Origin of the sequence: Sphingomonas molluscorum (assembly GCF_039522995.1) — a bacterium.
GTDB classification, from domain to species: Bacteria; Pseudomonadota; Alphaproteobacteria; order Sphingomonadales; family Sphingomonadaceae; genus Sphingomonas; species Sphingomonas molluscorum.
In genome coordinates, this window is sequence record NZ_BAAAEL010000012.1 from 100,431 (window position 1) to 211,287 (window position 110,857).

A 110,857-nucleotide genomic window follows, 5' to 3' on the forward strand; every position below is an offset into this window, starting at 1 on the left:
GATGGCGCGACGCCTGCCCGCACCTCATGGAATCCGAACCAATCCACGCTTCCCAGCCGCGGCGTTCGCCCATATGTGCCGGGAACCGTGATACGCCTCGGCTCCGCCAGATCGGCGGCTACCCGGCAGTAAGGAAGAGCACGCAATGCGCATTGTCATGATCGGATCGGGATATGTCGGCCTGGTGTCCGGGGCCTGCTTCGCCGACTTCGGTCACGACGTGGTCTGCGTCGACAAGGACGAGGGGAAGATCGCCAAGCTGCGCGCGGGCGGCATCCCGATCTATGAGCCGGGCCTCGACCAGCTCGTCGCGCGCAATGTCGCGGCCGGTCGCCTCTCGTTCACCACCGAACTGGCCACGCCGGTCGCAGAGGCGGACGTGGTGTTCATCGGCGTCGGCACCCCTTCCCGTCGTGGCGATGGCCACGCCGACCTCTCCTATGTCTACGCCGCCGCGCGGGAGATCGGCGCGGCGCTCAAGGGCTTCACCGTCGTCGTCACCAAGTCGACGGTGCCCGTCGGCACGGGAGACGAGGTCGAGCGCATCATCGCCGAGGTGAACCCGGACGCCGAGTTCGCGGTCGCCTCCAACCCCGAGTTCCTGCGCGAGGGCGCGGCGATCGAGGACTTCAAGCGGCCGGACCGCATCGTCGTAGGCATCGAGGACGAGCGTGCGCGCGCGCCGATGGAAGAGGTCTACCGCCCCCTGTTCCTCAACCGTTCGCCGGTACTGTTCACCGGCCGCCGCACCAGCGAGCTGATCAAGTACGCCGCCAACGCCTTCCTCGCGATGAAGATCACCTTCATCAACGAGATCGCCGACCTGTGCGAAAAGGTCGGTGCGGACGTGAAGGACGTGTCGCGCGGCATCGGCCTCGACAACCGGATCGGATCCAAATTCCTGCACGCAGGCCCGGGCTATGGCGGATCCTGCTTCCCCAAGGACACGCTGGCGCTGGTGAAGACGGCGCAGGATTACGAAGCACCGGTGCGGCTCATCGAGACCACGGTCGCCGTGAACGACACGCGCAAGCGCGCGATGGCGCGCAAGGTCATCGCCGCGCTGGGCGGGGACGTTCGCGGCAAGTCGATCGCGCTGCTCGGCCTCACCTTCAAGCCCAACACCGACGACATGCGCGATTCGCCCGCGCTTGCGATCGTCCAGGTGCTCGAGGATGCCGGCGCCACCGTGCGTGCCTATGATCCAGAGGGCATGGAGGCCGCCCGCACGCTGATGCCGGAGATCGTCTACACCGATTCGGCCTATGCCGCCGCCGAGGGTGCCTGCGCGGTCGTGATCGTCACCGAGTGGGACGCTTTCCGCGCGCTCGACCTCAAGCGGCTGGGCCGCATCATGGCGCAGCCGGTGCTCGTCGACCTGCGCAACATCTACCGCCCCGAAGCGGTCGAGGCGGCCGGCTTCACCTATTGCGGCGTGGGCCGCCCGGGACACGCGAAGCCTGCGGCCACCAGCGAGGCGACCCCCGCGGAAGCGACCGTCGACTGATGCGGTACCTGATCACCGGCACCGCCGGGTTCATCGGGTTCCATCTGGCGCGCCGTCTGCTGGCGGACGGGCACGACGTCACCGGCTTCGACGGGATGACGCGTTATTATGACGTGCGCCTGAAGCAGGCCCGCAACGCCGTGCTCGCCCGGTCGGACCGGTTCCGCATGGTGGAAGGGATGCTGGAGGACCGCTCCGCGCTCTATCAGGCCGCCGAGATCGCGGAGCCGGAGGTGATCATCCACCTCGCGGCGCAAGCCGGCGTGCGCTATTCGATCGAGGCGCCCGGCACCTATGTCGAGAGCAATCTGACCGGCTCCTGGAATGTGCTGGAACTCGCGCGCGCGCTCCAGCCACAGCATCTGCTGATGGCGTCGACATCGTCGATCTATGGCGCGAACCCGACGGTGCCGTTCAGCGAATCCCACCGCGCGGACGAACCGCTGAGCCTCTACGCCGCGACCAAGAAGGGCATGGAGGCGATGGCGCACAGCTATGCCCATTTGTTCGGGGTTCCGAGCACCATGTTCCGCTTCTTCACGGTCTACGGCCCGTGGGGCCGGCCCGACATGGCGCTGTTCAAGTTCACGGACGCGATCCTGAACGACCGACCGATCGACGTATACGGCCACGGCCAGATGGCGCGGGACTTCACCTATGTCGACGATCTGATCGAGGCGGTGGTGCGGCTCACGCACGTACCTCCCGCAGAAGAGAACCGCGTCATCGGCGAGGCAGCGATCGACTCGCTATCGCACCAGGCACCGTTCCGGGTGGTCAACATCGGCGGCGGCCAGCCTACCCCGCTGATGGACTTCATCCGGACCGTCGAGCATGCGACCGGCCGCAGTGCCAAGCTCAACATGATGGACATGCAGGCCGGCGACGTGCCGCGCACCTATGCGGATCCGACGCTGTTGCACGCGCTCACCGGCTACACGCCCGACACGCCGATCGAAACCGGCGTGGCGAGGTTCGTCGAGTGGTACCGGGAGTGGCGGGCACAGGCGGCGGCCTAATCCCAGTCTCAGCTGAACACCCCCTCGCCCTGCCGCGGGAGCGTCACTACCCCGTCGACCGCCCGCGCCCGGAAGTAGCGAAAGCGGCGGGGATCCTTCGGGACCCGCTCGAACGGCAGCCAACCCAGATCCAGTTGCGCCGGGCCATCGAAGGCGCTGTCGAGCGGGGTATCGACGGAAGCGAGCTTCAGGGTCGCCGGAAGCTCGAGCAGACCCAGATAGCCGCTTTCGGGATCCAGACGACGCGCTTTGCGAAGAAACATCGACTCATGCGCATCGATGCTGTCCCGCGGTCCGGCGCGCAGGGTCAGGTCGAAGCCGAAGTCCAGCGCCCAACACGGCGCCTCCAGCGCCCGCATGACGCCCCTAGGGCCCACCAGGTCGACCGTCCGAACGGGCGCGAGCAGATGGATCGTCCGGATACGCCAGCGGATTGCCGGCTTCCAGTGAATCCTCTCGATGAGCCCGAGCGCTGCAATCGGCGTGATCATGTCATAGCTGACAAGAGCATCGCTGAATTCCGGCCGCGGGAAGCAGGCGAGCGCACCGGACACCAGCAACCTGAACTGCACTCTGCGCCCCAACAGCTATCGTGATTCAATCGTTCGCGCTTTGTGCACCGGCGCGCCACGATCAACGATTTGGTCTACCTCCACATCGGCGGGACTTTTCACATGCTGCTGGGATCTTGAGCGTGCTCGTTCCAGTATGGACACTCTTTGAGTGTGCAACGCGCGCCTCCACCCTGCACTATCTCCGTACCGGATGAGCCGTGCAAATCACTCCTCCGAGATGGATGCGTAACCTTGAAGATTTGGGGGGGAAGCAATGTCCTGGAAAGCGAAGCTCGAGATTTCCTTGTCGCTCATTCCGAGCCTGAAGCTTCAGCTTGAATGCACAAGCCGCGGACGCCCGGTCGCCCGGTCACCTCAGCGCTTGGGACTCGCGCCCCCGCGACCCCGCCGACCCCGCTCGCCAGTTCCTGGAGCAGCACACTAAACGCAGCCTCACAAGAGGCGGACCATCGAGCCGCTCACCCGCCGCGGTTGTGCCCCGTCCCTCCGCCACCTACAGCCGCGGCATGCCGGGCGATACCATCCTCAAGGGCGTGGGCCTGCGGCTGCTCGCGATCTTCTTCCTCTCGACCATGTCGGCGCTGGTGAAGCTCGCCGAGGCGCAGGGCGCGACGCTGTTCGAAACCATGTTCTGGCGCCAGTTCTGCGCACTGCCCGTGGTCGTCGCCTTCGTGGCGATGGGACCGGGCCTGGCCACGCTGCGCACCCGGCGCTTCGGGGCCCATCTGGGCCGCTCGGCAGTTGGGCTCCTCGGCATGGTGTTCACCTTCGGCTCGGTGCTGCTGCTGCCGCTGGCGGAGGCGACCACCTTCCAGTTCACTGTGCCGATCTTTGCGACGATCCTCGGCGCGCTGGTACTGCGCGAGCCCACCGGCTGGCAGAGGTGGAGTGCCGTACTGGTGGGCTTTGCGGGCGTGCTGATCGTTGCGCAGCCCGGCGCAGGGCATCCTGTCACGCCGTTCGGCACGGTCATCGGGCTCCTCGCCGCGCTGTTCGTGGCGATCGTTGCCATCCTGCTGCGCCAACTCGGGCGGACGGAGAACAGCGGGACCACGGTGTTCTGGTTCTCGCTGCTGTCGCTTCCGCCGCTTGCGCTGCTCTACGCGTTCAACCTGAAGTCCCATGACGCCGCGACCTGGGGCATCCTGGTGTCGATCGGGCTGGTGGGCGGCATGGGTCAGATCGCGCTCACCGCAGCGCTGCGGCATGCGCCGGTCGCCGTCGTGGTACCGATGGATTATTCGGGCCTTGTCTGGGCGACGCTCTACGGCTGGCTCTTGTTCGGCCTGCTCCCCGGGTCGGCAACCTGGATCGGCGCGCCCGTCATCGTCGCGAGCGGCCTGTTCATCGTCTGGCGAGAGCACCGGCTGGGGCGGCAGAAGGTCGCCGCCGCCAGCGCGGTCGAGGACGCCTAGTCTCCGTCGTACGCCACCAAGCTGCGGACGGTGATCCCATCCCTCCGCAGCGCGTCGGCGCCGCCAAGGTCCGGCAAGTCGATCACGAACGCTGCCTGGGTGACGGTGGCGCCCGCCTTGCGCAGCAGCCGTACCGCCGCGCGTGCGGTGCCACCCGTGGCGATCAGGTCGTCCACCAGCAGCACCCGGGCACCGGGCGCGCAGGCATCGGCATGGATGGTGATGCGGTCGGTGCCATATTCGAGGGCATAATCCTCGGCGATGGTCGCGCCGGGCAGCTTGCCGTCCTTGCGCACCAGCAGCACGCCCGCGCCCAGCGCGAGTGCGACGGCGGGCGCGAAGACGAAGCCGCGCGCCTCGATGCCCGCCACCAGGTCGATCGGCCCTTCGACCGAGGCGACCATCTGCTCGACGGCAAGGCGCAGTCCCTCGGCGTCGAGCAGCAGGGTCGTGATGTCGCGGAACTGGATGCCGGGCTTCGGGAAGTCCGGGATCGTCCGGATGCGCCGCCGGATCGCTTCGGCGGCGCTCTCAGTCGTCATCAATGCTTCACGCCCCGCCAGATGTTGCGATAGGCCCCGAAGGTCAGCAGCGTGAAGATCAGCAGGAAGAGGATCGTCGCCAACCCCGCCTGGTGTCGCGTCTCCAGGTTCGGCTCCGCAGTCCAGACGAGGAAGGCCGAGACGTCCTTGGCCATCTGATCGATCGTCGCGCGCGTGCCGTCCTGGTAGGTCACCTGGTCGTTGCTGGTGATCGGCGGCGGCATCGCGATGTTGAGGTTCGGGAAGTAGGGGTTGTAGTGCAACCCTTCCGGCGTCTTCGCACCCGGGAATTCGTGCACCAGTTCCGCAGGCTGGTTCTGATAGCCGGTCAGCAGCGAATAGATGTACGCCGCCCCGCCCTCGCGCGCCTTGGTGATCAGCGAAAGATCGGGCGGGATCGCGTTGTTGTTCGCAGCCCGCGCGGCGACGTCGTTCGCAAAGGCCAACGGGAAGCGGTCCGAGGGAATGTTGGCCCGCGTCGCCGTCTCACCCGTTTCCGGGTTGATGCTCGGCTGCTGGATCGCCCACTGGGTGGCGATCGCCTTCACCTCGGCCTCGTTGTAGCCGAGGTCCTCCAGGTTGCGGAACGCGACCAGGCGAAGCGAGTGACAGGCGGCGCAGACCTCCTTGTACACCTGGAAGCCCCGCTGGAGCTGCTGGCGGTCGAAGCGGCCGAACGGTCCGTCCGACGCCAGCTTGAGCGGCTTGTGCTCCCGGTGGAACTCATGCTCCGCGGTCGGTGCGGCAGGCTCGGTGACTAGGCCGTAGACGGTCGTGATCAGCGCGAGCATCAGCACGCCCGCGAATGCCAGGCCGATCAGGATGTTCAGGTTGCGCAACGCCAACCGGAAAAGGGAAGAGATCATGAAAGTCGATGCCCCTTATTCGGCCGCGGCCGGCGCGTCGGTCACTGCAGTTTCGCGCATGCGAGAGCCGCTCTTTCCTTCCAGCACCGCCTCGGTGATCGAGTTCGGCAGCGGGCGCGGACGCTCCAGGGCGGAGACGATCGGCACCAGCACCAGGAAGTGGAGGAAGTAATAGGCCGCCGCGATCTGGCTGGCGATGATGTAGGCCGGTTCCGCCGGCGCACCGCCGCAGAAGCCCAGCACCAGCACGTCGAGCACCAGCACCCAGAACAGCGTGCGATACACCGGGCGGAAGTTCGCCGAACGGACCGGCGAGCGATCGAGCCACGGCAGGAAGAACAGCAGCAGGATCGAGCCGAACATCGCCAGCACGCCCCACAGCTTCGCCGGGATGATGAAGTCCACGGTGAACGCGCGCAGGATCGCGTAGAAGGGCCAGAAATACCATTCCGGCACGATGTGCGCAGGTGTCGAGAGCGGGTTCGCTGGAATATAGTTGTCCGCATGCCCCAGGTAGTTGGGCGCGAAGAACAGCAGCGCGGCAAAGATGATCAGGAACACGCCCAGGCCGAAGCCGTCCTTGGCCGTGTAATAGGGGTGGAACGGCACCGTATCCTGCTCAGACTTCACCTCCACGCCGGTCGGGTTGCCCGAGCCCGGGATGTGCAGCGCCCAGATGTGGAGGATGATGACCCCCAGGATCACGAACGGCAGCAGATAATGGAGCGAGAAGAAGCGGTTGAGCGCGGCGTTGTCCGGCGCATAGCCGCCCAGCAGCCAGATGCGGATCGTCTCGCCAATCCCGGGGATCGCCGAGAAGAAGCCGGTGATGACCTGTGCGCCCCAGAAGCTCATCTGCCCCCAGGGGAGCACATAGCCCATGAAGGCGGTCGCCATCAGCAGCAGGAAGATGACGACGCCCAGCAGCCACACCATCTCGCGCGGCGCCTTGTACGAGCCGTAGTAGAGCCCGCGGAAGATGTGGATATAGACCACCGCCAGGAACATCGACGCGCCGTTCGCGTGCGCATAGCGCAGGAACCAGCCGGCGTTCACGTCGCGCATGATCGATTCGACCGAGTCGAACGCGACCGCGCCATTGGCGGCATAGTGCATGGCGAGCACGATGCCGGTCACGATCTGGATCATCAGGGCGGCACCCGCCATGATGCCGAAATTCCAGAAATAATTGAGGTTGCGCGGGACGGGATAACCGCCGCCGATCGCGTTGTAGACGAAGCGTGGCAGCGGCAGGCGGCTGTCCACCCACTGCATCAGCGGGTGCTTCGGCGCATAATGCTGGGCCCAGGGAAAGCTCATCGCGTGTCTCTCCTCAGCCGACCAGGATCGTGGTGTCGGACGTGAACGAATAGTCGGGGACCGCCAGGTTCAGCGGTGCAGGCCCCTGCCGGATGCGCCCGGCGGTGTCATAGGCAGAGCCATGGCACGGGCAGAAATAGCCCCCAAACGGGCCCTTGTTCTCGCCCTCGCCGGCGCCCAGCGGCACGCAGCCCAGGTGGGTGCACACGCCGAGCGTCACGAGCCAGTTGGCCTTGCCCTCCTTCGTACGTTCGGCGAGCGACTGCGGATCGCGCAGGTCCGACAGCGGCACCTTGTTGGCGGCCTCGATCTCCTGCGGGGTGAGGTTGCGCACGAACAGCGGCTGCTTGCGGAACGAGGCCTTGATCGCCTGGCCCGGCTCGATCGCCGACAGGTCCAGCTCGGTGGTCGAAAGCGCCAGCACGTCTGCCGAAGGGCTCATCTGGTTGATGAGCGGCAGGGCGATCACCCCCACGCCCACCCCTGCAAATGCCACCGCGCCAATGGATAGATAATCGCGTCGGCGGGGATTCTCGATCACATCTTCGTGCGAGCCGGTCACTCCGCCGGGGGGAACCTCGTCTATTGTCGCCATGCGCTATTTGCCCCTGCACCCAAACCATTCGGCGCGAACGCGCCTCAGAGAATTACAGGCAGCCTTGCCATCTATTCGGCTGCGTCAAGTAGCCTTGATCTCCGGCGCCTCCGCAACGTGATAGACGTGGGGGCGTCACTTTGCCAACCGCCCCCGCGCTACTGCCTGCGCGCCGCCTCTACACGGCATCGTTGCGCAAGAGTTTGAGGCAGGGCAAAGCCGTGCGGTGCGGATCGCAATGTTTCAGCCCGACATCGCCGGAAATGTCGGCACCATTCTCCGGCTGGGTGCCTGCCTCGGCGTGGGCATCGACCTGATCGAGCCGATGGGCTTCCCGTGGAGCGACCGTGCGCTGGCGCGTGCCGGCATGGACTATGCGGCGCAGGCGTCGGTGGTGCGCCACGTCGACTGGGACGCCTTCCGCGAACAACTTCCCGGCCGCCTCGTGCTGCTCACCACCCGCGGTGCGGTGCCGCTGCCGAGTGCGCGATTCGACGCAGGCGACACGCTGCTGCTGGGTTCCGAAGGCTCCGGCGTGCCGGAGGCGGTGCATGCCGCCGCCGACCTCGCGGTCGCCATTCCGATGCGACCCGAGATGCGCTCGCTGAACGTCGCCGTCGCGGGCGCGATGGTGGTGGGCGAGGCGCTGCGCCAAACCGGCGGATGGCCGCCATTCGGCTGAAGCTCTCGACTTCGCGCGGGGGGCGAAGCTAAGCCGTCGCGATGGAACCTCTCGATTCTCAACAGCTTGCCGCGCGTACCTGGTTCGAGCACCTGCGCGACCGGATCTGCGCCGAATTCGAAGCGATCGAGCGCGAAGCCGGGTCCGACGCATGCTTCGACTACAGCCCCTGGGATCGGGTCGATTCGGCGGGGGGCCATGGCGGCGGTGGCGTGCGCGGGCTGATGAAGGGGCGCGTGTTCGAGAAGGTCGGCGTCAACGTGTCCACGGTCGCCGGCACGCTGGAGGGCGGCTTTGCCCAGTCGATTCACGGCGCGGGGGAGAACCCTGCCTTTTTCGCGACCGGCATCAGCCTCGTCGCGCACATGGTGAACCCGCATGTGCCTGCGGTGCACATGAACACGCGCTTCCTGGTGACCACGAAACGCTGGTTCGGCGGGGGAGCCGACCTCAACCCGCCGCTTCCCTATGACGACGACACCGCCGACTTCCACCAGGCGCTGGCCGCGGCGTGCGACCGGCACGATCCCGACCACTATCCGCGGTTCAAAAAGTGGGCGGACGACTATTTCTTCATCCCCCACCGCAACGTGCATCGCGGCGTCGGCGGCATCTTCTACGACCATCTGGAAGGTGACTTCGATGCGAACTTCGCCTTCACCCGTGACGTGGGCGAGGCGTTCCTCACGATCTACCCGGCACTGGTGCGCCGCCGGATGAACCAGGATTTCACCGGCGCGGATCGCGTCCGGCAGCTCGAATGGCGGGGCCGCTACGCCGAATTCAACCTGGTCTATGACCGCGGCACGCTGTTCGGCCTGAAGACCGGCGGCAACATCGACGCGATCCTGATGAGCCTGCCGCCGATGGCGAGCTGGAGCTGATCCCGTGGGGCTGATCCCCGTCCGTCCCGACGAGGTCGCCACCATCGTCACCTCGCTCGAGATGCGGGCGCGCCCCGCGCTGCGCCCGCTTCCCGACGCGCCCCTTCGGCTCGTCCACTGGCGCGAACCGGACCTTGCCAAATACCGGGCGCTGTTCCGCCGGGTCGGGGAGCCGTGGCTGTGGTTTTCACGGCTGGTGATGGACGACGACCGCTTGCGCGCGATTGTCCACGATCCCGGCATCTCGGTGTACGCCGCTGTCGATCCGCGCGGGATCGAGGTCGGGATGCTGGAACTCGACCACCGTCGCGCAGGCGAATGCGAGCTCTCCTACTTCGCGCTGGTCCCGGAACTGGTCGGTCGCGGCCTTGGCCAGTGGCTGATGGCCCAGGCGCTGACCCTCGCCTGGCGCAAGGACGTCGAGCGGCTGTGGGTCCATACCTGCACGCTCGATCATCCGCGCGCGCTTGGCTTCTATCGCAAGAGCGGGTTCGTGCCGTTCAAGCGAACCGTCGAGACCTTCGCCGATCCGCGCGCATCGGGCATCCTGTCGCCCGACGCGGCGCCGCATTATCCGCGGCTGCCGCTCGCCTGAGCATAGGCGGAGACGCGGAGCAGGGCATAGGCGAGCGTCATCCCGCCGTTCGCAATGCCGGCGACGAGCGCACCCAGGGCCACCGCGACATCGTTCCCCTGCCCCGCGGACGTAAACGCGCCGCCAAGCGCCACCACCATCTGTGCGGCGAAGTAGAAGACCGTCTGGAGGCCGAGCAGGGCAAAGCCGTTGCCCGCGGTAAGCTGGATGCCGCGCGCCATGGCATCGAGCGCATTGCGCCGCGGCTCGGCGACGATCGCGGCGGGGATCAGGAAGATCCGGCCGACGGCGTAGAGCCCTGGCAGCAGAAACGCCATCAGGCCGAGCACCACGGCGAACTGGCATGCGATCTGGGCCAGCAGAAGCGCCGGGAACCGCCGCAGCGCCACGCCCATCGCACCTGCAACTGTGGGCTGGCTCGAATCGAGAAACAGCGCCAGGATCGTGCCGGTGCCGAACAGGCCCAGGACGGTCTGCAGCAGCAGCCAGTGCAAGTTGGCGTAGAGATAGGCCTGCATGGACTGGAGCAACGTGGCGGCGTCCGCCGGCGCTGCCGGGTCCGGAACCTCCGGCACGACCATCCAGATGGTCGCCGCCATCGTCGGCACCACCAGAAACACACCCGCCAGCGGCAACAGCAGCGCACGTTCCCGCCGCCAAAGGGTCCACGCGCCGCCGACCACGGCGGCCATATTCAGCTTCATCGATGTGCCGCCGTTCCGTCCTGTCGTTCGCGTGCCGCAAGGTAGAGCTTGCCGGTGAACACCCACAGCATCACGGCGAGCGCCGTTTCTACCAGGGTGGTGAGCAGCAGCGTCAGCACGGATGCCACGCCAAGGCCATCGTCGCTGCCGAAGATCAGCGCAAGAATGGTGCCGCCCGCGTACTGGGTCGCAGCCGTGAGTACCGTCGAGACGATCCCATAGAGCAGGAACATGCCTATGATCTTGGCGGCAAGGCCACGCGTAAGGGTGAAGGTGCGCGCGATCGCGCGCAGCCCGCGCCGCTCCTCCAGGATAACCGGAGGCAAGAGGCTCAGCCGTGCGGCGACCCACAGCAGCAGCGGGATCAGCACCAGCGCGTAGAGTGCGATCCATGCCGCGGCCGCGACACTCGGGGTCACGCTTTCGCCCGCCGCCGCGGCCACGAAGTCAAAGCCAAAGGCCACAAGGATCGCCGCCGCCGGCATCGCCAGCAGCAGGAGCAGCGCGGTCACCAGCAACGCGAAGCCGATCACCACCGGCAGGCGCAACCCGGCCTGTCGAAACGCCGCGCGCGGGCTGTCGAGCCCGGCGGCCAGGGCAAGGATCGCGAGTTCGGCCCATAGCATCAGCAGCCCGGCCACGAGCCGCACCGGCATCCAGATCCCGGCCGATGCGCCGACGTCCTGCGCAGCAGCGGTTTCGGCCAGACCGCCGATCACGGCGGGCACGAACAGTGCCGGCAGCGCCAACGCGACGAGCGTGGCGCGACGTGCGCGGAGGAATGCAGCGGTGCGATCCCACACCTGCTCCATCTCGACCATGGCCCGCATCGGCGCCCCATTCCCCACTGGTTGCATGACGCGTGGCTGTACCTGTGCTACCGGGGCTTGCCAATGCTTACCCCCGATACTCCCCCCTCGCCCCAACCCATACTGCCGGAATGGCGCATCGAGCCGGGTCTCACCGACTATCCGCGGGCGCTGGCCACCATGGAGGCGCGGGCAGCCGCGATCGCCGATGGCACGGCCGGCGAACTGGTGTGGCTGGTCGAGCATCCGCCGCTCTACACCGCAGGAACCAGCGCCGATCCGGCCGAGCTGCTCGACCCGCGCTTCCCGGTCTATCCGGCAGGCCGTGGCGGCCGCTACACCTATCACGGCCCCGGCCAGCGGGTGGGTTACCTGATGCTGAACCTCGCCCAGCGCGGCCGTGACGTCCGCTGCTTCGTCCATGCGGTGGAGCAATGGGTCATCCGCGCCCTCGCGCGGCTGGAAGTCAAAGCGTTCTCGGTGCCCGAGCGGATCGGCATCTGGACCCGCGATGGCGGGCACGAGGCAAAGATCGGCGCGATCGGTGTTCGGGTGCGGCGCTGGGTCACCTTCCACGGCTTCTCCGTCAACCTGTCTCCGGACCTCACCCACTTCGGCGGGATCGTGCCGTGCGGCCTTCCCGAATTCCCAGTAACCAGTCTCGAACAGCTCGGGCGGGATGCCCGCCAGGAAAGCTTCGACGCGGCACTTTTGCTGGAATTTCCGACGTTGCTGGCGTCACTCACCGCATCGCGCGAAAACCCGCTTGAGGGCTGCCCGCGAACCGACTAATGTCCATCCCCGGTTGGGTATTAAACGGCAGATAAGCCGCCAAACCACTTGTTTAGGGAGCTCTACATGCGCGCAATCATTTCCAAGATCGTTACCAGCTCGATGGTCGCCGGTGCGGCGCTGATGGTCGCAGCTTGCGGCGACTCGGCCGAGACCACCACGGACAACACCATCGTGACCGATCTGAACTCGACCGACACCTCGCTCGACGGCACGATGACCGACAACATGACCGCCGTTGACGGCGCCATGGGCAACGACGCGATGCTCGCGAACGACACGACCCTCGCGAACGACACCGCGCTGGGCAACGACACCGCGACCACCAACGCGATGTAATCAGACGCTTCGGCGTCTGTTCAGCAAAGGCCGTCCGGGCGACCGGGCGGCCTTTGTTTTTGGTGGCTCGGGACCGCTTGTCGGCTCGCCCGCCGGGCTGCCGCATTGCAGCAAGGGACCGGATAAAGAATCCGTTGAATCCCAAGCAGCTGGCTGCGGATTGCATATCGCCACTGGCGAGCAAAAAGGGTCTTGGCGACGCACGTCAAAACCCCGTAACCCCTCCTCGTGGCGCCGCATTGGCGCTTGAGAGGATCCCATGAAGTCAGTGCGAACCCTGATCGCCGGCGCGGCCCTTGCGGCAGCGACCTATGCTGCGCCCGCCTCGGCGCAGTTCTTCTTCAAGTCGCCCGAGCTGTCGGGTGCGCGCGTGACCGGTACCGAGCCGGGCATCACCGTCCAGGCGCTTCCGGGTGCGACCGGTGACGAACTGCGCGCAGCGCTGGCCTGGAACCTGCGCGCGGGCCTCAACGTCGCCGCGCTTCAGTGCCAGTTCGAGCCCACACTGCTGACGCTCAACAACTACAACGACCTGCTCGACACGCACGCGGACGAGCTGAAGCGCAGCTATGAGGTTCTGGCGAAATATTTCGAGCGCAACGCCAAGACCAAGAAGGAAGGGCAGACCGCGCTCGACCAGTTCGGCACCCGCGTCTACTCGAGCTTCTCGACGGTATCGGCACAGCTCAACTTCTGCCAGGCGGCGGGCGAGATCGGCCAGGAGGCGGTGTTCACGCCCAAGGGCCAGTTCGGCGCACTTGCGGAACAGCACATGCGCAAGCTCCGCAACAGCCTCGTCCCTTCGAGCGAGCAGCAGTTCCCCGGCGGCTTCTATCAGCGCTCGCTGACCAACATGGAGCCGCTCACCCGGCCGAAGTGCTGGAAGAAGGGTGTCTGGCAGGACAAGCGCTGCGGCGCCTATCCGCTGCTCGGCTGATCCAGACGGGGCTGCGGATTACCGCAGCCCCAGCAGCTTGTGCGTTTGCAGAGACAAGCGCCACTTCGGCCGGGCGAGCACCATATCCACTGCGGCCTGGCGGTTCGCATCGGCCTGGGGATCGTCGAGCGGCTGCGCCAGGAAATTGGCGAAGTCCCAGCCCTCGATCTCCTCTAGGTCCAGGCCCGCCTGCGGCCACACCAGCTTGAGCTCGTCGCCCCGGCGTTGCACCACGGTGCTGCCCGCCTTGGGGCTGATACATACCCAGTCGATCCCCGGGTGCGCGGCGATCGTGCCGTTGCTCTCGATAGCAATGGTGAAGCCGGCCGCGTGCAGCGCCTCCACCAGCGCATCGTCGATCTGGAGCATGGGCTCCCCGCCCGTCAGCACGACGAAGCGGCGCTCGGCGCCGGGTCCCCAGAATCCCTCGACCGCCGCGACCAGTGCCGCCGCATCCGCGAACTTCCCGCCGCCCTCGCCATCCGTCCCGACGAAGTCGGTGTCGCAGAAGCGGCAGATGGCGCTGGCGCGGTCGATCTCACGCCCGCTCCACAGGTTGCACCCCGCAAAGCGCACGAACACCGCCCGGCGACCGGCATGCACGCCCTCGCCCTGCAGCGTCAGGAACATCTCCTTGACGGCGTAGCTCACGGTATCAGCGCCCGCTCAGGCCGCAGCAGTGGCGTAGCGGGTCGGGTCCGGCACGCCTGCCTCCTCGAAGCCCTTGGAGCGCAGCCGGCAGCTGTCGCACAGGCCGCAGTGAAGGTCGCCCTGCGGATCGTAGCAGGACCAGCTGATGCCCAGGTCCAGCCCCAGCCGGGTGCCTTCGCGCACGATGTCCGCCTTGGTCATGTGCTGGAGCGGCGCGTGGATCTTGAACCCCTCGCCCTCCACGCCGGCTTTCGTCGCGAGCGCCGCGAGATGCTCGAAGCCGGCGATGAACTCGGGGCGGCAGTCTGGATAGCCCGAATAGTCGAGCGCATTGACGCCGATGAACAGGTCGCGTGCGCCCGCCGCCTCGGCCCAGCCGAGCGACAGGCTCAGGAAGATGGTGTTGCGGGCCGGCACATAGGTGATGGGAATACCAGGCGCGACACCGTCCTTCGGGACGGCGATGTCGGCGGTAAGCGCCGATCCGCCGAACGCGGAAAGGTCCAGCGACAGGGTCACGTGCCGGTCGGCACCGAGCGCCGCGGCGACGCGGCCGGCGGCGGCAAGCTCGATCTGGTGGCGCTGGTTATAGTCCACCGACAGGGCAAGGAGACGATATCCCGCCTCGCGTGCGAGCGCGGCGGAAACCATGGAGTCGAGGCCGCCCGAGACGAGGGCGACGGCAAAAGGCTGATCGGTCATGATGCCGCATCCGCTAGGCCCAGATGCGTCGCGCCGCAACCGTGCGACGCGGCAACCCATTGTTCCGCCGGGTAGACCAGTCGAAAAAAGAGGGCCCGCCGGTCCGGCGAGCCCTCCTCCATGTCACCTTCTCGCGCGGCTTACATGCCGCCCGGTGCGCTCTGCAGGTGCGCCAGGTGCTTCTCGATGATCGGCACGGCCGAGTCCGCCACCTGCTTCAGCGCCGGGTCCTGCCCGTCGGTCGAATAGCCCTTGTGCAGCGACCAGGCCGCGCGGTGCGCCTCGGCCTGCTGCTGCATGTAGAGCGCGTCGAAGCTGTCGGCATCCGCAGCCTTCAGAGCTGCGATCTTGGCCGCATTCGGCTCCGAAAGCGCGCTCGGCGGGCGCTTGACCTTGGGCTCCGTCTTCGGGAGCGCCGCCATCAGCGCCTTGGTGGTGGTGGTATGATCCGCGATCATCTCGCGCGCGAACGCCTTGGTCGCGTCGCTCTTGGACTTCGTCAGCGCGATCCGGCTGGACTGGATCTCATACTTGTCGCTGTCCGCCGCCCAGGCAGCATAATTCTCGGACGGAGTCCCGCTCATCGGCGCGGCCCCGACCTGTTCCGGGGTCATCGTCTGCGCGATGCCGGCTGCGGGCATCGCCCCCAGCGCAAGTGCACTCATCGTGATCAGCAGCTTCCGCATGTTCGTCTCCCAATTGGTGAGCGCGAAACGGATGGTGCGGTACAGTGTTCCAGCGGATCGACACCGATCCGCACGCAACTGCTTCTATCTGGGAAAATGGTAGCGGAGGAGGGACTTGAACCCCCGACACGCGGATTATGATTCCGCTGCTCTAACCAACTGAGCTACTCCGCCCCATGGGCACTCGCCGTGGCGAGGGCGCGCCTATACGAAGGCGTTTCGCGTCGGTCAAGCGAACTTGTGACGGGAAATCGGCTCCCAGGGGCCGCCGCGGTACCACCAGCTCGCCAGCCCGGCGATCGCGAGCGGACGTGGCCGGAAATCGGCCTGCAAGGCGTGCAGAAGCGCGCGCGCTTTTGCCGGCTCGACCTTGTTCTGGATGGTGACGTGGGGCGCCCAGCCGGCCCGGTCCTGCGGCGTCAGCAGCATCGCGAACGCGTCCGCGAGGCGGGCGCGGATCTCCTCAAGCTCCGGCGATTCGATCCGCAGCGCCACCCCGCGCCCCAGGTTGCGCAGCCCCGCGACCCTGGCGCGGGGCGCGCCGACGCCGCGGGTTTCGGCGGCAAGGCGCTGCCGCAGCTCGGGCGCCACATGCGGCGGCAGATGGTGGAACAGCGTCAGATGCGCGGCCAGCTGGTTGCGCTCCGGCGGAAAGTGGCGGCGGCGGAGTGCGTCCAGCGCGGCATGATCCGCCGCGCCGAACAAGGCCGAGACGATGATCGGCGCGCCCGGAGCGGAGGCTGGGGGCGCGGGCTCGATCAAATCTCGACCTGGCTGCCGAGCTCCACCACCCGATTGGTGGGCAGGCGGAAGAATTCCATCGCGCTTTCCGCGTTGCGCAGCATCCAGGCGAACAGCTTTTCGCGCCAGATCATCATGCCGGGCCGCGACGAGGGCAACAGCGTCTGGCGGGCGAGGAAGAAGCTGGTCTCCATCATCCGGAAATCGCCGCCCGCGACCTTCACCTGCCGAAGCGCGGCGGGCACGTCCGCATCCTGCATGAAGCCGTAGCGCAGGATCAGGCGGTGGAAGCCCTGCCCCAGGTCGTCGGCCTTAACCCGGTTCTCCTCGGCGACGAAGGGCTCGTCGGTGATCTTCACCGTCAGCAGCACGACGCGCTCGTGCAGGACCTTGTTGTGCTTGAGGTTGTGGAGCAGCGCATGGGGCACGCCATCGGGCGTGGAGGTCATGAACACCGCCGTCCCCGGCACCCGGCTCGCGGAGCTCGCGGCCGACTGGATGAACACCTTGATCGGCATTGCGGCCTCGCGCAGGCGCTCGATCATCAGCTTGCGCCCCTTCGCCCAGGTGGTGAGCAGCACGAAGACGATGATGCCGATCATCAGCGGGAACCAGCCGCCGTCGGGCACCTTGGTGAGGTTGGCCGCGAAATAGGCGCCGTCGACCAGGAAGAAGACGGCCAGCAGCGGCAGCGCGTAGTAGACCGGCCAGCGCCACAGCGCGAACAGCAGCACCGCCAGCAGGCAGGTGTCGATCAACATCGCCCCGGTGACGGCGATGCCATAGGCCGCGGTCAGGTTGGACGAGGTCTGGAAGGTGAGCACCAGCAGGATCACCATCACCATCAGCGCCCAGTTGATGAGCGGGATGTAGATCTGCCCCGCGGTAGCGGCGCTGGTGTGGTCGATGCGCAGCCGCGGGATGAAGCCGAGCTGGATCGCCTGCTGCGTGACCGAGAAGGCTCCGGAGATCACCGCCTGGCTCGCGATGATCGCGGCCGCTGTCGCCAGGAACACCATCGGCAGCTGGAAGTCGTCGGGCGCCAGCATGTAGAACGGGCTCTGCAGGGCGGCGGCGCCCTCGCGCATCAGCAACGCACCCTGTCCCATGTAGTTGGCCATGAGCGCGGGCAGCACGATCCACAGCCACGAGAAGGCGATCGGCTTGCGTCCGAAATGCCCCATGTCGGCGTACAGCGCCTCTGCGCCCGTGACCGCCAGCACCACCGACCCCAGTGCCAGAAACGCGGCCAGCGGATCATGCACAAAGAAGGCGATCGCGTAGGTCGGCAGGAAGGCGTGCAGGATGGTCGGCGTCTGCACGATGCTGACGACGCCCAGCGCCGCGATCACGGTAAAGTAGCAGACCATGATCGGGCCGAAGAAGGCGCCGACACGCGACGTGCCGCCCCGCTGGATCGAGAACAACCCGACGAGGATCAGCACCGCGATCGGCAGCACCAGGCCGCCGAAAGCCGGCGCGGCGATGGCGACGCCCTCCACCGCCGACAGCACCGAAACCGCGGGGGTGATCATGCTGTCGCCATAGAAAAGCGCGGTGGCGAACACGCCCAGCAGCACGATGCCGCTGGTCCAGCGCTTCCCCTGCGTGCGGCCGGAGACGAGCGCGAGGAGTGCAAGGCTGCCGCCCTCCCCCTTGTTGTCGGCGCGCATGATGATCGACACATATTTCAGCGTCACCACGATCATCATCGACCAGAACATCAGGCTGATGACGCCCATGATGTGCAACGGGTCGAGCGCCAGCTTGTGGTGCCCGTCGAAGGTTTCGCGGAACGCGTAGAGCGGGCTGGTGCCGATGTCGCCGAACACGATGCCGACGGCGCCCAGCATGAGCTTCCACGTCGCCTGCTCACGCGAATGGGCGTGCCCATCCTCGACGCGATCTGATGGCAGCAGGGCAGCCCCCGTCGGGGCAGAGTCCGGGGAATTCACAGGCGCGGCAATTGCTGGATCGCGTGAAACATGACCATCGCCTGAACGCTACTCGTTTCGCCGTGAAAGCGCCGGCCGTTAGCACGCGCAGCATGCGCTAGCAACGGGACAAGCCCGACGACCCGTTCTATAGCGGATCATCTACCGTATCGGAGAGGTTTATGCGCGTCGGTGTTCCCAAGGAAATCAAGAACCACGAGTATCGCGTCGGTCTGACGCCGTCCTCGGTGGCGGAACTGGTCGCGGCCGGGCACGAAGTCGTCGTCGAGACTTCCGCCGGGGCCGGAATCGACTTCACCGACTCGGACTATGTCGAGGCGGGTGCCCGGATCGTGGCGGATGCCGCCACCGTCTTCGCCGAGAGCGACATGATCGTGAAGGTGAAGGAGCCGCAGCCGTCCGAGATCGCGCTGTTGGAGCCGCGGCACACGCTGTTCACCTACCTGCACCTCGCCGCAGACAAGCCCCAGGCAGAAGGGCTGATGCGGTCCGGTGCGACCTGCATTGCCTATGAGACGGTGACGTCGAACAGCGGTTCGCTGCCCTTGCTGAAGCCCATGTCGGAGGTCGCGGGCCGCATGTCCGTGCAGGTCGGCGCCCACTATCTGGAAAAGGAACAGGGCGGCCGCGGCGTTCTTCTGGGCGGCGTCCCCGGCGTCGCGCCGGCGCGAGTCGCGATCCTGGGCGGCGGCGTCGCCGGCATCAACGCCGCGCAGATGGCGGTGGGGCTGCGCGCGGACGTCACCATCTACGACATCAGCAACGAACGGTTGGCCGAGCTCGACCTTCACTTCGGCAGCCAGATCAAGACCGCCTATGCCTCTCGCGCCGCGATCGCGGCGGCGGTGGCGCAGGCCCATCTGGTGATCGGCGCCGTGCTGGTGCCGGGTGCCGCAGCCCCGAAGCTCGTCACTCGGGAGATGCTGCGCACGATGAAGCGCGGCAGCGTGCTGGTCGACATCGCGATCGACCAGGGCGGGTGTTTCGAAACCTCCCGCGCGACCACCCACGACGACCCGGTTTTCGTCGAGGAGGACGTGATCCATTATTGCGTCGCCAACATGCCGGGCGCGGTCGCCCGCACCTCCGCGTTCGCGCTCAACAACGCGACCCTGCCGTTCGTGATGCGGCTCGCCAAGTTCGGCGCGGAAGGCGCCATGCGTGCCGACCGGCACCTGGCAGCAGGCCTGAACGTGTCCCGCGCCAAGATCCGGCATGCCGCTGTGGCGGAGGCCCTCACGTTCACCATGGAAGCCTGGTCCGGAACGGAGTGAGAACAAAGACGTTTGTCCCGGGGAAGGAGATACCCCGTGGCAAATGATCAGAACCCCAAGAGCGAGCCTTTTTCCAACGCCGAAAAGGACCCGGACGACTGGACCACCGGCGACGAGCCGATGACCGGCGCCCAGGCATCCTACCTCAAGACGCTGAGCGAAGAGGCCGGCGAGGAATTCGACCAAGGCCTCTCCAAGGCGGAGGCTTCCAAGCGCATCGATGCGCTGCAGGAAAAGACCGGCCGCGGAGCGAACTAGGCACGGCGCCGCCACCTTCGGGTGGCGGCGTTTTCCCCGGCCGGGTTGAGACCGGTTGTTTGCGCCGTTGGCGTCGGCGTAGATTGCGGCGTCCACCCGGGAGCCCGCACCGATGCACGACCTGCTTGCCGCCCTTCTTGCGTCGCTAGCGCTGGCGGGGACCGCGACAACATCCGCGGAAGTTGACGGCCGGTTTGACGTTGGGGGGCGCGCGATCCGGCTACAATGCCAGGGTGCCGGCGAGCCCACGGCGGTGGTGGATGCGGGCATGGGTACCGCACCTGTCGAAGACGCAGGGTGGCAACGGATCGCGGCGCGGATCGCACCCGTCACACGTATCTGCCTCTATGATCGCGCCGGCTTGGGCAGCAGCGACCGAGCGCCGGAGCCGGTCCGGACAAGCCTGGATGCGGCGAACGATCTGCACGCCGTGCTACAAGAAGCGGGGGTTCGGGGTCCGTTTCTGCTGGTCGGCCACTCGATCGGCGGTCTCCACGCGCAGGTGTTCGCGAGCCGCTTTCCGGACGATACGGCCGGGCTGGTACTCGTCTCTTCGACCCATCCGGACCAGATGACGACCTGGCTTGCGATGCTGCCCAGTGCCAAGCCCGGGGAGGAGAAGCCGCTGACCGACGTGCGCACCTTTCTCTCCGCCATGATCGAGGATCCGAACCGCAACGAGGAACGGCTCGACTGGCGCGCGAGTGCGGCAACCGCGCGTCAGTTGAAGACGCTCGGCGACAAGCCGGTGATCGTGGCGACGCACAGCCAGCGCTTTCGCATGGTGCCCGGGCTTTCGGAGCCGCTCGCTATCCGACTGGAGGAGTCGAGCCAGCGCATGCAGAAGCAGTTCCTCACGCTTTCCTCCAACGCGCACCAGAATATCGCGGCGACCGCCGGCCACGGCCTGCCGCACGAGGCGCCGGAGTTCGTGGTGGACAACATCCTGCAGGGGGTCGCGGCGGTGCGCGCGCAGGGCTCGACCGGGCGGACTCAGCCGACCCGGTAGAGCCCGGCACCGTGCGAGGGGATGCGGCGGATGAGCCGGTCCTTCGCGGGCGCCAGCGCCTTGCCTTCCCACAGGTCACGCACCTGCTGGCTGCCGCTCAACCCAAATTCGCGGAGCGGGAGGGTGATCTCCCGCGCCTCCTTGCCGGTGTTGAACAGCGCGACATAGCGGCCGCGGCCGTCCGCCGGCCGCGCGGACCACACCCGCACGCCGTCGGCCAGGAAGTGCGGTTGATTGTCCGTGCTCGCCTGGTTCACCGCCAGCACTTCGCGGTTGGTCAACAATGCCAGCGTCGGATCGTCCAGGTGCCTGAGGTCCCCGCCCATGATGAGCGGCGAGCGCGCGATCGACCAGAGCGTCATCAGCGTGCGCTGCTCGTCGGGCGTGAACTTGGTATCCCGCTCGCCCAGCGCCAGCCGGCCGAGAGGCAGCATGTCGGCGTCCGGCCAGCCGCCGGGTCGCCGCCACGGGTTCCAGTTCTCCAGCCGCGTGAACTGCGCCTCCAGCAGCGGCCATTCGTCCCAGAAGTCGTCGCTGATCCGCCACATCTGCGCAAAGCGACGCACGTGCTCGCCGCGGGTGACCGGCGTTTCACCGGGCGACAGGCTCAGGATCATCGGCCGGCCGCTCGCGGCGATCGCCTTGTGCGCCGCCTCGATCTCCAGCGCATGGGCATCATAGGGGCGGCTCATGTCGTCCATCTTGACGAAGTCGACGCCCCAGGACGCGAACAGGCGGAAGACGCTGTCGTAATAGGCCTGTGCCCCCGGTCTCGTCATGTCGACGCCGTACATGTCCGGGTTCCAGGAGCAGGTGCTGCTGGTGTCGGCGATGTCGGCGGCACGGACCTTGGTGCCCAGCACCGGAAGGTTGCGCTCGACGGCCAGGCGCGGGATGCCGCGCATCAGGTGGACGCCGAACTTGAGGCCCAGCGCATGGACCTCCGCCGCAAGGGGCGCGAACCCGCGCCCGTTTGCGCTAGAAGGGAAGCGGTTCGGCGCCGGCAGCAACCGGCCGTTGCCGTCCATCGCCGGCACCGGCTTGGCATTATAGGTGTAGCTGGCGGCGTTGGGTTCGTACCACTGGATGTCGACCGTGAAGACGTCATAGCCGAACGGCAGCAGCTTGTCGGCCATGATGCGGGCCGTCTCTCGCGCCTGCGCCTCGGTGATGGTAGTGGCGAAGCTGTTCCAGCTGTTCCAGCCCATCGGCGGCGTTGGCGCGAGCACCGGTTCGCGCGCGCCGTTCCCCGCCTGGGCAAACGCCGGCAGGGCGGATGCCGCCGTTCCCGCCATGCCCGCCGCCAATAGTTCGCGCCGGCCGATCCGCATCGTCTTCCCTCCCCTTTTCTCTGGCCGCTCTCGCTAGCAGCGACCCGGCGCGGGCACCATGGCGGCGTCCGGGATCATGATCTCCGTCCCGAACTTCACCCGGTCCAGTGCGATCAGGCTGCGAAAGCTGGCGATCGCGTCGTTCTCGGAGAACAGCCGCCGGCTGATCGCATCATAGGCGACCATGTCGGCCGCGACGATCACCAGAACGAAGCTGATGCCGCCCGTCACATAATAGCATTGCTGCACCTCCGGCGCATCGCGGAACAGCGCCTTGGCGGCGTCGACGGTACGGGAGCGCTCGTCCGCAAGCTGGACTTCGACGATCGCGGTGATCCCCATCTGCACCGCGCGCGTATCGACGATCGCGACGTTGCGCTCGATGACCCCGGCCTTTTCCATCGCTGCCACCCGCCGCTGCACCGCCGCAGCCGAGAGGTTCACCGCCTCCCCGATGGTACGCTGTGGAGTGCGGTTGTCCCGCTGGAGGATGCGGAGGATCGCGCGGTCGAACGCGTCGAGGACGCGTCGGCGAAGGGCATTCGCTTGGGCCATGCGCGAGTTTTTGTTGCATCCAAGGCCGCGAGCAAGCGCAAAAACCTCATGCGGGCGGTGCTATTCCGCGCGGTGTTCGCGATGAGGAGGACGATGATCAGCACCGCGGCCGGTACGCCCGGCACCAACAGGACCGTTCTAGGGGTCGCCTGTGGCATGGGAGCCGGGGCGCTCTGGGGCCTGGTGTTTCTTGCTCCCGATCTCGTGCGGGCGTTCACCCCCCTGCAGCTCGCGATCGGGCGGTATCTCGCCTTCGGCCTGATCTCGGCCGCGCTGATCGGTTCCCGCTGGCGTAGCCTGGTCGCGGCGGTGCCGGCGCGTGGCTGGCTGTCGCTTGCTTGGCTCTCGCTGGCGGGCAACACGCTCTATTACGTGCTGCTGTCGACCGCGGTGCAGACGGGCGGCATCGCCATGACGTCCCTCGTGCTCGGCTTCCTCCCGGTCCCGGTGACGATCATCGGCAGCCGCGATTCCGGCGCGGTGCCGCTGCGAAGGCTCGTGCCGTCCCTCCTGCTGTGCGTGGCAGGCGCCGTCTGCATCGGCTGGCAGGCGATCGCGGCACCGGCTGCAGGCGCGGTCACGGGGCTCCTGTTCGCCGTCGGAGCGCTGGCGTCCTGGACCGCCTATGCCATCGGCAACACCCGTTCGCTCAGCCGCTTCGGGCACGTCTCCCCCCAGGACTGGAACCTGCTGACCGGCGTAGTCACGGGGCTTCAGGCAATTGCCCTGATCCCGGTCACGCTGCTGTTCGAGCCGCTGAACCACACGCCCCGGGCCTGGCTCGAATATGCTGGCGTCTCGGTCGCGGTCGCGCTTCTTGCGTCGATTGGTGGCAATCTGCTCTGGAACCGGATGAGCCGGCTGCTGCCGCTCACGCTCGTCGGCCAGATGATCCTGTTCGAGACCTTGTTCGGCCTGCTCTACGCCTTTGTCTGGGAACGGCGTCTGCCGACGCCGCTCGAAGCGGCTGCGTGCGTGCTGGTGGTCGCCAGCGTGCTTACCTGCATCGCCGCCCATCGACGACGCGCGGGCCTTGCGATCACGGCCGCAGCCACCTGAGACGTGCCGCTCGCCCTTTTCCCAGGGCGAGCGGCAGCGGGACGGATCTAGATAGCGTCGCTGGCGGTCGGCCGCACGACGATCTCGCTGACGTCGACATCATCCGGCTGGCTGACGGCAAACAGGATCGCACGGGCGATCGCGTCCGCCTTCAGGATCGATGCACGGAAGGCTTCCATCGCCTTGGCCGTCTCCGGGTGGGTGATGGCGTCCGCGAGTTCGGACTCGACCGCGCCTGGCGAGATGATCGTGGCGCGGATGTTGTCGTGCTCGCGGCGGATGCCGTCGGTGATCGCCCACACCGCGAACTTGGTCGCGCAGTAGACGGCGCCGGTCGGCACCACATAATGCGCGGCGAGCGAGGCGACGTTGACGAACTGGCCCGAGCCCTGCTCGGCGAAGCCCGGCAGTGCGGCAGCGACGCCGTTCAGGACACCGCGGACGTTGACGTCGATCATCCGGTTCCACTCGTCGGTCTTGAGCGCCGCGAGCGGCGACAGCGGCATGATGCCCGCATTGTTGACCAGCACGTCGACGCGGCCATAGCGCTCGACCGCCGCGTCCACGAAGCCGGCGAAGCTGGCGGCGTCGGTCACGTCGAGCCGCTGCCACGCCACGGTGCCACCGGCTGCTTCGATCTCCGCGGCAAGCCGCTCCAGCCGATCGGTCCGGCGAGCCCCCAGCATCAGGCGAGCCCCGGCACCGGCCAGCAGGCGCGCGGTCGCCTCGCCGATGCCGCTGCTGGCGCCGGTGATCAGGATCGTCTTCTCATTCAGGTCGGACATGGTGCTTCCTCCATCCGCCAGCGATCGTCGCTGGCCCGCACCCTTTTTGCGCGCCAGGGCACGGCGGACGGTAGACGCGAACTCCGGGATGCTTGCACGATCCTGCATCCGGACGTTCGGCGGCTTGCGCAGGCAGCTTCCGCGTGGAAGCAAGGCAGCCATGCACCGCATCACCGATCTTGCCGCGCTGATCGCGCGCCACGCTCCGGAAGACGGCTTCCAGGACACCGCGCTTCCCTCGGTCACGCTTATACGATCCGCCGCGGTGACCACGCCAACGCCGACCGTCTATGCGCCGTCGCTGTGCATGGTCGCGCAAGGTGCCAAGGAAGCGCAGCTGGGGCGGAGCCGGTTCTACTATGATCCCGGCAGCTTTCTGCTCGCCGGGGTCGACCTGCCGGTGGTCGGCGCGGTGACCCAGGCGAGCGCGGACGCGCCCTATCTATGCCTCGTCCTGCACCTGGATGCTGCGCGGGTGGCCGAGATGGTGGCCGAGCACCCGATGGCGGATCCGCAAGGGGACCGCCCGATCCCGGGCCTCATCCTGGGTGAAACCACCGCCGAGATGATCGACGCCGCCTGCCGGCTGCTGGCGTTGCTCGATGCCCCCGAAGACCGGGATGCCCTCGCCCCGTTGCTGGAACGCGAACTGCTCTGGCGCCTGTTGCGCGGCCCCGCCGGTCAACTTCTGCGGCAAATGGCGGGCGGGCCGCAGAGCGACAAGCTCAACCGGGCCCTTCAGTGGCTGCGCCACCATTATGCCGAACCGGTGTCGATCGACACGCTGGCGGAGGTCGCGGGCATGAGCCCGTCTGCCCTTCACCAGCATTTCCGCACCGTCACCGGGCTCAGCCCGCTGCGCTACCGCACCCAGTTGCGCGTCCAAGAGGCGCGGCGGCTGATGATCGCGCGTGGGCTGGATGCCGCCACCGCGGGTTTCCAGGTGGGCTATGGCAGCCCGTCCCAGTTCAGCCGGGAATATGCCCGCACCATGGGCCTTCCCCCCAGCCGCGACGTCGAGCGGCTGCGGGCGTCCACCGACTATCTGGTTGCCTGAGACTTATTGCGGCTGCGGCGGCGCGGTGCCGGCGGCACGCTCGCGCGCCTGCAACTGAAGCAGTCGGTCGACCAGCACCAGCCGGACGGCGATGTCCTGCCGATACGACACGTCCTCCGGCGTCAGCGCCAGCGCGCGCATCCACAACTCGCGGGTGCGGGCGAAGTCGTTGGTCCGCGCCTGCGCCAGGCCATAGAAGAAGGCGGGCCCAGGATGCTTCGGGGCCAGCCGCATTCCCTGCTCGAACGCGAGCTTGGCGGCGGGAGACAGCGTGCCGCCATCCTTTTCCACCAGCATCATGCCGAGCCAGGTCCACAAGGCCGCACTCTGGGGCGCCTTTTGCACGGCTCCCAGCATCACCTGCGCCGCCGGTGCCACCGCGCCCGACGACAGCAGCGCGTCCGAGGCGATGAAGTAGCTTTCCTCGAAGTTGAAGCGGCCGAACATCGCCTGCCGCAATTCCTTCAGGCTCGGATCAATTGTGCGGCGTTCGCGCTGCCCTTCGGCCGAGACACCGGAAAGGCCCGGCCGGCCCTGCACCGAATAGCCTATCGCCCCCAGCATCATCGCGGCGCCGACCAGCGACCAGAGCGCGGGCGCGACCCGCAGCCGCCACAGCAGCAGCCCCGACGCGACCGCCAGCAGGCCCAACATCACCCAGCCCATCACGCCCTCCTGCGCCGGCGGATGCTGCGCCGCGCGAGCAGGATGCCCGCCGCCAGCAGCACCAGCGGTGCGATCCACAGCGGCAGCGTCGCGGCATCCAGTGGCGGATCGTAGCTCACATAGCTGCCATAGCGCTCGACCAGCCACGCGCGCACCGCTTCGGGCTTCTCACCCTTTGCGATCCGCTCGCGCACGAGCGCGCGCATGTCGCCGGCCATCTCGGCATCGCTGTCGGCGATCGACTGCCCCTGGCAGACCAGGCAGCGCAGCGTGTTCATCAGCGCCTTTGCCTCGGCCTCCTTGGCCGAGTCCGGCAGCTGGGTATAGGCAAGCGGCGCCGGCGGCAGGTCCGACTGGGCGAGCGCCGGAGCGGCGAGCAACAGCGCCAGCGCGGCAAGCGTCGCGCGGCTCATCGCGCCGCCTCCAGCGCGCGGAGCAGCTCGGGTACGTCGCTGTCGCGAATGTCGCCGATGTGCTGCGCGCGGATGATCCCCTTGCCGTCGATCACGAACGTCTCCGGCACGCCGGACGACCCGAGCGCGAGCTGCACCTGGCTCGTGGGATCGTCGCCAATCGCCGCATATGGATCGCCATTCTCCGCGAGGAAGCGCTGCACGTCGGTCGATCGGTCGCGGATCGCCACCGCGCGGATATCGGCCCCCGCTTCCTTCAGCCGCAGCAGCTTGGGCGCCTCCGCCAGGCACGGCACGCACCAGCTGGCAAACACGTTCAGCAGCTTCGGCTTGCCGTCACGGAAGGCGGCATCCGAAAGCCCGGGCTTACCCGGTACGGACGCGGCGAGGATGAATGCGGGCAAGGGCTTGCCCACCAGCCGCGAGCGCACGGTGGTGTCGGTGGGGCGCAGGTTGAGCGCGACCACGATCACCAGCACCACGAACGCGGCCAGGGGCACCCAGAGCAGCCACCGCTTCATGCCAGCACCTCCGCATGCCTTGCGCGGTGGCCGGGCCGCCGCTCGCGCCAGAGCCGCCCGACCAGCGACAGCAGGCCGCCGATCGCGATCAGCGCGCCGCCCAGCCAGATCAGCGTCACCAGCGGCTTCCACCACAGGCGCAGCTGGCGCCTGCCGCCCTCGGTCGCCTGGCCGAGCACGACGTAGAGCTGGCCGTCGAGCGCGCTGGTGATCGCCGCCTCGCTCGTCTCGGTCGGCGGCGCCGCAAAATAGCGCTGCTGCGGCGCGATCCAGAAGCGCTGGCTGCCGCGCTCGACGCGCATCCGCCCCTCGATGGCGGTCCAGTTGGGCCCGATTACCGGACGGACGCCTTCCAACGTCACACGATACGGGCCGACCTGCTGGGTCTCCCCCACACCAGCGGCCACCAGCACCTCGCGGGTGAAGGCGCTCTCGCTCGCCATGCCGGCTAGGCTGACCGCGACTCCCAGGTGCGCAATCACCATGCCCCAGGTGAACAGCGGCGTGCGGCGCAGGTTGCGACCCCACAGCGGCGCCACACTCGCCACCGCAAGAGCGGCGGACAGCGCCAGCCCCAGCAGCGAGAGCACGCCGGTCTCCGGCGCGAGCAGCAGCACCGCCACCAGCACTACCCCGGTCGCCATCGCCGGCACCAGCAGTCGCCGGCCGAGCGCCCGCGCATCGTCGCGGCGCCAGCGCAGCAGCGGTCCGGCAGCGAGCGCCACGACCAGCAGCAGCGCGATCGGCCCCACGGTCTTGTTGAAGAAGGGCGGCCCCACAGAAAGCTGCACGTCCATCGCCTGCGCGACCAGCGGATAGAGCGTGCCGATCAGGACGATGCCGAGGATCACCGACAGCAGCAGGTTGTTGAGCACCAGCCCGGCCTCGCGGCTGATCGGCTCGAAGGTCGCGCCCTGCCGCACCGTGCCGATGCGCAGGCCGAACAGCGTCAGCGCGCCACCGATGTAGAGGACCAGCAACGCCAGGATGAAGCTGCCGCGGCTGGGATCGACCGCAAAGGCATGGACGCTGGTGAGGATGCCGGAGCGAACCAGGAAGGTGCCCACCATCGACATGGAGAAGGCGACCACCGCCAGCATCACCGTCCAGGCACGCAGCCCGTCGCGGGTGGCGAGCACGGTCACCGAATGGAGCAGCGCGGTGGCGGCGAGCCACGGCATCAGCGAGGCATTCTCGACCGGGTCCCAGAACCACCAGCCACCCCAGCCGAGCTCATAATAGGCCCAGTAGCTGCCGGCGGTGATGCCGAGCGTCAGGAAGATCCAGGCACCGAGTACCCAGGGGCGCATCGCGCGCGCGAACTGCGGGCCGACATCGCGGGTGACGAGCGCGCCGATGGCAAAGGAGAAGGCGACCGACAGCCCGACATAGCCGAAGTAGAGCGTCGGCGGGTGGAAGGCCAAGCCTGGGTCCTGCAGCAGCGGGTTGAGCCCCATGCCCTCCGCCGGCGCCGGATCAAGCCGCGCGAAGGGATTGGAGGCGATCAGCAGGAACGCGAAGAATCCAAGCGCGATCGCCGCCTGGCCGCCCATCGTCGCCACCAACGTGCGCGGGTCGAGGCGCTTCTCCAGCAGCGCGATCGCGGCACCGGCAAGGCCAAGCACCGTCACCCACAAGAGCATCGAGCCCTCGTGGTTTCCCCATGCCGCCGACACCTTGTAGAGCATCGGCTTGGCCGAATGGCTGTTCTGCGCGACCAGCAGCACCGACAAGTCGCTACGCACGAACACCAGCACCAGCGCACCAAAGGCAAAGGCGGTGAGCAGCCCCTGCACGACTGCGACCGGCCGCACCGCCTCGACCAGCTGGACGCCGCCGGGCGCAGGCGTGGCGGTGCGCGTCATCCGCAGCCCCAGCGCCGCGGCGACGAGCTGCAGCAGCGCCAGCGCGGCGGCCAGCCACAGCGCCGCGAGCCCGGCTTCGGCGATCATGGCTCCAGCGTCTCGCTCTTGTGCATCTTGCCCGCGACTTCGGGCGGCATGTAGCGCTCGTCGTGCTTGGCCAGCAGGTTGTCCGCGACGAAGCTGCCGTCGGCAAGGAAGCGCCCTTCGGCCACCACGCCGGAGTTCTCCTTGAACAGGTCGGGCGCGATGCCGCTGAACCGCACCGGCACCTGCGCGGCGCCATCGGTGACGGTGAAGGCGATCGTCACCCCGTCCGGCTGGCGCTGGATGGATCCCGGCGCGACCATGCCGCCCAGCCGCACCGCTCGGTCGACGGGCGGCGCGGCCTTGGCGACGTCGGACGGCGCGTAGAAGAAGGCGGCTTCCCCCTGGAGGGCCGAGAGCGCGAGCCCGCTCGCGCCGAGGACGGCGGCGACGGCAAGCCCCACCAGGGTCAGGCGTTGATGCTTGGGCTTCACTTTTTCCTCTGGCGCTCGGCCTGGGCTTCGGCGCGTCGCATGGCGATCCAGGCAGCCGCGGCCATCGCCGCGGTGCCGCCAAGGGTCAGCGCGTAGGCGCCGATGACGAAGGGCCAGGGGTTCATGCGGCCGCCATCCGGCGCAGGCGCGCCTCCGCCTTGATGCGCGCGAGATCGGCCCGCATCCGCATCAGCACGATCGCGACGAACAGCAGCGAGAAGCCGGCGAGCGTGAAGCCCAGCGGCCACAGGATGCTGTTGTCCACGGTAGACTTTGTGAGCGTGATGCTCGGTCCCTGGTGCAGGGTGCGCCACCAGATCACCGAATAGCGGATGATCGGCAGCAGCGCGGTGCCGGCGATGCCGAACAAGGCGGGGATGCGTCCGTCTCCGTCGCGCTCGGCATCGGCGCGCGACAGCGCCAGATAGGCGAGGTAGACGAAGAACAGCAGCAGCATCGACGTCAGCCGCCCGTCCCACTGCCACCAGGTGCCCCATGTCGGGCGCCCCCAGATCGAGCCGGTCCCGAGGCAGAGCCCCGCGAACACCGCCCCCGGCAGCGCCACCGCCCGCGCGGCGATTGCCGCCAGCGGATGCCGCCAGACGAGATAGGTGATGCTGGACACGGCGATGCCGGTCCAGCCGCCCATGCCCAGCCAGGCGGCGGGGACATGGATGTAGAGGATGCGGACCGTCTCGCCCTGTAGATAGTCGGGCGGCGTCTGGGTCAGCCCCGCCCAGCTGCCGAACAGCAGCAGCGCCGCGCCGAGCGCAAGCAGCACCGGCGTCAGCGGACGGGCGATCGACAGGAAGCGCGTCGGATTGGCAAAGGCGTGGAGGGTCGGCACGATCAGCCACAAGGGTTAAGCGAAATTGCCCGGGGCGTCACCCCGAGCCTGCGCTTATTCGGCGATGGCGCTTTCCACAACATTGCGCCGGGTCAAACTGGTGCGGCGGGAACCGCAGGCCCGCCAATTGCCGTCGTGCTGAGGAAGCTCGGCATCCAGGCGGAACCTCTGCACAGACCGCGGCCCGGGTCAGCAACCTCTCCGAGTTCGCCGGAAGACCGGCGGGCCGGCTCAGCGCCCGATGCGGCGCTGCGCCAGGCGGTCCGCGACCTCGGCGTGCGAGGCGCCGGTGCGCTCCGCTTCGTCCCAGACCTCGACCAGTCGCTCCGGGATCTGGCCGATGCGCGCGTCGACCTCGGCGCGGTCGCCCTGCCCCAGATACTCCAGCGCGACGTTGATGATGCCGCCCGCGTTGATGACATAATCGGGCGCATAGAGGATGCCGCGGCCGTGCAGGCGCGCGCCGTCCGCGTGAGTCGCCAGCTGGTTGTTGGCGCCGCCGGCCACCGCCTTGCAGCGGAGCGCGTCGATCGTCGCTGCGTCCAAGATCGCACCCAGCGCGTTCGGGCTGACGATGTCGACCTCGCTTGTCAGCACTGCGTCGGGCGCCGCCACGGTGGCGCCATGGGCATCGGCGAAGCGCTGCGCACGGGCTGCATCCACATCGGCAACCGTCAGCACGGCGCCATCGGCGGCGAGCATCTCAGCCAGCCGACCACCGACGCTGCCGAGGCCCTGGACCGCGACGCGAACGCCCTTCATGTCGCTGGCACCCAGCGCACGCTCGGCTGCGGCACGAACGCCCAGATACACGCCCTTGGCCGTGTAGGGCCCCGGATCGCCACCGACGTTCTCGCCCTCAGCCGGAAGGCCGGAGACATAGCGAGTCGCCTTGGCGATTGCCGTCATGTCCGCTTCGGAAATGCCGACATCCTCGGCTGTGATGTAGCGGCCGCCCAGCGACTCGACCGCGCGGCCGAACGCCTGGAGCATTTCGGGGGTTTTGGTGCGTGCCGAATCAGCCAGCACGACGCCCTTGCCACCGCCCAGCGGCAGGCCAGCCATCGCGTTCTTGTAGCTCATGCCGCGCGAGAGGCGCAGCGCGTCCGTGATCGCAGCAGCACTGTCGGCATAGTGCCAGAAGCGCACGCCGCCGGCGGCCGGACCCAGCTTGGTGGAGTGAACCGCGACTACCGCCTGGAGGCCGGTCTCCCGATCCGAGAAGAGATGCACGCCTTCGTGATCGTCGAAATCGGGGAAGCCCCAGTCGGTCTGCACTGGCTAAATATCCGCGTGTCAGGGAAAGGAGTGGGGCGACCGACGGGACTTGAACCCGCAACTTCCGGCATCACAAGCCGGCGCTCTAACCAATTGAACTACGGTCGCCGCGAAGCCGGCCGCTTAGACGCGGTCGGTGAACTTCGTCAAGCGCGTGTCGCACATCCGGCGCAAAGAATGTCCCCACCCTCGGGCCTGGCAGCCTTCGGCTGGAAACGCGGCCCGGACTTTGGCAGGAAACACCCTCATGCAGACGCTGACATCCCCCTCGCTCGGCTCCGGCTTTCCGGCGGAACCGATCATCGCCCAAATTCTCGCGCAACCGGGCGTGCAGCGGGTGCCCAGCCCCAAGCTCGCGCTGTTCATGGTCCGGAATTTCCTGCCGCCGGAACTCTGCGCGGCGATGATCGCGCGGATCGACGCGCAGCGTCGGCCCTCCACCATCTCCGACTCCAACGGCGACGCGGCATTCCGCACCAGTGAGACCTGCGACCTGGACCGGTTCGATCCCGAGGTCGCGGAGGTTGAGGCGCGCATTCACCGCTTCTGCGGCATCGACCCGGCCCATGGCGAGCCGCTGCAGGGCCAGCGCTATGCCGTGGGTCAGGAGTTCAAGGCCCACACCGACTATTTCGAGCCGACCGGCATCGACTTCCAGCGATACTGCGGGGTGGCGGGAAACCGTACCTGGACGGTCATGCTGTACCTTAACGAACCAGAGGCAGGTGGCGCGACGCGGTTCAAGGCGATCGACAAGATCGTTCAGCCGGAAACCGGCAAGCTCCTCGCGTGGAACAACAAGCGGCCGGACGGGTCGTGCAACCCCTCGACCATCCACCACGGCATGAAGGTGCGCGCGGGCACCAAATATGTGCTCACCAAATGGTTTCGGGAGCGCCCCTGGGGCTGGTGAGCCGGTTCCGATCGGAACGCGGCATCGTCAGTTGCGGAAGATCGGAGACAGCATGCCGCGCGGTCGCAGCGAGCCCATGCCGCTGCGCCGCCGCAGTTGATCCGCGTGCTGCGCGATCGCCTGCGCCTCCGCGAGCGAAGGCGCGCCGAGCGCCTGGCGCTCCAGCTCTTCCGGGCTAGGGCCCTGCTTAGCGGCCATGACCGGCCGGAAGCTCGCGGTTGTAGACCCGGTCAAGGTAATAGCCAGCAAGCAGGTAGTGCGCCTTCACCGCCGCCGGGTCGACCGCGCTCTGCGCCCGCTCCAGCTCGGTCTCAGCGCGCTTGTAGTAATACTGAAGGTCGTCTTCCCTCTGCATCGTACTCTCCATTGGCGGTGCCGGCGAACCGCACCCACCGCGCGAGTATGTCCCTCCTCAGCTCACGCGACACTCACCTGCGTTATATACTCCAGAAGTGCCCGCGAGTCCCTCTTCCATGCACGCGGTCGGTGGAGATTCGATGACAGCGACTGGGCCGGTTCTTGCCGCTCACTTCGCAAGGTCGTTAGCGCTACTTCCGGCCCCGCCAATCAGAAGGTGATGCTCGCACCCAGCGAAAAGATGCGGCCGAGGCGATAGCTGTTGATGTCGACTCGCTGGCCGTCGGCGAAGCTCTGCGACTCGCGATAGCGGGTGCCGGTCAGGTTGCGGACCTCCGCCTTCACCTCGATGGCCTTGCCGGCAACCTCGATGCCCTGCCGGCCCACCACGTCCAGGCGGATGCCGGGACGCTCCACCAGGTCGGGAAGACGCACGCCGCCGCCGCCGCCCACGGGACCTCGGTTGGTGACGCGATCGCTCGCGTAGTTGAACAGCACCGTCAGCTGGGACAGCCGCTCGGTATCCTCGATGCCGAACTGCAGGTTCACCAGATGGTCCGACTGGCCCACCAGCGGCGCACCGTCCTGGAACAGCACGTTGGCCGGGCGGAGCACCGGCTCGGTACCCGACTGGAGCGGGCTTGCGATTAGGCTGTCGTCGGCTTTGATCTTGGAGTCGGTGTAGGTGTAGTTGGCGATCAGCACGAGCCGGCGGGTCGCGAAGAAATCCCCGCCGAGGCTGGCGAGCGGCACGTACTTCTGGAACTCGACCTCGCCGCCGAACAGCCGTGCGGACGGAGCGTTGGCAAAGCCCGTCTGGAGCGTGTCCGTGCCTGCGGGGAAGAACGCCACGGCCTCGATCGGATCGTCGATCTTCTTGTAGAAGCCGGCAAGCGAAAGCCGCTGATCGCGCGCGAAATACCATTCGAAGCGCGCTTCGCCGTTGTAGAGCTGCGAGTCCTTCAGGAACACGTTGCCGAAGAACAGGCGGTCGCTTTCGAAATCCTGGTAGAGCTGGGGCGCGAGTTCGCGGAACTGCGGCCGCGCGAGCGTCTTGGAGGCATGGAGCCGCAGCTGCATGTCCTCGGCGAAGTTCCAGGTGATCGTGGCGGCTGGCAGCCAGTAATCGTTGGCAAGCCGCGTGCCGGCGGCGCCGCCCGACGGCAGCACCTCTTCCACCGCATCCTCGTAGCGGACGCCCAGCGTACCGCGCAGGCCGTCCAGGACTTCCGCTTCGGCCTGTGCATAGCCGGCATGGACGCGCAGGCTCGCGCTATAGGCGGCTGCGCCCTGCCCCGTGGAGGTGTTGCGCAGATAGATGCCGTTGGTGAGCACCGTATAGTCGGACAGCAGATAGTCCGGCCGTAGCTGCGAGATCACCGGATCGAGCGCGCCGTTGTTGGCGGCCGAATATTGGAAGGTGTAGCGCGTCGAGTCCCGGTCGGTGTCGTTGTACGCATAGCCCGCCGACAGAATGATCTCCCGCGCCGCGGGGACCTTCCAGCTGACGTTCGCCTGGCCGGACCACAGGTCCTCGTCGAGCTCGCTGAAGGCGACGCTGGCGGACTGGAGCCCGGACAGGTTGTTGGTGTAGCGCTCCAGCCCCTCGTTGTACTGGTAGGTGAAGGCGCGCTCGTACGGCGCGTTGCGCTGCGTGTTGGCGTAGGCGCCGCGCAGGTCGAGCGAGACGTCGCCCAGCTTGAACTCGCCGACGACCTGGCTGTCGATCAGCTGCCGCTCGAACCAGTTGGTGTTCTGGGTGATGAAGGGATCGATGCCGTTGGGCAGCGTCCCGATGTTCGCGGTCGAGCCGCGCGACAGCCGCCCCTGCTTCAGCGTGTCGTGGACATAGAGGTTGGTGAAGCGGATGCGGTTCTCGCCGAACTCGGCGCCCAGCCCCAGCAACCCGTTCAGGATCGCGCGATTGTCGGTCAGCACGGTGTGGAAGTCGCGCAGCAGGATCGCGTCGGGGCTGTCGGTAACCTGCTGGACCGCGTCGCGGGTGCGCCAGGTGTTGCTGAAGCCCGCCGCCGCGATCACGCCGATGCGCGTGGCGCCGACATCCTTGGCCGTGCCGAAGCTCATCTCGGCGGAATAATTCGCCGGAAGCTGCGCATTCTCCTGAAGCAGCGTCGTGGGCGCGTTCGACATCTGGGTGAGTTGCGCCGGCGTCAGCGAGGTGCCGTCCGCACCTGCACCGTTGACGAAGCCCGGCACGTCGCGCTCGCCGCTGTCGAACCCGGTCCAGTCGTAGCGGCCGCCATCATAGACGTAGCCGAGTTCGCTGGTCGTGACCGTGTCGGCGCTGAGCGAGCCGCCGATCTGAAGGAAGGTCTCCTCGGGGACGGCGCGGGTGGTCAGGTTCACCACGCCGCCGCCGAACTCGCCGGGATAGTTCACGGAATAGCTCTTCTGCACCAGCGCAGAGGCGATGACGTTGGTGGGGAAGATGTCGAGCGGCACCACGCGGCGCAGCGGCTCGGGACTGGGCAGCGGAGACCCGTTGAGCAGCGACGAAGAATAGCGGTCACCCAGACCGCGGACATAGACGAAGCCGTTGCCCACGACCGAAAGGCCGGTCACCCGCTGCAGCGCGCCGGCGATGTCGCCTTCCCCGGTCCGCGCGATGTCGGCGGTGGAAAGGACGTTCACGACCTGCGGGGTCGCGCGGACTGCGTCGGGAATGTTGCGGCCGACCACCACGATCTCGCCGCCCATGTCCGCGCCCGGCGTCGACACGTCGACCTCCGGTTCGGCGGGCGCACCCGCGTCCGGGGAGACGGTGGTTCCGGCCGGCGGGGTCGCAGGCGTGGTGGTGGTCTGCGCCTGAACCGGCAGCGCCCAGGCTGTCGAGGCGAGCAGAGTGGTCAGGAACACGGTCTTCTTCATGGCTGCTGCCCCGGCGGTCTGGTCAGGAAATGTGGGGCGGAGGACGCGAACGTCCCCCGCCCATCGGTCTTAGTTGGGAAGCGCGGTGCAGCTGGCGCTGGTCGCGAATGCCGCCCGGTTCGAGCTGCAGGTCCAACCGCGGTACCAGGTGTCGTTCGCACCATTCACCGCGCCGACGTAGCTGGTCTTCACCAGGAAGCTGGTGCCCGTCGGGTTGAGGGTGGAGGCGTCGAACGGCGTCGCCGAAAGCGCGGCACCGGCCGGGAAGTAGGTGTTGGACAGCAGGCCCGAACCATTCTCCAGGTTGTTCGTGCCGGCCGTGAACACCGCGCGCTGTTCGGCGCTGGTGACGGTGATGTTGTTGACGGTGGTCTCCGCATAGGGGTTCGCACAGCCGAACAGCACCGAGTCGAACATCGGCGGACCCTGATCCTCGAGCGCCGGGTTGGCCGGGCGGATCGTGGTCTTGCCGCTGGCATCGGCGCCCGCGACGATGTTCAGGCAGGCGACCGGGCTGACGACGATGCCGTTGACGAAGCGTGCGTCGGCACCACCGCGGATACGGATCGCCGCGTTCACGCCGCTCGACGTATGCACGAAGGTGAAGTTGGCGAGATTGTAGCGCTGGCGCGGCAGCACGTCCTCGTTGCCGTTGGAGTCGATCTCCGTCGCGTAGGTGTCGCTCTGCGTGTTGTTCGGCTTCTGGATCGCGAGCAGGAACTGGACGAAGCCCTGCCAACCCACATCGGTATCCAGGCCGTCGTCATCGGCGCCGGTCATCACCAGGTAGCGCAGGTTGGTGCGGCCGCCGAAGATCTCGATGCCGTCGTCCGAGCTGTTGTGGACCTGGACGTGGTCGATGGCGGTGCCCGAACCGGTGCCGCCCAGCGTCAGGCCCTGCAGTTCATTATTCGGGCTGATGATCGTGCCCGAGTAGCGGATCTGGACGTAGCGGATGGTGCCGCTGTTGTCGGTGGGCGTCGCGCCGCCATACAGCGCGGTGCTGGTGCCTTCGACGACGTTCTCGCACTGCGCCGAACCCGGCGAGACGGTGGCGTTGCAGTTCGAGATCGGCGCGCGGCCGGCGAGAATGATGCCGCCCCACAGCCCCTGCGTCTCGTCGGTCACTTCGCCGGTCAGGTTCTGCTGCGCGGTGAAGATGATCGGCTGGGTCTCGGTGCCCTCGGCAACCAGCCGCGAGCCGCGGTTCACCACCAGGAAGTCGTTGTCGCCGTCGGCCTTTGCATAGACGATCGCGCCCGGCGCGATGGTCAGCGTCGCGCTGACGCCGCCCGGAGCGTTGCCTGCACCGCCGATGTCGACGCCCACGTCGACGCGGCCGTTCATCTCATAGGCGACGCCTGCGACCTTCGGCAGCGACAGCGCCGAGGTGATCTGCGACGGCAGGCGGCAGCTGCGATAGTTGCCGATGACGCCGACGTTGCTGGTGCCGGTCGGGCAGTCCGCGGCCGGCGTGCCGGGCGTCGGGGTCGGCGTGGGCTGAGGGGTCGGCGTCGGGGTCGGCGTTCCCGGGATCACTACGGTGCCTTCGCCAGGCGATGCCACACTCGAGGAACCGTCGCAGCCGGCCAGCGCCACCGCGGCGCAGCTCGTCAGCAGGATCAGGCTCATGCGCTTCAGGTCGGCCATGAAATCTCCGTTCCGGGAAAAACCCCGGGGCTTGCAGGACAGGCGCGACCGATCGGAGGACGTTCCCCCATCGGCCTCGGCGGCCCTCCTAGGCAGCGGAGGTGACACGTTGATGCGATTCCGGAGACAACGCGGTGACGGGAACGTTACAGAAGCGTGACAAGCCGGCCGGGCCGCCAGGGATCCCTCGCCACGCGCTTTGCGACTCCCTATGGCTGCGCAATGAGCGGTTTTCGTCGCACCGACAGCGCGCAGAAATGGCACACCGGAGAGCACGGCCGGCGAGCCGCCGGTCGCCGCATGCTGCCCCGGTGGATCGCGATCGCCGTGCTCGCCGTCCCCGCCGCCTGTGACGGGTCCAGCAGCGATCCGCGCCGGGCGGACGCGCGATCCCGCGCCCCTCTTGTCGAGCGGCTCGCGCAAGCAGACGTCGCGCAGGGCCGGCGGCTGTTCCGCCAGTGCGCCGCCTGCCACACCGTTGCTCCGGGCGGCGGCGATCGTAACGGACCGAACCTTCACGGAGTCGTGGGACGCCCGGTCGCTGCCGGCAGTCGCCGCTTCGGCTACACCGCCGCACTGGAGGCAATCGGCGGGATCTGGACGCCCGAGCGTCTGGACGCCTGGCTCCAGAACCCACAGCGGTTCGCACCGGGCACTTCGATGATCTATGCAGGGATGCCGAACGGCGTGGACCGCGCCGACGTGATCGCGTTCCTGCGGCAACAGGCCCCCACGGCTGAACAGGGTGCGGCCGCGGACTGAGCGGCAGCAACAGCCCGGGCCAAAGAACCTGTTCGGCCGTTCTGCGCCCCCTTTTGATGCTCCCGGCCGACGCGCCTGAATGGGGGGCGCACGCTGCTTATCGCGCCGGTTGCTTCGGTTCTCAGGAAGCATCGCCCCAGACTTCGACGCCGTTCCGACGCTGGTAGACGACCCACCGGCCCGAGCCTGAGACCGCATATATAATAAGACAAGTATGCTTGAACCGGTGGCAGCAGCAGCGTAGTATCCGACAAGAACCGGCGGAGGCCCCTGACCGACACGCCGGGAGTTCAGGAGAGTGTTTCATGCGCAGGATTCCCGCGTTTACCGCGTCCGTGATCGCCCTTGCCATTGCCGGCCACGCCCATGCCCAGGCGGCGCAGGAAGGGACCACGCCAGCCAACGGCCAGGATGGCGCCGCTGCAGGCACAGCCCAGTCGACGGCCGGCTCGCCCGCCGAGGCCCCGGACCAGGCGGGTGATGCGACTGCCGCCGACGATGGTTCCGAAATCGTCGTCACCGGTATCCGCGCCAGCCTCGCCCGCGCGGCCGAGATCAAGCGGACGGCAGCCCAGGTCGTGGATTCAATCGTCGCCCAGGACATCGGCAAGTTCCCCGATCCCACGACTGCCGCCGCGCTTCAGCGCGTGCCGGGCGTCCAGGTGACGGTGGGCGGCAACAACGAGATCCAGAACCCGCTAATCCGCGGCCTCGGCGACATTCTCACCACGCTCGACGGACGTGAAATCTTCACGTCCGATGGACGCACCTTCGCTTTCCAGGATCTGCCGGCCGAGGCGATCGCGCGGCTGGACGTCTATAAGTCGAACACCGCGAACCTGATCGAGGGCGGCGTCGCCGGTACCATCGACCTGCGCCTCAACAAGCCGTTCAACTATACCGAGCCGACGATCGCGATCAGCGGCAAGCTCAACTACCCGTCCAACGTGGAGAAGCTGGGGCCGCAGGTGAGCTTCCTTGCCACCGATCGCTGGGACACCAGCATCGGCGAGATCGGGGCGCTGCTCAACGTCTCCTGGTACGACATCCCGTTCAACCGCCCGTACAACTATGTGGCGGAGCGGCGTGCCGGCAGCGGCAGCAGCGAAGGCATTCTGCTGCCGATCTCGACGGGCGGCCTCAACGAATACGGCCGCTACCAGCGCCCCCAGGCCAACGGCTCGATCCAGTGGCAGGCGACACCCAGCCTCGAGATCTACATCGACGGCCTCTATTCGGCCTACCGCAGCAAGTTCTCGACCGGCTTCTACGAGTATCGGCTGGGAACGGCGGAGAGCGTCTCCAACATCGTGCGCAGCGACAACTGCTTTACGGCGAACGTCGGGCCGGACGGCTTCAACCCGAACGCCACCACCGACCCCACGCAGATCACGCAGCAGCAGCTGTGCGGCTTCACTTCCGCCACGTTCAACAACCTGGAGGCGTTCAGCTCCACCCAGGCGCACAACAATCGCACCGACACCTGGCTCGCGGCAGGCGGCTTCCGCTTCGACCGCGACCGGCTGAAGGCGAACGTCGACGTCAGCTACGAACGTTCGATCGTCAACAACGAGAACTTCATCGTCGACATCGGCAAGCGGGTGCCGGAGGCGACGCTCGCGTTGGTGAATGACGATCAGACCGCGACGATCACCGCGCCGGGCAACCCCATGGCGGATGCACGCGGCCTCACCTTCATCAACGCCCTGTTCCAGGACTATGTGCGCTCCAGCGGCGGCCTGTTCGCGGTCAAGGGCGATGCGACGTACGAGACCGATACGATCCTGAAGACGATCGAGGTCGGCGCCCGCTATGCCGATCGCAGCGCCCGCTTCCAGCAGGTCCAGCTGGGCGTCGCGCCGCCGGGAGGCTCGTTCGCGACGCCGATCACGGCGATCGACCTGCCGTTGGAGCGCGCGCCGGGCATTCCGCAGATCAACAACGGGGCCCCCTTCCTGCTCCCCTCCCGCGACTATCTGCTGTCGGATTCCGGCCAGGCCACCATCCGGGACTTCTTCGGCGCGCCGGATGGCCAGCCTGCATTCGACCCCACGCGTGAGTTCAATGTCGGGGAGAATAGCTACGCCGGCTATGTCCAGGCAGGGTACGAAGTGCCGTTCGGCAGCGGCCCGGTGGTTCTCGATGGCAAGCTCGGCGTCCGGTACACGCGCACGGACCGGGACATCACCGGCACCGGCGTCGTCAGCGGCTCGCCGGTGACGACCACCAGCTCGAACAGCGACACGGATTGGCTGCCCAACGCCAGCGCGCGACTGCAGCTCGGCGGCGGGCTCCAGCTACGCGCTACCTATGCACGCACCATCGCGCGGCCGAGCTTCGCCTCGCTCAACCCGGGCCTCAACTACATCGTCTCGACGAACCCTAACATCCGCAACAGCGGCTCCGGCGGCAATCCGGACCTGCGCCCGCAGAAGTCGGACAGCTTCGACGCGACCTTCGAATATTATTGGAATGACGGGTATTTCGCGATCGCCGGCTACTACCGCGACATCAGCGATCGGGTCGTCAACGGCGTGACCGCCGAAGAGATCGACGGCATCGTCTACAACATCTCGCGCCCCCGCAACGTCGGCAGTGCCAAGCTGAAGGGCATCGAGGTCAGCGCCCAGACCTTCTTCTCGTTCCTGCCGGGCGACCTTGCCGGCTTCGGCGCCTTCGGCAACTTCACCCTCGCCGATTCCAAGATCGGGGGCGATGATCCGCTGGCAGGCTACACACTGCAAGGCGTGTCGAAGTATAACTTCAACGCCGGCCTGCTGTACGATCGCAACGGCATCTCGGCCCGCGTGGTCTACACCTATCGCTCGAAGTACTTCGACGAGGACCGCTCGGGCGCGGGCGACGTCCGGCCGGTCGGCACGGAGACCTGGCTGAACTACGTCCGGCCCAACGGCCGCCTGGACTTCAGCCTGGGCTATGACATCAACAAGAACGTGACCCTGACGGTCGAGGGCAGCAACATCCTGCGGTCCCGCTATCGCAGCTACATCGACCAGGATTTCCTGTGGCGCGACACCCGCACCGACGACAGCCTCTACGCAGTCGGCGTGCGCACGCGCTTCTGATGAGAGAAACTCCGGCGCGCGAGCCTGTCGCGCGCCGGAAGCCTTCTGCTTAGTCGCATTCGACGCTGTTGCGGTCGATCGCGCGTCCGCCCAGCGCACCCGCGCCCGCACCCAGGATGGTGCCGAGCGTCTTCGAGCCGCCCGGGGCGATGATGTTCCCGAGCACGCCGCCCGCCAGGCCGCCGATGATGGTCCCTTCGGTCCCGTCGTCGCGCTTGCAGTAATAGCGGCCGTCATTGCCCCGATAGATCCGGTCGTTTTCGGACAGGCGCCGTCGGCGCTCGCCCTCACGGCGGCGATCATCCCCGCGGCGGTAGTCTGACTGGCCATAACCGTTCTGGCTGTTGTAGCCGGGACGGCCATAGTCGTCCCCCATGCAGGCGCCCAACGGCAATGCGCAGGCCATGCCCACGGCGATCTTCAAGAGGGTGGTGTTCAAGATCATGCTCCCTTTCCTCGGGGAAAATATCCAGGCGCGGCAGGGGATCTTACTCGGTCCGCCACCGCGTCTTCCCTGGCTAACCCCCAGCGCCCGGCTTTGGTTCATCGCGACGCGATGAGCCGAACCGCGGGCGACACCTACCCCCCGATGAACAGTGCCCGGACCTTCCCCGAACGAACCTGAGCCGAAGATCGGAGGGCGTGCAGGACGCCAACCGCTCGCGCGGATCACCTTCTTGCGCAAGAATGGAGCCGGGCAGCGCAGTCCACGGGATAGTCCAGGGCGTGAAATTGTTCGGCAACAAGATACCGGCGAGCGCCCATTGCATCGGTGGGCGAGAGGTGCGCTAATCCAGCCAAGCGGGTGATCGCGGATGGAGCAGCACAAGATGCGGGCAAGTTCGTTTCTCTGGGCCTTCTTGGCGGTGAGCCTGGCGGGGTGCGGTGGTGATGATGGCGCAGAGAGCGGTTCGCCACCCCCGGTCGCGACGCCCACCCCCTCTCCGACACCGACTCCCACGCCGACCCCCTCCCCGACTCCCGAGCCGGTCGTCGCCGTCGACCAACGGGTGGTAGCCACCTTCGACAACCCGTGGGCCATGGTGTTTCTTCCGGACGGCCGCATGCTCGTGACGGAAAAGCCCGGGCGCCTGCAACTCGTCACCCAATCCGGCGCCAAGACTGCGGTCGCAAACGTGCCCTCCGTCCGGTTTGCCGGTCAACTGGGCTTGCAGGACGTCGTCCTCGATCCCGGCTACGCCTCGAACAATCGCATCTGGATCACCTATGCGGAGGCGGCTTCGGGCGGAGAACGGCTCGCGGTCGCGCGTGCGACCCTCACCCTCTCCGGGACACCACGCCTGGAGGATGTCGTGGTGATCTGGCGGGAGACCCCGGCGACGACGGGCGGGCAGCTGGGCGGGCGGCTCGCCTTCGCGCCGGATGGCCGATACCTGTTCATCAGCACGGGGGAGCGCCAGCAAGGAGCGCCCGCACAGGACATGGCCGGAACCCTCGGCAAGATCGTCCGGATCAACCTTGACGGCACTCCGGCCGCCGGAAACCCCTTCTCATCCACAGCCGATGCCCGTCCCGAGATCTGGAGCCTTGGCCACCGCAACCCCTATGGGCTGGTGTTCGCCGCGGACGGACGGCTGTTCGAATCCGAGATGGGTCCTGCCGGTGGAGACGAGTTCAACCTGATCGTCGCGGGCAAGAACTATGGCTGGCCGCGGGTGTCCGAAGGGGACAATTACGACGGAACCTCGATTCCCCGGCATTCCACGAACAGCGCCTACACAGCGCCGCTGGTCAGCTGGTCGCCGGTGATCGCGCCGGGCGGAATGATCCAGTATCGCGGCTCGACCTTCGCGGGCTGGACCGGCGACTTCCTGCTTGCCGGCTTGGTGCAGCAGGGCCTGGTCCGCGTCCGTGTGATCGGCGACCGAGCCAGCGAAGTGGCGCGGATCGGCCTTGGCGCACGCACCCGCGAGGTGGAGGAAGGGCCCGGCGGATCGCTCTGGATCCTGCGCGACGGCGATAATGGCGCGCTGGTCGAGCTCACGCCCCGATAAGCAGGAGACGAGCCCCGAAAACCGCAACGCCGCCCGGCCTCTTCAGCAATGCTGGAGCGGCCGGACGGCGCGGGTTCGATATGGTGGGCGCGGCTGGGATTGAACCAGCGACCCCTGCGGTGTGAACACAGTGCTCTACCACTGAGCTACGCGCCCGTGCGCCTTTCGGCGAAACGGGAAGCGGGCCTTTAGGCGGTGGAAACCAGGCTGTCCAGCCCCTTCGCCTCAAAAACCCGCAAGGTCGATCAGTTGACCGAGTCCTTCAGGCCCTTGCCCGCCTTGAACTTGGGCTGCGAGGATGCCTTGATCGTCATCGGCTCGCCGGTGCGCGGGTTGCGGCCGGTCGACGCCTTGCGCTTGCTGACAGAGAAGGTGCCGAAACCCACCAGACGCACCTCGTCGCCCTTCTTGAGCGCGGCCGAGATCGACTCGAACACCGCCTCGACTGCCTTGGTCGCATCACCGCGGCCCAGTCCCGAAAGATCGGCGACCTGACCAATCAGCTCCTGCTTGTTCATTCGTTCTAACCCCTTTTTGTCGTTGGGGAGCAGGGCACGCGATCGGCCTTTCCGCCCCCCCGGCAGCCGGGGCAGTTAATGCGCCTCTCCCCGGCCCTGTCAAAGCAATTCGGCCGCACCCCACCCCAGGGATGCGCCATCCAGCCGCACCGGCGTAGGCCGCGCGGGAGTGGTTACTCCACCCCCCGCGGCCCTTGACCGAAGCGTCGGGATCAGTGGTGACGTACCTCGCCGATGCCTGGCACCGCCGCCGGCGGCTGCACCGCCAGCTCGTCGGCATCGGTCCAGTCGATCGCCTCCAGCGGGCCGGTGAGCGCCAGCCGCAGCACCTCGTCGACGTGGCTGACCGGCACGATCTCCAGCCCCTGGCGGATGTTCGCGGGGAGGTCGGCCAGGTCCTTCTCGTTCTCCTGCGGGATCAGCACGGTGGTGATACCGCCGCGCATCGCCGCCAGGAGCTTTTCCTTGAGGCCGCCGATCGGCAGCACGCGGCCGCGCAGCGTTACCTCGCCGGTCATTGCCACCTCACGCCGCACCGGCACGCCCGTCAACGTCGAGACGATCGAGGTGACCAGGCCGATGCCCGCCGAAGGACCGTCCTTGGGCACCGCGCCCTCGGGCAGGTGGACGTGCACGTCCTTGCGCGCGAACAGGCTCGGCTTGATGCCATAGGTGGGGGCACGGGCCTTCACGAAGCTCATCGCCGCCTCGACCGACTCCTTCATCACGTCGCCGAGCTTGCCGGTCGTTTTGATCGCGCCCTTGCCGGGCACGGTCACGGACTCGATGGTGAGCAGTTCGCCGCCCACCTCGGTCCAGGCGAGGCCAGTGACGGCACCGATCTGGTGCTCCTCCTCGCCCACGCCGAAGCGATACTTCCGTACGCCCGCGAACTCGTGGAGGTTCTCCGGCGTCACCGTGACGCTCTCCGCTTTCCCTTCCAGGATGCGGCGCAGCGCCTTGCGCGCGAGCTTGGCAATCTCACGCTCCAGCGTGCGGACGCCGGCTTCGCGCGTGTAGTAGCGGATCAGGTCGCGCAGGCCCTCGTTGGTGAGCGCGAACTCGCTTTCCTTCAGCCCATGCGCGTCGATCTGCTTGGCGATCAGGTGCCGCTCGGCGATCTCGACCTTCTCGTCCTCGGTGTACCCCTCCAGCCGGATGATCTCCATGCGGTCGAGCAGCGGCTGCGGCAGGTTGAGCGAGTTGGCCGTGCACACGAACATCACGTCCGACAGATCGATGTCGATCTCGAGGTAATGGTCGCTGAACTTCGCGTTCTGCTCCGGATCGAGCACTTCCAGCAGCGCCGAGGCGGGGTCGCCGCGGAAATCCTGGCCGAGCTTGTCGATCTCGTCGAGCAGGAACAGCGGATTGCTCGCCCCCGCCTTGCGCAGGTTGGTGACGATCTTGCCCGGCAGCGAACCGATATAGGTGCGGCGGTGGCCGCGGATCTCGGCCTCGTCGCGCACGCCGCCCAGCGACTGACGGATGAACTCGCGCCCCGTCGCCTTGGCGATCGACTTGCCGAGCGAGGTCTTGCCGACGCCGGGAGGTCCGACGAGGCACAGGATCGGCCCCTTCAGCTTGTTGGTGCGCGCCTGGACCGCGAGATATTCGACGATCCGGTCCTTCACCTTCTCCAGCGCATAATGGTCCTGGTCGAGCACGGCCTGCGCGGTGGGCAGGTCCTTCTTGAGCTTGGAGCGCTTGCCCCAGGGCAGCCCCAGCAGCACGTCGAGATAGTTGCGCACCACCGTCGCCTCGGCCGACATCGGCGCCATGGTCTTGAGCTTCTTGAGCTCGGCCGTCGCCTTGGTACGCGCTTCCTTGGACAGCTTCAGCGTCGCGATCTTCTGGGTCAGCTCGGCGATCTCGTCGCCTTCGCCTTCCTCGCCCTCGTTGCCGAGCTCGCGCTGGATCGCCTTCAACTGCTCGTTGAGGTAATATTCGCGCTGGGTCTTCTCCATCTGCCGCTTCACGCGGCTGCGGATTTTCTTCTCCACCTGGAGCACGCCCAGCTCGCCTTCCATGAAGGCGAAGACCATCTCCAGCCGCTTGACGGGATCGCTCTCGACCAGCAGCGACTGCTTGTCCGCGACCTTCACGGCGATGTTGCCGGCGACCGCATCGGCCAGGCGCGACGGATCCTCCAGCTCGCCCAGCTGGCCAGCCGTTTCGGACGGCAGCTTGCGGTTGAGCTTCGCGTAATTCTCGAACTGGTCGACGACCGAGCGCATCAGCGCCTGGACCTCCGTACCCTCGGCAACCGCACCCTCAACAGGGGCGACGCTGGCGGTCAGGAAGCTGCCGCTCTCGTCGAGCGTGTCGAGCGCGGCACGTTCCTTGCCCGACACCAGCACGCGAACCGTGCCGTCCGGCAGCTTGAGCAGCTGCAGCACCTCGGCGGTGACGCCCATGTCGTAGAGATCGTCGCGGCTGGGATCGTCCTCCGCAGGATCGAGCTGGGCGACCAGGAAGATCTCCTTGTCGGCCGCCATCGCCGCTTCCAGCGCCGCGACCGACTTGTCGCGGCCGACGAACAGCGGAACGATCATGTGCGGGAAAACCACGATATCGCGCAGCGGCAAGACAGGATAGGACTTGTTCATGCAAACTCCGGCGGCGCCGCACGCCGGCGCCATTGGCCTGTATATGGGGATGTGGCGCGGCGGCATCAATCGCCGGTCGACCGCAACCACGCTCCCCGCCGGCTTGTGGGGCGCAGCCACGTCGCCCATGAAGTAGCGATGTTCAAGAACGCTGCGCCGCTCCTCCCGCTTCTGCTCTCGCTCCCCGCGTCCGCCCACCCGATCGAGAAGGGAATGCCCCCCATCAGCGCGCAGACCCAGCGTTCGGGCGGAGCACTGACTGCCGAGCGCGCTGCCCTGCGGCTGCATTCGGCCGACCTCGCGATCGAGGTGATCCCGTCGCGTCAGCAGCTGTCCGGTGTCGCAACGCTGGAGCTGCACACCCTCGCACCCGTCCAGCGGCTGCTGATCGACCTCGACACCAATCTACCGGTTTCCGAGGTCGCGCTCGCCGGCAAGACACTGCCGCGGGCCGCCTGGAGCCATGTCGACGGCGTGCTGACCGTGACGCCGGACAGCCCGGTTGCCGCCGGTGCGAGCATACCCCTGCGCATCACCTATGCGGGCACGCCGCATGTCGCGGTCCGGGCGCCCTGGGACGACGGCATCGTCTGGTCGCAGGCGCCGGACGGCTCCCATTGGGCGGCGACCACGGCACAGGGCTATGGCTGCGACCTGTTCTGGCCGTGCTTCGACTTCCCCCAGGGCGAACCCGCCGTCGTCACGCTCCACATCACCGTGCCCAAGGGGCTGAAGGCGCCCTCGAACGGTGTGCTGCTGGGCGTCGACACGCTGCCGGACGGGCGCACGACCTGGAACTGGCGGGCGACCACGATCAACCCCTATGACGTCGCGCTCAACATCGGCCCCTATGCGGAGCTGTCCGGCAGCTATCGCAGCCGCTTCGGCAACAGCGTGCCGCTCCACTATTGGTACCTGCCTGGCAAGGAGGCGCAGGCGAAGCGGCTGTTCGCCGAATTCGCACCGACGCTCGACTTCTTCGAAACGCTGATCGGCCCCTTCCCGTTCGGCGCGGAGAAGCTGGGGGTCGTCGAGACGCCGCACATGGGCATGGAGCACCAGACCATCAACGCCTATGGCAACAACTATGCCCAAGCGCCCGAGGGCTTCGACTGGCTGTTCCAGCACGAGCTGAGCCACGAATGGTTCGGCAACCAGATGACGGCGGCCGACTGGGACGACTTCTGGCTGCACGAGGGCTTTGGCCAGTACATGCAGCCGCTCTACGGCCGCTGGCGCGAGGGCGAGGCCCGCTACGCCGCCATGATGGCGCAGCAGCGCTTGCGCATCTTCAACAAGGCGCCCCTGGTTTCCGGCACCTCGCGCACCAGCGAGGAAGTCTATGAGGACGGAAAGGGCGGCCCAGGCGCCGACATCTACTTCAAGGGGGCGTGGGTGCTCCACACCTTGCGCAACCTGATCGGCGACGCCGCCTTCTTCGACGCCACCCGCCGCCTGGTGTATGGACGGCCGGACCCGCGCCCGGGCAATTTCGAACCGCGCTTCGCGACCACCGCCGAGTTCGAAAAGCTGGCGGCGCAGGCGGCCGGGCGCGACCTCGACTGGTTCTTCGGCATCTATCTGCACGAGGCGGCACTGCCCGAGCTGGTCGAGACCCGCAACGGCGACCAGTTGCACCTGCGCTGGAAGACGCCGAACGACCGTCCCTTCCCCCTGCCCGTCGAGGTGCAGGTCGGCGAACGCCTGGAAACCGTTTCCATGACCGGCAATCAGGGTAGCCTGACCGTGCCTGCCGGTGTCCATCTGGTGATCGACCCGATGGCGCGCATCCTGCGCCGGTCTGAGGCCGTGGAGCGGTACCAGGCGCAGCAAGCCGCGAAATAGCCGCTCAGGACGCGGCGACCAGCGCCTCCAGCGCCGGCAAGGCGAGCGGCTCGGCGCAGAGATAGCCCTGGAAGAACTGGCAGCCTTCCTTGGCGAGCAGGTCCAGCTGCTCCTCCGTCTCGACTCCTTCCGCCACGACGGCGAGACCAAGCGATCGCGCCATGTCGATCACCCCCCGCACCACCACGCGGTCGCGCGGCGATCCGGTGATGTCCTGGGTCAGGCTCTTGTCGATCTTGAGATAGTCGAGCGGCAGCGCCTTCAGATAGGCAAGGCTCGAATAGCCCGTCCCGAAATCGTCGATCGCCACGCGGCATCCGCCGGTGCGCAGTTCTGCGAGCAGGCCGGACGCCTCCCCCAAGTCCTCGATCAGCCCGCTTTCGGTGATCTCCACCGTCAGCCGGTTGCGCGGAAAGCCGCTTGCGTCGACCCGGTCGAGCAGCAGGTCGGCGAAACCGGGGTGGGCTACGTCCTCCGCCGTCACGTTGATCGACAAGCGCAGGCGGGCGAGGCTCTCCGGCCAGCGCGCGGCGCGACGCAGGGCGCAGCGCTGGACATGCTCGGAGAGCGCGACGGAGAGCCCGGCGCGCTCCGCCGCTCCGAACAGAGCCTCCGCGCCGATCTCGCCCCGTGTGGGATGCCGCCAGCGCGCGAGCGCCTCCACGCCCACGATGCGGCCGCCGCCGATCGCCACCTGCGGCTGGAACAGGATTTCCACCTCGTCCCGCTCGATCGCCTGCGGGATATCGAGCGCCAGCCCGTCGAGTTCTTCGCGCCGCCGCCGATCGCCCTCTGCGGCGTCGGCCGCGAACCGCGCCCTCTGAAGCAACTGGGCCGCGGTCTCTCCTGCAACGCTCGTCACGTGACCGATGCGTGTGGAGAGCCGCGCGACCTGCTCGCCGGTCACGAACGGACGCGCCAGCGCCTGGCGGACCGCGGCGTCCGCACGCTGCATCTGCGCTTGCCCCACACCGAATGCCCCGATCAGGAACTCGGCGCCTTCTGCGCGCGCGACCACCGCCCGCCGGCCGAGCGGTTCGCCGACCGCTGCCTCGATCCGGCGTAGCGCCGCGCGCAGCAGCCAGTCGCCTGCCTCCCTCCCAAGGTCCCGATTGATCGCTTCCACACCGCCCAGGGACACCAGCGACAGCGAAACCGCGCGCCCCGCGCCCAGCCGCCCGTCGATCCAGGCGGTGGCGCCAGCGAGGTCACATACTTCCGGCCCGGCCGGTGCCTGCGCGGCGCCGCCGTCCGCGACGAGGGGCTCCACCAGCGCGCGCATGCCGCCGCCCTGCAGATCGCGCTGCAGATGCACCACCATCCGGCCTTGTCCCGGAACGGTCTGTGCAAAGGCGACCGCCGGACGCCGTGCGTCCAGGCTGCGGCGCGCGTCGCGCAAGCTCGCACGCGCGGATTTCGGCAGCGCCCCCAGCAGCGCATGCGTCGTCGGCGCAAGATCGAGATGCAGCATCGCGGCCAGGGCAGGAGAAAGGCGGTGGCGATCGCTTGCCCGGTCATAGGACCAGGCAAGCGCCCCGGCGCGCCCGTCCAGGTCCCGCCAGCCACCCCCCAGGCGCTCGACGTGGCGGAAGGCGAAGCGCACCGCCTGCGCCAGCTCGATCTCGGTGACGGGGCTCACCAGAAAATGGGTGGCGCCGGCGGCAAGCACGTCGTCCAGGCGCGCGGCATCCCCCTTCGACAACAAGGCCAGCAGCGCGCCCGGCGCGTCCGATACCGGCGCCGCAAGGTCCGCCAGCGCGGCAAGCCCGTCCTCCAGCGCGCCGCGCGCATCGACGACGGCGACAGGGGCGCCGCTCGTTCGAAACCGCTGTGCAACACCGTCCCTGCGGCGGGCGGCGATCACCTGCCACCCAGCCTTGGCATAGAGGTTCGACAGTTCGTCGCGCTGCCGAAAGGAGAGAAGGAACAGCATCGGGTTCGCGATGCCTTGGCTCGTGCCGACTGCGCCCATCTGCCCCATGCGCGGACCCTAGCCGCCCGGCACGGGTTCGCCAATCCGCCACGGCCTTGTCTCATCTCGGGCGAAGCCCTAGCTCAGGGGCATGGCAAGCGCCTCCGCCCTGATCGATGCGCATGGCCGCACCATTCGCTACCTGCGCATCTCCGTGACGGATCGATGCGACCTCCGCTGCCGCTATTGCATGTCGGAGACGATGCAGTTCCTGCCGCGCGAACGCCTGATGAGCGTCGACGAGATCGCGACCCTGGCGGAGTGCTTCATCGCCCGCGGCGTGCACAAGATCCGTCTCTCGGGCGGCGAGCCGCTGATGCGCGGCGACACGGTGGCTCTGGCGGAGCGGCTGGGAAGCCGGCTGGGCAACGGGCTCGACGAGCTCACCATGACGACCAACGCCACCCGTCTCGCGCGGCATGCCGGGGCGCTGGCGGCGGCGGGGATCCGGCGCATCAACGTCAGCCTCGACAGCCGCGACCCCGACACCTTCCGGCATATCACCCGGACCGGCGACCTGGCGCGGGTGCTGGAAGGAATCGAGGCGGCGCGCGCGGCCGGCATCGCCATCAAGATCAACATGGTGGCCCTCAAGGGGCTCAACGAGCACGAGATCGCGCCCATGCTCGCCTGGTGCGGGGAGCAGGGCTTCGACCTCTCCCTCATCGAAACCATGCCGCTCGGCGTCATCGACGAGGATCGTACCGACCGGTTCCTGCCGCTGCCCCAGGTGTTCGAGGACCTCTCGGCGCGGTTTTCTCTCGTGCGGGATGCCTTCCGCACCGCCGGCCCCGCCCGCTACTGGCAGCTCGCGGGCACCACCACGCGGCTGGGCCTCATCTCCCCGCTGACCGCCAACTTCTGTGACGGGTGCAATCGCGTGCGACTGACGACCGAAGGATTGCTCTACCTCTGTCTGGGGCAGGATGCGCATGTCGACCTCCGCGCGGCCCTGCGCGACGGCGGCCCGCCCGCGGTCGATGCGGCGATCGAGGCCGCCATGGCGCGCAAGCCCGCCGCACACGACTTCCGGATCGCGCCCGGCGCGGCCCCCGCCGTTGCCCGTCACATGAGCGTCACCGGCGGATGACCACGCCGCTGCGCCGAGCGCTGATCGCCTCCCCGACGCCCGCTGCGCAGGAGGCGGAGCGAGAACTGCGCGAGCAGTATGAATGGGCGTCTCTGGAAGAGGCCGAGCTGGTGGTCGCGCTGGGCGGCGACGGCTTCCTCCTCCAGGTGCTGCACCAGCTGCTGGAGTGCCGGTCCAACGTGCCGGTCTTCGGCATGAACCTCGGCACCGTCGGGTTCCTGATGAACGAGTGGCGCCTGGGTGGCCTCGACGAGCGGCTGGCGCGCGCGAAGCCGTTCAAGGTCTCTCCGCTCGAGATGCTGACGGAGACGATCTCGGGCGAGGTTCGCCGCCTGCCCGCGATCAACGAGGTGTCGCTGCTGCGCGAGACGCGCCAGGCGGCCAAGATCGAGGTCAGCGTGAACGATCGGGTGGTGATGCCCGAGCTGGTCTGCGACGGCATCCTGGCAGCGACCCCCGCAGGCTCCACCGCCTACAACCTGTCCGCGAACGGCCCGATCCTGCCGCTTGGCTCCGCGATGCTGGCACTGACGCCGATCAGCCCGTTCCGCCCGCGTCGCTGGCGGGGCGCGATCCTGCCCGATCGCGCGCGCATCTCGCTTCGCATCCTGGAGGCTGAGAAGCGCCCGGTGAGCGCCGTCGCCGACCAGCGCGAGGTGCGGGATGTCGCACGCGTGGAGGTGGAGATCGACCGCATGCGCGACCTGACGCTGATGTTCGATCCGGAGCATGCGCTCGACGATCGAATCACGATGGAACAGTTCATCGCCTGAGGCGCCGCGGATTTTGAGTTATTTTCGTCCCGGATCAGACACTTACTGAGAATCGGGAAAAAAGCCGCGCGGGGTGCTTGCCAGATCCGAAAACCCGCTGCTATAGGCGCGCCTCCGAAGCGTTCCCCGGTAGCTCAGCGGTAGAGCAATCGACTGTTAATCGATCGGTCGCCTGTTCGAATCAGGCCCGGGGAGCCATTTCCTTTCGGGGGGCATTTCGCCCCCCCGAAGGGGTCGGATCAGATCCACCATCGGTGGCAATTTTCTCAAGAATTCCAAATGGTTCGCGGAAGCTGACCGTCAGTTCGCCGAAGGCGAATTTCGAGTTCGATAATACCAAATTCAGAGCCCTTCTTTTGGTCACCAGAGACTGCTCCGCAAAGCGGTTGTGAGCCGTCCGGGCGAAATCCAGGAGCGCCAGGCCGTCGTCGATCAGGTCGTCTTCGGCGCAGTGGAGGCTCTCCATGTTTCGCAGAGTCCGATCACGTTCTTCGCGCCAGGTCGCTGAAACCCGATCATGGAAGTCATCCGTGACGCGCCCATCTAGCTTATCGAGGTAGAGCTTATCGAGCCGGTGCTGGAGGCGATCGGCTTCCGCCCGGAGCCGCGCTATTGTCTCGTCACGGTCGCGTCGCTCGTCGGCATGGCTCTCGCGTAGGGCCCGCTCGATGAGGCCGAATGTCACGTCGTCCAGCTTGAGCAGCCGAAGGACAGCGGCGAACTGCTCGTCGAGCACCTCTTCCCGGACGTAGCGCTCTGGGCACCGACCTTTGAATTTCGAGCAGTGGTAATAGATATACCGGCCCTTCTTAAGCTCGGCGGTGACCGCGCAGCCACAGTGGCCGCAGGTGATCAGCCCTGTGTAGGCAAACTGCAGCCGATTACCGTGAACGTTAGAGATGGACCGTCCATCGAGGATCTCCTGCACGTTGGACCATGTCGCGTAGGTCGTGAGCGGCGTGTGAGACCCCTTGTACGTCTTGCCGAGCCACTCAAACGAACCGGTGTAGATCCTATTCCGCAGCATGGTGTTGATCGTGCTGCCCCCGACGGGCTTCTGACTTTTGCGATAGCGCAGGCCCGCCGCATTGGCCATTTGGGTGACTTCTTTGATGGAATACTGGCCGCTCTCGAACCATTCGAACACACGGGTGACCAGTGGTCCGACTTCCGGATCGAGCACGATGACCTTCTTCCCCAGCGGGCCCATCACGTTCGAATAGCCCAGTGGCGCGCAGGTCGGCCAAATGCCCTGCTCTGCCTTTTCGAGCATCCCTTTGCGCGTCTCCTCGGAGAGGTTGTCGATGTAGTTCTTGGCCATCAGCACCTTGATGCCATGCATGAACTTTTCCGAAGATCGCGAATCTCGGGAGAGGACGACATTCTCTTTCACGAAGTGGATTTCGATATCCAGCCCGTCCACCGTCACCCAGTCTTTCAGGTTACGGTATAGTCTGTCGGTTTTCTCGACGAGGATCGTCCTGACGCTGGGATGCGACCGGATGTACCGAAGCATTTCCTCAAATCCGACCCGGCCGGCCCGCTTGGCGGTCTCGACGTCGACGTGTTCGGCAACAACCGAAATCCCGTTCAGGTCGGCATACTCCCGTATCAGCTTCAGCTGGGCCGGGATAGAAAACCCTTCCTTCTCCTGCTCACTTGTCGATACCCGTGCGTACATAACGGCCTTGTTGCGCTCGGTAACAATACGCTTAGCCATTGCCTGTACGGTTTTTGCGCGCGGTTTTGCCATGTCTACTGATCTCCTCACTCACAATATACCACCCTTCCTCCAGTTTTTGAATGAAGTTCTACAAGTTCGATATGTGCCTTACTTGGGCTTTCTTTGTTTTACTTAGCCATCCCCATCGCCTTTCTGACGCGAATATTGGCCCTTGAAGGCCAAAAAATAGTCCGTTAGGTCGCCAAGAAATTTTCTCGCTTCGTCATCGCTAACCGGTCGAGCCAAGCGCGCCTCGAAATGAGCCCGGGCGTCGGCCACCAGCCCGGGAGAGAATAGCGAGCGCCTGGAAACTCGTTGCGGCCCGAATCCCAGCAAGGGGTTTGGTCGCACGGACTGAGGAGGCTCTGGATCCGGGGGCAAAGCGGCGGTCGGTAGCGGGGCCAATTTCGGCACCTGGACACGCGCGGCCTCGATTGCTCTCACTTCGTCTACGGCGGGAGGCACAATGCCCGTCCCGGACGGTCGTGGTCGGCGCCGTCTTCTCATTGCGTCGCAGCCGAGGCAGGGCGCGCGGTCCCTACGAAAAGGTTCGAGCCGAATCGCCGTCGCAGATGCTTGACGACACTCGCTGTATATCTGCGTTGCCTCCAACCGGTCGGACTATGATAGACGCCGACCGCTTTCCAATAGTCGCCGGTTGTTGCCAGCCCGGACAGGAATATCCAGCGAGCAGCCTCGACGTTGAAGCACGCATCCTGTTTCAACCAATGCCGGATGTGGCGCTCCGGCCGTCCGCTTACGGCGGCGAGGCGGGGCACCCACCAGCTGTTGACCTGCAGCGGCCCGAGATCATGGCTGCCGTCGCCATTCGCGATCTCGGCGCCAATCCATCCCCCCTCCTGATCGCGCAATCCCCAGAGGGTTTTCCCGAGCCAGGCACGACCACCAGCTGACCGGGCGATACACGCTGCGACGATTGGCTCATCCGATGACCTCGGCTTCGCGGCACGGGCCTCGAACGACGGGAGTGGAATAAGAGCCACGGCAATCGCCAGGGCAATCTCGGGGCCGAATGACACAATGGTGCGCCGCGCCGCGGCCAGCTGCGGCGAGGCACTAGTGATCATGGCTGCCTCCATGATCCTGCTGCTGCGCCTGAGCCGGCTCGGCCTGTGATTGGGTAGCCGGCCGCGCCGGGTTCTCCATGCTGCGGGCCAGGATGCCCGTCAGCCATTTGTCCACGGCACCAGCCGCGGATTGCGCACGTCCCGCCAGGAGATAGGCCAACCCGCCTTGCTCGAGGCCGTGGCGCGCCTCTCGCTCGGCTTCCATCCGCTGTTTACGCGCACCGCGGTCGCTGCGCTGCTGCTCACGCAGGCGGTCCCACCGATCTCCATGGCGGGCCTCACGTTCCTTGTGGCTATCTCGACCGAGGCGCCCCAAGCCCTCCAGTGCCGACGTCTTCTCTCCTGAATGGCGCTCCAGCTTATCGACGAGCCGGTCGCGGTCCTCTGTCCAGAGCTTCACACCAAACCGGGCTCGCGTGATCGCGGTGTAGTAATTCTGTCCGTTCACCAGACCGGAATTGACCGGAGCAAGGACGTAGGCGCGAGCGTAAGTCTTCGACTGCGCCGAATAGACCGTCTCAGCGTAGCCATGATCCCAGGTCTTATGCTCGCCGAGGTCGATCGACTGGAGCCGGCCGTCGCGGTCCCACCGTATCGTCGCCCGGCTTCCGTCGAGACTCTCCACCGTGCCTCGTTCGGCATTCTTGAGATCAAGGTCCTTGCTGGCGAGACGCCATTGGATCCGGTCACCCTTCGACAGGTCGCGCTCTTCCTGTCGGAACACATTGACCTGCGACGCCTTCCCGATGCGAGGATCCCAGCGGATTGTGCGACCATGTTCATCGATCAACCGGACGACCTGCCGCCCTCGCCCGTCGCGCCCGATCCCGACGACGCGATATTCTGCATCGCGCGCGATCCCCAGATCAGCATTGTCCCGCGAGAAGACGAGCACCTGTCCGCCCGAATAGAACCGGGCGAAGTGTTTCTCCTGGTCGGTCATTCCGGACGGCGTCAGGACCGACAGACGGGCCTCCTCGGCCGCGATGGCGCCCTCTGTCTTCAGCGCCTCCCTGATCTTCGTGTTGACGATCAGGCGGGTGGCATTCTCCAGAACGAGGATGTTGGTGTTGGCGCGGTTCTCCGGCTTCAGCCGCGTCCATTCGCCAACCAGTCCCTTGGCGAGCGCTTCGGCGTCCCCTCCGCTTGTAACCTTGTCCAGGTTCTCGAGCGACGCGGCATAATTGCCCAGGCGCGCCTGGGTGACCGCCGCTTTCATCATCCGGGTTTCCTGCCGGACCGATTCGGTCAGTTCCGCCGTCGGCAGCCCGAGCTTCTGCAACAGCCAAAAGGCCTTGCCCTGCTCGATGGCACCGGTCTGCTTGTTGTCGCCCAGGACGATCAGCCGTGCCCCCGTCATACGGCTGATCTCGAGCACGCGAAGCGCCTGGCGGTTGCCGAGTTGCCCGGCTTCGTCGAGCACCAGGACATAGCCATCATCGATATTGCGTCCGCCCCCGGCGACCAGACTGGCAACGGTGCGAAACTCGATCCCCGCACTGGCGCCAAGATTGGCGGCTGCCGACGAAGTTGGAGCGAGCGCGATGAGCGTCGTTCCCCGCGGCGCAGCTTCGTTGAGCGCCTTCACCAATGTCGATTTGCCTGCGCCGGCGACGCCGTGAACGCCGACCAGCCGATCGCTGGTCGTGCCGATGTGGAGAAGCGCCGCCTCCTGTGCGGGATTGAGCCTTGGCTCCGCCAAGACTGCGCGGATGCGTTCGGGGGTCGAGATCGGCGAGGCGTCGCCAAGCGACAGCGAGAGATGCTCCGAGAGCGCCAGTTCCAACCGGGCGGTGCGTCGCGTCGTCCGTCCGCGGGTATGGACCGCGTCGCCGGTTTGATGGGGCGTTGCGAGCAGCTTGAACCGCTTCTCATGCTCCTCGACCAGCGGTCGGACATCCGAGAGGCGGACCTCCCCTACATGGGAAGCAAGTGCGAGGCGGAACATCCGTCCCAGGTTGTTTACCGCCTCGCGTGTCTCGGCCTGGCGGATGCCGAATAACATGGCGCGGGCGGATAGCTGGGGATCTGGAGCAAGGTTGCGGTCGCCGGTCTGATCGGCTTCGGCGCGCACCTCCAGCATCGCATCGCGGTGCTTTTCAGATGCGGCGGCCCAGCGGTCACGCAGCTCGTCAACGCCGACCTTCTGCTTCGGGGGTCGCGTTTCGTAGAACGATTTGCGGCGAGCCGCCTGCCCCGTCAGCCCATGCTCCTTCGCATGCGCCTCGATTTCCTGGGACCGTTTGGAATTCTCGACGATGAGGTCGCGAGGAAGACCGTGGATCTCGAACAGACCGGTGCGAGGGTCCGAGGCGACCTCATAGCCGATCTCCCGGATCTCATGTGCCAGCTCGTTCCGGTAAACCTGCCCGGCGACGATCTGCTCGACATACATCGCCCGGGTTTCGAGACTGACCATCTGGCCGTCGTCGTCGCGGTTGGTCATGTTCATAACCACGACATGCGTGTGGAGTTGGGGGTCGAGCTGACGCGACGCATGTTCGGTGAACTTCGCGAAGATCAGGCGCCCGGTCGTCTCATGGACGATCTCGCCGTTCGATCGATGCCGGAGCATCGCGTGTTCTTCGAGATAATCGAGTGCGACCCCGACCGCGCGTTCGTGCGCCGCGACCAGACGTTCGTCGCCGTGAACGAGCGCCATGATCGATACCGATTTCGGAGCACTGACCGCGAAGTCCCAGCCCGGATGATGCTGGATGCTGCCATCGGCCCGGTGCCGGCCGAGTTGTTGGTCGCCGACCTTTCCCGCGAGCAGGTCCGCGAAGATGGCGGGATCGACCCTGCCCTCCAGCCCGAGCTCGGCGGCGATCCTGCCACCCCATTCGGACGGCTCGTCGCCGCCCTTGGTGTAATAATCGCCGACGGTGTAATATTTCGCGATGTTGGCGGGCGTGCCCTTGAGGCGGCGGGGATGGATCATGCCGGGTCCGCCGCATTGCGGTCGCCGTCACGCCGACCGTGCTGCTTAAGCCGGAACGCAGTTGCCCTCCCGTACAATGTGAGCTGGGGCGTCACGATTACCGGCTCGATGTCGCCCGTGGAGCCGCTCGACGACGGCGTAACTGGCTCATCTGATGGTGGCGCTTCCTGCGCCTCCGCTGGGGACACCGCAGGCGCCAACGGTAGCTCATCCGTCGCCTCTTCTTGATGCGCACGCCGCCGCTTCGCCGGCGGGCGGGTCGCTACAGGTTCCGACTGCGTGGCCGGCTCAGACGCGGCGAGCGGATCGATCGCCATGCGCGCCGGGGGCGACAACCGCTCCTCGAACGCGACGCAGACGGACGGCACGCGGTTGTAGCTATCCTGGAACTGTACGACCGGCAGATTGCGCCCGAAGCGGAGATAACCGCACAGGTTGGGCAGATTGGTCACCTCGGTGTGCATGACTAGCGGCCGGGTGACCTGCATGCGTGAGAGGTTCACCCCGTCGCGCATATCGTTCACGCCGTAAGACATGCCCTCATTGGCTTCGACCTGCTCGACCTGGCCCAGATTCTCCGAGACATGCTTCGCGGTCGGGGTGTCGTTGGCGCGCAGTGCCACCCAGGTCGAACAATAGCCGGTGATCGCCGCGGCATCCTGAATGCCGTAGGTCGCCTCGAGCTGCGGATAGGACTGAAAGCCGAGGATGCCGCACCCGCCATATTTGCGGGCGCGCGCCAGGAAGTCCGAGAGCGACGGCAGTTTCTGGAGCGAAGGCAGCTCGTCGATTACGCAATAGAGACGGCGGTTGCGGTCGGCGGAAAGGCTCATGATGGCGCTGATCGCAATATCGAGCCAGACCGTGATCAGGGGCCGGAGCGACGGCAACTGGTCCGCCTTCACCGTGATAAACAGCCAGCTGTCATCCTTTTCGTTGGCGACCCAGTCGCGGATCGAAAGCCCGTCCTCGGTGTCATCGAGATAGGAGAAAGAGCGCATCACCGAGGCAAGCTCGGCCTGGATACCTGCCGATGTCCGCTCCCCCTCCAGGGAGATGAAGGCGGCAGCGTCGGTCCCTTGCGCGAACGCGGCCAGATCCTTCAACTTCGACCTGAGCAGGGTGTCGAGGAGGATCGACACGAGCGTGCGCTGCTGCCGGGCGAGCTTGCGCATCACTGCGACCAGCGTTCCGCGCGCAGACTTTGCCCAAAACGGATCGCCCGCTTTATCCGGGATCGTCGACTCCGCGATCTGGTCGTAGTGATAGTCGCGCGGGACATCGACCCAGGGGGACCAGCGGTCGGAGCGCACGTCGAGTGGGTTGAGCAGGATGTCGGTGCCGGGGCGGTAGAATTTCTCGACGAAGGTACCTGCGGTATCATAAACAATCGCGCGCTTGCCGCGCTGGCGGATCCCGTCGAGCATCTTGATGATGATGTTGGTCTTGCCCGTTCCGGGGGCGCCGCAGATCAGGATATGTTCGGGCTCGAACGCATCGGGGACGTTCACACCGCCGATCTCGAAGCTGCCGCGAGCGCTCCGCCAGAGCGCCCGCCGCACCTGCCGGACGGTGCCGAACCGAGCCCCACGCAGAAACTGGTTGGAGCCGAGCCCCCTCCCCGTCCGGGTGAAGTAGAACCAGGCCCAGAACAGCATCGCGAGCGCGAACACGCCGGACAGCGCCGCCCCATGGATGAGGTATGTCTCGAAGGCCTCGAGCGTCCGGTGCGCGACACCCGATTCCAGCAGGCCTTTCGGTGAGGTCCAGTACTGCCGGCCGTCCGGTGTCTTGAACAGCAACGGGGTCGCGTTGCCGGGGATGGAATCCCCCATGACGCTCGCCTGCGCGAGCTTCATCAGGACGAAGCGCTCATATTCGGAGGACTTTTCGAGTGCGTACCAGATGACCCCGCCGACCCAGATCACGAGCCCCGCGACCAGGGTCTGATAGAAGACCTGCGTGGTCATCCGCACATTGTGGACGATGGCCTGGCCACCCCGGGTCCAGCTCCCCAGCGTGTCGTGGCGAAAAATGCTCATGGCCGGTCCTGCTCGGGATCGAGCAGCCCCCTTTCCCGGAGCAGCCGCCGCGCATCGTCCAGCCCCTGTTCGAGGACCTCTGGCGTGCGCTTGCCGACCGACGCGGCAAGGATTGCGAGCGCCTGAATGCAGGTCGCGTGGAGCTCGTCGAAGCGCGCGTGATATCCCGACGGATCGGTGCCCTCGAAGCGCTCGAGGATGTCGCGACAGTAAGCGGCGGTGGGGGATCCCGCGTCGCGGGCGCGTCCGTCGAGGCGCCTGAACAGCGCGTCGTCGAGACGGATGGTGATACGAGCCAAGGGGCGAGACTCCCGTCTGGCACCCTGACGATCATGATGAAGCGTCGCCCTTATAGCGGAATTAGGCCGCGATCTCAAGGATTTGTGGCGGCAGCCGCCGGCAGCTGGATTGAGTTAAGCAAGCTCAATGACTTGAGCCGGCGGCATATCTCGGATGGCTGCCAGTGGCGGCCAGATTGCGCCAAATCGGCTGCCGACCTGTGCCACGCATAAGCCTTTAAAATAACTGGCGAAAAGAGCATCGCAGCACCCGTGCGTACGGTGCATTACTTCGCCTCCGGGCGTGCGTCCTCCCTTCCGCAGCGCCCTGAGCGCTGCGCAGCCTCGACCGGGCACGGGCGTGGCTTCCCCCGAAGGGGACCCAACAAGAATGGACTTGCGCGCGAGCGCGCTCTTTTGGATGATGCGGGCTTGGCGGGCAGACCCATGTGAAGGAACATGGATATGCCGAAACAGACCGAACGCGAACGGCTCGTCGATCTCGAATCCCGCCGCCGTAAACTCGATGACGAAGTCGAGGCGGCGCGCCGCGCCTTGCGCGGCAAATATGCTGCTGCCGTCACCGAACTGGAAGTCGAAAGGCTCACCGAACGCGAGTTCAGAGATCTCGTCGTCCAGGCCATTCGTGCGGGCGGATCCCCTTCCCTGGCGGCGCTGAAAGCGCTGCCGGCCCAGCCCCGCTGATCATGACGATGTCGCCCGCAGGGCGGCCCAGCGACGAGCATGGCGGAGCCACGCGCAGGAGGCCGGTGCCCCCTTTTCGGGGCGCCGCATCGTCGGGCGACGGGCCCGGCCTTCTGCCGGGTCCCTGAGCCCGGCAATCCTGTATGCCCGACAAAAAAAGGGACGGCCCGGGAATGACCCGAGCCGTCCCTTCGCATTCGTCACCGCGCGGCTGCGCCAGGCGCCTGAACCCGGCGGAGGAGACGCGGACGCACCCCCGCTTCCTGAAGGACCCGGGCAAGATGCCCCTGGATGCCTGAGCCCTCACAGACGATCGCATGCACCGGCTTCATCGCCACGATCCGGTCGTTGCGCACAAACCCGGCGCGCTTGCCCAGTCCCTTCGGCAGGTCGAACCGCACCACCTTGACGCCGTTCGCCGCGGCCCAGGCTTCGGCGATCGCATCGGCACCGCTGTCCTGTGCCGTGGTCAGCAGCACCATGTTCGGGGCCAGCGCCCTGGCCTTGTCCAGCTCGGTGTGGATGGCGCGATAATCCTCCCATTGCGCCCCGCCTGAGAAGGCGACGAGCGGCCCCTGCGGGTGGTGCTGGTCGATCCTGCGGTCGCGCCGGGCGGCGAGATAATCGGTGGCGGCAATCACCGAGGCGGTGCGCTTGCTCGACACCAGTGAACCGCGGGCCGCAGACCAGGGCTTGCCGGTCTCGTTCCGGAACGCGGCGGCGGCATGGTCCCGCATGCAGGCGATGGCGTCGCTGGCCTCGTCATGCTCCTGGCATTTGAGCTGCGCCTCCTCCAGTTCGCGCATCATCACCTCGCTGCCATCGGCGCAGCGGATGAGATCCCTCACCGCGCGCGCTGCGTCGTCGGCCTGGCCGGCAAGACCCCGCGCCGTGCTGTGCAGGCTGTTGACGATGCCCCATGCGATCCGCTCGGCGACCTTCTCCAACCGGGTATCGCGCAGAACATCGAAGACGGTGCTGATCAGCATCTCGGTGGCAAGCTGGACCTCCATCGGATCGGGCATGTCGCCGAGGAGTTCATCCTCTCCCCGCATTACCCGGACCCCGTCCAGGTCGGAGGAGAAGGCTTGCGCGAAGGCATCGCTGGGCTGGGCGGTCTCGGCGGCGATGAGATCGGCGATTTCGGAGAAGCTGCGGGTGCTACGGAACATCGTGGTCATGTGAACCTCCTTTTTCTTGAAAGAGGTCATTTCCCCTGCACGGGCTCCGAGCATCGGGGTCAAGGATCGCGTAGCGACCGCTTCAGCGGCGATGGGGGTCACGATTTTCTTTGGCGCCGCACACCCGTTGCGAGGATGCGCCGCCCTCGACCGCCAAAGAAAATGGTGGGGCCCCGTCGTCCTTGAGGCCGGTGCGTCCCGTGCCACACTAAGACGACTTGAGAGAGAGGAAGAGGCTGTGATTCGGGGGGCTCGATGCCCCCCGAATCGCATCGGACGACGCGGACCCTTTGTCCGCTTCGGCCGTCCAACGCCGGTGGCTCGCGCGAGCCCCCGGGCCTCAGTGGAGCGAGCTCTCGGGTGGTCGATACGCCTCGAACGGGTTGCCATCATGGAGATGCCCGAAGGGCGTGATGACATAGTCGCCATCCTCCCGGCCGACGGCGCAAATCACGTAGCGAGGCTCCGGTTTGCACGTCGGTGCATTCGACAAGAGCAAGGTCTCCCGACTCGGCTGCGCGCAGCAGGGTCGAGAAGTTGCGGCGGAAGGCGTCCGGGATGGCCATGATATCCTCCCGTGGTTCAAGCTGCGACCGCGGCGGCGCGGCGGCGTTCTCGCCGCCTGCCGCCTGCAAGACTGCGCACCGGCATACCCTTGTCGGGCGCCTGGTCGGATTTGCGGAAGGCATGGATAGGCACGCCGGCGGCATCGAGCTCCTCATAGAGATTGGCCTGGACGCCCGACCCCTCGCACAGGACCGCCATCACCGGGTTGAGATCGCGCAGCTTGCGATTGCGCGAGAAGGCCGCCTTCATGCCCGAGCCCATCAGGTTGAACCGGACGGTCTGGACCTTGCGCTGCGCGGCCCATTTCTCGGCGATGAGATCCGCCCCCGCACGCTGCGCAGTGGTGATCAGAATCATGTGCGGGATTTGCTCTCTGACCAGATCGAGCCGCTCCCACAGCAGGTCGACATCGTGCCAGACGGCAGGTCCGGAGAAGATGACGATCGGCCCTTTTGGGTTGTGCCGATCGCGGAGTTCGAGCTGGCGCGCCCGCAGGAAATCGACCGCGGCGATCTGGCTTGCGGTGGACGTGCGCGACGCGCGAGACCCCCGCGCCGGCGACCAGGGCCAGCCCGACATCGCCCGGTACATCTCGGCCGCATAATCGCGCATGGTCTCGATCGCGAGCCGCTGTTCGGCGGTCGACTGGCAGAGAAGCTGCTTCTCTTCGAGCTCGCGGTTATAAACCTCGCCGCCTTCGGGATTGCGCGCCAGCACGCCGATCTCGTCGGCGAGACTGTCCTCCCGGCGCTCGAGCTTGCCGGCGACGAAGTGGAAGGAGTTCACGAACCCCCATGCGATCTCGGCCGCCAGCGGCTCCAGCCGCGTGTCGGCGAAGAGGTCGAACAGCGTCGCGATCACGCCGGCGCTATCGGCCTGTGCCGCCAGTTCGTCGGGCATGCCATGTTCGCCCGGCTCGTCGGCGGGTTCGATGATCGACAGCGGCAGGGGATCGCCGAAGGCGGCCTGGAATTCGGGGGTGGCTGTCATCTCGGCATAGAGGGTTTTGAGGTCGGCGAAGCGGGCGATGCTGCGCACGGGTTCGTGCCTGGTCATCGGTTGGGTCCTTTCAAAGAACGGTATGAGGAAGGGAGAAACCGGGAGGCGCGCAGCGCCCCCCGGCCGATCGGACTGGCCTCAGAACGGCACGTCCTCGTCGAGATCGCCGGCAAAGCCCCGGGTCCCGCCCTCACCGTCGAGCGGCGCGGTGCTGCCCCCGAACCCACCGCCCGACGGGCGGCGTTCGCCCCCGCCGATGCTGCGCTCGCCGCCCTCATAATCCTCACCGCCGCGGTTGCGCTGCGCCCTGCCGGCCGGACGCGCCATGTCGTCGCGGCGCCACGAAGCCCGGAACCCTTCTTCGGCGGTCCCGAACAAGGCGACCTGCATCGGGAAGCGCCAGGACTGGTCGTCCAGTTCGCCCGAGTAGAAGATCTCGCCGGTGGTGTTGATCGCGGTCGCCTCGAACAATGCGCCGTAAGGCACCCAGCGGCCGTTGCGGTTGATCGCCTCGACCTCGAACTTGGGTGCGCGGGGATTGTTGCTGCTGATCGGCTTCAGCCGGGCGCGGGGAAGGTCGATCTCGCCGCAGGCGATGAAGCCCACCAGCGCCCCGTTGACGTTGCGGAATTCTCCAACAGTTTTCGAAACAGTCATGTCATTCACTCCTCTAAAACGTCGCATCTGCGACGCTCTCAAAGAGCCTCCTCTTCTCTCCTGCGGCGGACCCATGGCGGGGCGAACGGCCAATCGTCCAGGGTGGTCCCGGGCCCACGAGGCCTGTTCGCCGCGGGCGGAATCAGCTATGCGAAGGACATGGACCCGGAGACGCTACGTGCGGCGGCAAAGCTCGCCCGGATGCGCGCCGAGCGCGGTGGCGGCTCGGCGGCCCGCGAGGACGGCATGGCGCGCCTGGGCGCAGCGCGCGCTCTCAATCAGCTTGCCGCGGATCTCGACGTCACCGCCGACGAATTCGACCGCCCCGCGAAAAAGCGATCCCGCCACAACCCTTCCTGACACGACGCCTTTCGGCCCCGCGCCTTCCTTCACGATAGGTGATCGTTACCCGAAGGGACGAGATCGGGCGCAGCCCGAGCTCGGTCGGAGCGAAGCGGAGATAGAGCGCCGGTGCCCGCGCAGCGGGCAATCGCCGGATCGTCCCCGAAGCGATACGCGACCGACCGCCCATGGGACTGAATGCCCGGTAGGCAGGAACCGGCGCGACGGCCTCCCCCCACCGACCGGTCGCCCTGGCGCGGTATCGCTGCCGGGCGCACCGTCGAAGCGGCCGGGCGAAGGGTCACAGCCAGTTTGGCTGCGCAGCAGAGACTACATCCAGTCGAGCACGCCAAAGACCAGAACCGACGCGCCAAATAGGGGCGGCAGCAGACCGAGCACGATCGTGACGGCGATCACCCAGCGAACCCGCACTGCCTCCACCGGGTCCGGCGCCGAAGGTGCCGCGTGTGCGACGCTTCAGCCAAATACGGACACCTCCCCACGTCACGTCGAACGTTGACCTTGGGCAATATGTCCAGCCGAACTACCAATGCGACCTTGCAGAATAGCACGACCGTTCGTACACCCATCGTGTGAAAGCAAATGCGACTCGAGCCAGAGTTATCGAAGAGGGATTGAACACCCTGAGTGAGGGGGGACTCACTTCGGTGACGATCGGCCGGCTGGCGGAGGCAACCGGACTTTCGAAGAGCGGCCTGTTCGCGCATTTCAAATCGCGCGAAGCACTGGAGGTCGCGCTGCTCGAGGAGGCCGCACGGCTCGCCGACAAGCACGTCGTCGAACCGGCGATGCGCAACCCCGAAGGGCTGCCACGGCTGATGGCGCTGGTGGGTTTGTGGTTCGGCTGGTCAGCGCGGGCGGGGCTGCGCGGCGGCTGCCCCATCGCCGCCGCGCTGTTCGAGCTCGACGATGCACCCGGCATGGTTCGCGACGCGGTCGCCGCGCTCGACGCGAAATGGCGAACCCTGCTGCGCGATCATGTGCAGCAGGCGCTGGATCTGGGTCATCTTCACGCGCAGACCGATCGGGACCAGCTCGTCTGGGAACTGGGCGGCATCTATCTGGCCCATCACAGCTCGATGCGCTTCCACCGCGATCCGCAAGCCGATCAGCGCGCGCAGTTTGCGCTCATTGCACTGCTCCAGCGCTGCGGCGCCGATCCCGTGCACCTGTAAGCAAGGGGGCCAACAGCATGCTGGAGCGCGCGGACCCCATCGCGATGGCCGAGGATCTGGCACAGATCAAAAGGCTGCGCCTGGTCTCTCTCGTCGAGGCCACCACCTTGCTGGTGCTCCTCCTGATTGCCGTGCCGCTCAAGCATGCATTCGGCTACGCCCTGGCGACGAGGATCATGGGGCCCGTCCACGGCGCCGCGTTCGTCGCTTATGCCTGGTGCGTGATCGCGACCGTCTCGGCCGGCGGCTGGTCACGCTCTGAAGTCGCGCGGTTGAGCTTCGGTGCATTCGTGCCGTTCGGGGGCTTTCTCAACGCGGGGCTCCTGCGGCGAAAGCAGGTGGAACTCGCTTCCGACCAGCCGGCCTCGCCATGATCCCCTATCTGTTGGTGAGGGCGCTGCATGTGGCGTGCGTCCTCCTCTTCGTCGGCGGTCTGTTCTCCCAGGCGTTTGCCGTGGCGGTGGGTCAGCGCGGCGATGCCGGGATCACGGCGCTCGTCTCCACCTGGGATCGCCGGGTCACCGTGCCGGCGATACTCGCCGTCTGGCTGACCGGCGCGGCGATCGCAGCCGAGGGGGCATGGTTCGCGAGTCCGTGGTTGTGGGCGAAGCTGACCCTGGTCGTTGCCTTGACGGGTCTCCACGGGATCCAGTCGGGCAGGCTGCGGCGTCTTCGCCGGGGCGATCCGCCGCCGGCCGCAATGCGGGCCAGCCATACCGCCGCCTTCATAGCGGCTTCGGTGACCATCATTGCACTGCTCGTGGTGCTGAAACCGTTCTGATATCGCGTGATCGCCGCTGCCGCTGTTCCGAACTGCACTGGTGAATCCTCGCCTGAAAGGATCGAACGCGGCATAGTGCTCCGAATGATGACAGAGCGACCTGAGACTGCCCTCGAGGCGCTGGAAGACCTGGCCGTCGACGACTTTTCGCGGCGAGTGATCCGCGGCGCAGTTCGTGTCCTGGCCGACCGCGAGAATCCCCTCCGGCTGAACTTGTTCGCGACGGCGTCCCGCATGCTGCTCGAGCATCTGATGGGGACCCTCGCGCCGACAGGCGAAGTCGAGAAATGCTGGTGGTATGCGCTGCAACCGGACACCGACAAACCGACCAGGGCGCAACGCATCCGCTATTGCCTGCGCGGCGGGTTGCCCGACGAATTCGTGCGTGACGAACTGGGCATCGACCCGCGGCCGCTGGAGGCCTCGCTGGTCCGGGCATATTCGCAGCTTAGCAAGCATGTGCATGGTCGCGCCGAGACCGTGGTCGAGGATGAAGCGAAGCAAGATGCCGAGGCGAACGAGATCGTCATCGCGATCGGCGCTTTCTTGTCGGGCTATCGCGACGCGCGGGCGCAGCTGCTCGATCCGTTGGCGGAGAGCCTGGATTCCGGGGCCGTCGACGCGCTGCTGTCCGAGACGATCCTGAGCGTCGACGAACTCGCCAGCCATCACTCGGTGGAGGACGTCTATGTCCACGAAACGAAGGTCGAGTCGATCGGGGCGGAATGGGTCCGCTATCGCGCCACCGGCAGCGTCGACGTCGTGCTGCAATGGGGCTCGAACTCCGACCTGCGCAACGGCGACGGCGCAGAGAGCGAGCAGACCTTTCCCTTCGTGTGCACGTTCGATGTACCTGTCGAGCGTCCGCACGACATCGAGGACGCGGAGGTCGAGTGGGGCGTGGACACGAGCTCCTGGAGCGACCTGTTCAACGACGACGAATATTACGAACCCCCGGACGATAATGATCGGGCAGAGGCGCAGGAGGATCTGAGTGTGGCGCCCAAACGGTACGATCTCTAAAGCGGCCGGATGGACCCGGGTCCCGCAGATCATGCTGCCATCGACCGGCCCATCGCAGCGCCAGGCTTGAGCCCAGCACCTCGGCAGCGCGTCGCTAGCGTTCGGTGCGAGCAGTGAGCTCCGGGGCAATCTCCACCGGAACGCCAACAACCGTGAGTATCGCATCCAGTTCGATATCTCGCTGCGGGGCGAGCTTCCTAGCCGAGGCCGTCATCGGGACATGACCGGCCAGATAGGCGGCGTAGATCCAGGCGATCCCCCTGGCGGTGACCGTCTGGTAGGGGCCATATTCGCCATCGTGCTGATTGAAGAACCCGGTCGCATGGCCGAGCTCGGTGAGAACGCCATCCTTCAGAAGTCCGGCCTCGGCGAGAAAAGCCGAGCGGAATTTCGGAGTGCTCACACCCGCCAGGCGGTCGCGCAGCCATTTGAGGTCTCGCGAAGCATGCGGATCGAGCGCTCGGACCGTGAGCGCGTGGCGGGCGTCAAAAGCAGATGCCGCGCTTCGTACGAGCTGGATCTGCTGGTCCAGATCCTCGCCTGTGGCGGCGGCAAACGATGAGCCGTCGGCCAACAGGAACGACACGCGTCCGGCAGCGTCCAGGATCCAATCGATCTCCTGCGCGTCGAGACTCAACGCCACAGCGATCGCCCCCTCGAGAAGGCGGACGTCGGCCTGGGCCTGCGCCTGGCGGCGAAGATCGCGCAACGCCCGGCCGGGATTGCTGTGGCGGTCGGATCCTTCGCGTTCGGCGCCCAGGCGAGCGTTTGCGAGATCGGACTGAAGACGTTCGAGTGGTGTCATCCACCGTCAGTAGAGGCTCGGAGACCTGATGTCAGGCGTGATGGTGGCCCGACCGCGAAAGGCCGTCGAGCACTGCTCGCTTTCTCCCGGCGACCCGATCGTCGTCCAACGCGATGTCTTGGCTGTTCCGCCGGGCGGAAGCCGGGGTGGCCGCGCATTCACACGGCGACGGATGGTGGGACGCGCCTTCCTTCCCGTTCGGGCGCATCCTGCTGCAGCTTTTCACCAGGTCCGGCATGCGAGCGCTATCGACACGGAACCAGGCGCGAACGCGCACGCACAACCCGGCGGCACGCCATTCCTCTCCCTCTTTCCTCCAAGAGCCGGACGCGTGCGCAAAACCTGTGTCGAGCCGGGCTGAGCGATTTGACCCCTGCCGAATTCGCGAGCGAGAAGGTCATCGCGCTCCTGGCGTGGTTCCTCGACGCCGACACAGCGCGGATACGCATCGCGGCCTCTCATGTTCGTCGCCGGGGCGTCGCCAGACTGCGGAAGGTCACCGACCAGCGCGGCGTCTCCATCGGCACGATACTATGCTCCCAATCGTGGCGGATTTCGCCGGAGAGATGATAGATCGAGCGCGGGGCCACCGGCGCCGACATCCTCTCAAAACCGGCACTGGTCCGACGGCGAAACCGCATCGCGGCTTCGCTGCCCAGCGATATGCCGATGACGTGTTCAAACACGGGTCGGTCCTTGTGCCACCCGATTCCGGCCCCTGGATCGTAGCGAATGAGGAGTGCCTGGACGAGATCAGCGGGTGTCAGCCCGGCGAAGCCGGCAGCCCTTGCCTTTAGCGGCTCCAGCCAATCCGGAATCGGGTCGGCGGGCGCGAACACGCCCGTCTCGAAATCATAGCGCCAGCCATAGCTATGGGTGAGCCGCTTGCCGGTCCATTGCTGAAACCGGAACGGGCTCAGCTCGGCATGGTCGATCGCGGCGATCAGCGCCTGCTCTTCGAACGGCGTGATGAACGCCTCGGAATAAGCGAGCCCGGGCGGCAAGGGTGCGCTGAACAGATCGGCCTGTCCGCACCCTCCGATCGACTGGAACATGCCCATGACGCAGCGATCAGAGCGCCAGCACAGGCTGGCGCGCGCCGCTCGTGGTTTCTTCGATGACGAAGGTTCGCGCAGGCGGCGTCTCGAGGAGATCACCCACAGGAACCGTGAGATCGAGCCACTGCATCACCTGGCGACGATGGATGATCGCGCCGTGGCGATCCTGGTAACGGGCGACTTCGGGGTTCGCGGCGACGGTGACGATGCGGTAGCAAAGCGGCCAATCCCCCATGGGCGGTTCCCAGACCCCTGCGAGATAGAAGAAATTGCCGCCGTCGAGCGTGACCCGATAGCGGCGGTCGCCGACGGTCATGTGAAATTCAGAGGCGGGGATCAGGCAGCGATGGCTGGGAAAGGTCTCTCCCTCGGAGCGAACGAAGCGATAGGCGATGCCGTCGCTGAACCGAGGATTGGAACCCCAGGTCGCCTCGACCATCTCTACTTCTTGGACATCTTCCGGATTGCGCCGGATGATGGCGCGCCGGCTGCCAAGTGGCGCATCGGTATCAAAGGGCGTCGGTGCCGAGTCCATTGGTGGAACATAATGGGAACGACGGCGAGTCGCAAGGAGGTCGAAACGAGCAATGTGCAACGATTACCGTCTCGAGGTGGACATCGCCTCGATCGCCGAGGATTTCGACGACCTCAAGATCAAGATCAGGATGCCGGAGGGCACGCCGAATGTGGCCGCGCGCGAGGACATCAATATCACCGACATCGCCCCGATCGTGCGCAGCGTCGAGGGCGAACGCGGTGCAGGCGAGTTGGTCAACCGCAGGTGGAGCTGGCCAGGGCCCGGCGGCAAGCCCGTCTATAATTTCCGTTCGGACGACCGCGAGTTCACGTCCGGCCGGTGTCTGATCCTTGCCGATGGCTTTTATGAATTCACGCCGCCCGAGCCGGGGCACAAGCGCAAGACCAAATGGCTGTTCACGCTCGCGGACCATCGCTGGTTCTGCATCGCGGGCATCTGGCGCTCGCACCCCGAGATCGGCGAGGCGTTCACGATGCTGACGATGGAGCCGGGCGATGACATCGCGCCCTTTCACCGGCGCCAGATCATCCCCCTCACGCGCGATCAATGGGCGGACTGGCTCGACCCGTCCGTGCCCGCGCAAGACGTGCTCAAGGTCCTCCCGAAGGGAAGCCTCCCCGCGACCAGGGTCTACCCCCCGCAAGAGCCGCTGCTGGTGTAATTGGGAGGAGGAGGCAGCCGTCGCCCGCCCGAAGCAGCCCTTGTGGCGCTGTGCGGTGCATTCGGCAGTCAACTAACCAAGTTGTCGCGATGGGTCAGGGGGCCACGGCCTTGCGACGAAGCGCCTGGAATCGAGGGTCCGCGAGACGATCATGAAGACCAAGACAGGACCGCGGCGGCCTGGCGCGGCGATCTTCAGATCGCATGGGCCCGGACTGTGGACAACCAACAGCCGAGGATCGACCGAGCAACCGCCGACTTCTCAGGCGTTCCCGCGGATCGCAGGTCCGGTCGCGGGCACGATGTTGACCTGGATCTCCTGTTCGGATCGAAGTGTATCAAGCAGCATTCGGCTCCGATCATTGAGTTCCGCGGCCGTGCCCAGCACCTCGACTGTGTAGTGCTCCCGCGCGAACATGTCGGCAGGTGCCGCGACGAGTTCGGTGTAGGGGCGCGGCCAGTGGCACAATAGCAGGAACGGCCAATCCGGAGCCGGCTGAGCATATTGCGCCAGCGTGATCTGAGCTGTCGTCAGCGACGACGGACGGCGATCGAGGAGAGCGGGAATGACGACCGCTTCGCGTTCAACCTGGAGGAAGGCATCCAGCTCGGTTCGCTCGGCATCGGTTTCGACGATGATGGGATAATAACGCCCGAGCGGGAGGGTCGGGCCGGCAAATGGCGCCGATATTTCCAGCATCACGACATCCGGCAAGGTCGCGAGAGGCCGGGTATAGAGAGCGCGGCGTTGCGCCAACGAGTTGCTGAGACGTATCATGAGCGCAAGACAGCCCAGATGACTTCGCCCAATCAACCCTTCAATCGGAGGGCGGGCCCGGCGGAGCATCGCCTTCAGCTTCGAGGCGGACCGCGAGGTGGCCAAGCGCAGCGGCAATATCGCGCTCCACATGGGCCACGGAGATGCCCATCATCTCGGCGATTTCGATGAAGGACATGCCATCAATTTGATGCAGTTGGAGGAGTTCGCGCCGCTTAGCCGGCAGCGAGGCAAGGGCTGCGCGGTATGCGGCCGCATCGACTGGACGCCCGCGCGCGCGGGTTGGAGCTGGGTCGACAGGGTCCCGCGCGGATGCGTCGAACGCTTCGATCTTCCTGGCCGGGCGCCTGCGGCACCGCAGGAATCGAAGTAGTTGCTGGAAAAGGTGCCTCATCGGGGCTCTCCCCTCATTGATTGAGCCGGCGCCGGACCAGCCGTCGGCGTCCGCCGCGGCGAGATAGCTCTGCGAGATAGCTCTGACGGCCAGCACGGCGCCGGGGATCAGTTTGCGCGCTCAAGCAGCTTTCGAGCCTTGCCTTCAAGGTCGAGCCGGTCGTCCTGGTGAGCCTTGTGGCGCGCCACGGCGGTTATGCCCTGAACGAAATCGTAGAGGGAGGCGGCGGGGTGGCCTTCTTCGTCGAGGACGGTGGCGATCACCTTCGCAGTGTCCGATTTGGAGAAGCCGCGATTGCGCAGGAAGCTACTACGATCTTCGTCGGTCCGTGCCACGATCCGTTCACGCGCCGTCTTGATGCCGTCGACGAAATGCGACGGCGAGGAATCGGCGAAGTGGGTCAAGGCCGGTTCCGCCTGCTGCGCGAAACGGCTAGCCGCGAATTTGGAATGGCGGATATTGATCTCCTGGAAATTTTCCACGCCCCAGAGATTCCGGTTCATGCACACCGCGCGCAGGTAAAAGGTCGCGATTCCGAGCGTTTTCGAGCCGACCTCGGAATTCCAGCAATAGAAGCCGCGGAAATAGAGATCCGGGTCGCCGTTGGGCAACTTTCCGGCCTCGATCGGATGCGTGTCGTCAACAAGGAACAGGAAGACGTCGCGATCGGATGCATAGAGCGTCGTCGTGTCACGCGTGACGTCGACATAGGGGTTGTAACGCATCGTCCCCCAGTCGAGCACGCCCGGCACCTTCCAGCGCGTATCGCCGACGCCGTCGCCTGCGAACTTCATGACCGCAGCGACCAGCTCATGGTCCCAGATACGGCCATAGTCCGGGCCGGTGACAGCGCGCAGCTCGGTGCGGCCGTCATCGGTCTGAAGGAGCTTCACCTGCTCGCCGCGATGGGCGATCAGACCATGCTGCAGATTTATCCCCGCGAGGGCGGCAGGGAGGTCGCGCAGATAGGAGGCGGGCGCCCCGACCAAGCTGCACATCTGGCCGAACGACCAGTTGGTGGGTGCAACAGGCATCTCGCTGCCTGGCACCAGAAGCGACAGGCGCTCGGGATTGTCGCTGCGCGCCTCGACCCGGAGAGCGCGGCTCTCGACGATGCGGGTGGTCGCGGCCTCGGCGCGGGCGCGGACCCTGTCGTATAGGCTCGATAGTGACAGGTAGCGCTCGTCTTCGGGGCGCGCGAACCATTCCGAGGACACACGGCTGACATTGCGGCCGCGACTGATATCGACCTTGTACGGAGCCGAAACGGGGCGGTCGAGCGTGGCGATCATATTCATGGGAAACCTCCTGAGCTGCCGAGCGCGCAGGGCATCGTCGCCAATGCCCCGCCGCACGCCCCTCACCGCCCCCTTCCCTCCTCCGGTAAGGGGCTCGCGCCTGTGTCGATCAGAACCGTTGGACAAGGTTGGTCGCAGGTCTGGAGCCCGCGAGGCGCCTCATGTTTCAGGATGCCCCGGTCGCCGCGGCGGCGCCGATCAGATCGCGCAATTTTGCCCAAGCAGCCGCCTCGCCGGCGCGGATTCCCACATTGAGGCCCTGACCGTAGAGGCGGTAGGCGATCGCGACCATCTCGGGCGACGCATCGGCCGGCACGAAGCTCAGGAAGTTCCCTTGGTCATCGCGCAACGCCAGAGTGTATGTGTGATTACCGTCAGGCGGCAGCGCGACGCGGGCGGTGGAGTGCAGGTCGGTGAGATCGAGGTTGAAGGACTCGACGAAGAGCTCGCCGATTGGATCGGGGGTGGGGTCGGACATGCCAGGTCTCCAATGGTCGTCGGCGACCCATTCGCCGCCCCCGAACCGCCCCCCTTCCCTCCAGATGTGAGAAGGCCCGCGACGATTGGCGTCGCGACGTCAGGGAATGGCAAAGAGCACTGATGCGGCTTGTCCGTTCACGCGCAGCCGGCACACTGGCCGATCACGCTGACGACCTGTTCCGCCCGGCTGGCGGGCACGAAGAGGCGCGTCTTGTAGCTGATGATCTCGGTGAAGCAGCCGATCGACTTCAGCCACTCGCGCTTCTCGGACGGGAAACCCTTGATCTCCAGTCGTGCCTCGTCGTTGACATAGGATCGCTGGAGACGCGATCCCGCCAGCCCGGGAATAGCGACGCCGTCTGACGCGCGCGCGGCGGCAACGATCTCCGCAGCCGACAGGCTGATTGCCATCGTCACGCCGAAGGCCTGGGAGAGCTTCTCGAAGCCGGACGGAGAAACGATCCTCCCGAGCACGGAATTGCCCACGTCGTCCGAGATGCGCCAGACCCTGACATCGTCGTCCGGCAAGCGATTCCAGACCGGGAGGAGCAGCCCCGTGGCAATGTTGATCGTCTGCACATCGACCCTTGTGGCGATCTCGGCACATTCGGCCTCCCAGGCCGCCTCGAAACTGGCGGCATCGACGATATCCCAATTGCTTTCGGCGAGCTTCGCGTGCCGGATGCGCTCGGTCCCGGCGGGCCGGATCAACTCCCAGACACGGATTGATTGACCTTCATTGTCGAGGATTGACCAGGAAGGCACCCTGAGCGCGACACGCCCGGAGCGACCGTTCTTCAGGAACGCGATGCCGTCGGTTTCTGACCAGAGTTCCATAAGGCGGGCAAAGGAGGTCGCGCGGGGCCTGCGGTGAAGCTCGAGGCGTGAGAGCCTTGTTTCCGCCCCGGTGACCGGGTCGCGGCGCAGGATCTGCTCGTCGAGCTGGACGATACGCTCGGCCTTGATCGTCTCGACTCCGATATCGAGCGTGCCGGCATCGCGCGCTGCGTCGATGCGTGCCTGGATCAGCGCCAGATATTCCTCGAAGATCGCGTTCTGCGTACCGATGCGCAGCGCGAGCAATCGGTTCAGCCAGCGCTGGATCGGCGGCAGCGTCTCGAGAAGCCCGCCGCCCTCATCGTCGAGGAGCTTGAGCCCCGTCATCCGCGCGAACTCACCCAGCGACACGCTGGTGAGCTTGCCGAGATAGAGCAGATGATACCATTGGCCGAGCGCGTCCTTGGCGTAGTCGCTTTCAAGATTATCGGCGGGATCGAACAGGTTTTGCCCGCCCGTTTGTCGCTGGCCCCGCGTGAGCGCGCCAAGACTGTCCAGCCGTCGGGCTATCGTGCTGATAAACCGGCGCTCGCCACAGCAGTCGGTGGTCACGGGGCGGAAGATCGGGGCGGTGACCTGGTTCGTCCGGTTGGAACGCCCCAGCCCCTGGATCGCGCTCGACGCGCGCCAGCCCGGCTCGAGGAGATAATGGACTCGCCGCCGATGAGCGCTCGGACAGTTACGATCGGCATGATAGCTGCGACCGGTTCCGCCAGCATCGGAGAAGGCAAGGATCGCCTTGCGCCCGGACATGAAGGCATCGGCCTCGGCGATGTTGCTACGGGCGGTTCGCCGCTCGATCTGCTGCCGGCCACTGGCATCGAGCATGATGCGACGAGTCCTTCCCGTGACTTCGGCGACAGCATCCGTGCCGAAATGCCGGATCAGCTCGTCCAGCGCACCCGGGATCGGCGGCATCGCGCAAAGTTGCTCGATGAGGTCCTCGCGTGCCTCAATAGCGGCCTGGCACAGCACCGGCGAGCCATCGCCATCGATCATCGGCTCCGACCGGAGACTGTCGTCCGTTCCCTTGAAGACCTGCATCATCCGGGTCGGGAAGGCCGACTTGAGATAATCGATCATATATTCTTTGCAGTCGCAGTTTATGTCGAGCGTCGCAGCCGGAGGCGCGGGATTGCGTCGGTTCGTCATGATTTTACTCCAGATAATTGTGCGGTTGGGGCAGCGTGGCCGAAGGCTATGCCCGCTTGCGGACGTCGTTGAGCATGGCGATCAGAGTGTCTGACGGCGGCTTGAAGCGTCCAGGGCTGATTTCCGGCCCGCCATGCGCAGCCAAAATCCGCAGCTTCTCCTCTGAATCGGCGCGCAGATATGTTTCGGTGCTCTGGATGCTGGCATGTCCAAGCCATAGTGCGACCTTGCGAATATCGCCTGTCGCTGCGAGCGTGTGCATCGCGCAGGAATGACGCAATACATGCGGCGTGACTCGTTTGCGCAGCAACGACGGCTGCTTCTTTGCTGCCGCGTTGACATGTTTGGCGAGACGGAATGCGAAGCCATCGCGGGTGATGGGCTGCCCGTTCGCGTTGAGAAATACCTCGGCGACCTCAGTCTCAGGACGGATGACAAGCCATGCGCGGAGTGCGAACTGGGTCTCTTTCCATAGCGGCAAGACCCGCTCGCGACGGCCTTTACCCATGATGTGGACCGTCGAGAGCGATCGATCCGGGAAATCGCGCAGTTGCAGCGACACGAGTTCCGATACCCGAAGCCCCGCTGCATAGGTCAAGTGCAGCATAGCGCGATCGCGCGTACCGAGCCGTGTCCGAGGATCGGGCGCGTCGAGTAATGCCTTGATCTCGGCCCGGTCGAGATAATCGATCAGCGTCTTGTCTGCCTTCTTGCTGGGGATCGATCGAACCCGAAGCGCCTGGTCAAGACACGCCGGAACCCGATACTCGATGTACCGGAAGAAGGATCTGATCGCAGCGAGCCTGCCATTGCGGGTCCGCACACAGCTGCCGCGCTCGACCTCGACATGGCCGAGAAAGGCCATGATCATGTCGGTGCCGAAATCCTCGATCTCGAGATCGGTCGGTCGACGCTTCAGCCGATCGGATGCGAACCGGACCAGCAGGACGAAGCAGTTGGCATAGGTCTTCACCGTATGCGGGCTTACGGCGCGTTCACGCGGCAGATGTTCGCGCAGGAAGGCTGTGAGATGGGGAGCAAGCGCCGTCATGCCGCTTCTCCCAGATACAGATCCTCGCTCGCGGCAGCGATGTCGCGCAGCAGCACTGGCGTGGCTTCGAGATACCAGTAGGTGTTGGCGACCGAGGTGTGACCGAGATAGACACTGAGCGCGGCCATGTGATGCGTCACGGCGTCCCGGTCCGGCGAGCAGGACTCGAGCGAGCGTACGGCGAAGGTATGCCGCAAATCGTGAAGCCGCATACCTGCAGTCCCGGTTGGTCCACGATATCCGAGCTGTCGCGCCAGCCTGACGAACACGACGTGGGCGCGGACCTTATGGGGTGCTCTTCCCCGGATCGTCACGAACAGATCGTTGCCCGTGGCACCGAGCCTTGCCCGGGTTGCGAGATAGGCCTCGAGAGCCTGACGGATTGATGGCTGCAAGGCGATTAGGCGCTGCTTGCCGAACTTGCCGTCGCGGACGATCAGACCGTCTTCGACCAGATCGTCGCACTGTAGTGCTAGAGCTTCGGAAATCCTCAGACCGGTCGCCGCCAGCAGACCGAACAGGTAATGATAGGTGAAGGGACTGATCATGCCCTTGGGCGGAAGATCGAGCGCCGCCTTCATGATCGCCCGGACCTGTTCCGGTTGGATGATGTGCGGCGTTGGTCGCGGACGCTTCCCCCGGCCAAACACACCGGCGGGCGGAACCTGGTTGGCTGGATCCTCGGCATGGGCAAACAAGCAGAAGTTGCGCACGAAAGTGAAGCCGGTCCGCGCGGTGTTCTGCGAAGTCGTCGCTCGGCACCAGTCGTAGATGCGGTCGATACGGGTGTGGCTGTCTCCGAAGCCAGTCGCGTAGGTGCCGAACTTGCGAAGCAGGCGCTCCTGCTCGAAAAATTTGCGACCGAGGCTGCGATGCAAAGCGACGTACCGCGAAATCTGTGCGTTTATCATGACAGGTCTCCGGGCCAGGGTTGTGCGATCTTCAAGAGCATCGGCAGATCGGTCTTGGCGTAAATGGCGGTGGTCTCGGGCGAGCTGTGGCGCAGGATGGTCCCGATGGACTCCAGGCCTGCACCAGAGCGCAGCATGTTGGTTGCAAGCGAATGCCGGAATATGTGCGATCCGGTCGGCAGACCTTCGATCCCGCCGCGCTCGAGTGTGCGTGCAACGATGCCGGCGATCTCGGCTGACGAACTGAATGGCCGGAACGGGGCTTGCGAACGCAAGAACAGGTGCGCTTCGATGGCCGTCGGGCGGGCCGCAGCAAGATATGCCAGGATCGCGTCGCCAACACCCTGTGGCAATGGCAAACGATCCGGTCGACGCGTCTTGCCCTTGACCTTCAGATGGCCGGATCGCCAATCGATATCGTCGAGACGCATATCCCGAATATCTCCTGCTCGCAGGCCAAGTCTGGCAAGCAGGAGAATGATCGCCTTATCCCGAACTTCCACCGGCCGACCTGTCGGGCAGGCTGCAATGATCCTCTCGATCGTTGCCGGGTCGATGTAGCGCGGCAATGCCGAAAGCCGGTATCTCCGTACGGAAGGCATTGCGTGCAGCAGCGCTGGGCGGCATTGGCCTCGGCCAATAAGAAACCGAAGATAGCTCCTCATGATCGTGGCGAGCAGCGAAGCCGATCCCGGGATCTCCTTGCTGCGACGCTCGAACGCATCTCGCAGAGTGGCAGCATCCCATTGTGCCGGCGCGCCGAGCATGGGCATCAGCCGCTCAATCTCTGCCCGGTATCGCCGGATCGTCTCGTCGGTCACGCCTCGATCCTGCCTGAGCCAACCGACATATGCCGCGACCTGCGGATCTTCGACCACCTTCACCGCGACCGGAGCGATGGCGCGCCGATCACGAAGAAACTCAACGAAGTGCCGTGTGCAACGCCGCCGTCGCTTCCTGCCGGAAGTGGTCAGCTTGCCGCGCTTGCGGAAAACCGGGCACCGACAATCGTGATCGGCATACTGTTTGGTGACCGTGTCATCGACATCGGTCCATGGACATCGCGATACCCGCAGCCAGGCCGCGAAGTGCTCCGCCTCTGAACGGTAGGCTTGCGCCACCCCCTTCGCGAGTTGGAGGCCATCGATCATATGCGAATAGTCAGCAAGATGACGCCCGAGATCGTAAATCCCATCGGCTACGTCGATGTAACCCTGGTCTTCGAGAAACCGGACAAAGCGCCTGACACGCGCCGCAAGATCGGCCTTGTAGGCTGTCGCTTGCGCTGAATACCTTGGGCACCGGCATCGATGCTGCTCAAAACGGCGCACGATGCGATCATCAACCGTCCCGAGCGCAATCCCGCGTAGTCCCAGCCAACACAGAAAATGGCGGATCGCTGCGCTGTACAGGACCGCACAGGCTGTTCCCTCTTCAACCGACAGAGAGGAGAGGAATGCACTGAATAGGGCGTTAGTACTGGGCGGCTCTCCAACCCTGCCTGGTGCAGGCTGAAACGACACAAATGATCTTGTTGGCATGGTGGTTCCTTCGACATGTTGAGGTCGAAGGACCGGTAATTATCTGGAGTAAAATCATGACGAACCGACGCAATCCCGCGCCTCCGACTGCGACGCTCGACATAAACTGCGACTGCAAAGAATACGTCTAATGTTGAGCTCAGCATTATACATATTCACGCGGCGACAGTTCGATATCGAGATGGGCGCGTTCGTCCGCCGAGAGGCTCGCGAGGCGCCGGTCGAGCATCGCTTCCGCCGTCGTGACCAGCTGGACGACCGCTTGACGGCCCTCTACGACATCCTTCTCGATCGCAGCGATTACGGTCGGCAATTTCATCGCGATCAGCAACTGGCCGAAGAAGCGTTGCTTCGCGCTCTCGAACCGGGAGAGCGCCGCGCCTTTGGCCTGTGCATTGAGCGCGCGACCGCTGATGCCATCGACGATGTTGGTGGCTGCCAGCACCTCGTCCAGATTCTGATGGATGAGCGCCCAGGCGTCGGCATAGGCATCATAGATCGCGATCTGCTCGGGCGTGAGCCGATGTTCGAGCGGGTCATATTCGACGCCAGCGAAGGTCAGCGCCCGTGCAGTGTAGAGGCCGAGCGCTTTCAGGTCGCGCGCGACGATCTCCATCGCCGCGATCCCGCCGCTGCCGAGCGCCGCCATGAACGCCTCTCGCGTGTCGAACGCCGAGCCCAGCCCCCACAGTCCGAGCCGACTCGTGTAGCAGAGGTTCGCAGGGTCGGTGGCGCCCGTCGCGCTGTTGTAGAGGACGCACGCGCGCGGCAGCAGGTTCTGGAGGCGGACACCGGCCAGACCTTGCTCGGATCCTTTCTGGGTGCCGTATTGGGTGTCCGTGCCCGCGGCATTGGCGAGCTCATGGGCCTCGTCGAAGGCGATGACGCCATCAAAGTCTTCTCCAAGCCAAGCGAGGATCTGCTGCAGGCGGGATTGGGCGTCGTCGCGTTGAGAGCGGAGAGTCGCGAAGGTCAGGAAAAGGATGCCGGTGTCCATCGTGATCGGCGTGCCGAACGGGAAGGCATCGAGCGGCTGGATGTCGATGGCCAGGCCGCCAAGCGCGGACCAGTCGCGGCGCGCATCTTCGACAAGGGCGCTGCTCTTCGAAATCCACACAGCCCGGCGCTGGCCCCGGCACCACCTATCGAGGATGCAGGCGGCGATCTGCTGGCCCTTGCCGACACCAGTCCCGTCGCCAACCATGAATCCCATGCGGTAAATGTGGCCGTCGGTGTCAGGCGTGAGCAGCGTGCCCGCGGGGTTAGGCAGATGCCGTCCCGGCAAGTCGCGGGCGAAGGCTTGCCCCGCATAGATCACGGTCTCGAGCTGGGCATCGGACAAGGCGGACACGGCGCGCGGCGGCAGCATGGGCCGATAGGTCGGGATCGGCGGCAGGATCGATGACATCGCCACCGACTCGACAAGTTGATCGGGATGCGGGTTCGCGTCGGCGAAGGCGAGGCGCGACAATTGCCAGGGTGCGTAGATGCCGATCTGGTCGCCGCCCGCCGGGGGTGTCTCCAGCACCTCATAAGCGAGGAGCTCGGGGTCACCCGCGATTGTCGGGACAAGCGGCGGCGCGATCGTCTTCATCGGTTCCACCCGCGAGAACAGGCCACCCTTGCGCGGAGGCGCAGAAGGCACCGGCGCGACAGGGAGCGGAAGCATGGCGGGTGTGGGAGGCGTCGGATCCCCGTCATCGAGCCGGGGCGGAACCTGCAGGACGAGTGGCAGCGCCTCAGCCAGATCGGCGGCGACATGGCACGCGGTTTCGCCAGTCCAGCCCTTGTCGAACACCAGCAACCGGATCGAGGTCGCGGTACCATGTTTGGCATAAGGCTGGCCGTGGATCGTGATCTCGAAGCGCGGGCGTACGACGGCGCTGACCGCCGCATAGCCCTTGGCCCCGGCGCCATCGCGGGCAAAAGCGGGCGACATCAGCGCGACACATCGCCCGCGGTGACCAAGACGCTGGAGCGCGGACCGCAGATGACGCGCGCCAGCGTGGCGATCGCGGCCGCGTGCCTCGCTGCGCGAGAAAGGCGGATTGATCAGCACGACCGTCGGCCTGTCCGCAGGGTCGAGCAGGTCGTGGATGAATTCGGCATCGTAGCGGGTCACCGGCTGGCCGAAGAGCGATGAGAGAATATCAGCCCGGAGCGGATCGCGCTCGTTGAGCAGCGACCGAGCACCTAGCTGGCGGGCATGAACCGCGAGCATCCCCGTCCCCGCCGAGGGTTCGAGCACGACGTCGGCCTGCGTGATCCGAGCCGCACAAGCCACGAGCCACGACAGCTGGAGCGGCGTGGAGAATTGCTGAAGATCGACCTGGCGCTCGCTGCGATAGCTCTGCGTGGGGAGGCCCCGCGACAGACGATCGCGAGCCGCCATGGCAGCGGCGGGATCATCATGGTCGATAAGGCCGGCGGCCGGGTCGAGCGCGAGTAAGGTCTGGGCGGCTTCGAGCGCTTCATAGGCATCGCGCATCGACCAGTCGCCCCCAGCGTCGGACCCGCCGACATGCGCGCGCATCAGCGATTTGAGACACTGGCGCGAAACGCTCGCCCCGGTGGAGAGCTGGTCGGCGAGGATCCTGGCGATATGGAAGAGCTGGCCCGCCTTGGCGCATGGGTTAGTAGCCGCGGCGCAGGCGGCGAGAAGCGGATAGGTCATGAAGGATACTCCTGCAGGCTGAGCGAGAGCCCATGGCCCTCCCCGACGCCGCCACCCCCTTCCCTCCACCTTGCGAAGGGGTTCGGGCGCGGCGGGGCGCGATCGGTCGAACCGGGGCCGCAGCAGGTGGCGCAGCCCCGATCCTCAGCGGTCAGGCGGCTTCCGGCAATTCGACGGGTTCCTCCCGGTCCTGCTCGACTTCCTCGCCCCGCTGCCCCGTTTCCGGCTCGGCGACCGGCTCGGGCTGGGCCGGATCGGCGGAAGCATCAGCAGCCGCGAACAGGCTCGCGTCTCCGGGATCTTCTGCCGCGAACCGCATCGGACCCGGCAGCCACGCGACCGCGCGCTCCTTGGCTTCGGCCTCGGCGATGATCTGCCCAGCGAACAGCTTCTCCGCCGACGCCGCGAGATCGAACTTGCGCGAGGCGGCGTAGCGGGACTTCAGCTCGAAGCCGCCAATGGCCTCGAACAGCCCCAGGATCGCCGGCTTGGTGATGCGATCGAAGAAGTTGCGCGCGGTCGGCCGCCACCAGGACTTCACGTCGATCCGCAGCTTGGCGCCGAGATGGTTGAGGAAGCCGCTGCCGGTCATGCCGTCGGGAACCGCGTGCAACGTCCGGGCGACCGCCCAGCCGAGCCACGCCGCGCGCGCGCCATCGTCGAGTGCGCAGAAGGCGTCGTAGCGCGCCTCGATCTCCTTGTGATCGAGCCAACTGCGGTCGAGCGCCTCGTCCAGCTTCGCCAAGGCCTGGGCGGCGGGCGTCTCGCTTTTGAAGCCGGACACCCGCGGCGAGGGCGCCTTGGCCCGGAGTTCGCTCGGCATCCCGCTCCAGCCCATGTGACAGGCATCATCGACCATGATGAAGGTGCCCAAGTCGAGCGCGAAGTGCGGGTCGCTGGCAACGTGCAGCGCAAGCAGCTCGGTCTTCATCATCGCCAGCTCGTCCTTGAGCTTCTGGCTGTACGTCTCGCTTTGGGGAGCGTCGGCGGGCTCGCCATCGGGATCCGATGCATCCGGGTCCGCGTCCTCGTCGCCATCCGCATCCTCGCCTTCATCGACCTCTTCCGGATCTTCCGATTCAGCGACGAAGAGCTGCTCGTAGAGGCGAGGCTCGCCGTCCGGGCCGATCAGCAGATAGGCGATCGCCGAGCTTTTCTGGTCGTCGGAGAGCGCCACGCCCGTATCAAGGATGCCGCCGATCTCTTCCTCAAGCGTCTCGATCCGTGCTTCCTGTTCCTCGGTGTAGCCGTCCGTTTCCTCGGCGACCTTTTCGATCTCGGCGAGCTCAGCCTCGATCTCCACCTTGCGGGCCTCGGCCTCGGGCGCGAGCGGCACCGGTTCGCCGTCGAGACGGGCCAGCTGGAAGGTCTCAGAATAGGGGATGCTGGTAGCGGACACGGTGCGAACCTCGGCAAAGCCCTCGCGCTCGCGAAGCGCGGCGGCCGATTTGGCGAGCGCCTCGTCGACCAGCTTGTCGACGATATCGCCATCCCGCCACAGCTCGGTCGACGCGTCGGTATAGAGATCGGCATCGATGGTGCCACCGGCGGCGAGATAGGCGTCGCGGCCCACCAGCATGGCCTTGGGATCGCCGCCCTTGTACGAGCCGCTCTCGACGGCGCGCCGGATCTCGTTGGCGTTATGCCGGTAATAGCCCTGCGACATCTGGGCGAACACCTTGGCCTGGCGGTCGGTGTCGCTGGTGTGGGCATAGGCGGTTGCGACGTCGATCGTGATCTCGCCGGTGCGCAGCGCGTCGAAGACGGGCTCGGCCAGGTCGGCGAGACGCAGACGACCGAGGACGAAGCGCTCGGTCTTGCCGAACCGCTTGGCGACATCGGCCGGGCTCTTCTTCTCGCGCTCGATGATCGCCTGGAAGCCGCGACACTCATCGGCGGGGTTCATCGCGAGGTTGAAATAATTCTCGGCCATGCTCATTTCGATCGCGTCGCGGGCATTCTTCACCGGCAGGACCGGCACCATGAAATCCTCGCCGAAAGTACCTTTCGCGATCAAATTGTGGATCCGCTCGAGCCGGCGGCCGCCGCCGAAGATGCTGAAATGGCCCTTCTTGCGCGGGACCGCGACGCCGATCAGGTTTTGAAGGACGATGCCGCTCTCGCCGATATTGGCTTCGAGTTCGGCGTCGGCATCCGCGTCGCTTTGGGTGCGGACATTGTGCGGCGACTTGGAGCAGTCGAGCGCACGGACGTAGATGATGTTCGGGTTCATCGGGTTCACTCCATCGGCGGAGCCGCCTGACCATCAGGCCGCTAACCGCACCCGATCCCCCACCCCCTTCCCCTCCATCAGGAGGACGCGATTCCAATCGTTCAGCCGGTACCAAGGCCAGATGGTTTCGATCGTTCGACCGACGCGGGCATAGGCGATCTGCGCCTGCTGCTCGGCGGTCCGTCCGGCGTGATCATTGTCCGGCAACAGGATGAGCCGTTCAACGCACTCGGGAATGGCGATGCGCGCGAGACGCTCGCTGCCAAGCGTGGCCCAGACCGGGATGCCGAGCAGCGTAGCGGCGGACTCCGCCGTCTCGACGCCCTCGGCGATCCCGAGGCAGTTTCCGGCGCGGTGGAGCCGGACCGCGCCGGATAGCGGCCGGCCAAGCGCGAGCTTTGGCTTCGACATGTCTGTCGCCACCCTGGGCTGACGTGGATCTAGGAAGATCCGTTGGACCGCGATTACCAGAGATCGTTCCTGGATGGCAGCGATCAGCGCCGGGCGGAAGCGAACGGCTCGCCCTCGACCCAGCGGCGTCCGAGGGTGGAAACGCAAAGCGTGCGACAGATTGAGGATTCCACGGCTGGCGAGATAGGCAGCCGCCGGCGTGCCCTCGACGGGTCGAGCCTCATTCCAAAGAGAGCGCGCCCGCTCGGCCATGACCATGTCGCGATCGGACGCCGCAGTCGAGCTGGCCGCAGCGCCGACCGGCACGTCGAAATTCAGCCGCCGGATAGCGCGCAGGATCTCCACGCCAGTGCATCCGGCGAAGCATTTGAATAGCAGGCTGCGGTCTCCGACACGCACCGAGAGGCTGGGCGTGCGATCGGCGTGCGCCGGACAGCGACACATCCCGCCATTTGGCCGCCAGATGCCGCCGAGACGCGTGACCAGGTCGGAAGCGGCGGCCTCAAGTTCGAGGTTCTGTGCGAATGCAGACATGTGATCGGTCCACCCTGCTGAAGAGAATATCCGACCGACTTACCCCCCTCCCTTCTTCGTCATGACGATTGACTGCGGCGCGGTGCGGCGCGCCGAGGTGCCCCCTTGGGTTGTCTTTGGATCGGCGCGTGGGCTGCGGCCCAGCGGGGGAAGAGGACAAAACTTACTGGAGGGTCGTGCCGGAACTCAGTGTGAGTGCGACGGCGTTGCGAATGATAAACCAGTCCGAAAACTGCTCCAGGTCTCCGGCGGCCATGGACTCGTCGATCCTGGCCTGAAGGAAGGCGCCCACCGCATCGCCATGCTGCGCGATCAGCTCGCGGGCGATCATGAAGGCCCTCGCGTCCTCGTCCCGATCCACGGCGAGGAGAATAGTATTGCCTGGCCATTGGCGCCATGTCCCAGACCAGAAATCAATTCGGAACCGGTACTAATCATTGGCCCCTCTTACCGGGGAGGGGTGCCGCAGGCATCGACTGGACTGTCTGCGAGAACCGAAAAATGCCAGGGGATGGTCGAAGCGGTGACCTCGGGAGCTGATGTCCCGCGCGTGCACATTGCCCGAAAGGAAACAAGCGGATGAATGATGGCCTCCCCATGCGCTGGGGATTCATTTTCCACTCGGTTCGCAACTACATGTCCGACTTGGCCGAGCAGTGGCACAGCGACGACATCTATCTCTGGAAGAACGAGCCGGGCCACGTCTCGATCGAATTCACGTTCGCGTCGCCGCATTTCAACCGTGCCCGCGACATGTACGATCTCACCGATCGGGCAACCGCACTGAAGGCGGTCCTCGACGGCGCGATGATGCTCGGGGTCGGTCCCCGGGTAAGCGCCTACGAACCCTTTGCGCTCGGCGAGATCGTCGATCTGAGGGATCACGTCAGACGGGACGGGCCAGGTTTCGGAAATGTGCTGGTCGAGCCATTCGATCCGCTATCGACCTTCCCGGCCGGCACCAAGATCATAACGCATGACCGTTACGACCCTGAGAATATGATCTTGCAGGCGCGGCAGGATCCGATCGCCCTGGGCGTGCTCAAGCATCTCGGCTACAACGGCCCCGACTACCGTACCCTCTATTCCCTCTTGGACTGGATGGAATCCGAGGGCTGGGACGAGAAACGGGTTGCCGCTGTCACTGGTCAGGATGCTGACGCGGTCAAAGCGTTCACGGGGACCGCTAACAACGCGACCATTCTCGGCCCGCTGGCGCGCCATGGCGAGAAACGCTGGCAGGTTCCAAAATCGATCATGACGCTCGGAGACGCGCAAGCGCTGATTCTCCCCGCGACGAAGGCGTTTCTCAGATCACGGGCTGAGAGCTTCGATGCGACGGGCGCCTGGCCCGTTTACGTCAGACCCTCGAAGAAGGCGCGCGCTGCAAAGGCGTAACGACTACCCAAAAGATCTTCTCCAGCGAGGATCGGCATCTCATCGAGGGAGCCGCCGGAGCGGGCGCCATCGTCGATCCAACAGGGTGCAGTCGGTACCAGACGCGCTGTCGACAATTCCCGACGCGAGCGATCGTCGTAGCGGGGCCCGTTACCGAGTGGTTGTCGTTGCGACGCGATGCTTGCTCGTCTCAGTGTGACCTTAGATCGGGTCAAGTAGCAGGCACGTTTGCCTGCATTCTTCAGCAGAAGATGCTTTCGGGAGAATTCATCCAAAATGAACAGATATTAGGCGCCACTGTTTGGGCGCAAGATGTTACAATAACTGACGCTGATTAAGCGGATTCTTGTCGCTCCAGTATGGAGTAGACAGATGGCAGACCAATTCGATTTCAATGGGATGATTAGCGGCTTCCTCCTCGCCAAAGACGAGGCTGATCTACATCATCATCTGGACCGCTGCGCGCACGAGCTCGGCTTTAGGAAATTTGCCATGGGTCACCATGTTGACCTGAGCGGCCCTCCACAAGATGCCATTCGCGTCACCAACTATGATCCCGCGTGGATCGAGCGATCGCTCGGTGATGGCTATTTTTTCTATGACCCTGTGCATCAAGCGAGCACGAAGACTGCGATGGGTTTTTTGTGGTCAGACATTCCTGATATGATCCGATTGTCCAAGGCCCAGAAGGCGGTTCTTGAAGCCGCGCGTCCTTATGGCCTGAGCGAAGGCTACACGATTCCGGTCCATGTCCCCGGCGAATATCGCGGCACCTGCTCGTTCGGTGCGGACTCGCTGGACGGTCTTCGGGCGAATGCGCTCCCCCTCGCAAACATGATCGGAACCTACGCGTTCGAGTGCGCGCGTCGAATCATGCGCTCGCGACGCGGCGGTTCCGACGGACCGCCGAATGTGCCCCAGCTGACTGACCGGCAGCGCGATTCCCTGGTGCTCGTCGCACGTGGCAAGGGCGACCCGGAGATCGGTGCGCTCCTGGGTATCGCCGCGACGACCGCGCATGGGCATGTCGAGAATGTCCGCCGCGCCTACGGAAATGCCCAGCGTCCGTTGCTGGTGGCACGCGCCCTGTTCGACGGGCAGATCACCTATTCGGAGGTGTTCGGACGCTGACAACCCTCTGATCAGTCTGTGGCGACCGTCGCGTTTATGAGCGAGCTGTCCTTCCGCTAAACAGCGGGAGAAGCTCAATGATCCAGTATTTCCCGGGGCATCGCGGTCCCGGCGCGTCGGCGGCGCTCGACAATATGCACCGTGATCGCAAGCGCGTCTTTGTCGACTTGCGGCGGTGGGAGGTGCCCGTGATCGACGGGCAGTTCGAAGTCGATCAGTTCGACAGCGAGCACGCCGTCTATCTGATCAGCGCCGGCGACGACGGGACGCACTATGGCTCGATCCGACTGCTGCCAACTGATCGGCCGCATATTCTCGGATCGCTCTTCCCGCACCTCTCCGACGGTCCAAGCCCGACCGGGCCTGACGTCTGGGAAATCACCCGCGGCTGTCTCTCACCCCGCCTTCGCGCTGCCGAGCGGCTTCGCGTTCGCAATCGGCTCACAACGGCGGCGGTGCAGTATGCCCTTCTCCATGGCATCTCGCGCTTTGTCTGCGTGGCGGATTCTGGATGGCTCTCCCAAATTCTGTCGCTTGGCTGGAACTGCGAGCCGCTGGGCGAGCCCCAGCTGATCGCCGGCGCTACCACCGGTGCGTTGCAGATCCACATTTCCGCCCGGACCATAGAGCAACTCCGCGAAGCCGGCAGCTATGCGCCCGTTCGTCTGCAGCTTGGCGGCGGCGCGATGCCGCTCGCGGCGTAAGGAGGCGGCGATGCTCATCGAGCCAATCTTCGGCCGGAGGAACGCCGACATCGCGCGCTGGGTGGAGGCTCTGTCCGCAGATGGGTACTGCATCATTCCTGATGCGGCCCCGCCGGCTGCGGTCGCCGCCCTGGCTGCCGACATGAACCCCGAGTTCGAAAGGACTCCGCACGCAACCGGACCATTTTACGGCGAATGGACAAAACGCTTTCATGGGTTGCTACGGCGCTCTTTGCACATGGACGGGTTCGTTCGGAACGAGCTCGTCCTGGGGATCGTCGAGAATATCCTCGGCCCCGCGTGCGACAGCATCCAGCTCAACCTGACACAGGCGATCGAGGTCCTCCCCGGCGGGCTGGTCCAACCTCCGCACCGCGACCAGGACATGTGGCCCGTCCGCACATCCGGTGTCGAATATCTGGTCAATGTGATGTGGCCGTTCACGCCGTATACGGCCGCCAATGGGGCGACGCGCGTCTGGCCTGGAAGCCATCTGCGGCAGGACGAGATCCTGATCGACCCGGCGGAAGCCGTCGCTGCCGAAATGGAGCCAGGGGCCGCCTTGCTGTTCCTCGGGTCTACGCTCCATGGCGGCGGCGCGAACCGGACCATGGCGTCGAGGCGCGGCATGATCGTCAGTTACAGCCTGGGCTGGCTGAAGCCGTACGAGTTGCCTTGGCTTGCCTACCCCCCGGAGGTCGCCCGCACCTTCCCTGCCCCTCTGGCCGAGCTGGCGGGGTACCGGGCGCACCGCCCCAACCTCGGGACCTTCGAGGGGCGCTGTCCATCGACCCTGCTGGGCGGACCACCGACCAGCGCGCTCGGGGCGGTCGATGCCCTGAGGCCCGATCAGGAGGCGCTGATCGAGCAGTTCCATGCCGGACTGTTGCCGGCCGGACTGCGCCTGTCCGGGGGAGTGTGAGCCGTGGTGAACGAGCTCCACGGCGTTGGTCCGACGCTAGACCGGCGCGCCATGGTTCGCTGGGCGGCTCGGGCGCACTGCCTGCTCGGCACTCGGTTCGGTGAAGATCTGTTCTCCATGCCGGCGCTGAACATGCTGTTCGACCTCTATGTCAGCGAGATCCGGCAACCGAGGTCGCTCAGCAACCTTTGCGCCGCATCAAAGGCCCCGGCGCGAACCGCGCTAAGAGTGATCAACCGACTGGTCGAGCGGGATCAGCTCATGCGGATTCCCGATCCGAGAGATCAGCGCCGCGTGAACGTAGATCTGTCGCCCAACGGCAGGCAGCAACTCGATGCATATTTCGATGCCTTGCTCGAGTTGCTGGCCGAAACCGAACTGAACAGCGATCCACCTTGAGTCCCGTTCAGCAACTCGTGCGACGCAAGACACGGCTCTGGATCAAAGACTTGCATCCGAAACGGAGTTAATACACATTTGCGATGCAGTTGGCAGCGAGGCTGGTCGCCGACTGCAGGGTAGCCCTGACCAATTATCTAGAAGCGCTGATCCATGGTGGTTTGGCGCGCGCTTTGGACCAACTACGCCAGCCCGTCTGGATGGATCCACTGTGCCCTTTTTACCGACAATCCATAGTGACGCCGCTCGCCCGGCGCTGCTGAATAACCTTGTTTGACGAAACGGGGCGACCGGGAGATGGCGCAGACAAACGCTCCCCCGAGCCGGAAGGAATCGATCGCGTGCAGCTCGAGGCGGTTTACCGCACGGAGGCCCCTCGCCTCAGACGCCTCCTCGGTCGCAAGGTCTGGATAGAGGATGAGCGAGACGACCTCGTCCAGGAGGCATTCGCGCGCCTTGCCTCGGCGAGGTCGGGCGCCGCGTCGCAGAACCCTGGCGCGTACCTTCACGGGATCGTCCGCCATCTGTTGGCGGACCGTGTCCGGAAGTGGGCGCGAGCGCGAAGTATCCGGCGTATGCTCGAGACTGCGCCTGGTCCGGAGGCGCTCTCTCCCGAGACGGCTGCCGAAATAAATCAGATGCGAGAGCGATATCGCGCCGCGGTCGACACTCTGCCACCGAGGACACATGAGGTGTATATGCTGCATCGTGCAGAGGAACTGGAATATAAGTTGATCGCCGAACTGCTCGGCATCAGCATCCGCACAGTGGAATGGCATATGGCTCAGGCACTCATCCGGATCAGCAAGAGCTTTGACGCCGATGGATGACAAGCACGTGCCGAGCGAGGCTCCCCGGCAGGATCAGTTACTTGAGGAAGGCTCCTTCTGGTTCGCGCGGATGCGCGGTCCGGACGCCGAAATGCACCGCGCGCAATTCGATGCCTGGCTCGCGCGCGGAGCGGCACATCTTGGTGCCTATAATCGCGCCGGCGAGATTTTCGCATTGGGCAAATTCCTGGCGGAGTCGCCCAACGCCGAAGCCAGCGAGGCACGTGCGTCGGCTTACGGCGGGTCGTCATGGTGGAAAGGCTTCGTGTGGCTGGCGCTGGTGGTCGTCACCGTCGGCACCGGAGCCTGGATCAAGCGCGACGCGCTAATCGACGCGTTCGGATACGCACCCGAGATCGCCGCGGAGCAAGCACCTACACTCCGCCCCGGCATCGCGCTGGCGACGCGGGTCGGAGAACGTCGCAGTTTCACCTTGGCCGATGGATCGAAGGTGACGCTTGATCCGGACAGCCAGCTCCTGGCAGCCTTAGGGACCGAGCGACGCGAGCTAAGCCTCAAGCGCGGCCGGGCCCGGTTCGATGTGGCTCACGAGTCCCGTCCGTTCGTCGTCTTCGCTGGCGGCGGCAGCGTAACGGCGCGAGGCACGATCTTCGATGTGATCGTCGGCAAGAGCGATGCCGTGACAGTGCGCCTGCTTCGGGGCGCGGTCGACGTCGTTCGACCGGCGACCTCCCGCGACGCCAAGCCCGCGGTGGCCCGTCTGGCACCCGGGGAAGAGTTCAGTTTCGGAGAAACCGGCGTGCCTGATCTTGGCGCGTCAACGAAGACTTCCGGCGCGACGGCACCCGAGCCAGCACCGGCCGCTCTCGCGGCCAGGGAGTACAGCATGGCACCATTGTCCGCTGTGATCGCCGAGACCAACAAGGGATCGGGGTTGCTGATCAGGGCTGCCGACCCTGCCATCGGCGCCCTAAAGGTATCCGGGCGTTTCCGGATCGATGACCCCGAGCGCGTCGCAGAGCGCCTGGCAACCTTGTTCGATCTGGAGATCGATCGGAGCCACAGTGATGAAATTGTGCTCCGGTCTCAATGACAATCGGGTGAAAGATATTGTAGGGACGACCCCGTAGTTCGCGCCCTTGCGGCGATATCCCCCTCAAACCCTCGCCAAAATGGCGAGATCGAGAAGGGGGAAAATCATGGGATTTGTGCGGGACGGGGTTCGAATTCGACTGCTTGCTGCTGCGGCGATCACTGCATTGGCGATCGCCACGCCGGTCAGAGCACAGGAAGGTCAACGACGTGAATATAACGTCGAGGCCCAGAACCTTGGTGACGCGCTACGGACTGTAAGTCGCCTCTCGGGTCGTGAGGTCATCTTCACCGCGGAGGCGGTCGAGGGCAAAAATGCCCCTCGCCTCCGCGGAACTTACACGCCGGACGACGCAGTGCGTGCATTGCTCGAGGGCAGCGGCCTGACGGCGGAATTCCGGAAGGATGTTGTCCTCATCCGGGGGCGATCGGAGGCGCCGGGCGAGGTAGCGAACGACCCGGCAGCACAGAGCGAGATCCTTGTTACAGGGTCGCGCATCCGCGGCGCGCAGTCGGCCTCGCCGGTCATCTCGATCTCGCGAGACGAAATCGAGTCTGCAGGCCAGCGAAATATCACGGATGTTCTGGCCGCGATTCCACAGAATTTCACTGGCGGTCAGAATCCGGGTGTCGGTCAGGGTGTCGGAGGTAGCAACAACACAAGTTCTGCGACCAGTTTCAATTTACGTGGCGCTGGACCGGACGCGACTCTCACGCTCCTCAACGGACACCGGATAGCCTATAACGCACAATACCAAGCGATCGACGTCTCTTCGATCCCTTTCAGTGCGATCGAACGGATCGAGATTGTCCCCGATGGATCCTCCGCGCTTTATGGCTCTGATGCTGTAGCGGGCGTTGCCAATGTCATTCTGAGACCGGACTATGATGGCCTTCTCACCGACGTGAAGCTGAGTGGGTCGACAGACGGCGGTGCCGAGACCCAGCAATATGGCGTTCTCGCGGGAGCCACCTGGGCCTCCGGGGGTTTCATGGTCGCGTATGAGTTCGAACGCAGCACGGCGATTTATGGCCGCGACCGGAGTTACGCCAAAGCGCCCTCTCCGGGACTGACGCTCTATCCCTCTCTCAAGCATCATAATGCTGCGGTAAGCGGCCACCTCAGTATCACGAGCAATCTGAATTTTCGCGTTGATGGCCTTTATAACAAGCGCTGGAGCGATCGATATTCGCCGGTAGATAGCCGAGCAGACTATCTGCTAAACGGCATCCACATTGCGACAGACACCGAAGCCTTCGCGATTGCTCCGAGCCTCGAGCTTAAAATGCCAAACCGTTGGCAAGCGACCCTGTCGGGCAGCTACGCGCAGGACCATAGCCGTTTCAACCAAGAACAGTTTCTGAACGGTAGCCTTAGAGCTGGCACTTACATCTGCTATTGCAACACCGCGGGCACGGTTGAGATCAACGCTGATGGCCCGCTCTTCACATTACCCGGGGGCGACGCGAAAGTTGCGATCGGAGCAGGCTATCGAGCCAACCATTTCCAAGAAACACGGCAAAAGATCCACGCCTCGCAGGAAATTTCGTATGGCTTTGGGGAGCTCAGTCTTCCGCTGATCGCTCCGGACGTCGGCATACCGCTGGTGCGGCGCCTTACTGTCACGGCCGCCGTTCGCTTCGAGAAACCGTCGCAAGGCGACGGTGTTGCAACGCCAAAGCTTGGATTGGTCTACTCGCCAACGTCGGGTTTTGAGGTGCGCGGTACATGGGGACGGTCATTCCGAACGCCAACACTGTTCCAGCAGTATCAGTCCAAGGTCGTCGCCTTGTTCACGGCAGCGAGCCGAGGAGGATCCAACTATCCGTCTGGATCAACGGTCCTGCTTCTCCAAGGTGGGAGCCCCGACCTGAAACCTGAGAAAGCGTCGACCTGGTCGACGTCCGTCGCGCTCGATCCGTCTTGGCTTCCCGGGCTTCACCTAGAGGCCACCTACTTTGATATCGATTACTCCAGCCGGATCGTCGCGCCAGTCGGACAGGCCGCGAGAGCGTTGTCAAATCCCGCCTATGCAGATCTGATTACCTTCAGTCCCAGCGCGTCGGATATCGCGGACGTGCTGGCGGGCGGCACACCCGTAAATACGACGCCGACGCCGTTCGATCCCTCGAAGGTCGTTGCGATCATTCACAACCAAAATTTGAACGTTGCGAGTCAGACCCTTAGCGGCGTCGATGTTAGCGGGACGTACCGCTTCTCTTTAGCTGACGACAGTACGGTGACGCTTTCGCTGGCAGGGAGCTACTTAGACAGCAAAAGAAGGCTAAGCGCCCTACAGCCCGAGCTGCCTCTGGCCGGGGTGGTCTTCAACCCACCGCATCTTCGAGCCAGAGCCGGCGCGGTCTGGCGGGCCGGGCCATCTACCCTTGCGGCATACGCAAATTACATTTCGGGCGTCGAAGATACGAGGGTCGTTCCTACCAATCGGGTCGAGGGCATGACGACGGTCGATATCTCGGGTCGCCATTCCTTCACCCGCGGCCCGCGTCTTCTGAGAGGCCTCACCGTCTCCGTCACCATTCAGAACCTGTTTAACGTCAAGCCGGACACGATTGTGCAGCAATCGCTTGTCGCGGAGAGCCCGTACGACTCCACGAATTACTCCCCTTTGGGCCGGGTCGTCGCTTTCAGTCTATCCAAGTCCTGGTAAGCGCGATGCCAACGAAGAGTTGCGCCATGCGCAGACGGACTTTATCCTCGGTAGGTCGCCTGCGGGCGGTGGCAGTGGCCGGTCTCATCGCCTGTGGCGCGGTCGGAGCGCCGGAAGTTGCCGCCCAGAGTGGTAACGCGCCGACGCTGACAGATATCGTTGAGGCACGTTCGATCGACAGTCTTGTCCTCTCGCCGGACGGACAGCGGCTAGCCTTTCGTGTGATCGAGCGTTCCGTCGCCCGGAATAGCACGACAGCGCAATGGTACTGGGTCCCCATGGGAGAGCCGGCTGCTCCGGTGGCGCTCGGTTCTCCCACCGAACCTATGTGGGTACCCCTGTTCGATTTCATCGAGAATGGTGACGCGCAGTGGGATCCTGGGTCTACGACGCTGTATGTGAGGCAGGCGGGACGCCATGGCATACAAGTCCACCGGCTCGGGCCCCAAGGCGCCGATCGAACCGTCACCGAAGATCCGGCCGACGTAGTCAGCTTCTCCATCTCGGACGATGGAAAGACCATCTCCTACAAGACACGCAACACGCGAGAGGCCATTGCGAACGCCGCCATTCTTGAACAAAGAATGGGCATTCATCTCGACCGGACACTGGTCACCGACGGCCTTCCGCTGATCAACAACTTCCGCATAGGCGGCTCCATGGCCTCTTTGCGGAGAAGCGGTCCGTCAGAAGTGCTGCCCGGCCACTCCGGCGCACTTGCGACCAAATCGGTTGCGATCCCGGGCCGTGATCCTGTCCAAGACCGACCCGCCAAAGCGTCCGTCGACCAAAGGTCAGTTTACACGAGCCTGAGTGCGGAGACGGGCCTCGGTTTCAAGTTGGCTTCTCAACGGACTGCCGTTTCACTCGAAACAGTCGGGGCGATGTCCAAGCTCCTGCCCGTTCCCAAATACGAGCTCACGGCTACCTCCGAGGCCGGAGTCAAAAGCCCCTGCCGCGAAGTGTTCTGCGTCGGATTTTCTTACGCCCTCCGACAGGTCGTCCCAAACGAATCGAACGGCGAGATAGTTGTGCTTTATGAGGCTGACGAGGCCGGTCGTTCCGTTCTCTACGGCTGGAACCCTCTCACCGGCCGCAGTCGGACGATCTACGATCACCGAACGGCGCTGGACGGTGGATCTTCGTACGCTGGATCTCCGTGCCGTCGAAGCGGCAGATACCTGGCTTGTGTCGAGGCGGGTCCAACCCAGCCGCCCGAACTGGTGCGCATCGACATGGAAACCGGCGAGCGCGTGACGCTTTCCGATCCAAATCGATCGCTGGCACGCAAGGCTTTTGCCGCCGCGGAGTTGCTCTCCTGGACAGATGAAAGTGGAAGGCCTGCCAATGGAGTGCTCATGCGCCCGAAAGGTGCCTCGACACGGCATCCTCTGGTCATAACAACCTATCGTTGCCGCGGCTTCCTGCAGGGGGGAACGGGAAGCGTGGTTCCCGAGCATATCCTTGTGCAGCGAGGGATAGCTACGCTCTGCGTTAACACGCGAAGCGAGAATATTGCCGAGCGTGGTCCGGACGGGCACGAAATCCTCCTTGGGGTCCACAAGGCTTCCATCGAGTCCTATCGCTCTGCCATCAATCTTCTGTCGAGGTCCGGCGTCATAGACCCAGCTAAGGTCGGAATCTCAGGACATAGCTACAGCAGCAATGTTGTCGCCTATGCTCTGAGCAACACCAATCTCTTTGCGGCGGCGACACTGGGCACCGGCGTTACGATCGACCCTAACACCTATTATCTTACCGCGCCCGTGCCCGACAGCTGGCGGAAATCTGTACTGCGTTCGATGGCGCTGCCGGAGCCAACAAAGGACACGTCGAAGGTCTGGAACCATATCTCCCCGTCCCTAAACGCAGGCAAGATCACCGCGCCGGTGCTCTTCCTGCCACCGGAAAACGAGTATCTTTTCGGGTTACAGCTCTACACCTCGCTGCGCGATGCGGGCGGAATTGCTGACATGTACATCTTCCCGGGCGAAGGTCACTCCGCCGGGCGTGAACCCATGCATCGCTACTGGCGGTATCGGCGCGCACTCGATTGGTTCGCCTTCTGGCTCACTCAGCGGGAATACGCTTCCCCGGACACGGTCGATCAGTATCGCGGATGGAGGGAGTTGCGGGAGGCTCGGAATGTTACAGGCCACCTGTCGACCCAGTCGCCTGAGAAGGGGGTCTCGACCAGGATCCAGCCCAGACCTCCACATCAACCAGACTCATGATGCGCCTAATCTTCCCGGTCATTTCCGCTCGGGGATCGTCAATCGCGCGAACAACCGCATCGCGATCGATAATGTCTTGTCGCGCAAGCAGCCCATCGGCCAACAACTCTCTAATAAAGCGGCGGTTCGCTGCAAAGAGCTCGTAGAGGAAACTGCCAGGGCTCCCCTTCAATTGTCGTGTTATCAGCTCCGGGGGCAACCGATCGGCGAAGGCACCGCGAGCTGGCGCACGGTTGATTCCGCCAGAGCACCAAAGCCAGGTCGGGATACGCAGACAAAGCTCGATGATTGGCTGCGACATCAGCGGCGCTAGGTTCGGATAACTCAGCTCGCGCTCGAAACCCTCGAGATGATTCTGGATACCGATTATCTGGGCGATATGAGCGGCTTTGCCTGGGAGGGTGCCTGGTGGGCAAAACAGGTGGGGATGCGAGCCGACGCTTTCGCCCGCGTCAATGCAATTGCCCGTCAGGAAGGTCTGATCACGCGGCCACCGGAATTGCGCATCCCGAAACCACGCCCGACGGAACCCCAGTGCAAGAAGCAATGGCACGCCATGATCGGAGAGACGGCTAATGTCGCGAGCGCTCTGCCACAGACCTTTGATTGAGCTTCCCCTCAGAAGACGATCCGCGAGCGGCGCCACCGATTGGAGAGCGCAAAAGACGTTGTCGCCGCCGGCTCCGGAAAAGAACGCATCGGCCCCGGTCCGGCGAGCCAGGTCGATGAATTTGCGGTTCCCCGCCTGAGCGAACGCGCGCGCCACGGGACGCGGGAGGTGAGCCGCTGCCGACACACTGAGGTCGACTTCCCCAATGTCCTCGATAGACTCCGTGAGTGTTGCTTCGAATGCGCCCGCCACTAGTCGAGCATATGTTCGTTCATCGCCGCTTGGATCCTTGGTGGCCAGTGTCAGGCAACTCAAAGGTACGCCGGCGCTGTGCACGCACGCAGCGACAATCGATGAGTCCAGCCCTCCCGACACGCCGATCGCAATGTGTCGAAACTCCCTAGCCCACTCGGCGACGCACATCTCGACAGTGCGGCGCAGCTCCTGCCGAGCAACACGCGCGTCACAGATTTCGGAGCTTCGCGGGGTAAAATCCCAAGGGTTCCACGCCTGCTTCAGCTCGATTCCCTGCGGCCCTGCAACAAGGGCCTCTCCCCCGAGCAGCTCGGTCACGCCGATCAGCGATGTCCGGGCAGAGCGATGATGATCAGCTAACAGGTGGGCGCTGATGGCCACCCAATCGACCTGGGGGGAAAGAAACCCAGACCTGATGAGAAGCTCGATATCCGATGCGACGACGACGACGCCTTTTCCCAACACATAGTAGCAAGGCAGGAATCCAGATGGGTCGCGGAGGATCGTTAGTGTCTTGCCGGCGGGATCGGACAGGAAGGCAACGTAACCGCCCCAATAGCGCGACAGCAAATTTTCGACGGGGTCATGGGATGGATCGTGGTCCGGTGGTCCAACTTGCTGGACCGCGCCCCGCCTGCCGTCGCGTCGGAAAAGAGTTCCAACGACAAAGCCTTTGCCGCGCTCGAACGTAATGGTCTGGCAATTCGCCAAGAAGAAGCACGCATCGCCGACGAAACCAATTTCAGCCAGTTCTGGGCATTTGGCGGCGACAGCGGCGCACAGCGATCGATCCAGCGCCGGTGCTCCGGACGAGGCTATCAGGGCCAGATAGCGTTTCCGCATCAGATGACCATGATAGGTGTGAAGAGTCTGACATGTTCCAGACGATCGCTCAAAATTGCGCCGCGTTGTTGCACCCAGCAGTGGGCGACAAATGGTCGGACAGCGACGCCGAAAACGAGGTCAGCGGAAACTCCTCGGCTGAGCAGGCGGTCCATGATTGCCAAGGAATAGGGCAGGCAGCGATTGTGCGAGGCGACGACCTTGCCGAGCGCCCGGAACGCCATTGCGGTTGCGGCGCGCACCTCAGATCCATCGGGCCTGCATGAGGACGCAAGCGCACGCTTCCTATCTTCAATAGTGGTCAGAATGGTCGAAAGGTTTGACACTCGAAGGCCGCGTGTGGCGCGGAACAGCGACGCCGCGGCGTTGGCTCTGCCCCATACGCTCGTCGGTTCGTCGCGGTCCCACAGACTCGCGCTGGGGGGGGCATCGTAGCTGCATGCAGCAATAGGTGCTCCCAATCGATCGTGTTGGATTATCCCGGCGTCGATCAGTTCGGTTGTGCTGCTGGATGCGTGATTAGGCACGGACCCGCAGAGAAGACCAAGGAATGATGCCTCCTTTTCGCCAGCGAGAGCGAAGTAGCGGTCCCTGTTCCGGTCGAGGAAGATGGGCCGGTCTCCCGCAATACAGAAGTACACCCCTGCCCTCAGCGTATAATCCATTGGTCATCCACCCTGGAAGAAGCGGCGCGCGGGCACCCCGCGCCCCGCCAAGTAAGGCAGTCAGTCGGCAGCGAGGCCGGTGCCGAGGAATCCGCCCTGCGAGTCGATTTCGGGCTGGACGGCCCCCTTCGTCTCGCCGCTCACGGCGCCGAGTTCGATCACGTCGTTCTGCTGTTCGTCATTGCGATGCATGACACGCTCCTCTTGATCCGCCGCGACTATTCACGGCAATCCAAAGTTAGCGCGGCCGGGATTACTCCGGACCCATAGATATCTGGACAATCTGGCGTGATATCCGAGCAGTTTGGCTTTGCCAGGACCGACCGTTGCCCCGGCCCCGCCGGAAAGCGCTTAAATCTGCGACTTAACCGCTTGAAGAGTGATCGGCCTGATCATGGATAACGTCTTGTTGATGGACGATTCTCCGCTCGTGATAGCTCTCTATGCGTCGATGGATGCTCTTATGGACATCAACAACTTCCGAATTCATCATCGTGCGGAGCTCTTTGGCGGCATCGGCGACGTTTGCGGCGCCATCGACTCGCGGATAGAATAGCCTCTCGTTGATCTGCCCTATCGTCGCAGCTGCCTCCGGATTCCCGGTTGCCGCCGCAAGTGCCAGGAATATCGATCCGGTCAGCTTGGCGATATCAACCGGCGTATCCCCGATTTCGTCTGGTGAAAACTGGGCCAAGGTCTGACTGAGGACAGACCTCTTTATTCGCTGGGTCAGGCATAATAGCAGATGCGCATTCCAGGCGTAGAGGTGTATCAATTCCTGCGGCGTCGCGAGGGCCACCCGGAAGCCGCCAGCGCTGTCGGGCTCTACCAGGCGCTCTCCCATGAGACGACATGCCGCCTCCCGGACGGGCGTTTTGCTCGATCCGTGACGGTCCGCGATATCCGAGATGTCGAGCCTCTCGCCCGCATGATAGCGGCCGGCCAGATATTCCGCCTTCAAGGCCCGATAGACGCGCTCCTGAGTAATCGGGTCGAGCGCCGCCATCAGCTGGCTCCGGCCGCCATCGACGGCGAGCGCCACCTGGGTGTGAGCGCATTGGTCAGCTGACTCAGATTCCGCTCTGCGATGACCTCGATGCAGAGGCGCTCGAGATCACAGAGGTCGCCGCCACCGAGTTGCTTTGGAAAGCACATACGCTGGCCTGCGAACAACAGGGGTATGAGAATGTGGCCTGACGAAAGACCGAGTTGGTATGTGCAGCGCAAATGGTCGTCGAGCTTGGACTTGGGATTCCCGGACTCGATCTCCCGCAGCCAGCGCACTCCCATGCCGAGATCGCGCGCCAGTTCGCGTTGTGTTATGCCAACCCTCTTTCGTGCTTCCTCGATCTGCCGTCCGGACTGTTCCTTGACGTACGAAAGCGGTCCTTCAGCAACGGAAGCCGCGCATTCTAGCGACATTTCCGCGTCTCCTTATACGGGAGATACCGCCCGCCAAGGCCATTCCGACGAACCAAAGCTAGGTGTGCATACCACCAGTGTCAAACGGAACTGCGTGCCAATTTGGCCAAGCTTTTGCTTGTAGGTAACTGAAACTGGGCGGCAATTCCGAGCATCGCCGTCTCCTCCCTCCGCCGCATATTGGGCGATGCCTCTGGAAGCCCGCCGGCTCGCGCGATAGAGCCAGCGTCGTCACCATCTCGAACCGGCGTACTTTCCGAGCCGGGACGATCGTGATGCGTTACGCCCCACTCTGCGAGATTATCGCCAGCAGCATCGACCTCTTCTGACCCCATTTTAGGGAGGTGCACCGGCGCCGTGCCTCCTTATCATTCGCTCTCGATCGGGGCGGGCGCAGCAAGCGGCGCCAGCGCAGTATAATAGACCCACGCCCGCGCGAGCTGCATCGAGAGTGGGTCACGGAATACGATCTTTTGCCATCGGCCGCGCATCTGCTCGATCGCAAGCTCCGTCCCCTTTGGGGCCTTCAGCACGATCGCGGCGTCACCGGCGGGCTCGCTTCGAAATGTCGCATCCCGCGTCAAATATGCCCTTGGCAGCCCAGCCAGGAACGCTTCCTCCGATTGCGCCGCCGCCTCATGATATTGGCGCTGTTCAGCCTGCGACCTGTCGAATTTTTCGTTCAACTCACTGAAAGCCGCTTTCTCCTGCGGCCCCATCGTTTTCTCCTGCGGGATCAGCGCGTAGGCGCCAAGAAGTGTCAGGATGAAGCTGACGAACCCGACCAGCCCCATGCGCTGAAGCTCGGGAACGGTATTAGGACCAAGTCCCTGGAAAAAGCTTGTTACGAGGTCGAATAGCGAGCCTTGAAGGCGAGTGCTCTCCTCGTCCGTCTCGGCCGTGGCGATAGCTTCCGCAACGCGCTGCATCTCGATAACCGTGCGCGCGGCGAAGGCAGTCATCGTTTCGCGGACATCGTCGCTCGCGCGCAATGTCATCGTGTCGATCACCAGCATTCGCTCGGCGATCGCGCTGAACGTTGCGAACCGCGGCAGCGCCTCGGCAATCATGCGCCTGTAACTGTCGCCGGCGCTCGCCGCCGCAATCGCCGACGCCACCAGCGACTTGTTCGCGTCAAACGCCCGCACCGTGTCGAGCAGCGATGTCCCTAAATGACGTTGTTGCTCGACCAAGCCTCGATTCTGGTCGGCAATCTTGCGCGCAGTCTCACTCACTGACAGCGCCCAGGCGTTCGTCGCGAGACTCTCGAAGGCCTTCTCGCTCGATCGCTCGCGCTCGAGTGTGTCGAGAATCCCGCGATAGGGAGCGGCGAAATCAACGCCGCGCATCAATTCCCTGGCCTTTGTCGCCTGAGTGACCGCGTCGATGATCGTGCTGCCGCCAAGCGCGTGACGATAGAGCTCCGCGCGTCGACGTTCTTCACGCATAAAGCGGTCGGCGGCGCTCTCGGGAAGTCCGAAGGGATTGTTCATCATGACCCTTTTTGTCAGATAGACACGACCTGCGCGACCAACATTTGGCCAACCACCGGCAACCGCGAAGGGGTCGATCGACGCACCTCGGCGCGATCGAGCTTCGCACCGTCCAGTCCGTCAGCCCGCCTTGCCACCGTGCGCTGAATGGCTGGCGGGCAGTTTAGCGCGCTCGAACGCGGCCAGCAGCGCAGCGTGGTCCGCCTGGGCCATTTGCTGGAGCGCCAGGATGTAAATGATGCCCAGAGACGGTGGCTCTCCATCCGGCATCGCTGATTGCGTTCTAGCCGCGATCCGCGATGCAACATCCCAAAGGCGGTGCGGTGCCCCGACATGATGTTCCTCGGTGCCGCTAAGCGGTGAAGCCCGCAGCGCGACCAATGCCTCGACGATCGCCTTCACCGGAATTGTGTCGAGATGGTTCACCGCGACATGGAGCGTGGTCCCCCAGGCGATCAGGGACCGCGTGGTCCGGATCAGATGGCAGTGCGAGTCGATAAGCACGTCCATCCCTGCCGGCGACAACCGGAGTTTGAAGGTTCTCGTTGCCCTGCCCATTCGCCAGCTACCTCCTTCCCGATAGCAATTTTCGCCGATTAGAGAGCGGAAACGGGCGGCTCCCTACTCCGGCGCTTATCGAAGCGGCAATGAAGTGCCGCTCGGGATCGTTTTACGTCCTTCCGATCATTTGATGGTTTCGATCCTCCAAATCATGGACTTACAAGCTTTCTTTCGCCGCTTCGGCACTTCAGTGCCCTGCCTATTGCGAGCATTTCACGACAGCTTCATTGCTCGCTTCGCACCAGATCGGTGGTCACCAGCGAAGCCCGGTACGGCCCGCAGCCAGACGATCGGCACCTGAAAACCTGAACTGAAGCGCGGTTTCGCGCCACGAGGAGACACGTCTCATGACGAACGCACGCCCCTTGTCCGGGCTCGGTGTGATCCTGGCGATCACCCTGGCTACGACCGGCGCCCATGCACAGCAATATCGGCCCGACGCCGAGGGCTATCCCTGCACCGCCAGGGATCGCCTGACGATCATCCAGGACGATCAGGGCTATTCGATCCGCAGCCAGCCTGTCGCGGCTCAGGTGACGAAAGAGGCGTCGGCGACCGGGATCGCGATCGGGAAGGCACTACGCCTCGACGCCAAGATCTTCGGTCTTGTCGACCAGGCTAAAGCGGAGGCGTCCCATGCGCCGCGCCGCTGAACTGCTCTCCGCCGCGCTGCTGTTCACCGGCACCCCAGCCCTCTCGCAGGAAGCGCCGGAGGGTCCCCAGTCGGAACCGCTAACCCTCGCGGCTGCGGAGGCTCAACAGCAGCTGCGCCAGACCTTCACCAACCTCAGTTTCGAGGATTTCGGACCGGCGCCCGTGAAGGGTCCTCTCTACCAGGCAACAGCCGGCGGCCGCATCATCTATTTCGCTCCGGAAAGCGGGCATCTCGTGTTCGCGGCCGTCTACGACAAGAACGGCCTCAACGTTACCGCGATGGCGCAGGACGAAAGTGCCAGAAAGCGGGTCGGCGCCATTGATCCAGCCGGGGCGCTCGTTATCGGCCCGGCGGGCGCGCCGCAGGTCATCGAGTTCACCGATCCCGACTGCCCCTATTGCCATGCCCTTGACCGGTTCTGGGCGGCAAAGTCCGCGGAGGGCAAGGTCGTCCAGCGGCTGATCTATTTCGTGAGCGGGATCCATCCGGAAGCCGCCGCCAAAGCCGAACATATCCTGTGTTCGGCGGACAAGGTCGCGGCCTTCAAGGCGATCTATGCGGGCGCCCGACCGACCACGTTGCTCAAATGCGAAGCCGGGCGCGAGAAAGTCGCCAAGGACGCGATGACCGTCAGGAAGATGGGCGTGTCGGGGACCCCGACGCTGTTCGTCGATGGCAAGCTGATCTCCGGATTCCAGCAGGCCGAGCTCGAGGCGTTCCTCGAGCAGAAGCAGGGGCAAGCCAATGGCCACCCGTGATCCACGAGCCGTGACCGCGCGCGAGCGTGCTCCACTCAATCTGGCGGGCCTCATCCGCGCCCCGCGCCAGCGCTCAGCCGAGCGCGCGCCGGGCTACGAGAGGGCCGGGATGCCGGCGGTCGCGCTCCTCCGGAGCCGTCCAGCGTCGCCGTCGGCCGACAACGATTCCCATCGGTGCCGGCAGGCATGTGTTTGGACGGCTCCGCACCCAAGGAGACCATCAATGCTCAAGATGCTTCGGGGCCGGACGTTCCGCACGATCGACGCGGCCGTCCTGATCCTGCTCGCCGCACTCGCGGGGACGACCATGGCCCACGCCTTCACCGCTCCCGCGGCGGGCGATCTCGGTTACGATATCTACGACATTGTCGTGAACCAGGGCGTCAAGGGCCCGCTCGGTTTCGTCGCGGGCGTCGCCGCCTTCCTGTTCGGCGTCAGTCGCCTGTTCAGCAACATCATGATCGGCATTCCGACGATCGTGGCTGCCGTCTGCCTGATCAAGGCGGACAGCATCCTCCAGACCTTCGGCATGGTGATCTGACGCATCGGCGTGCGGGCCGGCGCGACCGGTCCAGCACGCCTTCCGGGACGGGGGGTGATGGTCATCCCCCGGAAGTCACGCTGACGGCGTGATGAAGCAAGGGAGAAGGGCGTTGGACGAACGTCTTCCACAGTTCCTGCATCGGCCGGTCCAGATCCTCTGGTTCGATAGCCAGGAATTCATCGTGGTCATGTCGACCATCTTCGTCGCCGTCATCGTCGGCGGAATGATCGGCTGGGCGCTCCTCGGTGTCCTTCTCCTCTTCATCCCCTGGAAGCGCAGCAAGCCGCGCGGGTTCATCCCGCACCTCGCCTGGCGCTGGGGGCTCCTCAAATTCCGCAACTATCCGGGTCCGACCCAGACCCGCTTCTTCGAGTAGCGAACATGCCCCACCCCTTCAGACGCAAACAGGCAGCCGACATGATCGGCGACGTGCGCCCGAGCTGGCACCTGCACCGGTATCTGCAGGGCTCGGCGAACCTGTTCGAAGAGAACCGGCTGCTCAAGTTCGCGATTGCCGGCCTGTTCGGCATCACGGCGGTGCTGGGCGCGGTCGTCTACACCTCGAACCAGAATGCGCGGACGGTGATCGTCCCGTTCGGTGCGAGCGGCGATCTGTACGTCACCGGCAACAAGCCTTCGGCGACCTACCTGCGTACGATCACGCGCAACATCGTCAGCATGGCGGGGACCTATTCATCCTATTCCGCCGACCGCCAATTCCAGGAGCTGCTGAGCCTCGTCCATCCGAGCGCCTTCAACGGCCTGCGCGACAGCCTCAACCGGCTGCTCGACGAGCTCAACAGCAATCCGACGCTCTCGATCGCCACCTACATCCGCTCCGATCTGCCGGTGACGTACACCGACAATGAGATCGTCGTGCCCGTGGAGAAAGTCCGGGTGATCGGCGGCGTGATCCGCAAGTTCCGCGGCAATCTGCGCATTCGCTACGCGATCGACAATGGCCGCTTCTGGCTGACCGCCCTTCAGGAGGAGAATGGCATGAAAGAAACCAGCTCCAATAGATCGGAGTCACTACTGCCATGACCGACGTTGCAGCGATATCGGCGCCGTGCATCCTCATCCCACCGCGGAAGCGCTGGTCGCTTCCGGCAGGATATGGAGGTGCCACCATGCCGTATGATTATCACATCGGTGTCGACTACCACAAAGCCTACACCCACCTAGTCATCCAGGACTCCGCCGGTGCGACGCTGCGATCGGGGCGGGTCAAGAACGATGCTCAGCAGCTCGCTGCCTTCCTCTCGCCCTATCTCGAGAACAGCCACGCCGTCATGGAGGCGACGCGGAACTGGACGGTCATGTACGACTGGCTCGACGAGCTGTGCGACGAAGTGAAGCTTGCCCATCCGCTGAAGGTGAAGGCGATCGCGGAAGCCAAGATCAAGACCGACAAGATCGACGCCACCATCCTCGCCCATCTCTTGCGGGCCGATCTCGTTCCGCAAGCGTACGCTCCTGGCGAGGCGGCGCGCAACCTGCGGCAGGCTCTGCGCGAGCGGATGTTCTACGTGCGGCTGCGCACCATGGTGAAGAACCGCGTCGTTACCATCTTTGACCGCTATCCAGAGCGGACGCGGGAACTGAAAGCTGTCTCGGATCTCTTTGGCAAGGCAGGCCGGGAATATCTCAGGATCCTGACCGTCTCTGAGGTCGATCGCATCCAGATCGACCGCTCGATCGAATTCGTGGACGACATCAACGCCCATATCCGCGCGGTGGAAGTCACGATCCGCAGTTTGAGCAAGACCAATGCCGACGTGAAGCGCCTGAAGTCCATCCCGGGTCTCGGCGAGTTCTTCGCCCGCTTGGTCGCGGCCGAGATCGATGACATCTCACGCTTCCCGACTGCGAAGAAGCTCGCCGCCTATGCCGGCTTGGTGCCATCGACCTATTCCAGCGGCGGTAAGACCTACAATGGGCGGATTATCAAGGCGGGCAACCGCTGGCTCCGCTGGGCCTTCGTCGAGGCCGTGATCCCGGCAACCAACACGGATCCGGTCCTCAAATTTGAATATCAGCGCCTCAAAGCAACCAAAGGCGCCAACCGCGCCAAGGTCGCCGTCGCGCGGAAACTATTGACCATTGCGTACAAGGTGATGCGCGAGAAACGGAATTACGTTGTCCGCGACGCCATGCCGCAATGGTCAAACGAGTCTCGGCTGTCCTGACTGAAATTTAGCGAGCCCTGCAGGGCGGGGCTGCGCTCCCGAGGAGAATGGGAAGCCGAGAGCCGAACACCACTTTGTGACCGGAACCCTCCGGGGATGCGGGGCACGGATTGGAGAATGGTTGAAGAGCCGAACGCGAGCATGCGCCTGCTCGCGATGGAGAAACTCGTCCGCGGCAGGCGCGAGCGGACCAATGGGAACGGAATTCGAGGATGAAAGCCCGAACGCTGCGCAAATTGCCTCTTGATTCCTTTCATTGGAGAATTTCAATGCCGAGATTCGGTAGAAGGAGCCGTGTGCGCCTATCGGCGCTTGCCTGCGGCCTCGCCGCGCTGACGGCTGCTGCGCCGGCAGTCGCCCAATCTATCGCAGCGCTGCCCGATCAGACCAGCCGCGTCCGGCTCTCGAACCGCGACGTCAATCACGTCGTCTGCGTCGGCGGCGACATCGAGGACGTCAAATTTTCGGCCGAGAAGGGTCTCGCCGTCGAGCGCGGCGGCTCGGACGCCTGGGTCAAGTTCCTGGTGCTCGAGACCGACGATATGGGGGCCAAGACGCGCACCTATGTGACGACGCCGTCCGAGTTCTTCGTCTCGTGCAACGGCGCGATCTACCCGCTCTATGCGGAGCCCGCCGATATCCCGGCGCAAACCGTCACCCTGGTGCCCGGCGCCACCCAGCGGGCGCGGGCGAACGACGCGCTGCTTGGACCCCTAGTCGAGGAGGAGCGCGCGGTCGGGATCGTCCTCGCGCTCGTTCAGGACCGCGTTCCCGCATCGTTCACCGAGGTGGCGCCAAGCCGCGAGCGGCTGACGCTCCCCGACCTTCCCGGCGTTCAGATTGGCGAACGACGGCGGCTCGCGATCGAAGGTGCCGGGCTCTCGGCCAGCGAGTATCTGGTGAGCAGTACGGACGCGGTGTCGCTTGAGGAGCGCGCCTTCCTCGATGGCGCGTTCGGGCCGGACATCTTCGCGGTGACGCTCGACCGGCTCACGCTGGCTCCAAGCCAGAGCGCGCGCCTTATCGTCGTGCGCCGGAGTATCGCACAATGAGCGCCGGCCCCGACACCGGTGCACCCGAGCCAGCGCCGCTTCCCGAACGCCATGACGCCGCGGCGGGCGCAGCACTCGACAGCGGCGCCGATCGTCCGGCACTGCTCGATCTGCGATCGCAATGGTCCCGCCTCACCTCCGATCAACGGCTCCGTGCCAAACAGATCAGCGTGGCGGCGACGATCGCGGTGCTGGGCTATGGTCTTTATTCCGCAAGTTCGAGCGGCACCAAGGAACAAGCGCCGGTGCCCGAAGCCTCGAAGCTCGACATGGGCGCGGGGCTCCGTGGCGACAGTCTCGAGCTGAAGATGCGGGGCGACCTGCAGAAGATCCTCGACGGCCAGTCGCTGCTCGGCGAGCGCGTGACCGCCATCGAAGAAGGAAAGATCGCCCCCGGTGGGACCGCGGGGCACGCCCCTCCCGACGGCACCGACGCGGGTCTGCCCCCGGCTCTGCCTGGCGAGGTCCCGGCCTATCCGCCTGCGCCGCCCGAGGCGAGCGGCGAGGCTGGGTCGCTGCCCCCACCGCCTGCGGCGCCTTCCGCACCTCCCGCCCCGCCCGCGCCGCCGACCGAGCGGCAGGTCGGCGCGATCGGCGCGGCGATCTCCGCGCCAGCGAGCGAGGGAGGCGCAGCCGGCGGGGCGCGGTCAAAAAAAGCCAATCGCACGATCTATTTGCCGCCTGGTTTCATGAAGGCGCGGCTTCTGACCGGAGTGGACGCACTCGCGAGCCGCGATGCGACGAGCAATCCCGAACCGATCATCGCGCGTGTTCAGGCGCCCGCCGTCCTGCCGAATGACGTGAAGGCAAACCTGTCCGGATGCTTCGTAATCGGCAACGCGACCGGAAGCCTCGCGAAGGAGCGGGTCGAGATCCAGCTCGTTTCGATCTCCTGCGTCGATTTCGACGAACATGCCGTGGTCGACCAGCCGATCAAGGGCTTCTTCGTCGACGCGGATGGCAAGAAGGGCCTGTCCGGCAAGGTCGTGACCCGCGCCGGGGCGACCCTCGCGCGCTCGTTCATTGCCGGCACGATCGCGGGCATCTCCCAGTCGGTCGAAGGCACGTTCGGCGACGTCTCGACATCGGCTCTCGGCAGCGTGCGCACGCTCGATGCGGGAGACGCGGCCAAATCAGGCGTCGCCTCCGGGCTCTCGCGCGCCTCGGACAAACTCACCGATTTCTATCTCGATCTCGCCCGTCAGGCGGGCCCGGTGGTCGAGGTGGGGGCCGCGAAGGATGTCGTGGTCGTCATCCAGGAGGGCCTCGCCCTCGAAATCAAACCCTCGGTCGGAGCAAAGTTCTGATGCGCCGCCCGCCCGTCTTCCAGGGAGCCCCCGCCATGCCAAGATTTCCCTCGCGCGCAGGCGCGCTCGCGCTCGCCGGCGCCAGCCTCCTCCTTTCGGGATGCGCGACGATGGGGTCGCTCATGTCGCCCTATCCGGAGAAGTTCAGCTGCAAGAATGACGACCATGGCCAATGCATCCATCCTGACCGGGCTTATGAGGATGCGGTTGCGGGTGTCGCCTCGAAATCCGACCCGGCGGTCACCAACGACCGCAAGAAGCTCCGCGACCAGTCAGCCGAAGCCCGCGTGCGGGGCAGGGGCAAGGCCGCGGTCCCGAGCGCCTATGCCGGATATCGCGCCAGCGTCTATCAGGAGCTCAAGGGCCTGATCGAATCGCCGGTGACGCCGATGCTCAAGCCCGCCCGGACGATCCGCACGCTGATCCTGCCCTATGCCGACAGGCAACGGCCCGACCGGCTCTACATGCCTCGCTACGTTTACTCGATCGTCGACAAGCCCGTCTGGGTGGTCGGCGGCACCCTCGTCGCGCCGCCCAGCCAGGCCGCCAGCGCGCCGATCCTGGGCCAGGTCCGGGAGTCGGCCGCGGCAGCGGTGGCCGATGGCGCGGAGGAGGCGGCGCATGCCGTGGCTGGGACCCGCGCGCTGACGGAACCGAAGCAATGAGCGGTCCCGGCAGCAGGAACGGGGGGCTCACCTATGCGCGCCTCCGCAACGCGGTCCGCCGCGACGCCTATTCGGATTATCTGCCGCTGGTTGCCTGGGACGAGGAGACCGAGGCCTTCCTGTGCATCGACGATTGCTGGGGCCATGCCTGGGAGATCGTGCCGACCGCGTATATGTTCGCGCACGTCCAGGGAGCACTGCAGGGCCTTCTCAATATCCACTTCCCGGATGGCACGGTCCTCCAGCTCCACACCTTTGCCGACCCGCTGATCGACGACGCGCTCGACGCCTTTCTCGACCTCAAGACCCGCGACGATCCGCTGATCCAGGCCTCGGCGCGCCATACCCGCGAATATCTCAGCAAAGGACGACACGGCCTGAAAGCCCTGCACGGCATCCCGGTGCGCAACTTCCGCACTTTGCTGTCGATCAAGACGCGCCGCCCCCTCGGCGAGGATCTTCGGCGCCAGGTGGAAGAACAGCTCGCCAAGCTCGGCATCCGCCGGCTCCCCCCTGAAGAGATGGTCGCTTTCTACCGACGCATTTTCAACGGCGTCGCCCGGCCCGCACCCGGCGTCTTCGCCGATGGCGCGACGATCGGCGCGCCATCGCTCGCCAAGCAGATCATTGATGCGGGACCGGACCTGGTGTTCGAGGGCCAGGAGGTCTTTCTCGGCGACCAGGTCGCGCGATGCCTGACGCCCAAGGCGCCCGCCCGCCGGATCACCGCGGAACGCGCCAACCGGCTGCTCGGCGGCATGCGCGGCTCGGCCGAGGACAGCGACCAGATCGGCGGCCCGTTCCTCTACACGCTCAACATCCTGTTCGATCATTCGCAGTTCGAGATTCACAAGCGCGCGCAGATCCTCTCGGCGCAGAAAGCGGCGGGCTCGTTCGCGGTGGAGGTCGGCAAGCAGATTGAGGAGATCGGCTGGATCCTGGACGAGGCGGGCAATTCCAAGTTCGTCCGCGTCATTCCGACGATCTGGGTGTTCGGCCGCGACCGTGCCCATGCCCGCGATCTCACCGCGCGCGCCAAGCGCCTGTGGGAAGGTGAACCGCTGCCCTTCTCGATGCAGGAAGAGAGCTATCTCAACCCGACCTTGCTGACGATGAGCCTGCCGTTCGGACTCTATCCGGACCGCACGACGATGCGCATGCTCGAGCGTGACTTCCGCATGCCGGTGAAGGCGGCGGTGCTGATGGCGCCGATCCAGACCGACTTCCGCGGCGGCGGGCGCCCTGCCCTCCTTTATACGGGCCGCAAGGGTCAGCTGATCACGCTCGATCTCTTCGATCCCCGCATCAACAATTACAACTTCATCGTCTCGGCCGAATCCGGCGCGGGCAAGAGCTTCCTGCTCAACAATCTGTGCCAGCAATATT

The 110,857-nt window shown here is 65.5% G+C and carries 108 protein-coding genes, 4 tRNA genes and 1 pseudogene (1 of these 113 running past the window's edge); 48 read left to right on the top strand and 65 right to left on the bottom strand.

What is annotated here, in order from left to right; translation table 11 throughout:
- The first annotated feature begins 145 nt into the window (after positions 1–145).
- Positions 146–1,507, top strand: a complete 1,362-nt coding sequence (locus ABDZ92_RS13240; RefSeq protein WP_125961046.1) for a UDP-glucose dehydrogenase family protein — start codon at positions 146–148, stop codon at positions 1,505–1,507.
- Positions 1,507–2,526, top strand: a complete 1,020-nt coding sequence (locus tag ABDZ92_RS13245) for an NAD-dependent epimerase (RefSeq protein ID WP_125961047.1) — start codon at positions 1,507–1,509, stop codon at positions 2,524–2,526. Before ABDZ92_RS13240 ends, ABDZ92_RS13245 begins: the two co-directional genes overlap by 1 nt.
- 8 nt (positions 2,527–2,534) lie before the next feature.
- Here the strand turns inward: ABDZ92_RS13245 and cas5 are convergent, their stop codons facing one another.
- Positions 2,535–3,080: a CRISPR-associated protein Cas5 gene (gene cas5, locus ABDZ92_RS13250; RefSeq protein ID WP_343763257.1), complete on the bottom strand. Its 546-nt coding sequence runs from the start codon at positions 3,078–3,080 to the stop codon at positions 2,535–2,537.
- A gap of 527 nt (positions 3,081–3,607) precedes the next feature.
- Here cas5 and ABDZ92_RS13255 point away from each other — a divergent pair.
- Positions 3,608–4,516 carry a DMT family transporter gene (locus ABDZ92_RS13255; RefSeq protein WP_125961049.1) on the top strand — a complete coding sequence of 303 codons (909 nt, stop codon included), beginning with the start codon at positions 3,608–3,610 and terminating at the stop codon, positions 4,514–4,516.
- Here ABDZ92_RS13255 and ABDZ92_RS13260 read toward each other — a convergent pair.
- The 4 genes from ABDZ92_RS13260 to petA are packed head-to-tail and all read right to left on the bottom strand — an operon-like array spanning position 4,513 to position 7,839.
- A complete protein-coding gene (locus ABDZ92_RS13260; RefSeq protein ID WP_125961050.1) occupies positions 4,513–5,058 on the bottom strand; it encodes an adenine phosphoribosyltransferase in 546 nt (181 codons plus the stop codon). The genes ABDZ92_RS13255 and ABDZ92_RS13260 overlap by 4 nt on opposite strands.
- On the bottom strand, positions 5,058–5,924 hold the full coding sequence (locus ABDZ92_RS13265; RefSeq protein WP_125961051.1) for a cytochrome c1: 867 nt from the start codon (positions 5,922–5,924) through the stop codon (positions 5,058–5,060). The genes ABDZ92_RS13260 and ABDZ92_RS13265 overlap by 1 nt, the downstream gene beginning before the upstream one ends.
- 15 nt (positions 5,925–5,939) lie before the next feature.
- The gene (locus ABDZ92_RS13270) at positions 5,940–7,244 is read right to left on the bottom strand and encodes a cytochrome b (protein WP_125961052.1); all 1,305 of its coding nucleotides are present in this window, start codon (positions 7,242–7,244) and stop codon (positions 5,940–5,942) included.
- Between the two features lie 13 nt (positions 7,245–7,257).
- Positions 7,258–7,839 carry a ubiquinol-cytochrome c reductase iron-sulfur subunit gene (petA, locus tag ABDZ92_RS13275; protein ID WP_125961053.1) on the bottom strand — a complete coding sequence of 194 codons (582 nt, stop codon included), beginning with the start codon at positions 7,837–7,839 and terminating at the stop codon, positions 7,258–7,260.
- A 226-nt stretch (positions 7,840–8,065) separates the two neighbouring features.
- Here petA and ABDZ92_RS13280 point away from each other — a divergent pair, with 226 nt between their 5' ends.
- From ABDZ92_RS13280 to ABDZ92_RS13290, 3 genes are read left to right on the top strand one after another with little or no spacing between them, the layout of a single operon-like run.
- The gene (locus ABDZ92_RS13280) at positions 8,066–8,521 is read left to right on the top strand and encodes a tRNA (cytidine(34)-2'-O)-methyltransferase (RefSeq protein ID WP_206432208.1); all 456 of its coding nucleotides are present in this window, start codon (positions 8,066–8,068) and stop codon (positions 8,519–8,521) included.
- 41 nt (positions 8,522–8,562) lie between these two features.
- Positions 8,563–9,405, top strand: coding sequence for an oxygen-dependent coproporphyrinogen oxidase (gene hemF, locus ABDZ92_RS13285; protein ID WP_125961055.1), 843 nt, complete (start codon positions 8,563–8,565; stop codon positions 9,403–9,405).
- Between the two features lie 4 nt (positions 9,406–9,409).
- On the top strand, positions 9,410–10,000 hold the full coding sequence (locus ABDZ92_RS13290; RefSeq protein ID WP_125961056.1) for a GNAT family N-acetyltransferase: 591 nt from the start codon (positions 9,410–9,412) through the stop codon (positions 9,998–10,000).
- On the opposite strand, the gene ABDZ92_RS13295 is transcribed toward ABDZ92_RS13290, so the two are convergent.
- Both ABDZ92_RS13295 and ABDZ92_RS13300 read right to left on the bottom strand, forming a co-directional pair.
- Positions 9,976–10,704, bottom strand: coding sequence for a hypothetical protein (locus ABDZ92_RS13295; RefSeq protein WP_125961057.1), 729 nt, complete (start codon positions 10,702–10,704; stop codon positions 9,976–9,978). The two genes, ABDZ92_RS13290 and ABDZ92_RS13295, sit on opposite strands and share 25 nt — an antisense overlap.
- Positions 10,701–11,534, bottom strand: coding sequence for a hypothetical protein (locus tag ABDZ92_RS13300; protein WP_125961058.1), 834 nt, complete (start codon positions 11,532–11,534; stop codon positions 10,701–10,703). Before ABDZ92_RS13300 ends, ABDZ92_RS13295 begins: the two co-directional genes overlap by 4 nt.
- A gap of 63 nt (positions 11,535–11,597) precedes the next feature.
- Here ABDZ92_RS13300 and lipB point away from each other — a divergent pair, with 63 nt between their 5' ends.
- The 3 genes from lipB (at position 11,598) to ABDZ92_RS13315 (ending at position 13,581) form a co-directional block, all read left to right on the top strand.
- Positions 11,598–12,305, top strand: coding sequence for a lipoyl(octanoyl) transferase LipB (gene lipB, locus ABDZ92_RS13305; RefSeq protein WP_125961059.1), 708 nt, complete (start codon positions 11,598–11,600; stop codon positions 12,303–12,305).
- A gap of 66 nt (positions 12,306–12,371) precedes the next feature.
- Complete coding sequence (locus ABDZ92_RS13310) at positions 12,372–12,644, top strand: hypothetical protein (protein WP_125961060.1); 273 nt, start codon at positions 12,372–12,374, stop codon at positions 12,642–12,644.
- 259 nt (positions 12,645–12,903) lie between these two features.
- The gene (locus tag ABDZ92_RS13315; RefSeq protein ID WP_125961061.1) at positions 12,904–13,581 is read left to right on the top strand and encodes a hypothetical protein; all 678 of its coding nucleotides are present in this window, start codon (positions 12,904–12,906) and stop codon (positions 13,579–13,581) included.
- Between the two features lie 18 nt (positions 13,582–13,599).
- Here ABDZ92_RS13315 and queE read toward each other — a convergent pair whose 3' ends face one another.
- The 6 genes from queE to ABDZ92_RS13345 form a co-directional block, all read right to left on the bottom strand.
- On the bottom strand, positions 13,600–14,232 hold the full coding sequence (gene queE / locus ABDZ92_RS13320) for a 7-carboxy-7-deazaguanine synthase (protein ID WP_125961062.1): 633 nt from the start codon (positions 14,230–14,232) through the stop codon (positions 13,600–13,602).
- 15 nt (positions 14,233–14,247) lie between these two features.
- Positions 14,248–14,934 (bottom strand): 7-cyano-7-deazaguanine synthase QueC, encoded by a 687-nt coding sequence (queC, locus tag ABDZ92_RS13325; protein WP_125961063.1) that lies wholly within the window; start codon positions 14,932–14,934, stop codon positions 14,248–14,250.
- A gap of 140 nt (positions 14,935–15,074) precedes the next feature.
- Entirely contained in the window at positions 15,075–15,620 is a 546-nt protein-coding gene (locus ABDZ92_RS13330; RefSeq protein ID WP_125961064.1) for a DUF4142 domain-containing protein, read from the bottom strand.
- Positions 15,621–15,717: 97 nt separating this feature from the next.
- A tRNA-Met gene (locus ABDZ92_RS13335) sits at positions 15,718–15,794 on the bottom strand.
- Between the two features lie 54 nt (positions 15,795–15,848).
- Positions 15,849–16,379, bottom strand: a complete 531-nt coding sequence (locus ABDZ92_RS13340) for a 2'-5' RNA ligase family protein (protein ID WP_125961102.1) — start codon at positions 16,377–16,379, stop codon at positions 15,849–15,851.
- Positions 16,379–18,214: a potassium transporter Kup gene (locus ABDZ92_RS13345; RefSeq protein ID WP_125961065.1), complete on the bottom strand. Its 1,836-nt coding sequence runs from the start codon at positions 18,212–18,214 to the stop codon at positions 16,379–16,381. Before ABDZ92_RS13345 ends, ABDZ92_RS13340 begins: the two co-directional genes overlap by 1 nt.
- 263 nt (positions 18,215–18,477) lie before the next feature.
- Between ABDZ92_RS13345 and ald the strand changes: the two genes are divergently transcribed.
- From ald to ABDZ92_RS13360, 3 genes are all read left to right on the top strand, one after another.
- Complete coding sequence (gene ald, locus ABDZ92_RS13350) at positions 18,478–19,590, top strand: alanine dehydrogenase (RefSeq protein WP_125961066.1); 1,113 nt, start codon at positions 18,478–18,480, stop codon at positions 19,588–19,590.
- Positions 19,591–19,626: 36 nt separating this feature from the next.
- Positions 19,627–19,848: a DUF3072 domain-containing protein gene (locus ABDZ92_RS13355; RefSeq protein ID WP_125961067.1), complete on the top strand. Its 222-nt coding sequence runs from the start codon at positions 19,627–19,629 to the stop codon at positions 19,846–19,848.
- A 268-nt stretch (positions 19,849–20,116) separates the two neighbouring features.
- Positions 20,117–20,857, top strand: coding sequence for an alpha/beta fold hydrolase (locus ABDZ92_RS13360; protein ID WP_164521290.1), 741 nt, complete (start codon positions 20,117–20,119; stop codon positions 20,855–20,857).
- On the opposite strand, the gene ABDZ92_RS13365 is transcribed toward ABDZ92_RS13360, so the two are convergent.
- Both ABDZ92_RS13365 and ABDZ92_RS13370 read right to left on the bottom strand, forming a co-directional pair.
- Positions 20,842–22,188: a glycoside hydrolase family 27 protein gene (locus tag ABDZ92_RS13365; protein ID WP_125961069.1), complete on the bottom strand. Its 1,347-nt coding sequence runs from the start codon at positions 22,186–22,188 to the stop codon at positions 20,842–20,844. The two genes, ABDZ92_RS13360 and ABDZ92_RS13365, sit on opposite strands and share 16 nt — an antisense overlap.
- A gap of 33 nt (positions 22,189–22,221) precedes the next feature.
- Positions 22,222–22,743 (bottom strand): Lrp/AsnC family transcriptional regulator, encoded by a 522-nt coding sequence (locus tag ABDZ92_RS13370; protein ID WP_125961070.1) that lies wholly within the window; start codon positions 22,741–22,743, stop codon positions 22,222–22,224.
- Positions 22,744–22,836: 93 nt separating this feature from the next.
- Here ABDZ92_RS13370 and ABDZ92_RS13375 point away from each other — a divergent pair, with 93 nt between their 5' ends.
- Positions 22,837–23,802 (top strand): DMT family transporter, encoded by a 966-nt coding sequence (locus ABDZ92_RS13375; protein ID WP_206432209.1) that lies wholly within the window; start codon positions 22,837–22,839, stop codon positions 23,800–23,802.
- Between the two features lie 47 nt (positions 23,803–23,849).
- On the opposite strand, the gene ABDZ92_RS13380 is transcribed toward ABDZ92_RS13375, so the two are convergent.
- Positions 23,850–24,587 (bottom strand): SDR family oxidoreductase, encoded by a 738-nt coding sequence (locus ABDZ92_RS13380; RefSeq protein WP_125961071.1) that lies wholly within the window; start codon positions 24,585–24,587, stop codon positions 23,850–23,852.
- A gap of 160 nt (positions 24,588–24,747) precedes the next feature.
- Between ABDZ92_RS13380 and ABDZ92_RS13385 the strand changes: the two genes are divergently transcribed.
- Positions 24,748–25,644: an AraC family transcriptional regulator gene (locus ABDZ92_RS13385; protein WP_125961072.1), complete on the top strand. Its 897-nt coding sequence runs from the start codon at positions 24,748–24,750 to the stop codon at positions 25,642–25,644.
- Between the two features lie 3 nt (positions 25,645–25,647).
- Here the strand turns inward: ABDZ92_RS13385 and ABDZ92_RS13390 are convergent, their stop codons facing one another.
- From ABDZ92_RS13390 to ABDZ92_RS13430, 9 genes are all read right to left on the bottom strand, one after another.
- Positions 25,648–26,310 carry a tetratricopeptide repeat protein gene (locus ABDZ92_RS13390; RefSeq protein ID WP_125961073.1) on the bottom strand — a complete coding sequence of 221 codons (663 nt, stop codon included), beginning with the start codon at positions 26,308–26,310 and terminating at the stop codon, positions 25,648–25,650.
- Positions 26,310–26,723 carry a cytochrome c-type biogenesis protein gene (locus ABDZ92_RS13395; protein ID WP_125961074.1) on the bottom strand — a complete coding sequence of 138 codons (414 nt, stop codon included), beginning with the start codon at positions 26,721–26,723 and terminating at the stop codon, positions 26,310–26,312. The genes ABDZ92_RS13390 and ABDZ92_RS13395 overlap by 1 nt, the downstream gene beginning before the upstream one ends.
- Positions 26,720–27,244, bottom strand: a complete 525-nt coding sequence (locus ABDZ92_RS13400) for a redoxin family protein (RefSeq protein ID WP_125961075.1) — start codon at positions 27,242–27,244, stop codon at positions 26,720–26,722. Before ABDZ92_RS13400 ends, ABDZ92_RS13395 begins: the two co-directional genes overlap by 4 nt.
- Positions 27,241–29,196 carry a heme lyase CcmF/NrfE family subunit gene (locus ABDZ92_RS13405; protein WP_125961076.1) on the bottom strand — a complete coding sequence of 652 codons (1,956 nt, stop codon included), beginning with the start codon at positions 29,194–29,196 and terminating at the stop codon, positions 27,241–27,243. The genes ABDZ92_RS13400 and ABDZ92_RS13405 overlap by 4 nt, the downstream gene beginning before the upstream one ends.
- A complete protein-coding gene (gene ccmE / locus ABDZ92_RS13410) occupies positions 29,193–29,627 on the bottom strand; it encodes a cytochrome c maturation protein CcmE (RefSeq protein ID WP_125961077.1) in 435 nt (144 codons plus the stop codon). Before ccmE ends, ABDZ92_RS13405 begins: the two co-directional genes overlap by 4 nt.
- Positions 29,624–29,752: a hypothetical protein gene (locus ABDZ92_RS13415; RefSeq protein ID WP_267495222.1), complete on the bottom strand. Its 129-nt coding sequence runs from the start codon at positions 29,750–29,752 to the stop codon at positions 29,624–29,626. Before ABDZ92_RS13415 ends, ccmE begins: the two co-directional genes overlap by 4 nt.
- A complete protein-coding gene (gene ccmC / locus ABDZ92_RS13420; protein WP_125961078.1) occupies positions 29,749–30,474 on the bottom strand; it encodes a heme ABC transporter permease CcmC in 726 nt (241 codons plus the stop codon). The genes ABDZ92_RS13415 and ccmC overlap by 4 nt, the downstream gene beginning before the upstream one ends.
- 231 nt (positions 30,475–30,705) lie before the next feature.
- Positions 30,706–31,752, bottom strand: a complete 1,047-nt coding sequence (locus tag ABDZ92_RS13425; protein ID WP_125961079.1) for a Glu/Leu/Phe/Val family dehydrogenase — start codon at positions 31,750–31,752, stop codon at positions 30,706–30,708.
- Positions 31,753–31,783: 31 nt separating this feature from the next.
- A tRNA-His gene (locus ABDZ92_RS13430) sits at positions 31,784–31,860 on the bottom strand.
- A gap of 139 nt (positions 31,861–31,999) precedes the next feature.
- On the opposite strand from ABDZ92_RS13430, the gene ABDZ92_RS13435 reads away from it, so the two are divergent.
- The gene (locus ABDZ92_RS13435; RefSeq protein WP_125961080.1) at positions 32,000–32,665 is read left to right on the top strand and encodes a prolyl hydroxylase family protein; all 666 of its coding nucleotides are present in this window, start codon (positions 32,000–32,002) and stop codon (positions 32,663–32,665) included.
- Positions 32,666–32,692: 27 nt separating this feature from the next.
- On the opposite strand, the gene ABDZ92_RS13440 is transcribed toward ABDZ92_RS13435, so the two are convergent.
- The 4 genes from ABDZ92_RS13440 to ABDZ92_RS13455 form a co-directional block, all read right to left on the bottom strand.
- A complete protein-coding gene (locus ABDZ92_RS13440) occupies positions 32,693–32,863 on the bottom strand; it encodes a hypothetical protein (protein WP_164521291.1) in 171 nt (56 codons plus the stop codon).
- A complete protein-coding gene (locus tag ABDZ92_RS13445) occupies positions 32,853–33,020 on the bottom strand; it encodes a hypothetical protein (RefSeq protein ID WP_164521292.1) in 168 nt (55 codons plus the stop codon). Before ABDZ92_RS13445 ends, ABDZ92_RS13440 begins: the two co-directional genes overlap by 11 nt.
- A gap of 212 nt (positions 33,021–33,232) precedes the next feature.
- Complete coding sequence (locus tag ABDZ92_RS13450) at positions 33,233–35,911, bottom strand: TonB-dependent receptor domain-containing protein (protein ID WP_125961081.1); 2,679 nt, start codon at positions 35,909–35,911, stop codon at positions 33,233–33,235.
- Positions 35,912–35,980: 69 nt separating this feature from the next.
- On the bottom strand, positions 35,981–37,561 hold the full coding sequence (locus tag ABDZ92_RS13455) for a hypothetical protein (RefSeq protein WP_206432210.1): 1,581 nt from the start codon (positions 37,559–37,561) through the stop codon (positions 35,981–35,983).
- Between the two features lie 222 nt (positions 37,562–37,783).
- On the opposite strand from ABDZ92_RS13455, the gene ABDZ92_RS13460 reads away from it, so the two are divergent.
- Positions 37,784–38,323: a c-type cytochrome gene (locus ABDZ92_RS13460; protein WP_241211863.1), complete on the top strand. Its 540-nt coding sequence runs from the start codon at positions 37,784–37,786 to the stop codon at positions 38,321–38,323.
- A gap of 305 nt (positions 38,324–38,628) precedes the next feature.
- The gene (locus ABDZ92_RS13465) at positions 38,629–41,409 is read left to right on the top strand and encodes a TonB-dependent receptor (RefSeq protein ID WP_125961082.1); all 2,781 of its coding nucleotides are present in this window, start codon (positions 38,629–38,631) and stop codon (positions 41,407–41,409) included.
- A gap of 49 nt (positions 41,410–41,458) precedes the next feature.
- On the opposite strand, the gene ABDZ92_RS13470 is transcribed toward ABDZ92_RS13465, so the two are convergent.
- Positions 41,459–41,854, bottom strand: a complete 396-nt coding sequence (locus tag ABDZ92_RS13470; protein ID WP_239555501.1) for a glycine zipper 2TM domain-containing protein — start codon at positions 41,852–41,854, stop codon at positions 41,459–41,461.
- A gap of 385 nt (positions 41,855–42,239) precedes the next feature.
- Here ABDZ92_RS13470 and ABDZ92_RS13475 point away from each other — a divergent pair, with 385 nt between their 5' ends.
- Entirely contained in the window at positions 42,240–43,424 is a 1,185-nt protein-coding gene (locus ABDZ92_RS13475; RefSeq protein ID WP_272695088.1) for a PQQ-dependent sugar dehydrogenase, read from the top strand.
- 81 nt (positions 43,425–43,505) lie between these two features.
- Here ABDZ92_RS13475 and ABDZ92_RS13480 read toward each other — a convergent pair.
- From ABDZ92_RS13480 to lon, 3 genes are all read right to left on the bottom strand, one after another.
- Positions 43,506–43,580, bottom strand: a tRNA-Val gene (locus ABDZ92_RS13480).
- Positions 43,581–43,669: 89 nt separating this feature from the next.
- Complete coding sequence (locus ABDZ92_RS13485) at positions 43,670–43,942, bottom strand: HU family DNA-binding protein (RefSeq protein WP_125962450.1); 273 nt, start codon at positions 43,940–43,942, stop codon at positions 43,670–43,672.
- Between the two features lie 212 nt (positions 43,943–44,154).
- On the bottom strand, positions 44,155–46,551 hold the full coding sequence (gene lon / locus ABDZ92_RS13490) for an endopeptidase La (protein ID WP_125962451.1): 2,397 nt from the start codon (positions 46,549–46,551) through the stop codon (positions 44,155–44,157).
- A gap of 138 nt (positions 46,552–46,689) precedes the next feature.
- Between lon and ABDZ92_RS13495 the strand changes: the two genes are divergently transcribed.
- Positions 46,690–48,396 (top strand): M1 family metallopeptidase, encoded by a 1,707-nt coding sequence (locus tag ABDZ92_RS13495; protein WP_125962452.1) that lies wholly within the window; start codon positions 46,690–46,692, stop codon positions 48,394–48,396.
- A 4-nt stretch (positions 48,397–48,400) separates the two neighbouring features.
- Here ABDZ92_RS13495 and ABDZ92_RS13500 read toward each other — a convergent pair whose 3' ends face one another.
- On the bottom strand, positions 48,401–50,377 hold the full coding sequence (locus ABDZ92_RS13500; protein WP_125962453.1) for a putative bifunctional diguanylate cyclase/phosphodiesterase: 1,977 nt from the start codon (positions 50,375–50,377) through the stop codon (positions 48,401–48,403).
- 82 nt (positions 50,378–50,459) lie between these two features.
- Here ABDZ92_RS13500 and moaA point away from each other — a divergent pair, with 82 nt between their 5' ends.
- The 3 genes from moaA (at position 50,460) to ABDZ92_RS13515 (ending at position 52,429) form a co-directional block, all read left to right on the top strand.
- Positions 50,460–51,458 (top strand): GTP 3',8-cyclase MoaA, encoded by a 999-nt coding sequence (gene moaA / locus ABDZ92_RS13505; RefSeq protein ID WP_125962454.1) that lies wholly within the window; start codon positions 50,460–50,462, stop codon positions 51,456–51,458.
- Positions 51,455–52,231 carry an NAD kinase gene (locus tag ABDZ92_RS13510; RefSeq protein ID WP_125962455.1) on the top strand — a complete coding sequence of 259 codons (777 nt, stop codon included), beginning with the start codon at positions 51,455–51,457 and terminating at the stop codon, positions 52,229–52,231. Before moaA ends, ABDZ92_RS13510 begins: the two co-directional genes overlap by 4 nt.
- A gap of 123 nt (positions 52,232–52,354) precedes the next feature.
- Positions 52,355–52,429 (top strand) — tRNA-Asn (locus ABDZ92_RS13515).
- Here ABDZ92_RS13515 and ABDZ92_RS13520 read toward each other — a convergent pair.
- From ABDZ92_RS13520 to ABDZ92_RS13540, 5 genes are all read right to left on the bottom strand, one after another.
- Complete coding sequence (locus ABDZ92_RS13520; RefSeq protein ID WP_343763295.1) at positions 52,413–53,984, bottom strand: recombinase family protein; 1,572 nt, start codon at positions 53,982–53,984, stop codon at positions 52,413–52,415. The two genes, ABDZ92_RS13515 and ABDZ92_RS13520, sit on opposite strands and share 17 nt — an antisense overlap.
- Positions 53,985–54,457: 473 nt before the next feature.
- Positions 54,458–55,042 (bottom strand): lytic transglycosylase domain-containing protein, encoded by a 585-nt coding sequence (locus ABDZ92_RS13525; RefSeq protein ID WP_247650752.1) that lies wholly within the window; start codon positions 55,040–55,042, stop codon positions 54,458–54,460.
- Entirely contained in the window at positions 55,032–57,983 is a 2,952-nt protein-coding gene (gene mobF / locus ABDZ92_RS13530) for a MobF family relaxase (protein ID WP_168846112.1), read from the bottom strand. The genes ABDZ92_RS13525 and mobF overlap by 11 nt, the downstream gene beginning before the upstream one ends.
- Complete coding sequence (locus ABDZ92_RS13535; RefSeq protein ID WP_168846113.1) at positions 57,980–60,025, bottom strand: type IV secretion system DNA-binding domain-containing protein; 2,046 nt, start codon at positions 60,023–60,025, stop codon at positions 57,980–57,982. The genes mobF and ABDZ92_RS13535 overlap by 4 nt, the downstream gene beginning before the upstream one ends.
- The gene (locus ABDZ92_RS13540; protein ID WP_168846114.1) at positions 60,022–60,324 is read right to left on the bottom strand and encodes a hypothetical protein; all 303 of its coding nucleotides are present in this window, start codon (positions 60,322–60,324) and stop codon (positions 60,022–60,024) included. The genes ABDZ92_RS13535 and ABDZ92_RS13540 overlap by 4 nt, the downstream gene beginning before the upstream one ends.
- A 444-nt stretch (positions 60,325–60,768) precedes the next feature.
- On the opposite strand from ABDZ92_RS13540, the gene ABDZ92_RS13545 reads away from it, so the two are divergent.
- Positions 60,769–61,008: a hypothetical protein gene (locus tag ABDZ92_RS13545; protein ID WP_168846115.1), complete on the top strand. Its 240-nt coding sequence runs from the start codon at positions 60,769–60,771 to the stop codon at positions 61,006–61,008.
- Positions 61,009–61,208: 200 nt separating this feature from the next.
- Here the strand turns inward: ABDZ92_RS13545 and ABDZ92_RS13550 are convergent, their stop codons facing one another.
- The 4 genes and pseudogenes from ABDZ92_RS13550 to ABDZ92_RS13565 form a co-directional block, all read right to left on the bottom strand.
- The gene (locus tag ABDZ92_RS13550; protein WP_343763308.1) at positions 61,209–62,189 is read right to left on the bottom strand and encodes an SLOG family protein; all 981 of its coding nucleotides are present in this window, start codon (positions 62,187–62,189) and stop codon (positions 61,209–61,211) included.
- Between the two features lie 340 nt (positions 62,190–62,529).
- Positions 62,530–62,878: pseudogene (locus tag ABDZ92_RS16990) on the bottom strand (DUF6117 family protein).
- On the bottom strand, positions 62,772–63,812 hold the full coding sequence (locus ABDZ92_RS13560; RefSeq protein WP_168846118.1) for a DUF2493 domain-containing protein: 1,041 nt from the start codon (positions 63,810–63,812) through the stop codon (positions 62,772–62,774). The pseudogene ABDZ92_RS16990 and the gene ABDZ92_RS13560 overlap by 107 nt, the downstream one beginning before the upstream one ends.
- An 81-nt stretch (positions 63,813–63,893) precedes the next feature.
- Entirely contained in the window at positions 63,894–64,412 is a 519-nt protein-coding gene (locus ABDZ92_RS13565; RefSeq protein ID WP_343763314.1) for a DUF736 family protein, read from the bottom strand.
- Positions 64,413–64,571: 159 nt separating this feature from the next.
- On the opposite strand from ABDZ92_RS13565, the gene ABDZ92_RS13570 reads away from it, so the two are divergent.
- The 5 genes from ABDZ92_RS13570 (at position 64,572) to ABDZ92_RS13590 (ending at position 67,754) form a co-directional block, all read left to right on the top strand.
- Positions 64,572–64,772, top strand: coding sequence for a hypothetical protein (locus ABDZ92_RS13570; RefSeq protein WP_168846120.1), 201 nt, complete (start codon positions 64,572–64,574; stop codon positions 64,770–64,772).
- A gap of 617 nt (positions 64,773–65,389) precedes the next feature.
- Positions 65,390–65,950, top strand: a complete 561-nt coding sequence (locus ABDZ92_RS13575) for a TetR/AcrR family transcriptional regulator (protein WP_343763317.1) — start codon at positions 65,390–65,392, stop codon at positions 65,948–65,950.
- A gap of 17 nt (positions 65,951–65,967) precedes the next feature.
- Positions 65,968–66,324 carry a DUF3817 domain-containing protein gene (locus tag ABDZ92_RS13580; RefSeq protein WP_343763320.1) on the top strand — a complete coding sequence of 119 codons (357 nt, stop codon included), beginning with the start codon at positions 65,968–65,970 and terminating at the stop codon, positions 66,322–66,324.
- On the top strand, positions 66,321–66,731 hold the full coding sequence (locus ABDZ92_RS13585; RefSeq protein WP_343763323.1) for a CopD family protein: 411 nt from the start codon (positions 66,321–66,323) through the stop codon (positions 66,729–66,731). Before ABDZ92_RS13580 ends, ABDZ92_RS13585 begins: the two co-directional genes overlap by 4 nt.
- A gap of 6 nt (positions 66,732–66,737) precedes the next feature.
- Positions 66,738–67,754 (top strand): pPIWI-associating nuclease domain-containing protein, encoded by a 1,017-nt coding sequence (locus ABDZ92_RS13590; RefSeq protein WP_343763326.1) that lies wholly within the window; start codon positions 66,738–66,740, stop codon positions 67,752–67,754.
- A 94-nt stretch (positions 67,755–67,848) separates the two neighbouring features.
- On the opposite strand, the gene ABDZ92_RS13595 is transcribed toward ABDZ92_RS13590, so the two are convergent.
- From ABDZ92_RS13595 to ABDZ92_RS13605, 3 genes are all read right to left on the bottom strand, one after another.
- Positions 67,849–68,559 (bottom strand): hypothetical protein, encoded by a 711-nt coding sequence (locus tag ABDZ92_RS13595; RefSeq protein WP_343763329.1) that lies wholly within the window; start codon positions 68,557–68,559, stop codon positions 67,849–67,851.
- A gap of 458 nt (positions 68,560–69,017) precedes the next feature.
- The gene (locus ABDZ92_RS13600; protein WP_343763331.1) at positions 69,018–69,614 is read right to left on the bottom strand and encodes an alpha-ketoglutarate-dependent dioxygenase AlkB; all 597 of its coding nucleotides are present in this window, start codon (positions 69,612–69,614) and stop codon (positions 69,018–69,020) included.
- Positions 69,615–69,630: 16 nt separating this feature from the next.
- Positions 69,631–70,152, bottom strand: coding sequence for an SOS response-associated peptidase family protein (locus ABDZ92_RS13605; protein WP_343763334.1), 522 nt, complete (start codon positions 70,150–70,152; stop codon positions 69,631–69,633).
- Positions 70,153–70,204: 52 nt separating this feature from the next.
- On the opposite strand from ABDZ92_RS13605, the gene ABDZ92_RS13610 reads away from it, so the two are divergent.
- Positions 70,205–70,816, top strand: a complete 612-nt coding sequence (locus ABDZ92_RS13610) for an SOS response-associated peptidase family protein (protein WP_343763337.1) — start codon at positions 70,205–70,207, stop codon at positions 70,814–70,816.
- A 261-nt stretch (positions 70,817–71,077) separates the two neighbouring features.
- On the opposite strand, the gene ABDZ92_RS13615 is transcribed toward ABDZ92_RS13610, so the two are convergent.
- The 12 genes from ABDZ92_RS13615 to ABDZ92_RS13670 all read right to left on the bottom strand — a co-directional run bounded on the left by ABDZ92_RS13615 (position 71,078) and on the right by ABDZ92_RS13670 (position 85,440).
- Positions 71,078–71,593 (bottom strand): hypothetical protein, encoded by a 516-nt coding sequence (locus tag ABDZ92_RS13615; protein ID WP_343763340.1) that lies wholly within the window; start codon positions 71,591–71,593, stop codon positions 71,078–71,080.
- Positions 71,594–71,633: 40 nt separating this feature from the next.
- Entirely contained in the window at positions 71,634–71,987 is a 354-nt protein-coding gene (locus ABDZ92_RS13620) for an RNA polymerase sigma factor (protein WP_343763343.1), read from the bottom strand.
- A gap of 107 nt (positions 71,988–72,094) precedes the next feature.
- Complete coding sequence (locus ABDZ92_RS13625; RefSeq protein WP_343763345.1) at positions 72,095–73,285, bottom strand: DUF932 domain-containing protein; 1,191 nt, start codon at positions 73,283–73,285, stop codon at positions 72,095–72,097.
- Positions 73,286–73,451: 166 nt separating this feature from the next.
- Positions 73,452–73,763 carry a hypothetical protein gene (locus ABDZ92_RS13630; RefSeq protein WP_343763348.1) on the bottom strand — a complete coding sequence of 104 codons (312 nt, stop codon included), beginning with the start codon at positions 73,761–73,763 and terminating at the stop codon, positions 73,452–73,454.
- A 137-nt stretch (positions 73,764–73,900) separates the two neighbouring features.
- On the bottom strand, positions 73,901–75,601 hold the full coding sequence (locus ABDZ92_RS13635; protein WP_343763351.1) for a strawberry notch C-terminal domain-containing protein: 1,701 nt from the start codon (positions 75,599–75,601) through the stop codon (positions 73,901–73,903).
- A gap of 199 nt (positions 75,602–75,800) precedes the next feature.
- Positions 75,801–76,805, bottom strand: a complete 1,005-nt coding sequence (locus tag ABDZ92_RS13640; protein ID WP_343763353.1) for a tyrosine-type recombinase/integrase — start codon at positions 76,803–76,805, stop codon at positions 75,801–75,803.
- On the bottom strand, positions 76,802–77,716 hold the full coding sequence (locus tag ABDZ92_RS13645; protein ID WP_006832488.1) for a tyrosine-type recombinase/integrase: 915 nt from the start codon (positions 77,714–77,716) through the stop codon (positions 76,802–76,804). Before ABDZ92_RS13645 ends, ABDZ92_RS13640 begins: the two co-directional genes overlap by 4 nt.
- Positions 77,713–78,867 (bottom strand): tyrosine-type recombinase/integrase, encoded by a 1,155-nt coding sequence (locus ABDZ92_RS13650; protein ID WP_337999266.1) that lies wholly within the window; start codon positions 78,865–78,867, stop codon positions 77,713–77,715. Before ABDZ92_RS13650 ends, ABDZ92_RS13645 begins: the two co-directional genes overlap by 4 nt.
- 535 nt (positions 78,868–79,402) lie before the next feature.
- Positions 79,403–81,931, bottom strand: coding sequence for a strawberry notch-like NTP hydrolase domain-containing protein (locus tag ABDZ92_RS13655; protein WP_343763370.1), 2,529 nt, complete (start codon positions 81,929–81,931; stop codon positions 79,403–79,405).
- Between the two features lie 151 nt (positions 81,932–82,082).
- The gene (locus tag ABDZ92_RS13660; RefSeq protein WP_343763373.1) at positions 82,083–84,164 is read right to left on the bottom strand and encodes a ParB/RepB/Spo0J family partition protein; all 2,082 of its coding nucleotides are present in this window, start codon (positions 84,162–84,164) and stop codon (positions 82,083–82,085) included.
- Positions 84,165–84,197: 33 nt separating this feature from the next.
- A complete protein-coding gene (locus ABDZ92_RS13665) occupies positions 84,198–85,109 on the bottom strand; it encodes a DUF7146 domain-containing protein (protein WP_343763375.1) in 912 nt (303 codons plus the stop codon).
- A 163-nt stretch (positions 85,110–85,272) separates the two neighbouring features.
- Positions 85,273–85,440, bottom strand: coding sequence for a hypothetical protein (locus tag ABDZ92_RS13670; protein WP_293983955.1), 168 nt, complete (start codon positions 85,438–85,440; stop codon positions 85,273–85,275).
- Between the two features lie 248 nt (positions 85,441–85,688).
- Between ABDZ92_RS13670 and ABDZ92_RS13675 the strand changes: the two genes are divergently transcribed.
- The 9 genes from ABDZ92_RS13675 (at position 85,689) to ABDZ92_RS13715 (ending at position 96,452) form a co-directional block, all read left to right on the top strand.
- Positions 85,689–86,507, top strand: a complete 819-nt coding sequence (locus tag ABDZ92_RS13675) for a hypothetical protein (protein ID WP_343763377.1) — start codon at positions 85,689–85,691, stop codon at positions 86,505–86,507.
- Positions 86,508–86,879: 372 nt separating this feature from the next.
- Positions 86,880–87,638 carry a helix-turn-helix transcriptional regulator gene (locus ABDZ92_RS13680; protein WP_343763380.1) on the top strand — a complete coding sequence of 253 codons (759 nt, stop codon included), beginning with the start codon at positions 86,880–86,882 and terminating at the stop codon, positions 87,636–87,638.
- 77 nt (positions 87,639–87,715) lie between these two features.
- A complete protein-coding gene (locus ABDZ92_RS13685; protein WP_343763382.1) occupies positions 87,716–88,342 on the top strand; it encodes an acyl-homoserine-lactone synthase in 627 nt (208 codons plus the stop codon).
- Between the two features lie 10 nt (positions 88,343–88,352).
- Entirely contained in the window at positions 88,353–89,264 is a 912-nt protein-coding gene (locus ABDZ92_RS13690) for a phytanoyl-CoA dioxygenase family protein (protein ID WP_343763384.1), read from the top strand.
- A gap of 3 nt (positions 89,265–89,267) precedes the next feature.
- Positions 89,268–89,663 (top strand): hypothetical protein, encoded by a 396-nt coding sequence (locus tag ABDZ92_RS13695; RefSeq protein WP_343763386.1) that lies wholly within the window; start codon positions 89,268–89,270, stop codon positions 89,661–89,663.
- A gap of 341 nt (positions 89,664–90,004) precedes the next feature.
- Positions 90,005–90,493, top strand: coding sequence for an RNA polymerase sigma factor (locus ABDZ92_RS13700; RefSeq protein WP_293983986.1), 489 nt, complete (start codon positions 90,005–90,007; stop codon positions 90,491–90,493).
- Positions 90,486–91,547, top strand: a complete 1,062-nt coding sequence (locus ABDZ92_RS13705) for a FecR family protein (RefSeq protein WP_168845455.1) — start codon at positions 90,486–90,488, stop codon at positions 91,545–91,547. The genes ABDZ92_RS13700 and ABDZ92_RS13705 overlap by 8 nt, the downstream gene beginning before the upstream one ends.
- A gap of 106 nt (positions 91,548–91,653) precedes the next feature.
- The gene (locus ABDZ92_RS13710; protein WP_168845456.1) at positions 91,654–94,218 is read left to right on the top strand and encodes a TonB-dependent receptor; all 2,565 of its coding nucleotides are present in this window, start codon (positions 91,654–91,656) and stop codon (positions 94,216–94,218) included.
- 74 nt (positions 94,219–94,292) lie between these two features.
- Positions 94,293–96,452, top strand: a complete 2,160-nt coding sequence (locus ABDZ92_RS13715; protein ID WP_293983967.1) for an Atxe2 family lasso peptide isopeptidase — start codon at positions 94,293–94,295, stop codon at positions 96,450–96,452.
- On the opposite strand, the gene ABDZ92_RS13720 is transcribed toward ABDZ92_RS13715, so the two are convergent.
- The 7 genes from ABDZ92_RS13720 to ABDZ92_RS13750 form a co-directional block, all read right to left on the bottom strand.
- Complete coding sequence (locus ABDZ92_RS13720) at positions 96,367–98,160, bottom strand: asparagine synthase-related protein (protein WP_343763394.1); 1,794 nt, start codon at positions 98,158–98,160, stop codon at positions 96,367–96,369. The two genes, ABDZ92_RS13715 and ABDZ92_RS13720, sit on opposite strands and share 86 nt — an antisense overlap.
- Positions 98,160–98,825 carry a lasso peptide biosynthesis B2 protein gene (locus ABDZ92_RS13725; protein WP_343763397.1) on the bottom strand — a complete coding sequence of 222 codons (666 nt, stop codon included), beginning with the start codon at positions 98,823–98,825 and terminating at the stop codon, positions 98,160–98,162. The genes ABDZ92_RS13720 and ABDZ92_RS13725 overlap by 1 nt, the downstream gene beginning before the upstream one ends.
- 60 nt (positions 98,826–98,885) lie before the next feature.
- Positions 98,886–99,017: a hypothetical protein gene (locus tag ABDZ92_RS13730; RefSeq protein ID WP_282098063.1), complete on the bottom strand. Its 132-nt coding sequence runs from the start codon at positions 99,015–99,017 to the stop codon at positions 98,886–98,888.
- A 172-nt stretch (positions 99,018–99,189) separates the two neighbouring features.
- Positions 99,190–99,831 (bottom strand): GntR family transcriptional regulator, encoded by a 642-nt coding sequence (locus ABDZ92_RS13735; protein WP_343763404.1) that lies wholly within the window; start codon positions 99,829–99,831, stop codon positions 99,190–99,192.
- A complete protein-coding gene (locus ABDZ92_RS13740; RefSeq protein ID WP_168847393.1) occupies positions 99,831–100,247 on the bottom strand; it encodes a helix-turn-helix domain-containing protein in 417 nt (138 codons plus the stop codon). Before ABDZ92_RS13740 ends, ABDZ92_RS13735 begins: the two co-directional genes overlap by 1 nt.
- Before the next feature lie 368 nt (positions 100,248–100,615).
- Entirely contained in the window at positions 100,616–101,743 is a 1,128-nt protein-coding gene (locus ABDZ92_RS13745) for a hypothetical protein (protein ID WP_168847392.1), read from the bottom strand.
- Between the two features lie 117 nt (positions 101,744–101,860).
- Positions 101,861–102,250 carry a hypothetical protein gene (locus ABDZ92_RS13750; RefSeq protein WP_168847391.1) on the bottom strand — a complete coding sequence of 130 codons (390 nt, stop codon included), beginning with the start codon at positions 102,248–102,250 and terminating at the stop codon, positions 101,861–101,863.
- Between the two features lie 398 nt (positions 102,251–102,648).
- Between ABDZ92_RS13750 and ABDZ92_RS13755 the strand changes: the two genes are divergently transcribed.
- The 10 genes from ABDZ92_RS13755 to ABDZ92_RS13800 form a co-directional block, all read left to right on the top strand.
- On the top strand, positions 102,649–102,954 hold the full coding sequence (locus tag ABDZ92_RS13755; protein ID WP_168847390.1) for a hypothetical protein: 306 nt from the start codon (positions 102,649–102,651) through the stop codon (positions 102,952–102,954).
- Positions 102,938–103,714 carry a DsbC family protein gene (locus ABDZ92_RS13760; protein WP_343763413.1) on the top strand — a complete coding sequence of 259 codons (777 nt, stop codon included), beginning with the start codon at positions 102,938–102,940 and terminating at the stop codon, positions 103,712–103,714. Before ABDZ92_RS13755 ends, ABDZ92_RS13760 begins: the two co-directional genes overlap by 17 nt.
- A gap of 223 nt (positions 103,715–103,937) precedes the next feature.
- Positions 103,938–104,255 carry a hypothetical protein gene (locus tag ABDZ92_RS13765; protein WP_168847388.1) on the top strand — a complete coding sequence of 106 codons (318 nt, stop codon included), beginning with the start codon at positions 103,938–103,940 and terminating at the stop codon, positions 104,253–104,255.
- A 112-nt stretch (positions 104,256–104,367) separates the two neighbouring features.
- Entirely contained in the window at positions 104,368–104,634 is a 267-nt protein-coding gene (locus ABDZ92_RS13770; protein ID WP_119749732.1) for a type IV conjugative transfer system protein TraL, read from the top strand.
- Positions 104,635–104,675: 41 nt separating this feature from the next.
- Positions 104,676–105,302, top strand: coding sequence for a TraE/TraK family type IV conjugative transfer system protein (locus ABDZ92_RS13775; protein WP_343763422.1), 627 nt, complete (start codon positions 104,676–104,678; stop codon positions 105,300–105,302).
- Entirely contained in the window at positions 105,299–106,447 is a 1,149-nt protein-coding gene (locus ABDZ92_RS13780) for an IS110 family RNA-guided transposase (protein ID WP_343763425.1), read from the top strand. Before ABDZ92_RS13775 ends, ABDZ92_RS13780 begins: the two co-directional genes overlap by 4 nt.
- 269 nt (positions 106,448–106,716) lie before the next feature.
- Positions 106,717–107,499 carry a type-F conjugative transfer system secretin TraK gene (locus ABDZ92_RS13785; RefSeq protein WP_425542292.1) on the top strand — a complete coding sequence of 261 codons (783 nt, stop codon included), beginning with the start codon at positions 106,717–106,719 and terminating at the stop codon, positions 107,497–107,499.
- A complete protein-coding gene (locus ABDZ92_RS13790) occupies positions 107,496–108,806 on the top strand; it encodes a TraB/VirB10 family protein (protein WP_343763432.1) in 1,311 nt (436 codons plus the stop codon). The genes ABDZ92_RS13785 and ABDZ92_RS13790 overlap by 4 nt, the downstream gene beginning before the upstream one ends.
- 35 nt (positions 108,807–108,841) lie before the next feature.
- Entirely contained in the window at positions 108,842–109,471 is a 630-nt protein-coding gene (locus ABDZ92_RS13795; RefSeq protein WP_343763435.1) for a TraV family lipoprotein, read from the top strand.
- Positions 109,468–110,857, top strand: partial view of a TraC family protein gene (locus tag ABDZ92_RS13800; RefSeq protein WP_343763437.1) — the 5' portion only. 1,130 nt of this gene lie beyond the right edge of the window; the window shows 1,390 of its 2,520 coding nt (coding positions 1–1,390); the start codon lies at positions 109,468–109,470; its stop codon lies beyond the right edge, outside the window. Before ABDZ92_RS13795 ends, ABDZ92_RS13800 begins: the two co-directional genes overlap by 4 nt.

Excerpts from the sequence above, each read along its gene's own strand:
- ABDZ92_RS13615 (WP_343763340.1), bottom strand. The coding sequence starts at position 71,593 with ATGATACGTCTCAGCAACTCGTTGGCGCAACGCCGCGCTCTCTATACC.
- ABDZ92_RS13400 (WP_125961075.1), bottom strand. The coding sequence starts at position 27,244 with ATGAAGCGGTGGCTGCTCTGGGTGCCCCTGGCCGCGTTCGTGGTGCTG.
- ABDZ92_RS13345 (WP_125961065.1), bottom strand. The coding sequence starts at position 18,214 with ATGCTGGGCGCCGTCGGCATCGTGTTCGGCGACATCGGCACCAGCCCG.
- ABDZ92_RS13670 (WP_293983955.1), bottom strand. The coding sequence starts at position 85,440 with ATGATCGCCCGCGAGCTGATCGCGCAGCATGGCGATGCGGTGGGCGCC.
- queC (WP_125961063.1), bottom strand. The coding sequence starts at position 14,934 with ATGACCGATCAGCCTTTTGCCGTCGCCCTCGTCTCGGGCGGCCTCGAC.
- ABDZ92_RS13675 (WP_343763377.1), top strand. The coding sequence starts at position 85,689 with ATGAATGATGGCCTCCCCATGCGCTGGGGATTCATTTTCCACTCGGTT.
- ABDZ92_RS13550 (WP_343763308.1), bottom strand. The coding sequence starts at position 62,189 with ATGACCACGATGTTCCGTAGCACCCGCAGCTTCTCCGAAATCGCCGAT.
- ABDZ92_RS13535 (WP_168846113.1), bottom strand. The coding sequence starts at position 60,025 with ATGAGCATTTTTCGCCACGACACGCTGGGGAGCTGGACCCGGGGTGGC.
- mobF (WP_168846112.1), bottom strand. The coding sequence starts at position 57,983 with ATGATCCATCCCCGCCGCCTCAAGGGCACGCCCGCCAACATCGCGAAA.
- ABDZ92_RS13725 (WP_343763397.1), bottom strand. The coding sequence starts at position 98,825 with ATGGATTATACGCTGAGGGCAGGGGTGTACTTCTGTATTGCGGGAGAC.
- ABDZ92_RS13440 (WP_164521291.1), bottom strand. The coding sequence starts at position 32,863 with ATGGCCGCTAAGCAGGGCCCTAGCCCGGAAGAGCTGGAGCGCCAGGCG.
- ABDZ92_RS13405 (WP_125961076.1), bottom strand. The coding sequence starts at position 29,196 with ATGATCGCCGAAGCCGGGCTCGCGGCGCTGTGGCTGGCCGCCGCGCTG.
- ABDZ92_RS13455 (WP_206432210.1), bottom strand. The coding sequence starts at position 37,561 with ATGGCCGACCTGAAGCGCATGAGCCTGATCCTGCTGACGAGCTGCGCC.
- ABDZ92_RS13730 (WP_282098063.1), bottom strand. The coding sequence starts at position 99,017 with ATGCATCGCAATGACGAACAGCAGAACGACGTGATCGAACTCGGCGCC.
- ABDZ92_RS13750 (WP_168847391.1), bottom strand. The coding sequence starts at position 102,250 with ATGGACGTGCTTATCGACTCGCACTGCCATCTGATCCGGACCACGCGG.
- ABDZ92_RS13260 (WP_125961050.1), bottom strand. The coding sequence starts at position 5,058 with ATGACGACTGAGAGCGCCGCCGAAGCGATCCGGCGGCGCATCCGGACG.
- ABDZ92_RS13475 (WP_272695088.1), top strand. The coding sequence starts at position 42,240 with ATGCGGGCAAGTTCGTTTCTCTGGGCCTTCTTGGCGGTGAGCCTGGCG.
- ABDZ92_RS13595 (WP_343763329.1), bottom strand. The coding sequence starts at position 68,559 with ATGACACCACTCGAACGTCTTCAGTCCGATCTCGCAAACGCTCGCCTG.
- ABDZ92_RS13270 (WP_125961052.1), bottom strand. The coding sequence starts at position 7,244 with ATGAGCTTTCCCTGGGCCCAGCATTATGCGCCGAAGCACCCGCTGATG.
- lon (WP_125962451.1), bottom strand. The coding sequence starts at position 46,551 with ATGAACAAGTCCTATCCTGTCTTGCCGCTGCGCGATATCGTGGTTTTC.
- ABDZ92_RS13790 (WP_343763432.1), top strand. The coding sequence starts at position 107,496 with ATGAGCGCCGGCCCCGACACCGGTGCACCCGAGCCAGCGCCGCTTCCC.
- ABDZ92_RS13385 (WP_125961072.1), top strand. The coding sequence starts at position 24,748 with ATGCACCGCATCACCGATCTTGCCGCGCTGATCGCGCGCCACGCTCCG.
- ABDZ92_RS13380 (WP_125961071.1), bottom strand. The coding sequence starts at position 24,587 with ATGTCCGACCTGAATGAGAAGACGATCCTGATCACCGGCGCCAGCAGC.
- ABDZ92_RS13780 (WP_343763425.1), top strand. The coding sequence starts at position 105,299 with ATGACCGACGTTGCAGCGATATCGGCGCCGTGCATCCTCATCCCACCG.
- ABDZ92_RS13245 (WP_125961047.1), top strand. The coding sequence starts at position 1,507 with ATGCGGTACCTGATCACCGGCACCGCCGGGTTCATCGGGTTCCATCTG.
- ABDZ92_RS13795 (WP_343763435.1), top strand. The coding sequence starts at position 108,842 with ATGCCAAGATTTCCCTCGCGCGCAGGCGCGCTCGCGCTCGCCGGCGCC.
- ABDZ92_RS13390 (WP_125961073.1), bottom strand. The coding sequence starts at position 26,310 with ATGGGCTGGGTGATGTTGGGCCTGCTGGCGGTCGCGTCGGGGCTGCTG.
- ABDZ92_RS13310 (WP_125961060.1), top strand. The coding sequence starts at position 12,372 with ATGCGCGCAATCATTTCCAAGATCGTTACCAGCTCGATGGTCGCCGGT.
- ABDZ92_RS13485 (WP_125962450.1), bottom strand. The coding sequence starts at position 43,942 with ATGAACAAGCAGGAGCTGATTGGTCAGGTCGCCGATCTTTCGGGACTG.
- ABDZ92_RS13585 (WP_343763323.1), top strand. The coding sequence starts at position 66,321 with ATGATCCCCTATCTGTTGGTGAGGGCGCTGCATGTGGCGTGCGTCCTC.
- ABDZ92_RS13745 (WP_168847392.1), bottom strand. The coding sequence starts at position 101,743 with ATGATGAACAATCCCTTCGGACTTCCCGAGAGCGCCGCCGACCGCTTT.
- ABDZ92_RS13560 (WP_168846118.1), bottom strand. The coding sequence starts at position 63,812 with ATGACCAGGCACGAACCCGTGCGCAGCATCGCCCGCTTCGCCGACCTC.
- ABDZ92_RS13650 (WP_337999266.1), bottom strand. The coding sequence starts at position 78,867 with ATGATCGATGGCCTCCAACTCGCGAAGGGGGTGGCGCAAGCCTACCGT.
- ABDZ92_RS13240 (WP_125961046.1), top strand. The coding sequence starts at position 146 with ATGCGCATTGTCATGATCGGATCGGGATATGTCGGCCTGGTGTCCGGG.
- ABDZ92_RS13620 (WP_343763343.1), bottom strand. The coding sequence starts at position 71,987 with ATGAGGCACCTTTTCCAGCAACTACTTCGATTCCTGCGGTGCCGCAGG.
- ABDZ92_RS13500 (WP_125962453.1), bottom strand. The coding sequence starts at position 50,377 with ATGGGGCAGATGGGCGCAGTCGGCACGAGCCAAGGCATCGCGAACCCG.
- ald (WP_125961066.1), top strand. The coding sequence starts at position 18,478 with ATGCGCGTCGGTGTTCCCAAGGAAATCAAGAACCACGAGTATCGCGTC.
- petA (WP_125961053.1), bottom strand. The coding sequence starts at position 7,839 with ATGGCGACAATAGACGAGGTTCCCCCCGGCGGAGTGACCGGCTCGCAC.
- ABDZ92_RS13600 (WP_343763331.1), bottom strand. The coding sequence starts at position 69,614 with ATGTTCCAGTCGATCGGAGGGTGCGGACAGGCCGATCTGTTCAGCGCA.
- ABDZ92_RS13510 (WP_125962455.1), top strand. The coding sequence starts at position 51,455 with ATGACCACGCCGCTGCGCCGAGCGCTGATCGCCTCCCCGACGCCCGCT.
- ABDZ92_RS13705 (WP_168845455.1), top strand. The coding sequence starts at position 90,486 with ATGGATGACAAGCACGTGCCGAGCGAGGCTCCCCGGCAGGATCAGTTA.
- ABDZ92_RS13720 (WP_343763394.1), bottom strand. The coding sequence starts at position 98,160 with ATGCGGAAACGCTATCTGGCCCTGATAGCCTCGTCCGGAGCACCGGCG.
- ABDZ92_RS13300 (WP_125961058.1), bottom strand. The coding sequence starts at position 11,534 with ATGCGGGCCATGGTCGAGATGGAGCAGGTGTGGGATCGCACCGCTGCA.
- ABDZ92_RS13470 (WP_239555501.1), bottom strand. The coding sequence starts at position 41,854 with ATGATCTTGAACACCACCCTCTTGAAGATCGCCGTGGGCATGGCCTGC.
- ABDZ92_RS13660 (WP_343763373.1), bottom strand. The coding sequence starts at position 84,164 with ATGAACCCGAACATCATCTACGTCCGTGCGCTCGACTGCTCCAAGTCG.
- ABDZ92_RS13435 (WP_125961080.1), top strand. The coding sequence starts at position 32,000 with ATGCAGACGCTGACATCCCCCTCGCTCGGCTCCGGCTTTCCGGCGGAA.
- ABDZ92_RS13785 (WP_425542292.1), top strand. The coding sequence starts at position 106,717 with ATGCCGAGATTCGGTAGAAGGAGCCGTGTGCGCCTATCGGCGCTTGCC.
- hemF (WP_125961055.1), top strand. The coding sequence starts at position 8,563 with ATGGAACCTCTCGATTCTCAACAGCTTGCCGCGCGTACCTGGTTCGAG.
- ABDZ92_RS13255 (WP_125961049.1), top strand. The coding sequence starts at position 3,608 with ATGCCGGGCGATACCATCCTCAAGGGCGTGGGCCTGCGGCTGCTCGCG.
- ABDZ92_RS13460 (WP_241211863.1), top strand. The coding sequence starts at position 37,784 with ATGAGCGGTTTTCGTCGCACCGACAGCGCGCAGAAATGGCACACCGGA.
- ABDZ92_RS13360 (WP_164521290.1), top strand. The coding sequence starts at position 20,117 with ATGGGTACCGCACCTGTCGAAGACGCAGGGTGGCAACGGATCGCGGCG.
- ABDZ92_RS13760 (WP_343763413.1), top strand. The coding sequence starts at position 102,938 with ATGCGCCGCGCCGCTGAACTGCTCTCCGCCGCGCTGCTGTTCACCGGC.
- ABDZ92_RS13655 (WP_343763370.1), bottom strand. The coding sequence starts at position 81,931 with ATGACCTATCCGCTTCTCGCCGCCTGCGCCGCGGCTACTAACCCATGC.
- ABDZ92_RS13710 (WP_168845456.1), top strand. The coding sequence starts at position 91,654 with ATGGGATTTGTGCGGGACGGGGTTCGAATTCGACTGCTTGCTGCTGCG.
- ABDZ92_RS13740 (WP_168847393.1), bottom strand. The coding sequence starts at position 100,247 with ATGTCGCTAGAATGCGCGGCTTCCGTTGCTGAAGGACCGCTTTCGTAC.
- ABDZ92_RS13395 (WP_125961074.1), bottom strand. The coding sequence starts at position 26,723 with ATGAGCCGCGCGACGCTTGCCGCGCTGGCGCTGTTGCTCGCCGCTCCG.
- ABDZ92_RS13365 (WP_125961069.1), bottom strand. The coding sequence starts at position 22,188 with ATGCGGATCGGCCGGCGCGAACTATTGGCGGCGGGCATGGCGGGAACG.
- ABDZ92_RS13645 (WP_006832488.1), bottom strand. The coding sequence starts at position 77,716 with ATGATAAACGCACAGATTTCGCGGTACGTCGCTTTGCATCGCAGCCTC.
- ABDZ92_RS13685 (WP_343763382.1), top strand. The coding sequence starts at position 87,716 with ATGATCCAGTATTTCCCGGGGCATCGCGGTCCCGGCGCGTCGGCGGCG.
- ABDZ92_RS13370 (WP_125961070.1), bottom strand. The coding sequence starts at position 22,743 with ATGGCCCAAGCGAATGCCCTTCGCCGACGCGTCCTCGACGCGTTCGAC.
- ABDZ92_RS13765 (WP_168847388.1), top strand. The coding sequence starts at position 103,938 with ATGCTCAAGATGCTTCGGGGCCGGACGTTCCGCACGATCGACGCGGCC.
- ABDZ92_RS13445 (WP_164521292.1), bottom strand. The coding sequence starts at position 33,020 with ATGCAGAGGGAAGACGACCTTCAGTATTACTACAAGCGCGCTGAGACC.
- ABDZ92_RS13775 (WP_343763422.1), top strand. The coding sequence starts at position 104,676 with ATGATCGGCGACGTGCGCCCGAGCTGGCACCTGCACCGGTATCTGCAG.
- ABDZ92_RS13635 (WP_343763351.1), bottom strand. The coding sequence starts at position 75,601 with ATGATCGATGGCGATGGCTCGCCGGTGCTGTGCCAGGCCGCTATTGAG.
- ABDZ92_RS13690 (WP_343763384.1), top strand. The coding sequence starts at position 88,353 with ATGCTCATCGAGCCAATCTTCGGCCGGAGGAACGCCGACATCGCGCGC.
- ABDZ92_RS13465 (WP_125961082.1), top strand. The coding sequence starts at position 38,629 with ATGCGCAGGATTCCCGCGTTTACCGCGTCCGTGATCGCCCTTGCCATT.
- ABDZ92_RS13525 (WP_247650752.1), bottom strand. The coding sequence starts at position 55,042 with ATGATCACTAGTGCCTCGCCGCAGCTGGCCGCGGCGCGGCGCACCATT.
- ABDZ92_RS13545 (WP_168846115.1), top strand. The coding sequence starts at position 60,769 with ATGCCGAAACAGACCGAACGCGAACGGCTCGTCGATCTCGAATCCCGC.
- moaA (WP_125962454.1), top strand. The coding sequence starts at position 50,460 with ATGGCAAGCGCCTCCGCCCTGATCGATGCGCATGGCCGCACCATTCGC.
- ABDZ92_RS13375 (WP_206432209.1), top strand. The coding sequence starts at position 22,837 with ATGATCAGCACCGCGGCCGGTACGCCCGGCACCAACAGGACCGTTCTA.
- ABDZ92_RS13640 (WP_343763353.1), bottom strand. The coding sequence starts at position 76,805 with ATGACGGCGCTTGCTCCCCATCTCACAGCCTTCCTGCGCGAACATCTG.
- ABDZ92_RS13755 (WP_168847390.1), top strand. The coding sequence starts at position 102,649 with ATGACGAACGCACGCCCCTTGTCCGGGCTCGGTGTGATCCTGGCGATC.
- ABDZ92_RS13610 (WP_343763337.1), top strand. The coding sequence starts at position 70,205 with ATGTGCAACGATTACCGTCTCGAGGTGGACATCGCCTCGATCGCCGAG.
- ABDZ92_RS13520 (WP_343763295.1), bottom strand. The coding sequence starts at position 53,984 with ATGGCAAAACCGCGCGCAAAAACCGTACAGGCAATGGCTAAGCGTATT.
- ABDZ92_RS13565 (WP_343763314.1), bottom strand. The coding sequence starts at position 64,412 with ATGACTGTTTCGAAAACTGTTGGAGAATTCCGCAACGTCAACGGGGCG.
- ABDZ92_RS13265 (WP_125961051.1), bottom strand. The coding sequence starts at position 5,924 with ATGATCTCTTCCCTTTTCCGGTTGGCGTTGCGCAACCTGAACATCCTG.
- ABDZ92_RS13450 (WP_125961081.1), bottom strand. The coding sequence starts at position 35,911 with ATGAAGAAGACCGTGTTCCTGACCACTCTGCTCGCCTCGACAGCCTGG.
- ABDZ92_RS13580 (WP_343763320.1), top strand. The coding sequence starts at position 65,968 with ATGCTGGAGCGCGCGGACCCCATCGCGATGGCCGAGGATCTGGCACAG.
- ABDZ92_RS13315 (WP_125961061.1), top strand. The coding sequence starts at position 12,904 with ATGAAGTCAGTGCGAACCCTGATCGCCGGCGCGGCCCTTGCGGCAGCG.
- ABDZ92_RS13415 (WP_267495222.1), bottom strand. The coding sequence starts at position 29,752 with ATGAACCCCTGGCCCTTCGTCATCGGCGCCTACGCGCTGACCCTTGGC.
- ABDZ92_RS13495 (WP_125962452.1), top strand. The coding sequence starts at position 46,690 with ATGTTCAAGAACGCTGCGCCGCTCCTCCCGCTTCTGCTCTCGCTCCCC.
- ABDZ92_RS13570 (WP_168846120.1), top strand. The coding sequence starts at position 64,572 with ATGGACCCGGAGACGCTACGTGCGGCGGCAAAGCTCGCCCGGATGCGC.
- ABDZ92_RS13630 (WP_343763348.1), bottom strand. The coding sequence starts at position 73,763 with ATGTCCGACCCCACCCCCGATCCAATCGGCGAGCTCTTCGTCGAGTCC.
- ABDZ92_RS13680 (WP_343763380.1), top strand. The coding sequence starts at position 86,880 with ATGGCAGACCAATTCGATTTCAATGGGATGATTAGCGGCTTCCTCCTC.
- ABDZ92_RS13625 (WP_343763345.1), bottom strand. The coding sequence starts at position 73,285 with ATGAATATGATCGCCACGCTCGACCGCCCCGTTTCGGCTCCGTACAAG.
- ABDZ92_RS13295 (WP_125961057.1), bottom strand. The coding sequence starts at position 10,704 with ATGAAGCTGAATATGGCCGCCGTGGTCGGCGGCGCGTGGACCCTTTGG.
- lipB (WP_125961059.1), top strand. The coding sequence starts at position 11,598 with ATGCTTACCCCCGATACTCCCCCCTCGCCCCAACCCATACTGCCGGAA.
- ABDZ92_RS13665 (WP_343763375.1), bottom strand. The coding sequence starts at position 85,109 with ATGTCTGCATTCGCACAGAACCTCGAACTTGAGGCCGCCGCTTCCGAC.
- ABDZ92_RS13735 (WP_343763404.1), bottom strand. The coding sequence starts at position 99,831 with ATGGCGGCGCTCGACCCGATTACTCAGGAGCGCGTCTATCGGGCCTTG.
- ABDZ92_RS13330 (WP_125961064.1), bottom strand. The coding sequence starts at position 15,620 with ATGCGGAAGCTGCTGATCACGATGAGTGCACTTGCGCTGGGGGCGATG.
- ABDZ92_RS13605 (WP_343763334.1), bottom strand. The coding sequence starts at position 70,152 with ATGGACTCGGCACCGACGCCCTTTGATACCGATGCGCCACTTGGCAGC.